The 115,343-nt window shown below is 39.7% G+C and carries 104 protein-coding genes and 1 other annotated feature (1 of these 105 running past the window's edge); of the genes, 24 read left to right on the top strand and 80 right to left on the bottom strand.

The window, feature by feature from the left end; all coding sequences use genetic code 11:
* Positions 1-54: 54 nt before the first annotated feature.
* Positions 55-477, bottom strand: a complete 423-nt coding sequence (locus PaeCFBP13512_RS00005) for a hypothetical protein (RefSeq protein WP_137220578.1) — start codon at positions 475-477, stop codon at positions 55-57.
* Between the two features lie 306 nt (positions 478-783).
* Complete coding sequence (gene nudC / locus PaeCFBP13512_RS00010; protein ID WP_137220579.1) at positions 784-1,650, bottom strand: NAD(+) diphosphatase; 867 nt, start codon at positions 1,648-1,650, stop codon at positions 784-786.
* A 121-nt stretch (positions 1,651-1,771) separates the two neighbouring features.
* Between nudC and PaeCFBP13512_RS00015 the strand changes: the two genes are divergently transcribed.
* A complete protein-coding gene (locus PaeCFBP13512_RS00015) occupies positions 1,772-2,296 on the top strand; it encodes a hypothetical protein (RefSeq protein ID WP_137220580.1) in 525 nt (174 codons plus the stop codon).
* 111 nt (positions 2,297-2,407) lie between these two features.
* Here the strand turns inward: PaeCFBP13512_RS00015 and PaeCFBP13512_RS00020 are convergent, their stop codons facing one another.
* Together PaeCFBP13512_RS00020 and PaeCFBP13512_RS00025 are read right to left on the bottom strand one after the other, a co-directional pair.
* On the bottom strand, positions 2,408-2,995 hold the full coding sequence (locus tag PaeCFBP13512_RS00020) for a nucleotidyltransferase domain-containing protein (protein WP_137220581.1): 588 nt from the start codon (positions 2,993-2,995) through the stop codon (positions 2,408-2,410).
* 178 nt (positions 2,996-3,173) lie between these two features.
* Complete coding sequence (locus PaeCFBP13512_RS00025; RefSeq protein WP_137220582.1) at positions 3,174-4,133, bottom strand: NADP-dependent oxidoreductase; 960 nt, start codon at positions 4,131-4,133, stop codon at positions 3,174-3,176.
* Positions 4,134-4,311: 178 nt separating this feature from the next.
* Here PaeCFBP13512_RS00025 and PaeCFBP13512_RS00030 point away from each other — a divergent pair, with 178 nt between their 5' ends.
* Positions 4,312-5,253: a HEAT repeat domain-containing protein gene (locus tag PaeCFBP13512_RS00030; RefSeq protein ID WP_137220583.1), complete on the top strand. Its 942-nt coding sequence runs from the start codon at positions 4,312-4,314 to the stop codon at positions 5,251-5,253.
* A gap of 90 nt (positions 5,254-5,343) precedes the next feature.
* On the opposite strand, the gene cydC is transcribed toward PaeCFBP13512_RS00030, so the two are convergent.
* The 5 genes from cydC to PaeCFBP13512_RS00055 all read right to left on the bottom strand — a co-directional run bounded on the left by cydC (position 5,344) and on the right by PaeCFBP13512_RS00055 (position 11,940).
* Positions 5,344-7,071, bottom strand: a complete 1,728-nt coding sequence (gene cydC, locus PaeCFBP13512_RS00035) for a thiol reductant ABC exporter subunit CydC (RefSeq protein WP_137220584.1) — start codon at positions 7,069-7,071, stop codon at positions 5,344-5,346.
* Complete coding sequence (cydD, locus tag PaeCFBP13512_RS00040) at positions 7,068-8,867, bottom strand: thiol reductant ABC exporter subunit CydD (RefSeq protein WP_137220585.1); 1,800 nt, start codon at positions 8,865-8,867, stop codon at positions 7,068-7,070. The genes cydC and cydD overlap by 4 nt, the downstream gene beginning before the upstream one ends.
* A 70-nt stretch (positions 8,868-8,937) precedes the next feature.
* On the bottom strand, positions 8,938-9,951 hold the full coding sequence (locus PaeCFBP13512_RS00045; protein ID WP_193555924.1) for a cytochrome d ubiquinol oxidase subunit II: 1,014 nt from the start codon (positions 9,949-9,951) through the stop codon (positions 8,938-8,940).
* Positions 9,948-11,315 (bottom strand): cytochrome ubiquinol oxidase subunit I, encoded by a 1,368-nt coding sequence (locus tag PaeCFBP13512_RS00050; RefSeq protein WP_137220587.1) that lies wholly within the window; start codon positions 11,313-11,315, stop codon positions 9,948-9,950. The genes PaeCFBP13512_RS00045 and PaeCFBP13512_RS00050 overlap by 4 nt, the downstream gene beginning before the upstream one ends.
* 286 nt (positions 11,316-11,601) lie before the next feature.
* Positions 11,602-11,940, bottom strand: coding sequence for a winged helix-turn-helix transcriptional regulator (locus PaeCFBP13512_RS00055; RefSeq protein WP_241669234.1), 339 nt, complete (start codon positions 11,938-11,940; stop codon positions 11,602-11,604).
* 143 nt (positions 11,941-12,083) lie between these two features.
* Here PaeCFBP13512_RS00055 and PaeCFBP13512_RS00060 point away from each other — a divergent pair, with 143 nt between their 5' ends.
* A complete protein-coding gene (locus tag PaeCFBP13512_RS00060; RefSeq protein WP_137220588.1) occupies positions 12,084-12,968 on the top strand; it encodes an SDR family oxidoreductase in 885 nt (294 codons plus the stop codon).
* Positions 12,969-13,116: 148 nt separating this feature from the next.
* Here PaeCFBP13512_RS00060 and PaeCFBP13512_RS00065 read toward each other — a convergent pair whose 3' ends face one another.
* The gene (locus PaeCFBP13512_RS00065; protein ID WP_137220589.1) at positions 13,117-13,452 is read right to left on the bottom strand and encodes an antibiotic biosynthesis monooxygenase; all 336 of its coding nucleotides are present in this window, start codon (positions 13,450-13,452) and stop codon (positions 13,117-13,119) included.
* 156 nt (positions 13,453-13,608) lie between these two features.
* Here PaeCFBP13512_RS00065 and PaeCFBP13512_RS00070 point away from each other — a divergent pair, with 156 nt between their 5' ends.
* Complete coding sequence (locus tag PaeCFBP13512_RS00070) at positions 13,609-14,457, top strand: AraC family transcriptional regulator (RefSeq protein WP_137220590.1); 849 nt, start codon at positions 13,609-13,611, stop codon at positions 14,455-14,457.
* Between the two features lie 194 nt (positions 14,458-14,651).
* On the opposite strand, the gene PaeCFBP13512_RS00075 is transcribed toward PaeCFBP13512_RS00070, so the two are convergent.
* Together PaeCFBP13512_RS00075 and PaeCFBP13512_RS00080 are read right to left on the bottom strand one after the other, a co-directional pair.
* A complete protein-coding gene (locus tag PaeCFBP13512_RS00075) occupies positions 14,652-15,266 on the bottom strand; it encodes a hypothetical protein (RefSeq protein ID WP_137220591.1) in 615 nt (204 codons plus the stop codon).
* A 29-nt stretch (positions 15,267-15,295) separates the two neighbouring features.
* The gene (locus PaeCFBP13512_RS00080) at positions 15,296-16,462 is read right to left on the bottom strand and encodes a substrate-binding domain-containing protein (protein WP_069328779.1); all 1,167 of its coding nucleotides are present in this window, start codon (positions 16,460-16,462) and stop codon (positions 15,296-15,298) included.
* Positions 16,463-16,711: 249 nt separating this feature from the next.
* Between PaeCFBP13512_RS00080 and modA the strand changes: the two genes are divergently transcribed.
* The 3 genes from modA to PaeCFBP13512_RS00095 all read left to right on the top strand — a co-directional run bounded on the left by modA (position 16,712) and on the right by PaeCFBP13512_RS00095 (position 19,240).
* A complete protein-coding gene (modA, locus tag PaeCFBP13512_RS00085) occupies positions 16,712-17,554 on the top strand; it encodes a molybdate ABC transporter substrate-binding protein (protein ID WP_137220850.1) in 843 nt (280 codons plus the stop codon).
* The gene (gene modB, locus PaeCFBP13512_RS00090; protein ID WP_069328780.1) at positions 17,551-18,231 is read left to right on the top strand and encodes a molybdate ABC transporter permease subunit; all 681 of its coding nucleotides are present in this window, start codon (positions 17,551-17,553) and stop codon (positions 18,229-18,231) included. The genes modA and modB overlap by 4 nt, the downstream gene beginning before the upstream one ends.
* A gap of 157 nt (positions 18,232-18,388) precedes the next feature.
* Positions 18,389-19,240, top strand: coding sequence for a GNAT family N-acetyltransferase (locus PaeCFBP13512_RS00095; protein ID WP_069328781.1), 852 nt, complete (start codon positions 18,389-18,391; stop codon positions 19,238-19,240).
* 238 nt (positions 19,241-19,478) lie between these two features.
* Here PaeCFBP13512_RS00095 and PaeCFBP13512_RS00100 read toward each other — a convergent pair whose 3' ends face one another.
* The 3 genes from PaeCFBP13512_RS00100 to PaeCFBP13512_RS00110 all read right to left on the bottom strand — a co-directional run bounded on the left by PaeCFBP13512_RS00100 (position 19,479) and on the right by PaeCFBP13512_RS00110 (position 21,730).
* Positions 19,479-20,261: a hypothetical protein gene (locus tag PaeCFBP13512_RS00100; RefSeq protein WP_137220592.1), complete on the bottom strand. Its 783-nt coding sequence runs from the start codon at positions 20,259-20,261 to the stop codon at positions 19,479-19,481.
* Between the two features lie 84 nt (positions 20,262-20,345).
* Positions 20,346-20,798: a flavodoxin gene (locus tag PaeCFBP13512_RS00105; protein ID WP_069328783.1), complete on the bottom strand. Its 453-nt coding sequence runs from the start codon at positions 20,796-20,798 to the stop codon at positions 20,346-20,348.
* 242 nt (positions 20,799-21,040) lie between these two features.
* Positions 21,041-21,730 carry an SDR family NAD(P)-dependent oxidoreductase gene (locus PaeCFBP13512_RS00110; protein ID WP_137220593.1) on the bottom strand — a complete coding sequence of 230 codons (690 nt, stop codon included), beginning with the start codon at positions 21,728-21,730 and terminating at the stop codon, positions 21,041-21,043.
* Positions 21,731-21,886: 156 nt separating this feature from the next.
* Between PaeCFBP13512_RS00110 and PaeCFBP13512_RS00115 the strand changes: the two genes are divergently transcribed.
* The 3 genes from PaeCFBP13512_RS00115 to PaeCFBP13512_RS00125 all read left to right on the top strand — a co-directional run bounded on the left by PaeCFBP13512_RS00115 (position 21,887) and on the right by PaeCFBP13512_RS00125 (position 24,331).
* A complete protein-coding gene (locus tag PaeCFBP13512_RS00115; RefSeq protein WP_137220594.1) occupies positions 21,887-22,489 on the top strand; it encodes a TetR/AcrR family transcriptional regulator in 603 nt (200 codons plus the stop codon).
* 192 nt (positions 22,490-22,681) lie between these two features.
* Positions 22,682-23,551, top strand: a complete 870-nt coding sequence (locus PaeCFBP13512_RS00120; protein WP_069328786.1) for a class I SAM-dependent methyltransferase — start codon at positions 22,682-22,684, stop codon at positions 23,549-23,551.
* 9 nt (positions 23,552-23,560) lie between these two features.
* Positions 23,561-24,331: an RluA family pseudouridine synthase gene (locus PaeCFBP13512_RS00125; RefSeq protein ID WP_137220595.1), complete on the top strand. Its 771-nt coding sequence runs from the start codon at positions 23,561-23,563 to the stop codon at positions 24,329-24,331.
* Positions 24,332-24,698: 367 nt separating this feature from the next.
* Here the strand turns inward: PaeCFBP13512_RS00125 and PaeCFBP13512_RS00130 are convergent, their stop codons facing one another.
* From PaeCFBP13512_RS00130 to leuC, 19 genes are all read right to left on the bottom strand, one after another.
* On the bottom strand, positions 24,699-25,259 hold the full coding sequence (locus tag PaeCFBP13512_RS00130; protein WP_137220596.1) for a hypothetical protein: 561 nt from the start codon (positions 25,257-25,259) through the stop codon (positions 24,699-24,701).
* A 350-nt stretch (positions 25,260-25,609) separates the two neighbouring features.
* Positions 25,610-28,072, bottom strand: a complete 2,463-nt coding sequence (gene gyrA / locus PaeCFBP13512_RS00135) for a DNA gyrase subunit A (protein ID WP_441343311.1) — start codon at positions 28,070-28,072, stop codon at positions 25,610-25,612.
* Positions 28,073-28,081: 9 nt separating this feature from the next.
* Positions 28,082-28,204 carry a hypothetical protein gene (locus tag PaeCFBP13512_RS23550; RefSeq protein ID WP_273594302.1) on the bottom strand — a complete coding sequence of 41 codons (123 nt, stop codon included), beginning with the start codon at positions 28,202-28,204 and terminating at the stop codon, positions 28,082-28,084.
* Positions 28,205-28,255: 51 nt separating this feature from the next.
* A complete protein-coding gene (gene parE / locus PaeCFBP13512_RS00140; protein WP_137220597.1) occupies positions 28,256-30,241 on the bottom strand; it encodes a DNA topoisomerase IV subunit B in 1,986 nt (661 codons plus the stop codon).
* Between the two features lie 366 nt (positions 30,242-30,607).
* Entirely contained in the window at positions 30,608-31,597 is a 990-nt protein-coding gene (locus tag PaeCFBP13512_RS00145) for an ABC transporter permease (RefSeq protein ID WP_069328538.1), read from the bottom strand.
* Complete coding sequence (locus PaeCFBP13512_RS00150; RefSeq protein WP_137220598.1) at positions 31,590-32,609, bottom strand: ABC transporter ATP-binding protein; 1,020 nt, start codon at positions 32,607-32,609, stop codon at positions 31,590-31,592. Before PaeCFBP13512_RS00150 ends, PaeCFBP13512_RS00145 begins: the two co-directional genes overlap by 8 nt.
* Positions 32,610-32,652: 43 nt before the next feature.
* Positions 32,653-33,471, bottom strand: a complete 819-nt coding sequence (locus PaeCFBP13512_RS00155; protein WP_137220599.1) for a GDSL-type esterase/lipase family protein — start codon at positions 33,469-33,471, stop codon at positions 32,653-32,655.
* Between the two features lie 225 nt (positions 33,472-33,696).
* On the bottom strand, positions 33,697-33,969 hold the full coding sequence (locus PaeCFBP13512_RS00160; RefSeq protein ID WP_137220600.1) for a DUF1450 domain-containing protein: 273 nt from the start codon (positions 33,967-33,969) through the stop codon (positions 33,697-33,699).
* A 208-nt stretch (positions 33,970-34,177) separates the two neighbouring features.
* A complete protein-coding gene (locus PaeCFBP13512_RS00165; protein WP_241669237.1) occupies positions 34,178-34,705 on the bottom strand; it encodes a CAP domain-containing protein in 528 nt (175 codons plus the stop codon).
* Positions 34,706-34,849: 144 nt separating this feature from the next.
* A complete protein-coding gene (locus PaeCFBP13512_RS00170) occupies positions 34,850-35,305 on the bottom strand; it encodes a GNAT family N-acetyltransferase (protein WP_161594173.1) in 456 nt (151 codons plus the stop codon).
* On the bottom strand, positions 35,295-36,482 hold the full coding sequence (purT, locus tag PaeCFBP13512_RS00175; RefSeq protein ID WP_069327978.1) for a formate-dependent phosphoribosylglycinamide formyltransferase: 1,188 nt from the start codon (positions 36,480-36,482) through the stop codon (positions 35,295-35,297). Before purT ends, PaeCFBP13512_RS00170 begins: the two co-directional genes overlap by 11 nt.
* 262 nt (positions 36,483-36,744) lie before the next feature.
* Positions 36,745-38,610 (bottom strand): ABC transporter ATP-binding protein, encoded by a 1,866-nt coding sequence (locus PaeCFBP13512_RS00180; protein WP_137220602.1) that lies wholly within the window; start codon positions 38,608-38,610, stop codon positions 36,745-36,747.
* Positions 38,603-40,420, bottom strand: a complete 1,818-nt coding sequence (locus PaeCFBP13512_RS00185) for an ABC transporter ATP-binding protein (protein WP_137220603.1) — start codon at positions 40,418-40,420, stop codon at positions 38,603-38,605. Before PaeCFBP13512_RS00185 ends, PaeCFBP13512_RS00180 begins: the two co-directional genes overlap by 8 nt.
* 384 nt (positions 40,421-40,804) lie before the next feature.
* Positions 40,805-44,527 (bottom strand): dynamin family protein, encoded by a 3,723-nt coding sequence (locus PaeCFBP13512_RS00190; RefSeq protein WP_161594174.1) that lies wholly within the window; start codon positions 44,525-44,527, stop codon positions 40,805-40,807.
* 209 nt (positions 44,528-44,736) lie between these two features.
* Positions 44,737-45,015: an NAD/NADP transhydrogenase alpha subunit gene (locus PaeCFBP13512_RS00195; protein ID WP_069327976.1), complete on the bottom strand. Its 279-nt coding sequence runs from the start codon at positions 45,013-45,015 to the stop codon at positions 44,737-44,739.
* Positions 45,016-45,031: 16 nt separating this feature from the next.
* On the bottom strand, positions 45,032-45,745 hold the full coding sequence (gene nth, locus PaeCFBP13512_RS00200; protein ID WP_137220605.1) for an endonuclease III: 714 nt from the start codon (positions 45,743-45,745) through the stop codon (positions 45,032-45,034).
* Between the two features lie 320 nt (positions 45,746-46,065).
* On the bottom strand, positions 46,066-47,454 hold the full coding sequence (locus PaeCFBP13512_RS00205) for an N-acetylmuramoyl-L-alanine amidase family protein (RefSeq protein WP_308641806.1): 1,389 nt from the start codon (positions 47,452-47,454) through the stop codon (positions 46,066-46,068).
* A gap of 308 nt (positions 47,455-47,762) precedes the next feature.
* Positions 47,763-48,365: a 3-isopropylmalate dehydratase small subunit gene (gene leuD / locus PaeCFBP13512_RS00210; protein ID WP_069327973.1), complete on the bottom strand. Its 603-nt coding sequence runs from the start codon at positions 48,363-48,365 to the stop codon at positions 47,763-47,765.
* Positions 48,366-48,382: 17 nt separating this feature from the next.
* The gene (gene leuC / locus PaeCFBP13512_RS00215) at positions 48,383-49,804 is read right to left on the bottom strand and encodes a 3-isopropylmalate dehydratase large subunit (protein WP_137220606.1); all 1,422 of its coding nucleotides are present in this window, start codon (positions 49,802-49,804) and stop codon (positions 48,383-48,385) included.
* 244 nt (positions 49,805-50,048) lie between these two features.
* Between leuC and PaeCFBP13512_RS00220 the strand changes: the two genes are divergently transcribed.
* The gene (locus PaeCFBP13512_RS00220) at positions 50,049-50,972 is read left to right on the top strand and encodes a LysR family transcriptional regulator (RefSeq protein ID WP_069327971.1); all 924 of its coding nucleotides are present in this window, start codon (positions 50,049-50,051) and stop codon (positions 50,970-50,972) included.
* A 130-nt stretch (positions 50,973-51,102) separates the two neighbouring features.
* On the opposite strand, the gene PaeCFBP13512_RS00225 is transcribed toward PaeCFBP13512_RS00220, so the two are convergent.
* Positions 51,103-51,630, bottom strand: coding sequence for an NAD(P)H-dependent oxidoreductase (locus PaeCFBP13512_RS00225; RefSeq protein ID WP_069327970.1), 528 nt, complete (start codon positions 51,628-51,630; stop codon positions 51,103-51,105).
* A gap of 116 nt (positions 51,631-51,746) precedes the next feature.
* On the opposite strand from PaeCFBP13512_RS00225, the gene PaeCFBP13512_RS00230 reads away from it, so the two are divergent.
* Positions 51,747-52,118, top strand: coding sequence for a winged helix-turn-helix transcriptional regulator (locus tag PaeCFBP13512_RS00230; RefSeq protein ID WP_069327969.1), 372 nt, complete (start codon positions 51,747-51,749; stop codon positions 52,116-52,118).
* A gap of 179 nt (positions 52,119-52,297) precedes the next feature.
* On the top strand, positions 52,298-53,011 hold the full coding sequence (locus PaeCFBP13512_RS00235; RefSeq protein ID WP_069327968.1) for a DsbA family oxidoreductase: 714 nt from the start codon (positions 52,298-52,300) through the stop codon (positions 53,009-53,011).
* Positions 53,012-53,177: 166 nt separating this feature from the next.
* Here the strand turns inward: PaeCFBP13512_RS00235 and PaeCFBP13512_RS00240 are convergent, their stop codons facing one another.
* The 3 genes from PaeCFBP13512_RS00240 to PaeCFBP13512_RS00250 all read right to left on the bottom strand — a co-directional run bounded on the left by PaeCFBP13512_RS00240 (position 53,178) and on the right by PaeCFBP13512_RS00250 (position 55,973).
* Positions 53,178-53,801 carry an alpha/beta hydrolase gene (locus PaeCFBP13512_RS00240; RefSeq protein ID WP_069327967.1) on the bottom strand — a complete coding sequence of 208 codons (624 nt, stop codon included), beginning with the start codon at positions 53,799-53,801 and terminating at the stop codon, positions 53,178-53,180.
* Positions 53,802-53,823: 22 nt separating this feature from the next.
* Complete coding sequence (locus PaeCFBP13512_RS00245; protein ID WP_137220607.1) at positions 53,824-54,771, bottom strand: ring-cleaving dioxygenase; 948 nt, start codon at positions 54,769-54,771, stop codon at positions 53,824-53,826.
* A gap of 386 nt (positions 54,772-55,157) precedes the next feature.
* Positions 55,158-55,973, bottom strand: a complete 816-nt coding sequence (locus PaeCFBP13512_RS00250; RefSeq protein ID WP_137220608.1) for a carbon-nitrogen family hydrolase — start codon at positions 55,971-55,973, stop codon at positions 55,158-55,160.
* A 255-nt stretch (positions 55,974-56,228) separates the two neighbouring features.
* On the opposite strand from PaeCFBP13512_RS00250, the gene PaeCFBP13512_RS00255 reads away from it, so the two are divergent.
* The 7 genes from PaeCFBP13512_RS00255 to mtnB all read left to right on the top strand — a co-directional run bounded on the left by PaeCFBP13512_RS00255 (position 56,229) and on the right by mtnB (position 63,771).
* A complete protein-coding gene (locus PaeCFBP13512_RS00255) occupies positions 56,229-57,449 on the top strand; it encodes a pyridoxal phosphate-dependent aminotransferase (protein WP_137220609.1) in 1,221 nt (406 codons plus the stop codon).
* A 92-nt stretch (positions 57,450-57,541) separates the two neighbouring features.
* Positions 57,542-57,767 (top strand) — a binding site (T-box leader).
* Between the two features lie 64 nt (positions 57,768-57,831).
* Complete coding sequence (gene proB, locus PaeCFBP13512_RS00260; RefSeq protein WP_342671965.1) at positions 57,832-58,968, top strand: glutamate 5-kinase; 1,137 nt, start codon at positions 57,832-57,834, stop codon at positions 58,966-58,968.
* Positions 58,969-59,015: 47 nt separating this feature from the next.
* On the top strand, positions 59,016-60,263 hold the full coding sequence (locus PaeCFBP13512_RS00265; RefSeq protein ID WP_137220611.1) for a glutamate-5-semialdehyde dehydrogenase: 1,248 nt from the start codon (positions 59,016-59,018) through the stop codon (positions 60,261-60,263).
* Between the two features lie 109 nt (positions 60,264-60,372).
* The gene (proC, locus tag PaeCFBP13512_RS00270; protein ID WP_069327989.1) at positions 60,373-61,245 is read left to right on the top strand and encodes a pyrroline-5-carboxylate reductase; all 873 of its coding nucleotides are present in this window, start codon (positions 60,373-60,375) and stop codon (positions 61,243-61,245) included.
* Complete coding sequence (locus PaeCFBP13512_RS00275; RefSeq protein WP_137220612.1) at positions 61,242-62,456, top strand: 2,3-diketo-5-methylthiopentyl-1-phosphate enolase; 1,215 nt, start codon at positions 61,242-61,244, stop codon at positions 62,454-62,456. The genes proC and PaeCFBP13512_RS00275 overlap by 4 nt, the downstream gene beginning before the upstream one ends.
* A complete protein-coding gene (locus PaeCFBP13512_RS00280) occupies positions 62,453-63,130 on the top strand; it encodes a 2-hydroxy-3-keto-5-methylthiopentenyl-1-phosphate phosphatase (RefSeq protein WP_137220613.1) in 678 nt (225 codons plus the stop codon). Before PaeCFBP13512_RS00275 ends, PaeCFBP13512_RS00280 begins: the two co-directional genes overlap by 4 nt.
* Positions 63,127-63,771: a methylthioribulose 1-phosphate dehydratase gene (gene mtnB / locus PaeCFBP13512_RS00285; RefSeq protein ID WP_137220614.1), complete on the top strand. Its 645-nt coding sequence runs from the start codon at positions 63,127-63,129 to the stop codon at positions 63,769-63,771. Before PaeCFBP13512_RS00280 ends, mtnB begins: the two co-directional genes overlap by 4 nt.
* Positions 63,772-64,236: 465 nt before the next feature.
* Here mtnB and PaeCFBP13512_RS00290 read toward each other — a convergent pair whose 3' ends face one another.
* The 7 genes from PaeCFBP13512_RS00290 to PaeCFBP13512_RS00320 all read right to left on the bottom strand — a co-directional run bounded on the left by PaeCFBP13512_RS00290 (position 64,237) and on the right by PaeCFBP13512_RS00320 (position 72,398).
* Positions 64,237-64,668 (bottom strand): LysM peptidoglycan-binding domain-containing protein, encoded by a 432-nt coding sequence (locus PaeCFBP13512_RS00290; RefSeq protein WP_241669238.1) that lies wholly within the window; start codon positions 64,666-64,668, stop codon positions 64,237-64,239.
* A 1,101-nt stretch (positions 64,669-65,769) separates the two neighbouring features.
* Entirely contained in the window at positions 65,770-66,471 is a 702-nt protein-coding gene (locus PaeCFBP13512_RS00295) for a DnaD domain-containing protein (RefSeq protein ID WP_137220615.1), read from the bottom strand.
* Between the two features lie 51 nt (positions 66,472-66,522).
* The gene (gene asnS / locus PaeCFBP13512_RS00300; RefSeq protein ID WP_137220616.1) at positions 66,523-67,818 is read right to left on the bottom strand and encodes an asparagine--tRNA ligase; all 1,296 of its coding nucleotides are present in this window, start codon (positions 67,816-67,818) and stop codon (positions 66,523-66,525) included.
* A gap of 218 nt (positions 67,819-68,036) precedes the next feature.
* Positions 68,037-69,236, bottom strand: coding sequence for an acetate kinase (locus PaeCFBP13512_RS00305; protein ID WP_069327956.1), 1,200 nt, complete (start codon positions 69,234-69,236; stop codon positions 68,037-68,039).
* The gene (locus PaeCFBP13512_RS00310) at positions 69,233-70,105 is read right to left on the bottom strand and encodes a 3-hydroxyacyl-CoA dehydrogenase family protein (protein ID WP_069327955.1); all 873 of its coding nucleotides are present in this window, start codon (positions 70,103-70,105) and stop codon (positions 69,233-69,235) included. Before PaeCFBP13512_RS00310 ends, PaeCFBP13512_RS00305 begins: the two co-directional genes overlap by 4 nt.
* 263 nt (positions 70,106-70,368) lie before the next feature.
* Positions 70,369-71,871 carry an AAA family ATPase gene (locus PaeCFBP13512_RS00315; RefSeq protein ID WP_069327954.1) on the bottom strand — a complete coding sequence of 501 codons (1,503 nt, stop codon included), beginning with the start codon at positions 71,869-71,871 and terminating at the stop codon, positions 70,369-70,371.
* A complete protein-coding gene (locus PaeCFBP13512_RS00320; RefSeq protein WP_069327953.1) occupies positions 71,871-72,398 on the bottom strand; it encodes a hypothetical protein in 528 nt (175 codons plus the stop codon). Before PaeCFBP13512_RS00320 ends, PaeCFBP13512_RS00315 begins: the two co-directional genes overlap by 1 nt.
* Before the next feature lie 348 nt (positions 72,399-72,746).
* On the opposite strand from PaeCFBP13512_RS00320, the gene PaeCFBP13512_RS00325 reads away from it, so the two are divergent.
* A complete protein-coding gene (locus PaeCFBP13512_RS00325) occupies positions 72,747-73,772 on the top strand; it encodes a sugar ABC transporter substrate-binding protein (protein ID WP_069327952.1) in 1,026 nt (341 codons plus the stop codon).
* Positions 73,773-73,796: 24 nt separating this feature from the next.
* Positions 73,797-75,485 carry a methyl-accepting chemotaxis protein gene (locus PaeCFBP13512_RS00330; RefSeq protein ID WP_137220617.1) on the top strand — a complete coding sequence of 563 codons (1,689 nt, stop codon included), beginning with the start codon at positions 73,797-73,799 and terminating at the stop codon, positions 75,483-75,485.
* Between the two features lie 78 nt (positions 75,486-75,563).
* Here PaeCFBP13512_RS00330 and PaeCFBP13512_RS00335 read toward each other — a convergent pair whose 3' ends face one another.
* From PaeCFBP13512_RS00335 to dinG, 4 genes are read right to left on the bottom strand one after another with little or no spacing between them, the layout of a single operon-like run.
* Positions 75,564-76,112: a cell wall elongation regulator TseB-like domain-containing protein gene (locus PaeCFBP13512_RS00335; RefSeq protein WP_137220618.1), complete on the bottom strand. Its 549-nt coding sequence runs from the start codon at positions 76,110-76,112 to the stop codon at positions 75,564-75,566.
* A 30-nt stretch (positions 76,113-76,142) separates the two neighbouring features.
* Positions 76,143-77,450: an amidohydrolase gene (locus PaeCFBP13512_RS00340; RefSeq protein WP_069327949.1), complete on the bottom strand. Its 1,308-nt coding sequence runs from the start codon at positions 77,448-77,450 to the stop codon at positions 76,143-76,145.
* Positions 77,443-78,090 carry a redox-sensing transcriptional repressor Rex gene (locus tag PaeCFBP13512_RS00345; RefSeq protein ID WP_069327948.1) on the bottom strand — a complete coding sequence of 216 codons (648 nt, stop codon included), beginning with the start codon at positions 78,088-78,090 and terminating at the stop codon, positions 77,443-77,445. The genes PaeCFBP13512_RS00340 and PaeCFBP13512_RS00345 overlap by 8 nt, the downstream gene beginning before the upstream one ends.
* Positions 78,087-80,981: an ATP-dependent DNA helicase DinG gene (gene dinG, locus PaeCFBP13512_RS00350; RefSeq protein ID WP_137220619.1), complete on the bottom strand. Its 2,895-nt coding sequence runs from the start codon at positions 80,979-80,981 to the stop codon at positions 78,087-78,089. The genes PaeCFBP13512_RS00345 and dinG overlap by 4 nt, the downstream gene beginning before the upstream one ends.
* 454 nt (positions 80,982-81,435) lie before the next feature.
* Here dinG and PaeCFBP13512_RS00355 point away from each other — a divergent pair, with 454 nt between their 5' ends.
* Entirely contained in the window at positions 81,436-85,146 is a 3,711-nt protein-coding gene (locus PaeCFBP13512_RS00355) for an S-layer homology domain-containing protein (protein ID WP_137220620.1), read from the top strand.
* 462 nt (positions 85,147-85,608) lie between these two features.
* On the opposite strand, the gene panD is transcribed toward PaeCFBP13512_RS00355, so the two are convergent.
* From panD to PaeCFBP13512_RS00405, 10 genes are all read right to left on the bottom strand, one after another.
* Positions 85,609-85,992 carry an aspartate 1-decarboxylase gene (gene panD / locus PaeCFBP13512_RS00360; protein WP_069327945.1) on the bottom strand — a complete coding sequence of 128 codons (384 nt, stop codon included), beginning with the start codon at positions 85,990-85,992 and terminating at the stop codon, positions 85,609-85,611.
* Positions 85,985-86,890 (bottom strand): pantoate--beta-alanine ligase, encoded by a 906-nt coding sequence (gene panC, locus PaeCFBP13512_RS00365; RefSeq protein ID WP_137220621.1) that lies wholly within the window; start codon positions 86,888-86,890, stop codon positions 85,985-85,987. Before panC ends, panD begins: the two co-directional genes overlap by 8 nt.
* On the bottom strand, positions 86,887-87,759 hold the full coding sequence (gene panB, locus PaeCFBP13512_RS00370) for a 3-methyl-2-oxobutanoate hydroxymethyltransferase (protein WP_069327943.1): 873 nt from the start codon (positions 87,757-87,759) through the stop codon (positions 86,887-86,889). The genes panC and panB overlap by 4 nt, the downstream gene beginning before the upstream one ends.
* Before the next feature lie 484 nt (positions 87,760-88,243).
* Positions 88,244-89,215, bottom strand: coding sequence for a biotin--[acetyl-CoA-carboxylase] ligase (locus PaeCFBP13512_RS00375; protein ID WP_137220622.1), 972 nt, complete (start codon positions 89,213-89,215; stop codon positions 88,244-88,246).
* On the bottom strand, positions 89,212-90,534 hold the full coding sequence (locus PaeCFBP13512_RS00380) for a CCA tRNA nucleotidyltransferase (RefSeq protein ID WP_137220623.1): 1,323 nt from the start codon (positions 90,532-90,534) through the stop codon (positions 89,212-89,214). Before PaeCFBP13512_RS00380 ends, PaeCFBP13512_RS00375 begins: the two co-directional genes overlap by 4 nt.
* A gap of 12 nt (positions 90,535-90,546) precedes the next feature.
* Positions 90,547-91,707, bottom strand: a complete 1,161-nt coding sequence (gene bshA, locus PaeCFBP13512_RS00385) for an N-acetyl-alpha-D-glucosaminyl L-malate synthase BshA (protein WP_069327940.1) — start codon at positions 91,705-91,707, stop codon at positions 90,547-90,549.
* A 125-nt stretch (positions 91,708-91,832) separates the two neighbouring features.
* Positions 91,833-92,534: a bacillithiol biosynthesis deacetylase BshB1 gene (bshB1, locus tag PaeCFBP13512_RS00390; protein ID WP_137220624.1), complete on the bottom strand. Its 702-nt coding sequence runs from the start codon at positions 92,532-92,534 to the stop codon at positions 91,833-91,835.
* The gene (locus PaeCFBP13512_RS00395; RefSeq protein WP_069327938.1) at positions 92,534-92,953 is read right to left on the bottom strand and encodes a methylglyoxal synthase; all 420 of its coding nucleotides are present in this window, start codon (positions 92,951-92,953) and stop codon (positions 92,534-92,536) included. The genes bshB1 and PaeCFBP13512_RS00395 overlap by 1 nt, the downstream gene beginning before the upstream one ends.
* Positions 92,954-92,976: 23 nt before the next feature.
* On the bottom strand, positions 92,977-93,780 hold the full coding sequence (gene dapB / locus PaeCFBP13512_RS00400; protein ID WP_137220625.1) for a 4-hydroxy-tetrahydrodipicolinate reductase: 804 nt from the start codon (positions 93,778-93,780) through the stop codon (positions 92,977-92,979).
* A gap of 36 nt (positions 93,781-93,816) precedes the next feature.
* Positions 93,817-94,164 (bottom strand): nucleotide pyrophosphohydrolase, encoded by a 348-nt coding sequence (locus PaeCFBP13512_RS00405; protein ID WP_069327936.1) that lies wholly within the window; start codon positions 94,162-94,164, stop codon positions 93,817-93,819.
* 210 nt (positions 94,165-94,374) lie between these two features.
* On the opposite strand from PaeCFBP13512_RS00405, the gene PaeCFBP13512_RS00410 reads away from it, so the two are divergent.
* The gene (locus PaeCFBP13512_RS00410; RefSeq protein WP_069327935.1) at positions 94,375-95,247 is read left to right on the top strand and encodes a YitT family protein; all 873 of its coding nucleotides are present in this window, start codon (positions 94,375-94,377) and stop codon (positions 95,245-95,247) included.
* A gap of 208 nt (positions 95,248-95,455) precedes the next feature.
* Here the strand turns inward: PaeCFBP13512_RS00410 and PaeCFBP13512_RS00415 are convergent, their stop codons facing one another.
* The 21 genes from PaeCFBP13512_RS00415 to PaeCFBP13512_RS00515 form a co-directional block, all read right to left on the bottom strand.
* Complete coding sequence (locus tag PaeCFBP13512_RS00415) at positions 95,456-96,094, bottom strand: DUF1405 domain-containing protein (protein ID WP_137220626.1); 639 nt, start codon at positions 96,092-96,094, stop codon at positions 95,456-95,458.
* Positions 96,095-96,392: 298 nt separating this feature from the next.
* Positions 96,393-96,632, bottom strand: a complete 240-nt coding sequence (locus PaeCFBP13512_RS00420) for an IDEAL domain-containing protein (RefSeq protein WP_069327933.1) — start codon at positions 96,630-96,632, stop codon at positions 96,393-96,395.
* Between the two features lie 24 nt (positions 96,633-96,656).
* Positions 96,657-97,163: a gamma carbonic anhydrase family protein gene (locus tag PaeCFBP13512_RS00425; protein WP_137220627.1), complete on the bottom strand. Its 507-nt coding sequence runs from the start codon at positions 97,161-97,163 to the stop codon at positions 96,657-96,659.
* 97 nt (positions 97,164-97,260) lie between these two features.
* Positions 97,261-97,842: a histidine phosphatase family protein gene (locus tag PaeCFBP13512_RS00430; protein ID WP_069327931.1), complete on the bottom strand. Its 582-nt coding sequence runs from the start codon at positions 97,840-97,842 to the stop codon at positions 97,261-97,263.
* A 162-nt stretch (positions 97,843-98,004) separates the two neighbouring features.
* On the bottom strand, positions 98,005-98,631 hold the full coding sequence (locus tag PaeCFBP13512_RS00435) for an anti-sigma factor family protein (protein WP_069327930.1): 627 nt from the start codon (positions 98,629-98,631) through the stop codon (positions 98,005-98,007).
* Complete coding sequence (locus tag PaeCFBP13512_RS00440) at positions 98,628-99,227, bottom strand: RNA polymerase sigma factor (RefSeq protein WP_069327929.1); 600 nt, start codon at positions 99,225-99,227, stop codon at positions 98,628-98,630. The genes PaeCFBP13512_RS00435 and PaeCFBP13512_RS00440 overlap by 4 nt, the downstream gene beginning before the upstream one ends.
* Positions 99,228-99,764: 537 nt before the next feature.
* Entirely contained in the window at positions 99,765-100,214 is a 450-nt protein-coding gene (locus PaeCFBP13512_RS00445) for an ASCH domain-containing protein (protein WP_137220628.1), read from the bottom strand.
* A 404-nt stretch (positions 100,215-100,618) separates the two neighbouring features.
* Positions 100,619-101,716 (bottom strand): prephenate dehydrogenase, encoded by a 1,098-nt coding sequence (locus tag PaeCFBP13512_RS00450; RefSeq protein ID WP_069327927.1) that lies wholly within the window; start codon positions 101,714-101,716, stop codon positions 100,619-100,621.
* A 114-nt stretch (positions 101,717-101,830) separates the two neighbouring features.
* A complete protein-coding gene (gene hisC / locus PaeCFBP13512_RS00455; RefSeq protein ID WP_137220629.1) occupies positions 101,831-102,928 on the bottom strand; it encodes a histidinol-phosphate transaminase in 1,098 nt (365 codons plus the stop codon).
* A gap of 78 nt (positions 102,929-103,006) precedes the next feature.
* The gene (gene trpA / locus PaeCFBP13512_RS00460; RefSeq protein ID WP_083243511.1) at positions 103,007-103,834 is read right to left on the bottom strand and encodes a tryptophan synthase subunit alpha; all 828 of its coding nucleotides are present in this window, start codon (positions 103,832-103,834) and stop codon (positions 103,007-103,009) included.
* Entirely contained in the window at positions 103,831-105,024 is a 1,194-nt protein-coding gene (trpB, locus tag PaeCFBP13512_RS00465) for a tryptophan synthase subunit beta (protein ID WP_069327925.1), read from the bottom strand. Before trpB ends, trpA begins: the two co-directional genes overlap by 4 nt.
* Positions 105,024-105,695 (bottom strand): phosphoribosylanthranilate isomerase, encoded by a 672-nt coding sequence (locus PaeCFBP13512_RS00470; RefSeq protein WP_137220630.1) that lies wholly within the window; start codon positions 105,693-105,695, stop codon positions 105,024-105,026. The genes trpB and PaeCFBP13512_RS00470 overlap by 1 nt, the downstream gene beginning before the upstream one ends.
* Positions 105,688-106,503, bottom strand: a complete 816-nt coding sequence (gene trpC / locus PaeCFBP13512_RS00475) for an indole-3-glycerol phosphate synthase TrpC (protein WP_137220631.1) — start codon at positions 106,501-106,503, stop codon at positions 105,688-105,690. The genes PaeCFBP13512_RS00470 and trpC overlap by 8 nt, the downstream gene beginning before the upstream one ends.
* Complete coding sequence (gene trpD / locus PaeCFBP13512_RS00480; RefSeq protein WP_069327922.1) at positions 106,493-107,533, bottom strand: anthranilate phosphoribosyltransferase; 1,041 nt, start codon at positions 107,531-107,533, stop codon at positions 106,493-106,495. Before trpD ends, trpC begins: the two co-directional genes overlap by 11 nt.
* Positions 107,534-107,587: 54 nt before the next feature.
* Positions 107,588-109,144 carry an anthranilate synthase component I gene (gene trpE, locus PaeCFBP13512_RS00485; protein WP_069327921.1) on the bottom strand — a complete coding sequence of 519 codons (1,557 nt, stop codon included), beginning with the start codon at positions 109,142-109,144 and terminating at the stop codon, positions 107,588-107,590.
* Positions 109,145-109,767: 623 nt separating this feature from the next.
* Positions 109,768-110,139 carry a chorismate mutase gene (aroH, locus tag PaeCFBP13512_RS00490; protein WP_137220632.1) on the bottom strand — a complete coding sequence of 124 codons (372 nt, stop codon included), beginning with the start codon at positions 110,137-110,139 and terminating at the stop codon, positions 109,768-109,770.
* A gap of 3 nt (positions 110,140-110,142) precedes the next feature.
* The gene (gene aroB, locus PaeCFBP13512_RS00495) at positions 110,143-111,237 is read right to left on the bottom strand and encodes a 3-dehydroquinate synthase (protein WP_137220855.1); all 1,095 of its coding nucleotides are present in this window, start codon (positions 111,235-111,237) and stop codon (positions 110,143-110,145) included.
* 8 nt (positions 111,238-111,245) lie between these two features.
* A complete protein-coding gene (gene aroC / locus PaeCFBP13512_RS00500) occupies positions 111,246-112,415 on the bottom strand; it encodes a chorismate synthase (RefSeq protein ID WP_069327919.1) in 1,170 nt (389 codons plus the stop codon).
* A gap of 313 nt (positions 112,416-112,728) precedes the next feature.
* Positions 112,729-113,532 carry a CheR family methyltransferase gene (locus PaeCFBP13512_RS00505; protein ID WP_069327918.1) on the bottom strand — a complete coding sequence of 268 codons (804 nt, stop codon included), beginning with the start codon at positions 113,530-113,532 and terminating at the stop codon, positions 112,729-112,731.
* A gap of 51 nt (positions 113,533-113,583) precedes the next feature.
* Positions 113,584-114,027 carry a nucleoside-diphosphate kinase gene (ndk, locus tag PaeCFBP13512_RS00510; RefSeq protein ID WP_069327917.1) on the bottom strand — a complete coding sequence of 148 codons (444 nt, stop codon included), beginning with the start codon at positions 114,025-114,027 and terminating at the stop codon, positions 113,584-113,586.
* A 354-nt stretch (positions 114,028-114,381) separates the two neighbouring features.
* Positions 114,382-115,343, bottom strand: the 3' portion of a protein-coding gene (locus PaeCFBP13512_RS00515; protein ID WP_137220633.1) for a polyprenyl synthetase family protein. It continues 13 nt past the right edge of the window; only the last 962 of its 975 coding nucleotides appear in the window; the start codon falls outside the window, past its right edge — the gene reads right to left on this strand; its stop codon occupies positions 114,382-114,384.

Below are 115,343 nucleotides of genomic sequence, written 5' to 3' on the forward strand. Positions count from 1 at the left end.
ATCATATACTTATTTCTAATATTGAAATAAGTATATGAAAATTTTCAATAATGATTAACAATCATAGGAAGGAATATTAAATCTTCTACATTCTCCAGGAGAACCACTTGTATCCATTCTTTGAATCACTTCAGTAAATCTATTTTCAGCATTAAACATAGTAATAATTTGGATAGCTGTCATACGGTCTACTCCACCAGCTTCAAGCTCATCTTCAATTTCATAAAAGCCTGTAAAATTATTTAACTTATTTTGATCTAAATGATAACGGTTTAGTATATTCGAAACATGCTCAATTTGTCTATTACTAATAACTTCTAAATTACCCAATTGTGTATCAATTACATTTTCCATTCCATTTAAAAGCCCAAAAATAGTTGAATCATTTACGTTGCATGTATCTTCAGGTAATCTTTTTTGAATACGATAAATTTCACCTAAAATTTTTGCTAAAGCAAGTTTAATTGTTTGATCCATTTGCTTCACTCCTTAATTGAATATATAATTTCATAGTAATTATTATATACAAAAAAGTAAATATTTAACTTTTAATATTTTATACTTTTCACTATGGATACTCTTTTGGAAATTGTCCTTTCAACCCCGATACTATCTATTCTTTTTCCTCTACAGTTCAATAGAGAAATCATGATACATATTAGATAAGATGTCTCCCTAGTTTTATTCAGCACAAATATAGACTATAGTAAGCAAAAGTGAAAATAGAAAAGCAGCAGACTACCGGATTCGCATCGATGCCGGAGAGCTGCTACTTTTTACATGTTATCTAGCTTTATATTCTTCTACATACCAGTCAATCATCTTACGTGCAATACTGACTCGCGGTGGAATATTAGGGAGTTCATCCGCACGGAACCACTTAGCTTCGACAATCTCTTCACCATCGACTTGAATCTCACCACTATCATATTCAGCGATAAAGCCGATCATGAGTGAATGTGGGAATGGCCACGGTTGACTGTCGTAATAGCGAATATTTTTGATCTTGATGCCGATCTCTTCCATCGTTTCCCGTTGTACACAGTCTTCTAGTGTCTCTCCAGGTTCTACAAAGCCTGCGATCAGACCGTACATATTATTTGGAAAATGACCTGCACGAGCAAGCAGAATCTGATCACCTTTTAAAATAACTGTAATCACAGCGGGTGATAGACGAGGATAATGGGACAATCCGCAATTTGGACAAACTTTGCTACGTTCATGATCTGCATGATTCAGCGGATTGCCACAGCGTCCGCAGAACTGGTTCGTTGCATCCCAAAACAGCATTTGCAGACCACGTCCAGCCACATGGAACAAATCTTCATCAATTCGGTCATATAGGGCAAAAAGAGGTAGAAAAGCCATACCTTCTGGTACGGTACTGTCTTCTGCGACTTCAGCGGTATAACAGGAAGCACCTTCGATCGAACCGAGATAGAGTGTGCGGCTAGATATTAATCCATACTTGTCCAGACGATCTCCAACCGGAACGGCTAGTAGGTCGCCTGTTTCATGAACAAGTAGTTGGTTCCCACGAAAGATAAACCAGTACCCTATCGAGTTTTCCTGCTCTGTAGGTCGAAGTGCAGGACTATATCGTTTATAAATGCTTTCAATGGTCGGTTGCATGGAATCAGAACCTTTCATGTGCGTACTTTTTACGTTATTTGTGATATGTTGTACATCATTAAGTTTACCCTAAGAACAGAATGGATCAAACGTCAATCTACAAATCTCTACATTATCTGGGAAAAGGATGTATCTATACATGAGCAAAATAAAATATACAGTTGCAATCTTTACCAGTGTAGCTTTACTATTATCAGCCTGTAATCAGGGCTCATCTTCTATACCAGAACAGAACAATCCATCATTGACCAGTAAAGAAAAGCAGATTCCAGCAGAAGAAGCACATTCGAGCGATCCAGTGCAAAAGAATACTGGTTTGCGTGCAAGTTCAGATGAGATTGACTGGGAGCAGGTGCATGATAAGTTACTATCCAATGAGATGATTGCCGAACTACATACCGCAGTAGATGCGATAGTGAACCATGATCAGGAAGCATTAGATCAGGTATTTGGCTCCGATGTAGGCGCAGCACTCGCTTATGTAATGGAGCATACTACCCAGTTTAGGGATATCGCTCCCGCATATATTGAAGATGAACGAATGATTGTACCCGTTAATGGTATCCGTCAATTACAAGGCGACGACAAAGTCCAGCAAGCGACACTATTCTTTTATTTTATGAAAAATAGCAAAAGTGAATGGCATCTAGTGACGATCGATTAAGTCTTTGTTGATCGTATGCAAACCGATCTTATCTATTCTTTAGTTATCCTTTGAAAAACAAAGTATCCCTACAGTATAAGTATGAAGAAGACATGCAATCATTTTTCGGGATTATTCCGTCCAACGATGTCCTTCTGGAAATTGTCCTTTCAACCCCGATACTAACCATTCCTTTTCCTCTATAGTTAAATAGGGCAATATGGTCTGCCAATCCAGATCATCCTTTTCTCGAATCACCGAACTGCCTCCTTTGTAGAGAAGCTGAATCTCTGGTCGAAGATAGCAAATAGGCTCTTGAGTCGTTAGGAAAATGTCACTGGCTTTTCGGCGAATCGAAGGATGTCTGCGGTATATCCAATATTCCTCTACTTGGTCTACGAACATGAACTGAAATGCCCATGCAGATGTTTCTCCTTTTTTCATCCAGATATCATTCACTTGCTCTAACGGTTCTCCTTCCCAAATCTCTAAAGTCCCTTTGTAAGCTTTGTATAATATCCAGTCCTGCGATAAATAGGAATACACTTCTTGCTGATCATGGCGAAATACAATTATATCTATATCTTTATGTTGTCTAGTCTGTCTCCCTATATGTAAGTCAAGTGCCCATCCGCCTGCAATGCCCCAAGGAATCGAAATGTCTTTCAATAACAAGCTTACTTCTTCTACAGTGAGTGGTTGCCAGTTGTCGATATCCATAGTTGATATTGCTCCTTTATTTTGGGTATGTAGTATGTATGTAATACGAACGTGTCTGATTTTGATAACTTTATTAAGTAAGCTCAAACTCTATTTTTATATATTACTACAACCTAATAAAATCCCCTTTAGATTCAAAGGGGATACTTTTAAGTATTTGAGCTACCATCAGTATGTCTTACTCTCCTACAGTAATTAACACTTTACCGCGAACGGTTCCTACTTCTGCACGATGATGCAGTTCTGCGAGGTCTTTAAGTTTTACTTTTTCAGCAATGACAGGTTTGAGTACACCTTCATCGACAAGCTTCGCAATATGAGCCAATTGTTCTCCGCTTTGTTGTACATTCATATGGACTACATTTACGTTTAACTCTTTAGCTACTTTTCCATCTGCCGGGCTTGTTATCGAGACGAGTGTTCCGCCTTCACGCAATAAGTGAAGCCAGTTGCTGACTTCATTAGAACCCTCTGGAGAAAGGTTGAAAATAAGATCCAGCTTGTCTTCGATCCGTTCTTCGACCATTTCTTGATTGTAGTCGATCAGTTCATCGATTCCGATTTCTTTGAGCATCGGGAAACTGGCTTCAGATGCGGTACCGATCACATGCGCACCTTTCCATTTGGCTAATTGCACCGCTAATGTACCCACGCCACCTGCGGCTCCAGCGATCAAGACACGTTGCCCACTTTCAAGCTGACCGTGATCGAATAACGCTTGCCATGCGGTTAACGCCCCTACTGGCATTGCAGCAACTTCTGGAAGCTTGATCTTTTTCGGTGCTACAGCCACATATTCTGCTTTGGTCGCCACATATTCGGCAGCTGCACCATTAGATAGAATATTCAGTAAAGCAAAAACAGGTTCGCCTACTTTCAGATTCTTCACTCCTTTACCGATCTCAGTAATCGTACCGGATACTTCTACATTCGGAATATAAGGTAATTTATGAGGAAATGTTTCTTGCACGACACCCATTCGAATCAGATGATCCAATGGATTAAAAGCTGTCGCTGAAACTTTAATCAATACTTCATCCGCTTCAATCTTTGGCATTAGCACATTCTCATAGTGCATTTTTTCACTATTGCCGTAAGCATGAACTCTTATCGCGTGCATCATTTCTGGAGCTGGCATATTGAACACCTCTTTGGTTTTTTGAGTAGCACATTCCAATAAATAAGCGCTTACAAATATTTGCTCATTAGGTTTATCTTACGCTTAACTTTGATGTAATACAATGAACAATAAGATATACACGATGGATCTCCATTTGACGTATACTTGAAGTATGTATTTTAAAGGAGGTTATTTCATGGAACATATCGATTACATACAGGATCTAGTCTATCGAATGAGTGTAAAAACCGATGAACATGGCCAAGCTGTAAGAAGTTCGGGCGATAGTGTAGGGTGGAAAGCTCGCAAAGAAGCCCAGCAATTGAAAGAAGAACATTGGATTGATATCGTAGACACGGTATGGACACAGACGACCCATGTAGATGATCGTAAACATCTCTTTTTTATATGGAGCCATCTTGCACGTCATACTCAAGGCACACGAGCGGTAGACAAAATGTTATTGTATTTCCAATCTATCCCTCCTCGTGAACAAATGATGCTTTTGCACACCTTTACCTATGTGCCCTTTGTTCCAGACGCTACGCCATTCTTATCTTTGTCTTATGCCAAAAAAGCTTCAGTACGTCATAATGCTATCGAAATATTAGGTCATTGTGATCGTGAAGTTGTTGGTGAACGCCTTATTGAACTATTATCGATATCCAAAAACCATCTTGATTTATTTTATATCCTTCTGGCTATTCAGGATGCAAACCTATATATTGCCGCTCCTTATCTGGTTCCTCATTTGCGTTCCAACAAAGTGGATATTCGTGCATTATGTATTCATATCTTATCTGCATTTGACGGTAAGCATTATCTATCTATTTTTGAACATCATTTAGCCAAAGACTTATCCTCTTCTGTCAAATGGAATGCTATGCAGGCTATTGCCAAACATGGTACTCCTTCTCAAGTCAAGCTAGTTCTTAAACGAGTTAAATCTATCGTTTCTAGACCTCGTGCAAGTAGACAACATCCTACAAGTGAGTTGATGTATGGTATATCTTTTCTCCATCGTGTGGCTAGCGACGATCCTGATGTTGTGAAATGGTTACAAGAAATCAGAACCACCAAGTATGATAATCTGTTTGAATATGAGCAAAAGTGGCTCGACGAATTATTGCCCGAGTAATATTGTAGTTACTTATTGGCTACTTATTGATATCCTTTTCTCAAGAAATTATGACTTCTTTACACATTACTTGAGAAAAGGATAATTTTTTTATATAGCCACTTCCCCGATCATTTGCCACTCCACTTTCTTCATTTCATAAAAGTATCCCTTTTTATCCATAAGTTCTGCATATGAACCGATTTCTACAATCTTTCCTTGATCCATCACCACAATCTGATCCATCTTTTCCAATCCAGTAAGACGATGCCCGATCAGAAGCAACGTGTCTTCAGCGCTGTGTGCCAAAATCTGTTGTAAAACAGATTGTTCTGTCACGTAATCAAGTGATGATGTCGGTTCATCGAGAAGCCATAGCCTCCCTTTGCGCAACATTGCACGTGCTAGAGCCAGTCGCTGTTTCTCTCCATCTGATAAGTTTTCGCCTTTTTCATAGACGATATCATCTAATAAAATATGAGGGAGTTGCATCTGATGCAGTACATGTAATAAGTGCTCATCCGAATATTCTTTATTGTCTAATAATAGATTGTCACGAATGGTTCCTCTAAAAAAGTGCCCTTGTTGTAATACCACATTCGCGTTCTGCCAAATACTGTTCTCATCCAGTTCCTTCAGAGCTACACCATTTAATCGTATATCGCCAGCTGTAGGGGTACGAAGCTTGAGCAACAAGTCGATCAATGTGGATTTGCCTGATCCGCTTGGACCGACAATCGCTGTTTTGGAACCTGTATCTAAATGTAACGATACCTTTTGTAGTGCAGGTCTCCATTCGTCTTCATATTGAAAAGTCACCTGATTCAGATCAATCGAGATGGCTTGATCATCTGACTCTATTCTTAGCGATGGTGCAAGTAGAGATGCCGAACTGCCTACTGTTTCTTGTAGACGTTTTGCGGCATGTTCACTATCTTGCTTGTACGCTGGTAATGTAGCCATCGCCGCTGCTTCTTCGAAAACGGTAAGTGAAGCCATAATAAGCATTGCTAGAAATACGCCTGCAAGTGCTCCATCGATAATTAAAAAAGCCCCTAGTCCTAGCACTCCCCACGAAATAAGATACGTTACAAATGTATGCATCGCTTGTCCACGTAGAAGATTCTCGGCTGCTTTTTGTTGTTCTTCTGTTAACGTAGCAGAAGTTTGTTGAAGCTGTTGTTCACGCTGTATCAATTGTCCATAAATTTTCAAATCTCGAAAACCGTACAATACTTCGGTTACTTCTGTAGAAAATAAAGCTCGCTCTTCGCGAACACGTCCATTGATTTTGCGTTGTCCGAATAATACGATGGATGGTACCACCAAAGCTGTTAATAGCATTCCTACTACAAATAAACCAGCAATCCAAAATGAAAAAGTAGACGTAAATATCATCGTTGCCAAAAATACGAGCACGACAATAATAGGCGGATATGCTACACGCAAAAAGTAGTTTTGTAAGCTTTCTACATCGCCTACGATGCGTGCCAGTAGATCACCGCTCCGATTTTTGTTTAATATGCCAGGCGTTATTGGAATAAGCTTTGCAAAGAAAGCAGTACGTAATCGGCTAAGCATAGAAAATGTAGCTCGATGTGAATACAATCGTTCTGCATAACGACTTCCTGCGCGAAGCAGACCTAACAGCTTAACCATAGATGTAATAATAATCAACGTATATAACGGGGGCGCAAATACAGTCTGCGAGATCATATATCCACTTGCCGAGAATAGAGCGACTCCGGCGATACCTGCAATAAATCCACCCAGTATAGAAAGGATAATATCTTTGCGTTCTTGCAACATCGCTTTGGACATGATAGCTAACTCATTCATGCTATACCTCCTTTTTGTTGAACATTTACCATTTCAGCGTATAAAGGTAGACGATCTATAAGTTCATCATGACGTCCCGTATCTACGACTGCACCATGGTCCATAAATACAATTTGATCCGCATCTTGAATCGTATACAATCGGTGAGCGACTGTAATCATAGTTGCGGTTTGAGACAATAGTGCAATCGAACGCTGAAGTACCTGCTCGGTATGCAGATCCAACCCTACCGTAGGTTCATCGAATAAAATAATAGTAGGTCGTTTGAGAAAAGCGCGGGCTAGCGCAAGTCGTTGCTTTTCTCCCCCTGAGAGTCCTCTACCGCCATCTCCAATCACAGTCTCCAACCCTTGTTGCAACTGATCAATAAGTACCGTCAGCCCTGCTTCTTCAGCCGCCTGTTCAATCTCAGCTGTTGAAACCTGTCTACCTGCACCGATCGAGATATTTTCAGCAATTGTCCCTGCAAAAATATAAGGATGCTGTGTTATATAGCTAACCTGTCTGAACCACGCCGATTGTTGAGATTCCAATAATACTTTTCGATTCACCAATACTTCTCCTGAAGTAGGCTTTAGCAAGCCAGCAATCAAATGTAGCAATGTTGTTTTACCTGATCCACTTTTGCCCACAATAGCAATATGTTCTCCAGCTTGAAAAGAAATGTTGCCAGTCTGAATTTCAAAAGAATCAGTACCATAGTGAAAATGAACATCTTCCAGTTCAATGGATAAAGGTGTAGATTGATCTAAAGTGGTTGATATATCTTGGGATTTCGTAATCTGCTGATTAGAAGCACTTATTGATTGCCCGATGTCTTCTAGTTCATTTGTTATCTGTGATTCAGCAAGCATCTGATCGACTTTGCGGATAGCTCCCATACTTGTACGCCCACTATGAAAAGCAGTACCTGTATTTTTTAACAGACTATAGAACTCAGGAATCAATAGTAGAATAAGAAAAGCCGTGTGAAATGCCATGGATTTGAACACCAGCAATTGCAGAGCCAGTTCCAGCGCTACAATGCCTATACTTAACATCACAATCGATTCCAGCATAAAGGTATTGGTAAAAGCAATCTTCAAAATACTCATCGTCGCATCACGATACCCTAGACTGCTACGTTCGATTTCTTGTTGCTGATGATTAGCTCGTCCGAATATTTTTAAAGAAACAAGCCCTTGAAGCGAGTCTAGAAAAGTACCTGAAAATTCAGCGAGTTGTGTATATTTTTCTTCAGACTTATTTTTCGTTTTGAGACCTACCAAAATCATAAATAAAGGAATAAATGGTGCAGTACACAACAGAATCCAACCTGTATTGGAATGGAGGTAAAATGTAACGATTAGAATCAGAATGGGAATCATAGCCGCTTCCATCATTCGAGGCATATATTGGCTAAAATACTGATCGGCTTCATCTACAGCATCCAGAGCGATACTGACTTTTCCACCGGTCTGTCCACGAAGAGTGCTTGGCATCGAAGTATAGATCAGACTTTGTAAGACAGCAGATCGCATATTGGTTTTGGCACGGGCAGCCATATGTAAGCCTACTTTGCCATTGCTATAAAACAGTAATGTACGTATAACCATCACTGCAAGCAACAGACCGAGCAGTGTGATTACGGATGAGAAAGAAGCTTTTTCTACAAAAATTCGCTGTACTACTTCAGCAAGCAATACCGCTTGAGCGATCATCGTGATACCTAGTACCAACGAAATCATAGCAAGGAGAGTCCTATTTTTCCGTTGCAACGACATTTGTTCACTGATGAGACCGGATGTTCTACTCATTGCATTATCCTCCTTTATCCATCAAGGCATACAAGGAATCTCCTCATATGCCATTATCCATTCACAAGTGTTATTTCTTTCCTTTTACATAATCTGCATCAAATAAGAACAGCTTAAATACCAGAATCAGTGAAGGAATCAACAGACATAGTCCTCCAATAAATACCACTACAAGTGCAAAGCCCATAGATGGCGAAGTGGCACTGCTCTGAATCGTAATGTATGGATCAAGAATATATGGATACTGCCCAATACCATAAGCGAAAAAGGCGCAGAAAAATTGTAACATGATACAAATAAACGCTAAGCCGTAACGACGTCCATTGTATAAAAGCCACATAGCGATCATAAAGAAAGCAACAGATAGCGCAAGTAACCACCATAGATCCATCATATTCTGAAAATGTCGTTCATTGTGTTGACCAAGATAAATAAATGCTGTTAAAGCTAGCACAATCGTAGGTGTACTCCAAAACAAAGCGTACCCTCGCATTAGCTTCAATGCGGACTCATCTTCTGCACGTGAAGCATAAAAGGTTAGAAATGTACCACTGATAAACAACACTGACACAATCGCAAGCCCTACAATACTCCAAGATAATGGATTCGTGAATAATGCCCAATAATCCAGAGAAACAACGTCTCCTTGCTTGAGGATAAATCCACCTTCAGCCAAAGTTAGTGCTACCGATAATGAAGCGGGAATCAGCAATCCTGTCGCACCATACAAAAAGAGATAAACGATGTTGTTTTTGGAACCATAATTTTCAAAAGCATAGAACGAGCCTCGAATAGCCAGAAGAACGATCGCAATACTTCCTGGAACCAGTAATGCTGACCCGTAATAATAAGCCGTATCTGGAAAAAATCCGACAATACCAATATAGAAAAAGACAAAAAATACATTGGTAATCTCCCAGACAGGTGATAAATAACGGGAGATCAAGCGGTTAATTAAATGATCTTGCTTGGTTAAGCGTGCATAAAAAGCGAAGAAACCTGCTCCAAAATCAATCGAAGCGACTATTAAATATCCGTACAAAAATAGCCATAGCACCGAGATCCCAATCAATTCATAACTCATGATAAAGGCCCACCTTTCTCGCTTGGTGGCTCAGGCTGTTCTTTCAGCCATTTCTCCATCTCAAGTTCAGCAGGATTATTATTGAACAATCGTCTTAATACAAGAACACATATTGTGCCAAGTACGATATAGAGAAGTAAAAATACAAAAAACAAAATGCGGATACTCGGTGAAGATGTCGCTGCTTCTTCGACTCTCATATATCCTCGAATAATCCAAGGCTGTCTACCAAGCTCTGCGTAGAACCATCCCATTTCGACAGCTAGAAATGCTAGCGGTGCGCATAGTGCAATAATACGAAGCATCCACTTATTCAATTCATTGCGCTTTTTCCAGAATAACAATACGAAATAAAGACTGGAGATCATCAGCAACGTAAATCCGATCCCTGCCATCGAATCAAATAAATAATGTACCAAAAGAGGTGGACGTTCATCGATAGGGAATTCATTCAGCCCTGTAACTTCTGCATTGAAGTCGCCAAATGCTAAAAAGCTAAGAATTTTGGGTAAATGAAGTGCTCCTATAATCTCATGCTCTGCATTCAACCACCCCAACAGAACCAAGTCTGCTCCGCGTTCTGTTTCAAAATGCCATTCTGCTGCTGCTAATTTCTCAGGTTGATGCTCTGCCAAGAACTTAGCGGATACATCGCCTGCTAATGTATTCAACAGACTAAATAGTAAAACAACAGCCATCATCAGATTTAAGCCTTTTTTATGATAAGCAGATACGCCTTTTCTTAACATCGCAAAAGCAGCAATGCCGGCTAATAACGCAGCACCTGTTAGATAAGCTGAACTTAATACATGGAATACTTTAGAAAATGTCGCTGTATTGAGCATCGCTTGTACAGGATTGACAGCTATAAATTGCCCGGCTTCCATCACAAATCCACCCGGTGCATTCATAAATCCATTCACTGTTGTAATAAATACAGCAGACATGCCTGCTCCAGCTACAATCGGAATAGTCAGTAACCAATGAATATACGGATTTTTGAAGCGATCCCATGTGTACAAATAGATGCCTAAGAAAATAGCTTCAAAAAAGAATGCAAATACTTCCATAAATAAAGGTAATGCAATCACATTGCCGGCTAATTTCATAAAGTTAGGCCATACGAGCGCCAACTGTAGCGATATCGCTGTACCTGTGACCACACCCACTGCTACTGAAATCACAAATCCTCGTGACCATCTTTTTGCCATAAGTATGTAATGCTGATCTTTCTTACGGATACCCATCCATTCTGCTATTGCAATCATGAGCGGTATCCCTACACCCAGTGTTGCAAAAATAACGTGGAATCCGAGCGTTAACCCTGTTACAAGTCTGCTCCATAACACCGTATCGATTTCCATACCTGTATTGCCCCCTTTCAAAATAGATCAAGTGACTGCACGTCTTGATAGTTAAAATTATTGTATTCTAATTTTCGACCAATTCAATCACAGTCACATTTTTGTCCCTAATCGTTCCAAGAAGGAACATATCTTTCTGACAAGTTAGTGAAAAATAGCGAAAATACTCGAATGGGCTATTGTGTTATTTGGCTTATCCCTTTAATGACAAAAGATCGTATCCTGAACACGCAAAAAAAGCCGCTAAGTTAGCGACTTTGCCTGATCAATATAATTTTCAACAGTCTTACATATGTTGTAGACCCCATTCTTGTAGTTGTAATAAAATCGGAGTCAACGTTTTTCCTTTGTCTGTTAGAAAGTATTCCACACGAGGAGGCATTTCAGCATAAGCGACTCGGTGTATCAATCCATCTGCTTCCAATTCACGCAATTGGCGTGTAAGTGTACGATGTGTCACGGTAGAAAGTGCTCTTTGAAGTTCATTGAATCGAATTTTATCGTTTTGCAGTAACTGATATACAATCAAAATCTTCCATTTCCCACCAATCGTATTGATTGCAAATTCTACAGGACATGATTTACAATTTTCCATTAATTTAATTTCCGTTACCTTCATTTCCATTGATTTACCTCCAACAGTATCCTTAAAGATACCTGATATCTTACATGTGCGTACTTACATAAAGTGTGTAACTTGATTATGATAAATATAACATTTCGTTCGATGTTGAACAAATGAACTGATGATAAGGAGCTGTTTTATATATGGAAACAATTTTGGTCTATGGAGCATCAGGTGTACAAGGTGGAGCTGTCGCTAGATTATTAACATCTAAAGGAATTACTGTTCGCACACTTACTCGCCAAGAAAAAAATGTAGCGACTTTGAAGGAACAAGGAATAGAAGCATTTGTTGGAGATTTGTCTGTATTAGAGACTTTACATGAAGCAAATAGCAATGTAGATAAAATATTTTTAAATATGCCGATTGAGTATGATACAGAACTAATGAAGCAACAGATTACCAATGCAGTACAAGCGGCTCAGCAAGCTAATGTACAACTAATCGTTGTGAATTCGAATGGATTTTTGCCAGAACAGCCTACAGCCACTGCAACGTTAGAAGTTAAGCGCGAAATGATTCAATACGTACAGCAAAGCGGTATTCCGACTATTTTGGTAAAACCTACTTTGTATATGGAAAACTTTTTAATTCCAGGACTCATCAATCAAGGCATGCTTTTCTATCCTGTCCCTGCGGACAAGCCTATTCCGTGGATCAGTTCTGAAGACGCCGCTCAATATCATTATTATGCATTAAATCATCCTGAATTAGCAGGTCATACTCTTTTAGCTCCTGGGCCAGAAGCATTGACAGGTGAAGAACTGGGGCATAAGTTTGCACAAGCTTTGGGAAAAGATATCACTTTCCAGTCTCTAAATTATGATGACTTTCAAGCTTCGCTCACCCCTGTAATGGGTGCTCAACAAGCTACAGGTATTGCTAATTTTTATCGTTGGATTGGAGAAAATGTAGATTCTTTGAACTACTATAATGTGGAGGATCGTGTCATCGTACCTGATCTTCAACTGACTTCACTCAAAGATTGGTTGCAACAACCGCATATACAATCTATTCTTCAGGCTTAAACAAGCTACCCTTAGAATAACGGATTATAATCACAATGTCTTTTAATATTATTCAAAAGGCACAACAAAAAGGGATGAACGACGTGTTATCGTCGTTCATCCCTTTTCTATTGCATATTTTTATACTATAAAGGTAGTCTAGCAGACATTAAGATTTGGTGATATTGGATGTTCCTGTTTTGATCGCTTTGATATCATATTTGGCATTTGTCGAATCAACAACATACTCGGGCTTAGTTTGACCTGCTTTTTGGCGATGTCCTTGTACATGAGCATCGCTTTTCTCCCAGTTCTTCCATGCTTCTTCAGACTCCCAACGGAATAAAAGAACCACTTCTTCTTCCCCTTTACGAGTCTGCTTCACCATAATATTCAAATCAACAAATCCAGGCTGTTCTTCCAAAATACCGGCTTGGTTAAAACGTTCTACGACTTGATGAGAGTTACCTTCTGTGACTGTAATACTACGCATAATTGCAAACATTGTTAAACCTCCTTCAAACCATTTATTCTTTTATTATAAATGATAATCATTATCATTGTCAAAACAACTATATTCACCTGACAATTTGACGCATAAAATGACAGGATTAGCTTGAACTTTTGACTTATAATAAACACCAAGGAGTGAATAACTACTATGAACTGGATCGAATCTTTACAACATGCGATTAATTATATGGAAGAACATTTGTTAGAACCGATTACGATTCAACACATTGCAGATCAAGCTCATCTATCGCCTTTTTATTTTCAGCGTAACTTTGCGTTGTTAACCGATGTGACCGTTGCCGAATACTTGAGACGAAGAAGATTAACTCTAGCCGCTCATGAACTGGTACATAGCGATCACAAAATTATTGATCTGGCACATAAATATGGCTACGATACACCTGAATCTTTTTCCAAAGCGTTCCGTAGACAACATGGGATTGCCCCTAGTGAAACCCGCAAGCATAGTACCTCGCTTAAGTCTTACAATCGCTTGGTGATTCAAGTAAATCTAAAAGGAGTCGAACCGATGAATTACAAAATTATAGAGCACCCGGGATTTTCATTAGTAGGTATCAAGCAAACATTCTCTTATGAAGATGGAGAAAATCTACGTAAAATTCCAAAAATGTGGCAAAAAGCGTATCATGATGGTATTGAAGATCAGTTATTTGAACTCAACAATGGAGCGATCTCAGGAATACTTGGTGTCTGTGTTGATCAAAGTGAACTTCAAGATAAACAAATGGAATACTGGATTGCTACTGCTTACAATGGAGATACTCCAGAAGGATTATCCCACTTACAGATTCCTGCTTCCAAATGGAGCGTATTTGAAGTGGAAGGTCCGATGCCAGCAAGTATGCAAAATCTCTGGAAACAGATTATTTCAGAATGGTTTCCTTCTAATTCTTATGAACATGCATACTTGCCTGAACTGGAAGTATACGGTGGTCCTAACGTTGCTCCGCAGATCTGGATTCCAATTAAAAACTAGCAGGTAATGGCTGAGTATATTCCAATATATTTATCTTTTATTCAACTGGTCGTTGCAAGCCCCTTTTACTGATTCATAGTATGAATGATTTATACAAAAAGAATTGCAAATCATTATAAAAAAGCTGTAGATCGCTCGTATTCCAACGATCTACAGCTTTTTGCTTTGGTATTTTTATGATAGTACAGATCTATTTAGAACATTGAGGTAATTTCACCTGTATTTTTATTTACATAATACCAGCCATATGTAGATGTATGACCTTCTCCTGTAGCTTCATCATCGACCACATCTTCATACACATGGACAACATACATATCATCTTCCTCATGATCTACATCTGTCAACAGATATGAAGAACCATTTAACTTATATTTATCTTTGACCAGTTGAATCGCTTGTGCTCTGCTGACTGCTGATGTACCAGTCGCCGTATTGGAATTTGAATTAGGTGTGGTTGGCACTGTAGGTACACTTGGAGTCGGTATCGTCGGAGTAGGTGTAGTCGTCGAATTAGAAGATGACGATGAACCTGTACTATTTGTCTGATTGCTTCCAATATACAAATTATTATTGGACAAACGAATATCTTTGCTCATTGCATTACTCATCGTTCTTGCCGGTACATACGTAGTGCCTTTATAAATAATGACATTAGCATCTGACTTTTTAACTTGATCGATGTATAACCCTACTTGCTTAAAAGCCACTTGAATACTGGTTGTATTAGCTGCCATCGCTACACCTGTACCTGTCAATAATGAACCGATCGTTATACCTAATACTAATCCTTTAACTTTGTCTTTCATGCCTGCTCACTCCTTTATAGGTAAATGTATTAATATTCGCTAGCGTACAAAATCTCTCCGGTGCGGGATAGATCATATCCACCGATCGCTTGTAATTCACGTTTGAAATCATCGGATGACAATATTCTTTTTAATGTAGCGATCCACTCTGCATTTTCTACTTTATTTAAAATAACCAGATCATATCGTTCTACTGTCAATGGAATAAATTCCACTCCGACCAATGCAGCGGCTTTCTCACTTCCTACCCCTACATCTGCTTGACCGCTTGCTACTTTACCTGCCACAGCAATATGAGAAGATTCTTCTTGCGTGTATCCTTGTAATTGAGAAGTACGAATCCCATTCAATCGTAATTGTTCATCCAATAATACACGTGCTCCTGCTCCACGTTCTCGATTCACAATCGTTATTCCATTTTGAGCCAAATCTTGCCATGAACGAATATCTTTTGGATTTCCTCTAGCCACATACAATCCTGCACGCCTTGAAGCTAGATTAATCACTGTACATGGATGCGAGACAAGCATTTTACGAATATACGGTAAATTATAATCTCCTGTATCCCCATCAAATAAATGAGTACTGACAATATCTGAATTTCCCATATACATCGATACTAGACTATCCATACTTCCGGCAAAAGAACGAAGCGGACGATAACGATTGTCTTCTTTTTCCATATAACGAGCTAGAATATCCAGACTGGTATCTTGCCCTGTAATCACAATCGTTTTGCCAGTCGTCGGTGGAGTGATCGGTTCTTGAGTAATCGGGTTCATCGTGCCTGTATTTCGCAAAATTTCTTCTGGACGTGCATAAGCTGCATGCACAAATTCAGGTGTCACTGTAGCGTCTGGATCAGGCGTATGATCTTGATAATCAATATGTGGAATATTCCCGATGCCAGGCTGAAGCGGAGACACTTCTGACGGCTCCGAGGACGAAGTAGGCAATATGCTATTTAGTGGGGTTGCTGTCATATGAAGCTGTCCCGCATTTTCTCGATTTTCACGAATCATTCCATTTTTCGCTTTTTGTTTATACGTTTCTAGATCATAATGATCCACTCGCATTTGTTTGCCTACACGATAAGCGGGTAGATCGCCTTTTTTGATCAGATCGTAAACGGTTAATTTAGAGACTTTAAGTAATTTGGCAATTTCTTCGGTTGTGTATGACACCTGCTCATTCATAGGTGGTTCCTCCCTAACAAGATACATTTATCTTAACGTGGATGATATGAGTTTTCAATTTAAACAATCGCACTATATCCAATTCAATATGATGTTTAATTATAACTAGATATAATTAGAATGATTTAGTATGATCTAATATATACTATTCAGTATAATACATAGTGGTATTATAACTTTAAGGAGGAATATGTGTTGAAATCTATACTTTCTTTATTTTCACATCGAAATCATACTTCTACTTCCCGGATGGATCTACCTGCGCTTCTGTTAGGTCTGATCTTAATACTTAGTGCTTGTTCGTCCACGACAACTACATCCAGTACAGATAGCGCCAATGGTTCTACACCTTCTTCTGAGACTAATGCTACAGCTACCAGTGAATCTCCTGTACAACTCACTATTTCAGCTGCTGCAAGCTTAACGGATAGTCTACAGGAAATTCAAACGTTATACCAACAGCAACATCCTAATGTTAACCTTACATTCAACTTTGCGGCTTCAGGTACATTACAGAAACAGATTGAACAAGGCGCTCCTGCGGATCTATTCTTCTCAGCAGGTAGTAAACAAATGGATGCTCTACTCAGTGCTAATCTTATTGATAAAACGCATGAGAAAGACCTGCTCGCTAATGATCTTGTACTTATTGTACCCAAAGATAGCGCTTTAACATTATCTTCATTGCAAGATTTGACTCGTGACAATATCAAAAAATTAGCTGTCGGTACACCTGAATCGGTTCCTGCGGGTATGTATGCCAAACAAACGTTAGAGTCGTCAGGGCTATGGGACAAGTTACAATCCAAAATCGTGCTGACTAAAGATGTCAAACAAGTCTTGTCTTATGTAGAAACAGGTAATGCTGAAGCAGGATTTGTCTACAAAACGGATGCCATGGATTCAGATAAAGTACAGGTGGCTTTGACAACTACTGCTGATAGTCATGATCCAATTCTATATCCAGCAGGAATCGTATCAGATACTACTCATCCTGAAGAAGCTGCTGCTTTCTATGACTATCTACAGACCGATGAAGCACAAGCTATTTTTGTCAAACACGGCTTTATGAAGGCTTCTGCGGGTTCATGAATTCGTTAAACTGGTCATGGGACGTTATCGGTTCGCCTATTCTGTTGTCTTTGCAAATTGCTTGTGTAGCAGGTTCGCTTGCTTTTTTACTGAGTATTGTGATGGCCATGTGGATGAATCGGCATACCTTTCTAGGGAAATCAATCGTTGAAACGATATTTATGTTACCCCTGGTTCTGCCTCCTTCGGTTGTCGGTCTTTTGCTACTGACTATACTGGGTCGGCGTAGTTGGATTGGTCAGGCGGCTGAATGGCTTACTCATCAGCCGCTTGTGTTCAGCGCAACTGGAGCGATTATTGCTGCAACTGTCGTTTCTTTTCCACTGGCTTATCAGACACTCAAAACAGGGTTCGCTCTGGTAGATAAAGATGTACTGGAATCTGCACGCTCTCAAGGTGCCAGTGAATTGCAATTACTCTGGTATATGATCTTACCGCTTGCATGGCGTTCACTGGTAACTGGATTTGTGCTTGCTTTTGCTAGAGCCTTAGGAGAATTTGGGGCTACTTTAATGGTAGCTGGTAATATTCCAGGCAAAACACAGACATTACCAACTGCGATTTACTTTGCTGTCGATGCTAACAATATGCCACTGGCTTGGAGTTTAACCATCATTACGATTCTGATTTCATTTATTCTATTATTAGTCACTGGACGCATTCGTGGTTCTGCCTGATCGGTAGCTGCGGATGCTTTTTTTATTTGTAAAACTTAGATAGCTTTATCTAGTATATTCCTTATATAATTAGAAATAGATTGACCAAAAAGAAGATCGATTGGGGACGACTTCATTCCATCTCTTTCTATTAAATACAGAAAAAAGAGGTACCGCTATGCTCAAACTTCAGCAGTTATCAGATATATTAGAATTACAGGCGCTTTGTGAAAAAGAAGATCATATTATGCTTAAATTAAACTGGGACATGCTCAAAAATCGTGCGCCTGGCAGTGTAGAAGATTTTTTCCATTACGAAGGTAAATTACTGATCGGTTTTCTAGGTATCTACCGAATGGGACAAAATATTGAGGTATGCGGCATGACACATCCTCTTTATCGTCGACGGGGTGTATTCACAAAATTGTGGGAACAAGCAGTCAGTCGTGGTCAATTGGTCGATGCCAATCAAGTGTTATTAAACGTGCCTCGTGATTCGGTTGCAGGTCAAGCATGGGTACATACAAGACCTGTTGTGCTACAAAGTATTGAATATACGCTCAAGCTCGATAAAGAACATAACTCGTTACGTATAGACGAACCTGAATCTGCGGTATTACGTCCATTTAACGATAGCGATATTCCGTTGTGGATACGACTGGATGCAGATGCATTTGCGATTAGTGAAGCTTCTACAACAGCTACACTAGCCAATGCCAATCGTTCCAAAACACGCAAAATGCTAGTGATTGAACATGCCGGTATCGCGGTCGGTAAAATAGAAGTGGATTATGAGGGAGAACACAGTTGGATTTATGGATTCGTCATCGATCCTGCATTACGTGGACACGGGATTGGACGTAGTGCTTTGCGTCAGGTGGCTCTTGCTGAAAGTCAGGCAGGTCATAGTGTCTGGCTCAATGTGGTATCTGATAATGATCGTGCGCTCTATCTGTATGAATCGTGTGGCTTCCAGCATCAAGATATTCAAGACTATTACTTGTATTCTCCACCTATGCCTGAAATTTAAATCATTTATACAAACACAGAAAAAGCGTTTATACCAAGCACGGAGGTCCGGTCCATGCATGGATAAACGCTTTTTCTTAGAGAATCATCTATGTTATCGAATCATGTGACTGGGACGAAAAGATAGATGATCTCTATTCCCTGTAACAGGAAAGCCGTATGTTCGTTGGTCTTACTTATATTGTGAAAAGAATCCGGGTCAAAAAGATGGGGGGATTTTGACCCGTTTCTTGGTCCACCTACATGAGGCTCCACGAAGGAGCTAGAGATGTCACACCAGCGTTCTGTCTGCAATGTTCACAGACTTGAGTTCCGCCTGGTACGACATGTTGAAGCAAATGAAGATAATCGATTGATGCAGCTACTTTTTCCGGTGAAGGATAATGACGCTGTACCTTGCCTTCCATAATCGAAAAGATATCGATTCGTTCAGGAAGTCTACCAAAAGCAGACTGGCAAAACACGGAAGATAGATGAATAAAAGCTTCTGCTGTATAAGGATCATCATCGACTATAAACTTCTGAACAATCAGGCTCTTGTGTCCGGCTACATCATCCGGTTGCGCTGTTTGTTCAGATACTTGCCATGCCACTTGAAAAATAACAGACAAGTCAGTTTGCAGTTCTGGAACCAAAGTCTGATGCTGTTCATACAACATCATAGGATAAGGTGCATATTCGTTGGCTGCAAGAAGCTTACGAATATTTGCCGTAACCAGATCTTTGACCTGCCAGTACTGCTGTTCATGATCGAAGTAAGAGATACGCTTGGGCCAACGGAAATCAACCAGCTGGCCAATATCTGTAATCCCTCTAAGCTCTGGTGACATACTGTAATAACGATTAATCGCATGTCCTATCGCAAATTGTACACGTTGCTTCCAATGAATCTGTGAAGCTTGCTTACGTGACGTTCGGCGTGTAGGTAGTGACTGATCATTTGTACGATAGGTCATCCGTAGCCATTCTTCCAGCTTGTAATCCTGCAAAACAGGTGAAGCCTGATCCGTAGAATAATTCATATATGCTTAACACCTGCTTTCCAGTCATACGAAGTCTTTAATTACATCTACTCTAATGTGATCGTGTGATCAAGTAAGCTTAAATTACACTACGCTTACTGCTACGCCCGCAAATTTTTTGCCGAATTCACGACAAGTTTCCTTCTCGTCGGATGAAGGATTCAATTCGATCTTCAGCCCTTCTAACACGATATCTGCGCCACGCTCTTGTAACTTGTTCGTAAGAATATCGACTGCTGCTGCAAATTGTTCGTAACAAGTGTCTCCACTTCCAAATACAGCTGCTTTTTTACCAGTAAGGTCTAGCTGATCCATATCTTCGTAAAAGTCGAGGAATTCATCTGGCAATTCGCCATCTCCCCAAGTATAGGCGCCAAGGAGTACTGCGTCATATTCCAAAAGAGTATCCGCATCACAGTCCATTGCTTGCTTGAGTTCAACCTCTCCACCTATGGATTGTATTCCTTCGGCAATCAAATCTGCAATTTCTTCTGTATTCCCAGTCATGCTGGCGAACACTACTAATATTTTAGACATTGTAATCCTCCCGCATATATGTTTTCCATGGATTGATCATACTTGATAATGATTCTCATTGTCAACAACGAATTTTAAATTTTTAGTTTATTTCTTTTAACGTGTGTTTGATATCGATTATATTTTCACCTTAGTTTCTTTTACACAAATAAAAAAGCCGCTTATTAAGCGACTTCTTTAGTGTATACATTTGAATTCAGCATTTTTGTAGATTCGAAAATATTACTTAATTCTGTCGTGCTTTAATACTGTATGGTTGCTGGCGTAACTCCTTTTGGATACTCTTCTTCCCATACTGCTTGGTCTGTATAAGCCTGATACCACATATCTGCAATTATATCTGGATCATTCACTGTGCCATTACCTGATTCTTTGATAAATAAACCTAACGATCGATGACCTACAAAAATGCCTTTAGGTGACAATTCAGTATGCAGATTAGTGATATAATTTCGCAAACCTGCCATAATAATACCGACATTTCCCATCATAGGCACAGGGTATAATGCTGATAATCCTGTAGTAAAAAGTAAAGCTCCTTCTTTGCGTGCAAGCATATCTTGTACTACTGTATTCACCACATGAATAGCACTGAAAATATATCCTTCATATAGGTCTTTGATATTCTCTGCTGTTAATTCCAATACAGAAGTAGGTGGATACTTTCCAGCAGTAGGACTAAATTCCAACACATCAATCGAACCGTATTTGTTTTTAATGTTAGCAAGTGCCTCTGTCATTTGGTCTGCTTGATATACATCTGCTATAAAATAAGAAGCTTCTATATGATTTTCTTTTAATACGTTTATCATTTCTTGCAGCTTGATAGCATTGCGCGAGACCAAAGCTATTTGAAATCCTGCCTTACCAAATCGTTTGGCTAATGACAATCCCAAACCTTTTCCTGCTCCAATAATAACTAATGTTTTCATTGCTATTCTCCTCTATCCATCCATATATTGTATTCATGTAATGGTTTTTATTGTAGAATTTAAGCTTAATGCATTCAATGGTGGATATTCATCAATTTAACATTTAATAAGCAAATGTATTGAATCTGCTTATTATCTTGAAGAAAGGAATTTAGAATGAACAAACCTAAAATTGATTTACGTATTGTCAAAACAAGAAAAGCGATCAAAGATTCTTTTCTGACTTTAATTCAAACTAAAGGATATGATCGTATCACAATACAAGATATTGCAGATCAAGCGATTATTAATCGAAACACTTTTTATTTGCACTATATAGATAAACCTGATTTGATGGAGAAATTATGTATAGAACATATCGATCTATTGAATGTTTGCTTACCTGAGTATACTGAGGATGTTCAAAATGAAGATCCTTCATTTATGGTGATTGCGTTAAAAAGTCTATTTCTTATCCTAGAAGAACATGTCGTTTTCTTTAGAACGATGTTAACTCATGAGATTGAGTCTAGCTTTTCTAGTTATCTTAAAGACCATTTCAAACAAATTATTCTCTCTGGTCTTGATACTCCTCCCGATAATCTCAAGATACAGATTAGCCTTGAATATATGGTTTCAGGCTTAGTCGGTGCGATCTCTTTATGGATCAAAGAACCAGAACATTATTCTATAGATGAATGGATTGAGCAACTGAGTAACATTCATTTTAATAATATTTTGGATCTTATACGTAGCATCAACGGTCATAGTGTTCAATAAAAAGGAAAAAAAATCGTTTATATAACGATTTTTCTTTTTTTGCTTATTAAATCAAATATAGCTTCCTTTCATCTATTGTTATACAATGAAATGCGGTAAACTGATAAAGATGGCTTTTTAGGCTACTCTGTATATAGATGATTGTACTCTACAATATCTATCGAGAAATAAAATATAAGGATGGATTATTACATGTATATTGCTGATCAATGGAAAGATTATGAATTAATTGATACGGGCGCAGGTGAGCGTCTGGAGCGTTGGGGAGAAATCTTATTACGTCGTCCAGATCCACAGATTATCTGGCCTCTTCAATCCGCAGATAGAGACCCACGCTGGAATCAAGTACACGGTCATTATCACCGTAGCGCTTCAGGTGGTGGTGAATGGGAATGGAAACGCAAAATTCCAGAACGCTGGAATATTCGTTATGGCGATTTGAATTTCCATATCAAACCTACTAATTTCAAACATACCGGTCTATTCCCTGAACAAGCAGCGAACTGGAGCTGGATGATGGACAAAATCAAAAATGCTGGTCGTCCGATCACCGTCTTGAACTTATTTGCGTACACAGGTGGAGCAACAACAGCCGCTTCTTACGCTGGCGCTGATGTGGTACACGTTGATGCGGCAAAAGGAATGGTACAGTGGGCTAAAGACAATCATCAATTATCAGGGATTGGCGATCGTCCGGTACGCTTTATTACAGATGATGTGTTCAAATTTGTGCAACGTGAGCAACGTCGTGGTAACAAATACGATGCGATCATTATGGACCCTCCTTCGTATGGACGTGGACCCGGTGGCGAAATGTGGAAACTTGAATCCAGTCTGTACCCTTTCTTAGAGTCTTGCTTGTCGATTATGTCGGATAACCCATTATTTATGCTGATCAACTCGTATACAACAGGGATTGCACCGACAGTATTGTCTAATATTTTGAATATGACGATGCAACAGCGTTACGGTGGTACCCTTTCTTCTGGCGAAATTGGTCTACCTATCACGAACTCAGGTCTGAATCTGCCATGCGGTATTCTTGGACGCTGGGAAAGCTGAGGCATAACAATGGAACCACATTCAAATACTAAAGGTAGAGCGCCGATTCCTGTGTTATATGAAGACAACCATATTATTGGAGTTGTTAAGCCTGTTAACATCCCTTCGCAAGAAGATCCAACAGGTGATCCAGATATGTTGACTTTGATCAAAGAAGACCTGAAAGAACGTTACAACAAAACAGGCAATGTATATCTAGGATTGATCCACCGTTTGGATCGTCCGGTTGGCGGAGCGATGGTATTTGCCAAAACATCCAAAGCGGCTTCTCGCTTGTCTGAATCTGTACGTAGCCGCACCATGGTGAAACGCTATGTCGCTGTTGTACGCGGTATTCCTACTGTTGCTAAAGCAACACTTAAAGACGTACTTCTTAAAAATGCACGCACCAATACAGGTGCCGTAGTTCCCCCAGGTACTACGGGTGGTAAAGAAGCAGTACTCGATTACGAAGTACTCGCTCAAAATGAAGATTTGAATCTTGCGTTGGTGTTGATCCATTTGCACACTGGACGTTCTCATCAAATTCGGATTCAAATGTCTCATGCGGGCTATCCTTTATTTGGAGATCAAAAGTATGGCGCTGAAGTGAACCGTCGTGGTGAGCAATTAGCCTTATGGTCTGTATTGACGGCTATTCCTCATCCTGTCGGCGGTCGCATGATCTCTATGATTTCTCTTCCTCCACAGACTAAGCCGTGGATCGAATGGTCGAGTGATATCTATGAGCAATTGAAGGAACGGTTAGAGCTTGAATTGGAGCAAACGAAGTTAAAGTAAGTGGTATAAGAGCAAGATCATGTATGAAATATTTACTTGTATTTTATAAATAAGATACAAAAAAGCTTTTCCGTTCCTTGATTACAAGGTAATGGAAAAGCTTTTTTCATTGATATTAGAAAACGAACTTAGAAGAGAATTAGCTTAAGGATTTGTGCTGGTGGTTTAGTGTAAAATCCGCTTCGAAAATAGATATTCTTCTCGTCGCTGTTAAGAACGGATATTTTGAATCACTGCTTATAGCAGTAAATATCCGTTCTTAAAGGCGAGCGCTTCGCTCTTTCAGAATCATCTATTCTCTCCGCTTCGTGTGTGAAGGTAGTTTAAGCTTTTCAACATCAAAGAAACAAAAACTGAAAAAAGATAGTTAGTCTATAATCCAAGATTCAGTTTTATCAATCCAAATTGGATTACCTTCATTAGATATTCTCCATATATGCCGAATAAATTGTCGAATATTTTCTAATGCATTCTCAACATCTTTCACGATTGTTTCAGAATAAACTTTTTCATTGTGAGCTGTAATATAATGAGCAACTTTATTTCTAAGATAAACAGCGGATTTATAATCATTAGGAAGTTCATCTACCTTTTCCAAACCATTTAATTCCAATAATTTATTGTATTTTTGCAGTACAGACCAAAATTCCTTTGGTGGTTTACTATCGGAATTTGCAGAATCATTTAAATAACTATATACTTCTTCTTCTGTCGCACTTCGATTTTCTTTTCCTCTTAGGTTAATGAGTATCAACTTAGACAAATCTGATTCCGCTGATAAACACATACTTAAAATAGAAGATCTAGTATTACGCCACATCAAAAATTTTTCTTCCTTTTTTTCTGCTTCTTTTGCTTGTTCCAAGTAATATAAAGCATCATTATAACTTTCTGCCCCCATATTAACTACAACTACTGATCCTTCCATTCTATCCCTCCTAAATAATTATCACTCAGTAATATAACATATAATTACATTTTTTCCATATGATAATTTTCACACTATTTTTTATTTAATCCAACGAAGAAAATCAATAATTCTGAAAGATTTTTAAGTTTGGATATCGACTGATTAGAATTCAAATCAAGATATTTAACCATAAATGTCGTAGGCAGAATAATTGATTTTTGCAGTATTCTAGCTGAATCATTTCTATATTTTCACTATTTAATTTATAATCTATACGATTGTTAACTGATTATTATGTAAAAACTTCTCTGACTATCTGTAGATAGAAAGAGAAGTTTTTTATACCATTATTTTATTTTTACTCAAAGTCAGACTGATCCATTAGAAGATAAATCTTCTATGATACCAATAATCGTATCTGCCTTATCCATTTCAACAATCTGTTTACCGATATGTCTGCGTTCATCGGTTTGAAGTGCGGCTTTACTATTAAATCCGATCATACGATTTGGAGGTAAAATAGCCATAAATGAGCGATGTTCTTCGCAGATAAAAGCACCAATAATACGATTACCATTTGGTTTGGATCGTTTACCTTCTTTGAACTCAAAGGTAGATAATCCTTTACCACCACGGCTTTGAGTCTGGTATTGCAATAATGAAGTACGTTTGGCATATCCAAGATCGGTAATGACCATCAATTGTCCGTCTTCTCCATCTACCCATAGGACTGCGGCGACTTCATCTTCTCCAACCAGTTGAATTCCACGTACACCTGTAGCAACCCGACCCATTGGATTGACTTCTTCTGCCCGGAAGCGAATACTCATACCTTCTTTAGTAATTAACATCAAATCTCTAGCTTGACCTGAACGGGTTACAGAGATAACTTCATCTCCTTCTCCAAGCTTACAAGCGGCTACTGCTCCTGAACGTTTGGTCGCATACTCTTTGATCTCTGTTCTCTTCACTTGTCCTCGCTTGGTCACAAAGATCAGATCGGCTTGTTCTTCTTCAAAATTACGAACAGGAACCATCGTCACAATTCGATCTTCACGAGTCATCGGGATAATATTAACAATCGCTTTTCCTGTTTCTTTCCATTTGAAGTCAGGAATCTGGTGAACAGGAAGTAAGAAGTATTGTCCCCGCTGTGTAAAGACAAGTAGATTATCTAGTGTATTTACATTCATCACTTCGCGAATATAATCATCTTCTTTGGCACCTGATCCACTACGTTCTCCGCCCGAGCGATTGAAAGACATCATATTCGTACGTTTAATGTAACCATCATTAGAAAGACTCACTAGCACATCTTCCGAGTTAATCATGACTTCCAGATTAACTTTCAACTCTTCAACTTCATCTTGAATAATAGAACGGCGATTAATACCATGTTTATCATGAATCTCCATCAATTCTTTTTTGATCAATCCGACTAGCTTTTTATCGCTACCAAGAATAGCACGGAAATTGGTGATTTTCTTCTGAATATCGTTTAGTTCTTTTTCAACTTGATTAATTTCTAAATTAGTAATGCGGTACAATTGCAAGGTTAGAATCGCATCGGCTTGGCGTTCAGTGAGGCCAAACATCCATTGCAAATTATTTTGTGCATCTTGGCGGTTTTTAGACGCTTTGATCGCTGCAATGACTTCATCTAGTACATTGAGTGCTTTAGCTAGACCTTCAAGTACATGAGCACGATCTTCTACTTTATCCAGATCATGTTGTGTACGACGGGTAACCACTTCACGTTGATGCGCAATATACGCTTCCAGAATACTTTTTATTCCCATTTGTTGAGGCGCTTTGTTAACGATAGCTACCATATTGAAGTTATAGGTCACTTGTAGATCCGTTTTTTTGAGTAAATACGCTAGAATGCCTTGTGCATCTGCATCTTTTTTAAGCTCGATCACGATCCGTAGTCCATCACGTCCGCTCTCATCACGTACTTCAGCAATACCTTCTACTTTTTTCTCCAAACGGATATTTTCCATCGCTGTGACAAGACGTACTTTTACCACTTGATAAGGAATTTCGGTAATCACAATTTGCTGTTTACCGCCACGTAATGTTTCAATTTCTGTTTTAGAACGTATGTAGATACGCCCTTTGCCTGTAGAATAGGCATCACGAATCCCGTCTCCACCCATGATCGTACCACCTGTTGGGAAATCCGGGCCTTTGATATAGTTCATCAGTTCAGGCAATTCCATTTCAGGTTTTTCCATCAATGCAATACAACCTTCGATCACTTCACGCAGGCTGTGCGAAGGAATTTCTGTTGCAAAACCTGATGAAATTCCGCTTACGCCATTGACTAATAAATTAGGATAACGAGCTGGTAAAACGACAGGTTCTTGCGTCGTATTATCAAAGTTGTCTTTAAATTGAACCGTATTCCGATCAATATCACGTAAAATCTCCATCGCAATCGAAGATAAACGAGCTTCGGTATAACGCATTGCTGCTGCTGGATCATCATCAGGCGATCCCCAGTTACCATGGCCATCGACAAGCGTATGACTCATTTTCCAAGGTTGTGCCATCCGTACCATACCATCATAGATCGATGAATCACCATGAGGATGATAGTTACCCATCACGTCACCGACTGTTTTAGCTGATTTGCGATATCCTTTTTCCGGTGTATTGCCTGAATCGTACATAGCATACAAAATACGACGTTGTACCGGTTTCAATCCATCACGAACATCAGGAATCGCGCGGTCTTGAATAATATATTTAGAGTAGCGACCAAAACGGTCTCCAACGATTTCTTCTAGAAATGCTGGTAAAAATTTATCGTTATTTTCAATAGCCATCCGTTCACCTTACCTTCCGAGCTTATCGCCGGATAATTTTGAAGCCGCCGCAGAGTACAGAGGGAAGTGAATACCATTCCAACCAAGCACGGTATGATGCTCACTTCCATCTGCACTAAAGCAGCGGCTCATTTAGTTTGATCATCCATCAAGATTACTTTTCTATATCACAGATACAATTATTTACTCCGCATATTCTGTAAAGTCTACGTTTTCGACGATCCAACGTTTACGAGGATCAACTTTATCGCCCATTAATGTAGATACACGACGTTCTGCTTTGGCAGCATCTTCGATCTGTACTTTAAGTAATGTACGACTTTCAGGATTCATCGTTGTTTCCCATAATTGATCTGGATTCATTTCACCTAATCCTTTGTAACGTTGTAAATCTACATTTTTGCCGAACTCTTTCATCGACTGATTCAACTCTTCGTCTGTCCATACATAACGTTCTTGCGATTTTTTGCCGGCACGTTGAGAAATCTTGTACAGCGGAGGTTGAGCAATATAGATACGACCGTTATCGATCAATTGCTTCATATAACGATAGAAGAATGTTAATAGCAACACTTGAATATGTGCACCATCGGTATCCGCATCGGTCATAATAATGATTTTGGAATAATTGCTATCTTCTATGGCAAATTCAGTTCCTACTCCTGCACCAATAGCAGAAATAATCGCCCGATATTCTTCATTTTTCATTACATCTGCAAGTTTGGATTTCTCTGGATTCATCGGTTTACCTTTGAGTGGTAAAATCGCTTGAATCTTGGAATCTCGTCCTTGTTTCGCAGAACCACCTGCCGAATCTCCTTCGACAATAAACAGTTCGTTTTTAGAAAAATCTTTCGATTGCGCTGGACTTAGCTTACCGTTCAGATTCGAACTTTCGCTACGTTTGCGTCCTGTACGCATATCATCACGCGCTTTACGAGCTGCTTCGCGTGCACGAGAAGCTTGAACTGCTTTTTTGATCAGCTTTTGAGCGACTTGTGGGTTTTCTTCGAGAAAACGTTGCATATTTTCAGCGACTACCGCATCTACTGCTCCACGTGCGGAAGAACTACCCAATTGGTCTTTGGTCTGACCGACAAACTCTACATCTGACATTTTGACGCTTATAACCGCCATCATGCCTTCTCGTAAATCTCCACCTTCGAGGTTTTTATCTTTTTCTTTGATCAGTGCTGTTTTACGAGCATAATCATTCAATACACGAGTATATGCTGCTCTAAATCCTGTCTCATGCGTACCGCCGCCCCGTGTAGGGATGGAGTTTACAAATGAAGCAAGCGTTTCAGTATATCCTGCATTGTACTGCATCGCTACTTCGACTTCGATATCTTCACGCTCGACATTGAAATGAATCACATCATGAAGAACATCTTTGCCTTCATTCAAAAACTCTACGAATTGACTGGCTCCGCCTTCATAATAAAAACGATCTTCTTTATCATTACGATCGTCTTTAAGTAAAATTTCTAAGCCTGAATTCAGAAAAGCAATTTCTTGCAGACGCTCAGCAAGTGTATCGTAATTCAATGCAATTCCTTGTTGGAATACACGAATATCTGGTTTGAATGTAACTTTTGTTCCTGTAATTTTGGTTTTGCCAATGACTTCAAGACCACTTACAGGCTCACCTACATGCTCTTTTTCTTTTTTATCAACCCAATATTCAAAACGTTGACGGTGAATACCACCATCACGATAAATTTCTACTTCTAGCCACTCGGATAATGCATTCGTTACTGAAGCACCAACTCCGTGTAGACCTCCGGACTTTTTGTATCCTCCACCGCCGAATTTACCACCTGCATGCAAAATAGTAAATACAACTTGTGGTGTAGGTACTCCACTTTTATGCATTCCTGTCGGAATACCACGTCCGTTATCAAAAACCGTAACCGAACCATCTTTGTTCAGTGAAATCTCGATTTTTGAACAATGTTTTGCCAAATGCTCGTCAACTGCGTTGTCCACAATCTCCCATACGAGATGATGAAGCCCAGATGAACTTGTACTACCGATATACATCCCCGGACGTTTCCGTACGGCAACCAGCCCTTCAAGCACCTGAATGTCGTCAGCATCATACCCGGAAACTGGCGGATTAACATTACCACGGGATGAATTTGTGAGTGAATCGATCTTTTCGACCATTCATGGTCCCCCTCTTTAATCTAAATATTGCTTTGTTCTGTTTGACCTACGATTAGCATTATAAATCTTAGTCGAAAATTATACCATAGGTAAATCAATAATCGCGCTTGACCCCGAACCATCATATCATACGCTTTTATTTTGTCGACACTTTTGATTTACATAAAATGTAATTTATTCGATAGATAAATGTATAATGCAAACACATGTTCCTTTTATTCTTTAAGTGTAATCTAATCTTTTCATTTCGTAAACCCACTTGTCACATTATTCTACGATTTCCCATTATATTAGCTATAATGATCTTTTGTAAATAAACTTGCCTGCTGATCTTCATAAGATAAGCAGGCAATCATACTATACTTTTTAATTGAGCACATCTCTTTTGGTAAATACAGCAAATGAAACAATAACTGACGCTAATGCCCATACTGCCAATACGCCAAGCGAGAATGGTAATGTCATGCCTTCAATCGGTGCCGGGCTTCCTGATAAATAATTAGTCAGTCCCAAATTAACCATAAATAAATATTTAGCTGTGCTCCACGAAGCCGCCATATTGGTCAAAATGGTACCTGCAATCAATGCCGCCATCATAATAACGATACTGGCTGCGGTACTTCGTACTAACACAGATACCATAAAGGCAAGTAATCCGACGGTCAACCCGACAAACCAGATCAATCCCATTTGCATCAAAATAAATTGCCACTGGGCTATAGCGTGTACACTACTCATATCGGTTCCTGTATCACCCGGCTGGAATCCGGTAAATACAGGAATGTTAAATCCACTGTATCCGAATGCTGCCCCTGAGATGACGTAGGAAATAATAAAGGTTGAAACGACAATCAGCGAGACAAACATCGTCAGTGTAATGAGTTTACTTAACAATACTTTCCACCTACGAATCGGCCTTGTAAGCAACATTTTGATCGTTCCGCCTGTTCGTTCTGCCGATACCAGATCAGAAGCAATCGTCATAATAAGCAGTGGGATAAATAAGCTACTGGAGTTATCCAGAAATTCGCGAGTAAATGTAACGCCACCCGGTTCATTCGGATTCACATCATTTTCTAAATAATATTGCATCTGTTGGACAAACACACGACGGTATTTTTTCCATTCTTCAGGTACACGATCACTACCTAATGAGTTCTGGTTATCTGTGATTGCTTGCTGTAATTCAACACGCCAATCTTCACCGAACTTGGTGCGATTTTCTTGGGCTTGACGCATCTGCGCATAAGTAAACATCGGTACCAGTACTAATAAAACCAATAGCACGACATAAAATCTTTTTTTCTTAATAATTTTTATCGTTTCATTCTGTACCAATGGCCATATACTATTCAATAAATTCACCTTCTGTCACGCCCAGAAATAGTTGTTCCAATGTCGGGCTAAGTTTGCGTACATTATGAATCTGAATCCCTGCTTGCACAAGTGTAGCAATCGTTGTCGAAATGTATTCTTCAGGGGTTGCGGTGATAATAGAATGCGGTCGAAGTGATGCTGCTGTATCGTTATCCAAGTTAGAACTCTCCAGATCAAGCACTTGAATAGAAGGTATTGATTGAAGAATCTGTTCTCCTTGTGCTTGAGGTTCTAATTCCCATATCACAAGATGCTGTGTATCTTCTACCAGCTCTGTTACTCCGCCTACAGCAATAACACTTCCTCGTCCCACAATCGCCACTCGATCACAAAGCAATTGAATTTCACTGAGTAAATGACTGGATACAAACACAGCCATACCTTGCGATGCCAGTTCGCGGATAAAAATACGCATATCTCGAATCCCTTTAGGATCAAGTCCATTGGTCGGTTCATCTAAAATAAGCAATTTAGGGCGACCTAACAACGCTTGAGCGATCCCAAGCCGTTGACGCATACCTAGTGAGTACTTGCTTACTTTATCGTGGATACGCTCATCCAGACGGACAATCTCGGTGACTTCTTGAATCCGTTTCTCATCTACACCGGGCTGCATCCGTGCAAAATGCTCTAAGTTTTCCCATCCTGTCAGGTAAGGATACATTTCAGGATTTTCAACAATTGAACCGACATAAGCCAAAGCCTTCTCCGGTTGCTTGGTCACATCGTAACCGCAAATATTGATCGTTCCTTCTGTGGGGCGAATCAGATTCACAAGCATTCGAATCGTTGTTGTTTTACCTGCACCGTTCGGTCCTAGAAAACCAAAGATTTCACCTGCTTTGACTTCAAAAGTGACATCTTTGATAATCCACTTTTTGCCGATTTTCTTTTTGACATGCTGGACAGATAATACAATCTCTTCTTGAGATGATACAGACTGCGAATCAGCCGTTGCTATGGGATGGGTTGTTGTTAATTTAGAATCCATTATGATCTAGCTCCTCTCTCATTTCCATACAGGGTATACCTCATTATTCGATACTCTGGACGACACGTTCTGCAATTTGTTCATAACCTGTACCATTAGGATGGAAATGATCAGAAGATAAATATTTATTTAGATTTTGCTGAAATAAATCAAACGTAGGAATAAGCGACATATTGGATTGACTGTTAATAATATTCAGTGCGGTAGTATTCCATGCGGTTACAGCTTCATTACCAGGTACACGTATTTCAGGTAAATCAGAGAATGGGTTATACAGTCCGAGGTATAAAATATGAGCGTCTGGATTAATTTGAGCGATTCGCTCTAAGATTTGTTGTAATGTTTTGCTGGCTTTCGGTAAATTGGCAAGCAATTGTTGTTTGCTTGGCGCTTGTTGTGTATTACCAAGGGCTTCTCCAGCATTAAATAAATCATTAGCACCGATCGATACAAAAATCATATTCGATTGTTTCAATATATGTTGGACACCGGGTTCTTCTAATGAAGAAAGTACTGATGCTGTTTTTTGACCGTTAATGCCTAAATTAGCGATTAATTTAGCTTCTTTACCGTTTTTTTGCAATAAGTCTACGGTTCGACGAGCAAATCCACTACCATCGTCATCTCCTGTACCTTTAGCAAGTGAATCTCCTAAAACAGCGATTTGAAAAGATCCGTCTGTTGCAACAGTCGTTGCTGGTTTTGCTCCACTTGTTGTTGCGTCGGATGTATACGTGCTCCCTACAGGGTTTAATACATCAGAAATGGCATAAATAAAGCCGCCAATCAATACAATCGTGGCTACAATGGATGTGATGCCTGTGATTCGCCAGATACGCACTGACGATTTGGATGATTTCATTATTTGGCCTCCTGTGTTAGAAATATGAACAACATCTGCCACTTGGTATGATGACTCGCGGTTCATTTTAATATAGGTTATCTATCTATTATATACAGTACGTGTACAACTTCCAAACAGTTAGAAACTATCGCTTCTATTTTTAAATCGATAGACAGCAAAAAGAAGATGGTTATATTATCAATCCACCATCTTCTATACATAGAATGATCTATTTAAAAGTAATTATTGTTTTACTTTCTTCTTTTCTTTTTTACCTTTTTTATCATTAGATGCATGAATCATTTCGACCAATTTGGCATATAATAGTTCTGGGGTTTCTTCGCATATCAGTGTCTTTTTCCCCACTAAAGCGATCGGTTGTTTGCGACAAGCTTTACACTCGCTTAAGCAACTTTTTTGCTTTTGCTTTACATCAGGGAACTCTTTTTTAAGTGTTTTATAGACTTGTTTTGTACCGAACTTTTCATTTTTTGTGCAATATTTGATCGTTTTCATCGCTTGTTGGCTCCTCTATCTGTTGCATTATTGCTATGGATATCATCTTATTTACCCTAATGAAGACCAATATGTAACGATTATACTGCTTATGAGCTTATAAAAATACCTGCTTCCTTCTAAAAACAAAGGAAACAGGCATTTTTTATTCTATAAATCTGATTTTCAGATGCCTCTGTCACATTTCATTATTGCATTTTGTAGCGTATTATTTTCCGATAAAATCTTGTACCCATACTCCATTTTGATACCCTACACCGATTGATGTAAAGCTAGAACTTAAAATATTGGCTTTGTGACCGGAGCTATTCATCCATGATTGCATCACTTGAGCAGGAGATGTTTGCCCTTTGGCGATATTTTCTCCAGCTGCACGATAACTAATTCCATACGTTTTCATCATTTCAAAAGGAGTTCCATAAGTTGGTGACGTATGATCAAAATAATTATTTTTCACCATATCGATAGCTTTATCTTGTGCCATCGTTTGAAGCTTGGTGTCTACCGTTAATGCTTTTAGCCCTGCTTTGCTACGTTCTTGATTGACCAATTGCACCACTTCCGCTACAAAGGTAGAGGTGTCTGCGGATGCACTTTGACTGGCATATACAGGTTTGGTTGTTTTCACATGATGTGTAGTAGCCGCTTGAGCAGGAGCTGCTATCGTTACTGCTACAAGTACTGCTGCGGCAGCAGTTGAGGTGATTCGTTTTAGTAATGTACGATTGTTTTTCAATGGCGTTCCTCCTTTAAATTCAGAATCACCGTATATTTTACCATCTATTGGTATTTAATTGCTATTTTCGCTCTATGATTAAAGCAAAAAGGCACCAGGATTAACCTGATGCCTTTTCGAAAGGTGTGGCTGTGTATAGCGGAATTACATTTTTTTAATGTACCGGCATCCAATCTTCTCATAGCCCATATGTTGATAAAAAGAGCATGAGGATAGACGTTCGTCACGGTTCATTCCTGTTACATAGACAGAGTGATCTCCAGCTTCGTTTGCTTGCTTTTCAGCTTGAGCAATCAATTCACGTCCGATACCTTGACCACGATAATTCGCAGAAATGATTAGACCTGTGATTTGTGAAGTCTGTTGACCTGTCTCATATGAAGTCTCACGGTACATAGCGATCATACCGACGACCTGTCCTTCACGTTCTGCAACAAGAGTCAAAAATTGCGGTTTGCCTTCCAACGCTTCCATACGATCGCGCAGTACACTTTCCGTCATCGGATAACGAAGTTCACGCATTAGAGCAGTTAGAGCTTGAACATCTTTACTTTCGAATTTACGGACTTCTGCAACAGGCATTAATACACTAGTCGACATGTACATACTCCTCTTTTAGCAGAGCTGCCGCTTGCACGGCTCGCTTCCGCGCAATTTCCACACTTTCATCCGCACTGAGAGCTACCGCCATTCGGCGACCCGGCTTAGTCTCCGGCTTACCGAATACACGTACTTGCGTACGGGGTAACTTCAGTGCCTCATCTATTCCGCCAACGACAAAATCTTTGGAAGCTTGTGTTGCTTTCAGTGTCGCTGATGCGCCAGGAGTTAACAAATGAATACTCGGAATCTCAAAACCAAGAATAGCCCGAACATGCAGAGCAAATTCTGATAAATCTTGAGTAATCATTGTCACCATACCTGTATCATGCGGTCTTGGCGACACTTCGCTAAATACAACACCATCTGGGGTTAAAAAGAGTTCGACACCGAACAACCCATATCCACCTAGACGTTCTGTAATGGTTGCAGCAATACGTTGTGCTTCTTCTAACTGTCCAGCAGTCATTGGGTGCGGTTGCCATGACTCAACATAATCTCCATCCCGCTGAATATGTCCGATCGGCGGACAAAACAACGTTCCAGAGGCACAACGCACCGTAAGCAGTGTAATTTCACTTTCAAAATGTACAAACGCTTCGACAATAACACGAACTGATTTGCCTCTTGCGCCTTCAAGTGCCGCATCCCAACATGCCGAAGCATCTTCAGGTGTGCGACATACGCTCTGTCCTTTGCCAGACGAGCTCATAAGAGGCTTTACTACGCAGGGTGTTCCAAGTACAGCAACAGCTTCTTTCAATTGCTCCAAGTTGTCAGCGAACCGGTACGCAGCAGTAGGCAATCCAAGGGTCTCAGATGCCAGACGGCGTATCCCCTCACGGTCCATTGTCAATTGGGCTGCAACTGCGGTAGGCACTACATTGTAGCCTTCTTGCTCTAGTTCTACCAGTACGTCTGTTGCTATCGCTTCAATCTCAGGTACAATAAAATCCGGTTGTTCACTGATAATGACTGCTCGTAGCTTAGCACCATCAAGCATATCAATAACATGAGAACGATGAGCAACCTGCATAGCAGGTGCATCCGGATAGCGGTCTACAGCAATACATTCAATGCCGAGTCGCTGAGCTTCGATCACTACTTCCTTGCCAAGTTCTCCACTCCCAAGCATCAACATCCGTTTCGCTTGACGAGAATTTGGGGCCCCCCACATGATAGACAGCACTCCCTTATATACATGTTTTGCACTGCAACCTACAAGGTACTGCTTACGTCATTTTGCTTATCGAATCATTACCTATTCGACAATGAATAGCACATTGTAAAATTTCCGACGAATTTCCTTTTAAACTTTACAATGTGATGACACTTTCTATTCTCTTATCTAATGAGCAAGATTGCAAGTCACTTTGTCTAAATTTTTTGACAATTCTCGTATAATTCTTACTTTCAAGGCTTAATTAAGTCGAATAATGTCACAAAAAGCGGAATTGCGCTTCAATCAAACCATTGTAAATGCCTTGTTTTTGAATCAACTCTGCGTGTGTTCCTTCTTCTTTAATCTGTCCATGATCCAATACGACAATATGATCAGCATGTCGAATCGTAGAAAGTCGATGCGCCACGATAAAAGAAGTTCGTCCTTGAAGCAACACTTTTAGCGCTTCTTGTATACGTAGTTCTGTCTCCGTATCGATACTGGCTGTCGCTTCATCCAAAATCAAAATCCGTGGATCTGCAAGTAGTGCGCGGGCAAAAGATAATAATTGACGTTGCCCCATCGACAACACATTTCCCCGTTCTTCGACTTCTGTATCATAGCCTTTAGGCAACTTCTCAATATACACATGAGCATGAACAGCTTTGGCGGCATTTTCTACTTCTTCATCAGTAGCGTCCAGTCGTCCGAAGCGAATATTATCTCGTATTGTTCCGGAAAAGATAAACGTATCTTGAAGCACAATACTGATCTGTCCACGCAGACTTTCCAAAGTCACATCACGGATATCATATCCATCAATTTTAATCGTACCGCTCTTAATATCATAAAATCGACTAATCAGATTAATAATCGTCGATTTACCAGAACCGGTATGTCCGACCAATGCAATAGATTGCCCTGCGGTGACATGTAGATCAATCTCGCGCAGTGCAGGTCGATTAGCTACATATTCAAAAGTCACTTTGTCAAACACAATATCTCCGTTGATACGTGGTATTGGTTGTGCACCTGGCTTGTCGGCTACAGAAGGCTTTTCATCCATAAATTCAAAAATACGTTCAGACGATGCCATCGCTACAAGCAGTTGGTTATACATATTTCCCAGACGGTTAATCGGGTCCCAGAAATTCCCTACATAACTTGCAAAAGCGACCAGTGTACCAATCATAATCTCACCGCTAGCGATCAATGTGGCTCCATACCAGAATAGAATCATAGAACCCAATCCACCCGTAATCTCGATCAACGGTCCGAACGATTGATTGAGTGCAGAAGCTTTATCCCACGATTTTTTGCTAGAAGCATTCATATTATCAAAGTACTTCATGTTCTCTTTTTCTTGTGTATACGCTTGCGTTACACGGATACCTTGAATTGATTCGTTCAAGTGAGAATTGATACGTGAATTTTTCATCCGTACTTCTTGCCATGATAGACGGATAATTTTGCGTAACTTGGTGGAGACGAAGAACATTAACGGTACGGTCAGCATCACAGCAAGCCCTAATTTCCAATTAATTAGCATCAGAATCACCACGATACCTAATAGCTGAACACAGTCGATCATGACGTTCACTGCACCATTTGTAAATAAATCTTGCAAAGAGTTCACATCATTGGTTACCCGTACCAATACAGAACCTGCGGGACGTTTATCAAAAAAGGAAAAAGATAAGCGCTGAATATGACTAAATAAATCCGAACGAAGATCATAGATCACACGTTGTCCAATAATATTTGTATATTTGATCCGATACGCATTCGCTGCCCACTGGATAAGATATAATCCCAGTCCCAATGCAGTAAGTCCGTATAATAATTTGAGGCTAGGAGCACCCGATACAGGTTGAATCGCTTTATCAATCGCTGCTCCAGTAATATAAGGAACCGCCAATTTGGTAATCGTGCCAAGTACCATCATCAAAATGATAAAGGGTAGCAATTGCTTAGCATACGGCTTGATATAACCGAACAATCGTGCAAATTGAGACCAGTTAAATGCTTTATCAATCAACTCATCATCTTGATAAACAAATCGGTCTTCGACACGTGTAATAGTAGATGAACTGGATGGCCTTTGCTTTTCTTCTAGTGGTTCTTTGACGGATAGATTACTCATAGCTTCTCACCTGCTCACTGTTGATCTCACTTGCTGTTTCGTGGGAAATAGAGGGCTCATCAATATTTTGAAGTCGCTGAATATGGTCTGCATATTGCACATGATAAATATCCTGATAAGCGCCCGGTACATGTATCAATTGCTCATGCTTCCCACGCTGTACTACCCGTCCTTCTTGCAGTACTAGAATCTCATCGGCATGGCGCAAAGAAGAAATACGGTGAGCGATAATAAATGTAGTTCTACCTTTCATCACTTCCTGAAAACCCGACTGAATCTCATGCTCGGTCTCCATATCAACAGCGCTGGTAGCATCATCGAGAATCAGGATTTTCGGGTTTTTGAGTAGTGCACGAGCAATCGCAATCCGCTGCTTTTGCCCACCGGATAATCCCATACCTCGTTCACCGACAAGTGTATCGTACCCTTGTGGTAGTTCCATAATAAAATCATGAGCTTTGGCAAGCTTGGAAGCCCGAATAATATCATCCATCGTGACCTCACTCATGCCGTAAGCGATGTTATTTTTGAGTGTAGAAGAGAATAAAAACGTTTCTTGAAAAACCGAAGCGATCTGAGAACGCAAGTCTTCAATTCGGATATCTCGAATATCCACTCCATCTAACTTGATACTGCCTTCGGTCACATTATACGCACGCATCAATAACTGAATGACTGTCGATTTACCAGATCCTGTACCCCCTAGTAAGCCGATAACTGACCCTGGAGGGGCATCCAAATTAATATCAACTACAGCAGGTAATTGATTCCCATAAGCAAATGTCATATGTTCAAATGTCACATGACCTTTCACTTCATGAATATTCACGTGACTTGTTGTATCTTTATCTTTAACATCTACATGCTGATATAGAATTTCCAATATACGCTCGGTAGAGGCTTTGGACTGCGTATAGTTATTGATATGAAATCCAAGTCCCCACATCGGTCCAATAATGTACCAAATCAAGGTGAAAAAGGCGACCAATTCACCAAGGGTAAGCGAACCTTGGATCACTAATGTTCCACCAAAACCAAGCAATATCACGACACAGACCGAAGCCAGTAATTCCATAACTGGAAAGTAGCGACTCCAGAGTGTAGCGGCATGAATCTGATTGGTACGATAACGCTCATTACGTATAGCAAATTTATCAACTTCATGAGGTTCACGAGCAAAAGATTTGACGGTTCGTACACCTGTAATATTTTCTTGTACAGCGGTTGTTAAAGACCCTAAAGCAAGCCTCATTTCTTGAAAAGCAGGGTGAATACGGGATTCGAATTTGAGAGCGACAAAGACTAAAAAAGGAATAGAGATTAATGTGACCAGTGTGAGTTGCCAGTTCATCGAAAACATGACGATCGAACCAAAGACCACCATCATAAATACATTCAATAACTGAGCAAAACCAAAACCGATAAAGTTACGAATCGCTTCGAGATCACCGGTTAAGCGTGACATTAAATCTCCTGTTTTAGCTGTGTCATAATAACGGAAGGATAGAAATTGTAACTTTTCATAGCACGCATTGCGAAGTCGGTATGCAATATAATTACCTAGACGTCCTCCAAAAAATCCATGAAGAAATTGCATGATACCTTTCAGAATAGCGACACCAAAAATAGCTAGTGCCAACATTGGAACCTGATCAAATCGCCTCAGCTTGATAACATCATCAATCAAAATTCTAAGTAAATTTGGATATACTAGCCCGAGTGCGGTAGCGGTTGCAAGACATAAAATAGAGAGGTATAAATAGCTTCTTTTACTCCGATAATAGTCATGCAATTGTTTGAGAACGTCCATGTGTCTCCCCCTTTGATTCTCTTGTCGATGATTAGCATAATGAAGCTTACCACCGTCCTCAAAAGCCCGCAAAGTGGATACACGTTCGTTTATCGGCAATCGCTTTAAATTTATGCCATAATTTAGACATAAACCGTCAATTTTAATGAAATAATGCAAAATACTACATTTCACGAGCATTTCTTAACATTCATTTTATTTTGTAAACTTGTTTATGCAATAATTTGGTAAAAGCGCTATCATTTTTGAATATAAGCATTGTATATATTTTCACATATATAATAATAAGGAAGTTATGTATAGATAAAAAAAGAACGCCTATCTTCTGATAGCACGCTCTTTTTGATGATTATTTATTATTCATATGACTTTTAAGTCTATATTTTATAAATCATAAGCTTGTTTGATTCTAGCTTCATCTTCTGCTGAAACAGAATGAATTAATGTTTCTAGATCATGGGCTAATACTGACCAGCGATCTGCACTCACATCTGTTTGCAATGAAGCTTCAGTTCCTTCGACCCACTCTGCAATTTGACGTTGCATATCATCAGCCGCTTCTTGTAGTCTTTGGTTGAGACCAACAATATAATATTGTGACAATCGCTCACGTTGTTCATCCAACATGCTAGCGATTAATTGGTCTAATCGACCCGATACTTCTTCACGGAATTTCTCACGTCCGTCTTGTTCAAAGAAATAACGAGGATTGCGGAATAACGACCAGAGTGACTTCCAATCCAGTACATCTGCTATTTTCATCTGTACCAGTTCTGGAGTTTGCCATTTGGTTAATTCAGGCTTAGATAATGTCAAACCTGCTGCTGCCGCTTCTGCTTCACGTCCATACACTTCTTGACGCTCACCGACTACTCGCTCAGAAGCTTTCTCCATGCGTAACGTTGTAGCCAGTACTTCCTGCTCTAATTCTGTAGATAATCGGCGTAATAATTCCCGTCCACAAGCAGCAAAATCTGCTTTGAGATCAGGAGATTCACTATTAAGCAAAGAAGGATTAAAAATTTCAGGCATCCAATCTAGCGCTTTCAAGCGTACACGTTGACGAACATGGAATAACAATTCGCCACTCTCTTCTTGAATCCGTCGATCCGGTTCGGTCTGAAACATTCGCATAGCTGCGGCATGAGCAGCTGATCGTTCTTGCACCAGCTGTTGCATACGTTCTACTCGATAAGCTTCTCCACGCTTCGCCGCATCTTCCCATGTGAGTACTGTTTTGCGTACACGTTCTACTTCATCATAAGCCGCTTGAATCGCAAGCCCTGCTAATGTCTCATCTGCAAAGTTCATAAAATGTTGCTGGAACTGTCTGAATCCATCATCATTACCTTGAATGGCTCGACGACTGGATAACGCATAAATATTAGGCTTGCGAATGCCTGTCGTATTAAGCTCATGTACTATACGTTCAACCACTTGATTCTTTTCTTCTTCCGAAGAAGCTAGATCCGATGCATTGACTACAAAAAACATATTATCTAATGCTAGACTTCCTTTAACCCGACCTAATTGCTCTAGTAACTGGCGATCTCCATGTGTAAATGCGTGATTATAATAAGTCACAAATACCAATGCATCTGCTGACTTCATATACTCAAAAGTTACTCCTGTATGACGGGCATTGACGGAATCGGCTCCCGGTGTATCAACCAGTACCATCCCTTGAGCGGTCAATTCACAATGATAATACAGATCTATCCGCCGTACAAAGCAAGACTTGGTCTCTTCCGATACAAATCCTCTAAATTGATCCAGTCCGATCTTCAGCTCTTGTCCAAGCAAAGGTTCTGCTTCTTGCCAACCTGCTGCTGCTGCAATCACAAAGTTATAATGAGCACGTGCAGAAGGATGAATACGTCCAGGCGATAAGGAAGCAATCTGTTTTCCCCAGTCCTGTTCTAATGTCATCTCTGGCAATCCTAATAAGCGAAAAGCTCCAGTGATATCTTCTTGCATTTCTGTTCTACTTTTCATAAAGACTTGAGCGGTTCCGTGACCATACTCTCCTTCAGGTGCCATGATCTGTGTAATAGCAGCTGTCATCGGATGAGGAGAAACAGGAAGTACAGCTTCCCCTAGTAAAGCATTTGCAAATGACGACTTCCCTGCGCTAAATGCACCGAATAAAGCCAACGTAAATTTACCATTTTCCATTACATGAGCACGGCGACGCAATTCAGTAGCAGGTAAGCTTAATCCTTTGATATGTTCGATCATATCTGAAGCTTGACGCAACTGCACAGCTGTTTGGACAAGGCGCTCTTTTCGATGAGAAGATATTACTTTTTCTTTTATAGGCGGTGCAACAATGCTTGAATCAGTATTTGTGTGTGTTGAAGATCCTGAACTTCCTCCTAATGATTCAGATGGCTGTAAAGTATCAGTAGAGGATGACGTTAGCTGATCATCTATAGCAACTGTAGAATCCACTTCACCTGTTTCTTCTAGGATAGCAGGTAACCACTGCGCTTGAAGCTGTGCACGGGCAGGCAGTAATTGACGTACCGCTTGATCATTTTGTTCTTTTTGCTGTTCCAATTGCTGTTGACGCATCAATGATTGATACCGTCCAGCTAATTGATCACGCTCTTGCTGTAATCCTTGTTGCTCTGCTTCTACCTTGGGCTCTAACTGTTCCAGTAAACGCTCCATCGCATCAAGTGCAGCTCTCCGATAGATAGCGACTGTTTTTTCACGTAACGCACGCGTGTAGTTCAATACATACTCACCTGAAATCGCAATATCTGAAGTTGCACCGGCTTCGATATCACGTTCTGTGATTTGTGGCAAAGACGATGTTAACAACGTTTCTTGTTCTTCAGTCCATAATTGTTGTTCTTGACTCCAGCCACGTAACAATCCACGTACATGAACATCTAGATTAGCAGCCACTTGTTCCCGGTATGATGTCAGAAAATTAGACTTACGCTGCTCACGTTCTTGAGCCGTTTTGTCTTTGGAAGCAAAAAATCCTACTTTGAATCCAGGACGTTGACTTTCCAGATACAACTGAGCTAGATCACGTACAGGTGCAGGTGTGATATTGGCTTGATCTACCAATCGTCCAATTTCCCAACTCCATGTTTTGCGATAATTTTCTATTGTAGTCTGCGCAGTAACAATCTGTTGTTCAAATTGTTGAAGTTGCGCATTCAATTGTTCTATCGTCATTTCATCGTTCAGATCATGGTCTACAGTCGAAGATGGTTCTTCTTCGCTGTTCATTTGCTCTTGCAACCATTTGGTATGTTCTTCAGCTAATTCCCAGATCGCTTGAGACAAGCTATACATCCGCAAGGGTTCACGCTCAAGTAACAACTCACCAATAACGGTACGTAGACGCTCTAGCTTACCATAACGATGCTGAGGCTCCTGTCTGGATACATAAAGGATACCTGCTGGCTCAATACCACGTCCGGCAAAAGACTGAGCGACTCCACGTTGATAGTCAGCAAAAGCTAATTCTGAATCATCATGTTTATCAATCTGATTAACGATTAAGTATAAAGGCTTCCCTCGCTCAGATAACGTTTTGGCAAATGAAAGATTGGTTTCCGATTGAACATGGTTATAATCCATCACATAAAAAACAACATCTGCACGATGCAATGCAGAGTACGTAGCCGCTTCATGAGCCGCGTCTGTAGAATCGACACCCGGTGTATCCAATAATACTCCATGAGCGCCTAGAAGCTTAATATCGTCCCATAGATCGACTGATTCGTACTCGCCACCATTTTTACAATATTCATCTAATGCATCCAGACCGATTTCAAAAGAAGGTTCCTGACTATTAAGATGAACGATTGCGCGTGGTTCACCATCACGAATAGCTGCAATATTAGCTGTAGTAGGAATCGGGCTTGTCGGTAAGACCTGCTTGCCACAGAGCCAGTTCATCAGACTGGATTTACCTGCGGAAAAGTGTCCACAAAAAGCGAGCACCAATTCTTCAGAACGATGCTTCTGGATTAAATCTTGCGCCTTATTAGCAGCAGACGTATTGCCTTGTTGTTGAAGTGTCACTTTCAATTGTTCAAGTATATGATCTAAAGAATCTTTGGTTTGTGGTGTAATCGCTTGCATCAGTATGCCCTCCATCATGCATGATCTCTGTCCAAATCACTTTTCTGATATTGTACCACTGTGACGCACTGGATGTAACTATTGGATTATTCACTTGATCTATACCTACAAAAAAGGCTTTTTATGAATAGCTTCTATATACCTGACTCACAGATATATACATGTATTCATAAAAAGCCTTATGTTTTACTATAATGTTATCCGTACAATTAGATAACGCTAGCTTCTGTTTCAGCAACAGGCACTAGAATTTCGAATAATTTACCATGTTGTAAAATAGTAATACCTTTACCTTTGTCTTTCATAACAACAACATCACGCTTTTGTGCCATACGCTCGATATAATAATCAGGTACATCACCAGAATAGTTAACTGTAATACCGTCAACTTCTTTTTCTTCGTTTTCAGCCAATTCCTCTGCTACCACTTGCTCAAAGATATCAGAAAATTGTTCAAAATTATCAGTATACACAGAAATGCATTTCATAACGTTCGACCTCTTTTTATGTTGTAGTGTTGTTTTTCTTTACTGATTTTGAGAGTTTCGGTTTGACCTTTTTCTCTTTGATCACTAAAGACGTTTTCATTCTTTTTTTGCCTTCACGACAAATGTCCAGTAGTGGACATACCTGACAAGCAGGATTTTGAGCTTTGCAATGATACCGTCCGAAAAAGATAAAACGATGATGACTAATCGTCCATTCCTCTCGAGGTACACGCTTGTTCAGCTTGTTTTCCACTTCAGTCACATTGTCTTTCCAGTTTGCGAGTCCTAGCCTTTTGGATACACGTTCAACATGAGTATCTACTGCAAAAGCCGGCACATCAAATGCATTGGATACGACCACATTCGCTGTCTTACGTCCAACTCCTGGGAGCTGTACAAGCAGGTCATGTTCACCAGGCACTTCTCCACCATATTGTTCAATCAGAATCTGGCATAGGTTCTGGATATGCTTCGCTTTGTTGCGATACAATCCAATACGCCGTATATCTTGTTCCAATTCTTCAAGAGGTACAGAGATATAATCCTGTGGTGTGTGATATTTCTGAAATAAATCTGCCGTCACCTTGTTGACTGTTGCATCTGTGCATTGTGCCGATAGCAGTACAGCAATCGTCAGTTCAAACGCATTGTTATGATTAAGTTCGCAGTGCGCATCTGGGAACATGCCAGCGATGGTATCTAAAATATGTCTCACTGTAGTGGCATTCATTAGTATTCCTCCTGCAAAAAACCGCCTGTCCACGGCATTTTCCGCGACTCAGACGGTATCGTCTCACTGTACCTGCATGATAGGGATTGCTGCGTCTAGCATTAGATCTCGTACCCAATCTTCAATGACAATACAATTCGTATCTTAACATGTTCTGTGACGAATTGCACGCATCGTTTACATGAATTTTCAGTAATTTTTTACTTACGTCAATAAATCGTTAAAAGTTATCAAGGATTTACTTTTTTTCCAAAACAAAAGATCAGTCATCTATTTAAAATATAGATAAGACTGATCTTTTGGTACACATGTATTTTCTTTTAGGATACCCCTAAATATTCTTTGATTCCTTTAACGACACCTTCAGCAACAGCTTGTTGTCTGGATGCATCGTTCATTTTGGATTCTTCTGATTTGTTACTAATAAATCCAACTTCTAGTAGTACCGCAGGCATTGTCGTTTCACGAATAACATGGAAATTACCATATTGAACGCCACGATTTTTAAAACCTGTAGCTGCAACCAGATACTTGTGAATCGTCTGTGCTAGCTTTTTACTATTACTGCGTTGGTAATACGTTTCTGTACCGGAAGCCGCAGAAGAACTACTGCTGTTCGCGTGAATAGAGACAAATAGATCAGCATTTAGCTTCTCTGCTACTTTCACACGTTGTTTCAGTTCAAGGAACGTATCGTCAGAACGTGTAAGTACTACATCAATATTTGGATCTTGTTTAAGAATAGCTTCTACTTTAAGGGCTACAGCAAGATTCAAAGCTTTCTCTGTACTTACAGAACCAACAGCTCCTGGATCTTGATATCCATGTCCTGCATCAATTACGACTACTTTTTTACCGGAGTTCCCTACAGCAGATCCAGGTTGTGTTGTTCCTTCTGTGCTTGTTGGAGGTGTAGGTTTGGTTCCGTTATCCGGTGTTAGATCGACAATCAACAATCCGTCACCTTCGTTAAAGACTTCGTAATTCTGCTTATTGTTCAAATCAATTACAATTCGAATAGAAGATGGATCTGTACTGTATTGTGAGTAACGGATTTGAGAAACTTTATCATTGTTCTCTACAGCCAGTGTTTGAATTTGTCCTGCACTTGCAGATTGACCTTGAGCAAAGCCGCCACCAAAGTCAGAATTAGGCAGATCAATAACGATTCGATTCGGTGAATCCATTTTGGATACTTTTGGTGTTACGTTTTTGTCCAGTGTAACCAATAAGCGGCTCTCACTAAAACTAATACCGTTCACCAGTGCAAGACCGTTCTCGGCGTTTGATCCTGATTCCGAAGTCGTTCCTCCGCCGGTGCTCGTGCCTGTTGTTGCCAACGTGACAATTTTGTCGCTGTTATTCCAGTTTACTTTGATCCCCATCTGTTCACTAACCAGACGAATGGGTACTAATGTAGTACCATTTTGAACAACCGGTGCTGTATTCAGCGTATACGTTTGGTTATCGACAGAAGCCGATTTTTTGCCAATATTCAATGTGATTGATTTACCTTCGCCATCAATCGCAACCTTACCATCATCTTGATTCCAGGTTACTTGATAACCCAGTTCCTGAGAAATCACACGAATCGGCACCATCACCGAACCATCCATATTCTGTACTTCTTCTGGAATACTAAGTTGCTGTCCATTTAATACAACACGTGTGTTCGTGGCAGCATCACCGATGTGGGGAAAGGACCACATAAACGCAAACAAAAATAACAAAAAAGCAAATTTCTTCATTCTTCACCCCTACCATTCCCGTTTTTTATTACCGAACTTCTTGTACGGCTCCTACCGGTTTTCACATACAACCCGACGATTGTTTAGACGCTCAACTTGGTCAAAAGTTGCGAGTCTTTTACAATCTTAACAGAATGAACGCGACCTTTCCTTAAATTTAAAAATGTTACGTCAATGTAACCTTAAAATTCAAGGCGATTTCAACAAAATAAAAATGCACAACCCGCTGTCATAAGTACTATCGACAGGGTTATGCATTTTTTTAAGAATTATACGAATAAATGCTGAGCTTTATTATTTTCGTAGGTTGTAATATCTGCTTCATGTTGTAAAGTTAGACCAATATCATCCAGCCCTTGAAGTAAAAATTGACGACGATGCTCATCCAGATCAAAATCAATCGTTAGACCGTAATCATCGGACAATTGTTTGTTCTCCAAATCTACTTTTAGACGGTAACCTTCATGATCGGCTGTACGTTGGAAAATGTCTTGTACTTGCTCTTCAGACAATTTGACAGGTAAAATTCCGTTTTTGAAGCAGTTATTATAGAAAATATCTGCAAATGATGGTGCGATAACACAACGGAATCCATAATCCATAATCGCCCACGGTGCATGCTCACGAGAAGAACCGCAACCAAAGTTCGCACGGGAAACCAGTACAGAAGCTCCTTCGTAACGAGGTTTATTCATTTCAAAATCTTGATTCACATTGCCCGCTTCATCCCAGCGCCATTCGTAAAATAGAAATTGTCCAAAACCTGTACGTTCGATTCTTTTCAAAAACTGCTTAGGAATAATAGCATCTGTATCGACATTTACACGGTCTACAGGAGCCACGATCCCGTTTAATTGTTTGAATTCTTCCATGGATAATTACCCCTCTCCTAGTTCAATACTTCTGATTTGAAATTCCAGTCACGTACATCGGTAAAGTGTCCTGTGATCGCCGCTGCTGCTGCCATTGCTGGAGAAACTAGATGCGTACGTCCACCACGTCCTTGACGCCCTTCAAAGTTACGATTCGATGTTGAAGCACAGCGTTGTCCAGGTTGTAATACATCCGGGTTCATCGCTAGACACATACTGCATCCTGCTTCACGCCATTCAAAACCAGCTTCTTTAAATACCACATCCAAGCCTTCTTTTTCCGCTTGAATCTTCACGCGTCCAGAACCAGGAACGACGATAGCTGTCAAACGATCCGAAACAGTATATCCTTTCGCTACAGCTGCTGCTGCACGCAAATCTTCAATACGTCCATTGGTACAAGAACCGATAAATACATAATCAACCGGAATTTCAGCCATCGGTGTACCCGGAGCCAAATCCATATATTCAAGTGCTTTTTCAGCAGCTCTACGTTCATTTTCAGTCGTGAAATCAGCAGGGTTCGGTACGGAAGAAGTAATATCTGTACCCATACCCGGACTTGTTCCCCAGGTTACTTGTGGAATTAATGCATCGACATCAAATTCAAGCACAGTATCATACTCTGCATCTGCATCTGTTGTTAACTGTTCCCAACGTGCTACAGCTTCTTCAAATGCTGCGCCTTGTGGAACATATTGGCGACCACGAAGATATTCGATCGTTGTTGCGTCTGGTGCGATTAGACCTGCTCTTGCACCACCTTCAATGGACATATTACATACAGTCATACGTTCTTCCATCGTTAACTCACGAATCGCTTCGCCTGTATACTCCAATACATAACCTGTTGCAAAATCAGTACCATATTTCGCGATAACGCCCAAGATCATATCTTTTGCTGTAACGCCCGGTTTGCGTGACCCATTAAAACGAATTTCCATCGTTTTGGACTTGGATTGTTGCAAACACTGTGTTGCCATAACATGTTCTACTTCACTGGTTCCGATACCAAAAGCAAGAGCACCAAAAGCTCCATGAGTTGATGTATGACTATCTCCGCACACGATTGTTTTGCCCGGATGAGTTAGACCCAATTCTGGACCCATAACATGGACAACCCCTTGATCAATCGTATCAAGATCAAATAGTTTGACTCCAAAATCTGCACAGTTCTGACTTAATGTATCAATTTGTTGCTTAGAAATTGGATCTTTAATATTAAAACGATCTGTTGTCGGTACGTTATGATCCATCGTTGCAAACGTTAATTCTGGACGACGTACTTTACGATTGCTTAGACGTAAGCCTTCAAATGCTTGCGGCGATGTTACTTCATGTACTAAATGTAGATCAATATACAAAATACTCGGTTGATTTTCTTGTTGAAAAATAACGTGATTATCCCAAATTTTCTCGTACAATGTTTTTTTACTCATTATTTTCACCCCATCATAAGATTCGGACTAAGTCAGCGAACATTCTCTTGTAGCAGATTACGATGGCTGCAATGAAATCTTGGACCTGAGAATGAAGCACCGCTTTATATTGAATCTAATATAACATCCAGTGCTATATTGTTCCAAGATATAATAACTATAGAAGTTATAGGCTATACTTATAAGTGAACTTTTATTAAAATAGATGTATAAAAACAATAGATGTACGAAGGAGCAACTGAACATGGAACTTAGACAATTGCAATATGCGTTACAAATAGCCGCTGAACGTAACTTTTCACGTGCAGCCGAGAAATTACATATTGCTCAACCTTCACTTAGTCAGCAATTATCCAAATTAGAAAAAGAATTAGGGGTGCTTTTGTTCCAGCGGAATACCAGTACTGTAGAATTAACTCATGCAGGTGCTAATTTTGTAGAACAAGCGCAGAAGATTATTGATGCGGTGGAACAGTTACGTCAAGAAATGGCAGATATTTCGCAATTACAAAGTGGACGTGTTGTGGTTGGTAGTATGCAGATTACCGGTTCACATTTACTCCCTCATGTATTACCTGCTTTCCGTGCTGCTTATCCGCAGATTGAAGTTATCTTAATAGAAGATACTTCGCTGAATCTGGAAAAGTTAACTGCAAGTGGTAAAACTGATTTGAGTCTACTGGCTCTTCCACTGACAGAACCTTCACTGACTTATGAACCCGTTGGCGATGAATTGATCGACCTAGCTGTACCCCCTAACCATCCTTTAGCTCAACGCTTTGCGAATGGTGATCATCGGCCTGTACAATTAAAAGAATTAGAACATGAACCATTTATCGTACTTAAAAAAGGACAAGGATTCCGCAAAATTGTATTCGATGTCTGTAAAGAAGCAGGATTTGAACCACAAGTGGTATTTGAAAGTAATAATATTGAGACGATCCAATCTTTAGTCGCTACTGGAATGGGTGTTACTTTTGTTCCTCATTATATTGCACGAGCACGACGTGGCGAGTTTTTACCGATTTATTTACCTTTAGCCGAGCCGATTCCAAGCCGTACTCTGGTCATTGCACGTCGCAAAGGACGCTACCTTTCCAAAGCCGCTGAAGCTTTTGTGCAGACTTTTAAAGAAACAATGATCAATGTAGTGAATCCTGAACAATAAAAATAAGGAGAAGACATGAACTGTCTCTCCATATTTCTGCATTTGAATTTTTATACAAAGACTAGCACTTGATGAATCGTAAAATACTTTATCATCGAAAATCATCTTCTTAACGAAAAAGATTCTTCTTTTAAAGATTTTGCAGAAAATCAATATATCCTGAAATACTTTCTTCAATACGTACAGGAGTAGATTCGTGCTCTGCACTATAGAAAGCGGTAAAGCCTTGATACGAAGCATGAATATAATCGAATGTCATTTCAAAAGGAAGTAATATTTGTTCTAACGTATAACGATATTTTCCTTCGGGTTGATAATCAGCTTCACTTACGCCTACAGTTACTGCAATAGCGACTTTACGATCAGTAAATACTTTACCTGTTGAACCGTATGCCCAACCATATAATAATACTTCATCCAACCATTTTTTCAAAAGTGGCGGCGAATTAAACCAGTATAATGGAAATTGAAAAACAATGTGATCATGGGCTTCAACTAGTGCTTGTTCTTGCTCCACATTTATTTTTTCGTCAGGATAGACTTTATACAATTCATGGATAGTAAATTGATCTGGATACTGTTCCAATTCTTTGACCCAACGTTTATTAATCACAGAATCCTCCATATGAGGATGCGTTACAATAACTAATGTTTTCATATAAACCTCCATCATGATGACGCGTATTTGTGTTGCTTCAATCATTGTATGGTGAATTACATTTTAAAAAAAGTACGCACTTTAATGTTAGATACTAACCTAAAGGAGAGTATGTTATGCATATCGGTAACTATAGTCTGACAGGCGTTGATCTTAAAGATACAGGATTTGGCTACACCCTCTCACTGGTAGGTGGGAAATATAAAATGATCGTGATGTACTGGTTAGCCGGCGAAAATAAAGTGATGCGCTATAATGAACTCAAGCGCTCGATTGGGACGATTTCTTTCAAAACGTTAAGTGTTACACTAAAAGAATTAGAACAAGATCAGCTAATCATCCGTACGGAATATCCACAAGTACCACCTAAAGTAGAATACCGTTTATCTGCACGTGGACAATCTTTGATACCTATTTTGGATATGATGTGTGATTGGGGCGAACAAAATCAGTTAGAGCAGGATGTATTAGAATCCAATCCACTATAAAAAAACAGCAAAAACAATAGTAATCATATCTTAATTACAAAAAGTAATAAAAATACTATTAATAACAATGGATTGCGTTTATACTGGAGATAGTGCAACTAACATGATTACACCTTATAGATCGTTTTATTTATATTTATCAATGTGCATTCTATTTATTTTACTGGAGGATTATACCTATGAAAATTGAAGTTTGGTCAGATTATCAGTGTCCATTTTGTTATATCGGCAAAGCACGTCTTAATAAAGCATTAGAACAATTTCCGAATCGGGACGAAGTAGAAGTTAGTTTCCGTAGCTTTGAGTTGGACCCGAATGCTGCTAAAGATATTCCAATGAATATGTACGAAATGTTAATGAACAAATATGGCTTAACGTTAGAGCAAGTGAAGCAAAATAGCGCTAACTTATGGCAACAAGCCAAAAATGAAGGTTTGGATTTCCAATTTGATACGATGGTATTAACCAACAGCTTTGATGCGCATCGTCTACTCAAATTTGCCGCTAAACAGGGTAAAGAAGCAGAAATGAACGAAGCTTTATTCCGTGCTTATTTTACAGATTCATTGCATATTGGAGATCATGATACATTACTTGATATCGCTGAACGTGTAGGCTTGGATCGCACCGAGACACAGACCTTTTTGAACAGCGAACAATTGGGCAAAGAAGTTCGTCAAGATGAACAACAAGCGAATCAATTAGGTGTAACTGGAGTTCCTTTCTTTGTTGTTAATAACAAATATGGTATCTCTGGAGCACAACCGACAGAAGTCTTCCTAAATACATTGCAAGATGTATGGGCAGAAGATCATCCATTACAAATGATCAATAGCACTGAAGGCGATGTATGTGTAGATGGTTCATGTATCGTACCGGACCAAAAATCGTAAGCTATATTCGTAGTAACATCTTTATTTCATAATAATCGGTCATCAAAAAACGCTTCTGTTATGTATTAACGTACAATCCTTGAGATAAGCCTAACCTATCTAGGAGTTTACGTTTACTACAGCAGAAGCGTTTTTTTAACCTTTTTTTGAAATTCATGGTGAACTTTTAGGATACGAACTGTTGATTATACCATTGTACCGCTGCTTCCACTTCGGTTGCAGTTAATTGGTGTCCGTAATTTTCCCAATGCAAATGTAAATTTGCCTGTGCATCTACAAAATACTTCGCTAATTCTTCTGTTTCTGCGCGAGGAATAATCGGATCATTGGTACCTGAACCCATAAAGATCGGAATACCTGAAAGATCAGGCACGGTTACACTGCGAAGTGGAACCATCGCATGATGCAGAACAGCTCCTTTTAACGATTGATTATCATGGAAAAGTAAGCTTGCTGCAATATTAGCACCATTGGAATATCCTACAGCTACAATATTGCGACGATCAAATCCATACTCGACTGCGGCTTCATCCAAAAACGTATTCAATTCATGCGTACGAGCAATCAAATCAGGCTCATCGAATACTCCTTCTGCCAAGCGACGGAAAAAGCGTGGCATTCCATTTTCCAAAACAGCTCCACGCACACCCAATATCGAAGCTGTTGGTGCAAGACGTTGCGCTAAAGGAATTAAATCATTTTCTGTTCCACCTGTACCATGTAACAATAAGAGTAACGGTTGTGAAGGATCGCTTCCTTGTTTAAAAATATGCTTTAAAGTCAGTGTCATTTTCTATTCCTCCATTCTTTATTTATGATTGAGCTGATACTTTACGAACTTCGATCGGTAATAGATTGTTTTCGATCAATTCACGTTGTGGTTCATACCATTCAGGTAACATTAATTTTTGTCCTAATTGATCAGCTGGTTCGTCATTAGCGAATCCTGGAGGATCTGTAGCAATTTCAAATAAGATTCCACCTTCTTCACGGAAGTAGACTGCATTGAAATATTGACGATCAATCACTGGTGTAGGTTGGAATCCTCCTGCTTGTACTTGTTCACGCCATAGTTCATGCTCTGCAAAGTCAGCCGCACGCCATGCGATATGATGAACGGTTCCTGCTCCAGCAATCCCTCTTGGTAATTCGCGAGAATTGACATCAATAATATTACCAATCTCTCCATCGGCTTGAAAACGAACATATCCATCTTCTTCCGCAATTTTGGTTAATCCCAATATATGCTCTACCGTATGCAACGTTTTAGCTGGTGCTGCGCTAAATAATACACCACCACCGAATCCTTTGATTGCTTGGGCAGCCGTAATCCCGTCCCATTCCCATGTACTCTGTGCGCCGCCCTCACGTTCTACCAATTCGATCCGTAGACCATCATGATCTTCAAATCGTAATAATTGTTCGCCAAAACGTTGAACCGGTTCAAAGCGAATGCCTAATCGAGTTAAGCGCTCTTTCCAGAAATCAAGTGATCCTGTTGGAACAGCAAATACTGTAATTCCCAATTGACCTGCTCCAACGGCTCCTTTACGTGCACCTGGTTGTGGGAAAAAGGTAACGATCGTTCCTGGACTACCACCAGCATCTCCAAAGTACAAATGATATACATCGGGTGCATCAAAGTTAATTGTTTTTTTAACCATATGCAATCCAAGTACGCCTGCATAGAAATCAACATTACGTTGTGGATCAGATACGAAAGAAGTGATGTGGTGAATACCTGCTGTGCGAAGTGTCATAATAATCTCCTTTTTGTTAATTCATTTTTTTAATTTTGATTTTAAATGATTTTTGAATGACCTTATTTGAAATATCTTTAAATTAAACTAATTACGTATACAAATGTCTACGTTGTAAGCTCGTGTTGTATATCTTTATTATAAACAGTTTGCACAATAACAAAAGACCTTTAGGGAAGAATGTTGCTGAACACCGAACTAACTAACTTTTAGTAAGTTAAAAGATTTAAATTAGGATTGTTTTCTTCTTCTGTGCGAGATCGTTCATTTGTATGCTCATTTACTCTTTCTAAATGACAGCATAAAAAAAGCGGAAATAATAGCATACGATATATGCTGTATTATTTCCGCTTGTGTAGAATCTATGTGTTACCTCGTATGCTGTGTTACTTTTGTTCATGAATATATAATTCAGGACGGCGATCTGCAAATACAGGAATACGTCCACGTACTTCATCTGCTAGATCAAGATCTATCGTCGCACTAATGATTCCTTCTACTTCATCGCCTTCAGCTAATACTTCACCCCAAGGATCAATAATCATCGAATGTCCGAAAAATTCACTTTTCTCGTCCCGTCCGACTCGATTGCAAGCCACGACATACATTTGATTCTCAATCGCACGTGCAGTCAGTAGTGTACGCCAATGATGCATACGTGGATGAGGCCATTCCGCAGGCACGAACCAGATTTGTGCACCGGCTAGAGCTAGACTGCGTGCTAACTCGGGAAAGCGAAGATCATAACAAATCGAAGCGGAAGCCGTCACATCATGTAGAGGAAATAATGCTTTCTCCTCACCCGGTTGCATAAATTTCTCTTCGTTCATCAATTTGAACAAATGAATTTTATCGTATTTGGCAGTACGCTCGCCATCTGCTCCATACACATATAATGTATTATAAAAACCGCTCTCCCGTTGTTCTGATATCGAACCTCCTACCAGTACAATCTGATGTTGCTTAGCGATTTGACTCATCCATGCGGTCAGCTTGCCATTTTCACGTTCAGCTAATCCTTCTAAGCGATCGAGAGCGTAACCGGTATTCCACATTTCAGGAAGTACGATTACATCGGGTCTTGGCGCCGCACTCATTGCTTGTGTAATCCATTGTTCAGCACGTTGTTGATTAACTGTAGGATTCGCAAGCTCAATATCCATTTGAATCAAAGCAATATGTAATTGACGTGTCTTATTCATTGGTTATAATCCCCTTTATCACAGCTTGAGTAGCTAGCTGAATCTAAGCTAGTTTTAATGTAGCATGAGTTTATTATTTTGGATATCCTCTATATAGAATCAGTAATATAGAATGGGCAACGAACCCTTCTGACTTTCGATTCCCTTAAATCTCCTGTATACTGATCGGAAAAATCATGATAGATTAGGAACACTTGAGGTTTTTTTAAATTTTAACAATCATACCATGAATTTAGCGGATACGGAGTGATAACGATGACTACTTCTTCAAACTCAAACTCAAATACAAATGAATTACCAAGTATATCAATACAACCTGCCAGTGTCATGAATCAACTGCCTGAACAATTTTTTGCCAAGCTTGTTCAAAATGTTAATCGTCAGGTTGCCGCAGGGCATGATGTTATTAACTTGGGGCAAGGAAATCCTGATCAACCAACCCCTCCGCATATTGTAGAAGAATTGCGTGAAGCCGCTGGAAATCCACAATATCATAAGTACTCGCCTTTTTCCGGTTATTCTTTTCTCAAAGAAGCGGCGGCACAACGTTATAAAGAAGATTATAATGTCGATCTTGATCCTGAGACGGAAGTTGCTATTTTATTCGGTGGCAAAACAGGTCTGATCGAAATTAGCCAAATTATGCTTGAACAAGGGGATATATGTCTTGTTCCTGATCCGGGGTATCCTGATTACTGGTCTGGTGTTGCACTATCTGGTGCAGAGATGTCCTTTATGCCTTTGACAGAAGAAAATAAATACTTACCGGATTATAATGCAATTGCACCCGAAATATTAGATAAAGCCAAGTTGATGTTTCTAAATTATCCGAACAATCCTACATCGGCGACAGCTCCTTACTCTTTCTATGAAGAAACAGTACAATTTGCAGCTAAGCATAATATTGTTGTTGCTAGCGATTTTGCTTATGGAGCGATAGGATTTGACGGAGAACAACCGGTGAGCTTTTTACAGATTCCGGGTGCCAAAGAAGTCGGCGTTGAGTTCTATACGTTATCCAAAACGTATAATATGGCTGGCTGGCGTGTTGCTTTTGCTCTAGGAAATAAAGAAATCATTCGTCTGATCAACTTAATGCAAGATCATGTGTATGTGAGTTTGTTTGGAGGTATTCAAGCAGCGGCAGCCAAAGCTTTAACAGAGTCACAACAATGTGTGACTGATCTGGTAGCTACCTATGAATCTCGCCGAAATGCTTTTTTTGCTGAATTGGAAAAAATCGGTTGGGAAGCTCAAGCGCCTAAAGGTTCTTTCTTTGCCTGGTTGCCTACACCTAACGGCATGGGTTCAGAAGAATTTGCCACTTTATTGCTGGAAAAAGCACATGTCGCTGTAGCACCAGGAGTTGGCTTCGGAACCAAAGGTGAAGGATATGTACGTATCGGTCTACTCACTTCTGAAGAACGGTTGCAAGAAGCGGTACGCCGTATTGGTAAGCTAGGATTATTCAAGTAAGTGATGCGGTGCTTGGCAAAAGCGCTTGATCATGCTATTCTAGTTTGCAACAAACAGTTAGCGTAAGCTTCATGGATACGCTATGGATACGAATGATTGTGATGACGGGAACAGTACGTAAACCTGCGGTGTGTATAGAGAGTGAATCCCAGCGGCTGAAAGGATTCGCCACCAGCTCTTACCGAACCTACCCCCGAACTTTTAGCGCCTATAACGCTAAACGGATACCTACCGTTATCTTGGATATTTAAGTCGGACAGAACGATAGATTCTGTCAATAAAGGTGGTACCGCGGGAGCTCAGACTTTCGTCCTTTGCATTGTATGTTGATGTAGAGGATGAAAGTCTTTTTTGTTTATATTCTAACTAAATATAGAAATGGATAGGCAGTTATAAAGGAGTGAACATATTGTCAAATCAGCGTATTGTTGTCAAGATTGGGAGCAGCTCGCTAACCGGACCACAAGGAGGACTTGATCATCAAGCTGTTGATTTTTTTGCAGATGAGATCGCCTCGTTACAGCGTGCAGGGTACTCTGTGCTTTTGGTCACCTCGGGAGCTGTTGCCGCAGGATTTAGAGAAATAGGCTATCCTTCACGTCCCAAGTTATTACATGAAAAGCAAGCCGCCGCTTCGGTCGGTCAAGCCCTGCTGATGCGTGATTATCAACAAGCTTTTGCACGTCATGGCATAGTTAGTGGACAGGTATTATTAACCCGCAGTGATTTTAACAATCGGAAACGAACAGGCAATGCAACCATGACTATTGAAGAATTGCTGAAGCAAGGGGTTATTCCTATTTTCAATGAAAATGATACGGTATCTGTCGATGAATTGAAATTCGGTGATAATGATACATTATCTGCGCTGGTTGCTAATCTAGCACGTGCTTCGCAATTGATTATTCTAACGGACATGGAAGGATTGTATAATGCTGATCCCCGTCATGATCCAACGGCTAAGCGATATGATCGCATTGATGAGATTACCGATGAAATCTATGCGGTTGCTGGAGGTTCGGGTTCTGCGGTAGGTACAGGTGGTATGCGTTCGAAGATTGATGCCGCCAAAATAGCCACTCGTGGCGGTGTACCTGTATTTGTTGGTCGTGTACGTGAAGTCGGTGATCTCAAAGCAGCGATTGATCATCATGGTAAAGGAACGTATTTTGCGACGCATGTCTCTGCACTTTCGATTAAAAAGCAATGGCTTGGCTTCTTATCGACTCCACTGGGCACCCTTATTGTTGATGATGGTGCAGCTCAAGCATTGACTCGTGAATATCGTAGTCTATTACCTGTTGGGATTAAGCAAGTGGAAGGTCAATTTCATGCCGGAGATGTGATTGAAGTGGTGAATCTTCAGCGTGAAGTACTGGGGCGGGGTATCGTCAATTATGATCATGATCAATTACAATTAATCTGTGGTCTACCTAGCTCTGAGGTATCGAAGCGATTAGGTATTGAAGATATCCACCGCTTAGAAGCTGTCCATCGGGATGAATGGGTTTCATTATAATCTTTGATTTATACTTTAACTTATTAGGATAGAGGAGGTTTTTTATTATGAGTGAAGTATTACACAAGTCCACTCTTGCCAAACAAGCTTCGACTAGACTAGGTGCATTATCTACTGATGACAAAAATGAAGCGTTATTGATCATGGCCAAAGCGCTCATCTCTCATACAGATGAGATTATTACAGCCAATATCGAAGATTTAGAACGTGGACGGGCACAAGGAACATCGGAATCGATGTTAGACCGCCTACGTCTGGATAGCGTACGGATTGAAGGAATAGCTTCTGCTCTACGTCAAATCGCTGATCTGGATGATCCTGTAGGTGATCTTTTGGAAACGTTAGAACGTCCTAATGGATTGATTATCGAGAAGCTTCGTGTCCCTATTGGAGTGATCGGAATTATCTATGAAGCTCGTCCAAATGTCACTGTCGATGCGGCAGGATTATCTCTCAAAACAGGTAATGCTGTTGTTCTACGTGGTGGTTCTGCTGCCCTTTCTTCTAATCGTAAAATGGTTGAAGTGCTTCATCAAGCGCTTGAACAATCTGCTATTCCACGTGATGCCTTACAACTGATCGAAGATGCAGATCGTGCTTCTGTCAATGAAATGATGAAGCTGAATGGTATTATCGATGTTATTATTCCACGTGGTGGTCATTCTTTAATCCAAAATGTGGTTCAAAATTCGACTGTTCCTGTAATTGAAACCGGAGCAGGCATCTGCCATACCTTTTTTGATGCTACAGCAGATCATCAGATGGCATTAGACATAGCGATCAATGCTAAAGTACAGCGTCCTTCCGTCTGTAACTCGATGGAAACACTATTAGTGCATACAGACTATGACCAGACTGCTTTTATCGCGCTTGCTGAAGCTTTACGTGAGGATCAGGTAGAAATTCGAGGTTGCGCAGGAACACGTCAATTGATTCCATGGGCAAAAGAAGTGACTGAACAAGATTATGCTACCGAATATAATGACTATATTTTGAATATCAAAATTGTAGCTAATATGGATGAAGCATTGCAACATATTGCGACTTATGGCACGATGCACTCGGAATGTATCGTTACCGCTGATGAGAATAATGCCAAACGCTTTATGCAAGAAGTCGATGCCGCTGCTGTGTACCACAATGCTTCTACTCGTTTTACTGATGGATTCGAATTCGGATTCGGGGCTGAAATTGGCATCAGTACACAGAAACTACATGCACGCGGCCCTATGGGATTACCTGCACTCACTTCGACCAAATATCGTATTTACGGAAATGGTCAAATTCGTCAATAATATAAATATGAATCATAGGTTCATAAAAGATATTTTGCTCTGCAAAAATCATATTTGATTTAACTAGAAGATGTAGCGCTTGTAATACCAAGTGCTTGAAAGGATGAAAATGATGAGTCACCCTCAATCTTTACAAACGTTAATAACAGAACCTCTTTGTTTTTATGGATCAGGATCTATGGCAGAAGCAATTTTACGAGGGTTAGTGAATCGAGCTGTTGTGGTTCCTGCTCACGTAACAATGCTAAACCGTGGAAATAAGGAACGTTTAGATTATTTAGTACAACGTTACGGTGTTGCTGTCGCTGGAGAAGAATCGACACGTACAGCCGCTTTGCAACAAGCCAAAGTGATTGTACTAGCGATGAAACCTGTCGATGCAGCTCATGCACTTCGTCAGTTAGGACCTACTTTGACAGAAGATCAGTTGATTGTTTCTGTGATTGCAGGTTTGGAAGTAGGTACGATTCAGCACTTACTCGGTCGCAAGCAACCTGTAGCACGTACCATGCCCAATACTTCAAGTAGTATCGGACTTGGAGCCACAGGTCTAGTCTTTTCGGAAGAAGTGAGTCTGGAACAACGTCAATTAGTTCATCATCTATTTGAAGCTGTCGGTACGGTAACCGAGATCGAAGAATCTCAAATGGAAACGTTGACGGGTATTTCAGGAAGTGGCCCTGCTTATATTTATTATGTAATGGAATCGATGATTCGTGCAGGGATCGAAGGAGGATTATCTGCTGAGCAAGCACGTGAACTTACGATTCAGACCGTGATCGGTGCTTCTCATATGGTACAACAAACCGGTGAAGAACCTGCTGCTCTGCGTGCCAAAGTTACTTCTCCTAATGGATCAACCGCAGCGGCGATTAAAGTATTTGAAGATGCACATATGCAAGACACGATTGTACGTGGTGTAGAACGCTGTGCAGAACGTTCTCGTGAGATGGGTGCTGCACTCAAGGAGGACAATTCATGAGTTATTGTATAGCTTCTTATCGTTGTTATGATAGCCAAGCTGATTTTCATAAAAAAGCTTCTTCAATTGCAATTGGGATGACGGTCGGTAGCTGGACCGAATTACCTGCCGCCAAGCAAGAATCTATGAAAAAACATCTAGGTGAAGTCATTTCTGTTGAGGTGAATGAATCCGAACAAGGTGAGCGTTATGCGGATATTCAGATCGCTTACCCTGATGCTAACTTCAGTTCCGATATTCCTGCATTATTGATTACGGTATTTGGTAAAATTTCGATGGATGGTCAGATCAAATTAACCAACTTACAATTCTCAGATACGTTTTTAAGTGCTTTTACGGGCCCTAAATTTGGCATCCAAGGTGTACGTGATATTCTAGGTATTCCTGAACGTCCGTTATTAATGAGTATTTTCAAATCAGTGATCGGTCATGATCTGGATGAATTAACACGTCAATTTACAGCACAAGCTCTAGGTGGCGTGGATCTAATTAAAGACGATGAAATTTTATTTGAAAATGAATTAACACCGATCGAAAAACGTGTGGCTGCTTGCCGTAAAGCTGCCGATGATGTACAAGCACAAACAGGCAAAAAAGTACTGTATGCTGCTAATCTAACCGGTCATACTTTTAAATTAAAAGAACAAGCCAAAAAAGCAATCGATTCAGGAGCCAATGCTCTACTTCTTAATGTATTAGCTTATGGATACGATGTGCTTCATGAACTGGCACGCGATCCTGAGATCAATATTCCAATTATGGCACATCCATCGCTTGCAGGTGCTTATTACCCATCGCCTTATTATGGGATTTCGGCTTCGGTGTTACTGGGTCAATTGATGCGTATTGCGGGTGCTGATCTTGTACTATTCCCTTCTCCTTATGGCTCAGTAGTTATGCCCAAAGCAGAAAATATGGCAATTCGGGAGCAACTGGTATCCCCAGCCTTGCCTTTCCAGCATAGCTTCCCTGTACCTTCGGCTGGTATTCATCCAGGGCTTGTACCGTTGATTCTGAAAGACTTTGGTCATCAGGTAATTATTAATGCTGGTGGCGGTATTCACGGTCATCCCGAAGGTGCTAGCGCGGGTGGTAGAGCTTTCCAACAAGCTATAGATGCTGCCTTGGCAGGTACTTCACTTGCTGATCATGCCGCTCAAGGACATCAAGAACTTAGACAAGCATTAGAACTTTGGGGTGGAGAACGATGAGTGTAAGTAAACAACCGATTATTTTTTGTGATTTTGATGGTACGATTACCAATTCCGACAATATTGTTGCGATTATGAAACATTTCTCTCCTCCTGGATATGAAAAGATTATGAATGAAGTCGTCGGAGGTCAACGTTCGATTCGTGATGGTGTAGGTAAAATGTTTGCACTACTGCCTTCTTCACAAAAGCAAGAAATTGTGGATTATGTGATGAATACAGCCGGTATTCGTGAAGGATTTAGCGATTTTCTAGCTTTAGTTCATCGCCACCAAATTCCTTTTTATGTGACCAGCGGTGGAATCGACTTTTTCTTAAAACCATTATTAGCTCCTTTTGATATTGCAGAAGATCATATTTTCTGTAACGGTGCTGATTTTAGTGGTGAACATATTGAGATTGTATGGACTCATCCTTGTGATGAACATTGTCAAAATGATTGCGGAATGTGTAAAACGACGGTTATGCGTCAATTTTCACCGGATCAATATGAGCGTATCCTTATTGGAGATAGCTTAACTGATTTTGAAGGAGCTAAGATTGCTGATCTGGTCTACTCACGCTCTGTCTTAACAGACAAATGTGTAGAACTAGGGGTTGATCATGTACCTTTCCATACTTTCCATGATATTATTTCAGATTTTGGACAACGAATAGGAGCGATACATTCATGAGTTTTGTTAATATTCCTTTAGAGCATAAGCAAGCGGCATTACAAGAGCTAAGTGGCATCAAAGAGCAATTCGCTGCAAGACATTGGTTTCCAGGTACAAGCGGTAACTTATCGCTTCGTGTAGGCGACTACATGCCTGAGAACTTCCATTTTGCCATTACAGCAAGTGGTAAAGACAAATCAGTAAGCACACCGTCTGATTTCTTATTTGTAGATCAAGATGGTCGTCCTTGTGAGACTACCGGGCTGAAGCCTAGTGCAGAGACATTAATTCATTGCGAAATCTATCGTGAAACCGGTTGTGGTGCCGTATTCCATGTACACACCGTATTCAATAATCTAGTAAGCGAATATTTTGGTGAACAAGGTGAAGTGCCGATTCAAGGATTAGAATTAATAAAAGCATTCAATATCTGGGAAGAAAATGCTGCGATTACGATCCCTGTTCTTCCTAACTATGCTGAAATTCCTAAAATTGCTGAATTGGTATCGGGTGTTTTGAATCAATCGATTCCAGGTATTCTGTTACGTGGACATGGTATCTATGCTTGGGGTCAAAACGCATTTGAAGCCAAACGCCATCTAGAAGCATTTGAGTTTATTTTTGAGTACATCTATCGTGATTTGCTACTAAGAAAATAAAAAGAGTCTCTGTGCCTTTTAAAAGATCGATGAAGTGATGATTTCGTCTATAGGATTAGATGATTTACTCTTATAGACGAAATTAATCTCTCTCTTACATGTAATCCGTTCGTGTTTGAAGATATAAAAATCAATATTAGGGTCATTTTTCTTAAATGAAGCGTTATCATTTTGGAAATATTTGAAAAAAACGTACAAAAAAGCTGACATTATGGTTAATGTCAGCTTTTTTTGTATGTAAAACACAATTTGTTGTTGCCCTTCATCACAAATACCCGTATACTGATTATAAATTAACAACAAGCGTACAGATGAACGAATTGATCTGCATTGCTTCACTTGAATATGTTGCATTTCGTATAAGAAATACCATAATAGAAACCATCTATGGCAGTAGATGGCTTCATGTATATCTTTATTGGTATTTTTCTATCCTATGCTCTTGGCCGATCAGATGGATAAATCTTATTTTTGCGGAATAGTCAATTGGTATCCAGCTGGAAGAAGATTGTTAGCAGCAATCAACTCATCTACAGTTACACCATATTGAGCAGCGATTTCAGTAAGGCTAGCACCTTGTGGAACAACTACAGTTACATTTGTTTTAGCTTGTGCTTCAGTAGCAGGTGTCTTAGCGGCATCTGTTTTTTCTTGTTCTGGAGCAGTTGTTGTTTCGTTAGAAGAACCGAACATTGCATTTACTTGTGCAGATACAGCAGCTTGGTAAGCAGCGTTGTCAGCACGTTTTTCTGCTTTGTCTTTGTTTTTCTCATGGTTAGAATCGTTAGTTGCAGCAGATACTTGGTGTGCTCCCAAAGGTGCTACTACGGATACTGCTCCCAAACTTGCTGCTACTACTGTAGACAATAATACTTTTTGAATTTTGCTGTTCATCATTTTGTATCTCTCCTAATTGAATGTTTTATTTTGTATTACTATGTGTTACGTGTTTGTGTTGATTTTAGATCACTCTATACGCTAACCACTTTAGCTTCTTATGAATAATTATGAGATAGTAGTCATGTATTTGTAAGTATTCAGTACTTGTTTATCAGGGCAAAAGTAACTTTACTCCTATTTCAAATAAATTGCAACCCTACTGAAATGATTTTTATTATATTTTGCAAAATTAAATGTAACTACATAATAGAAACATACCTAATTAGTTTAGCGCTTACATTTTTCATAAACTTTTTACCATTTTAATATTTACTGTATATTTTTTCACATTCCGTTTACATTTCTGATTTGCTTCTTTTTTGTACATATTCTGTACACATTTCAGTAATGATGTTATATTAATTGACATATCAAGCGTTTTTATATAAAAATATTATCATATAAATACTTTTGAAGTTATAAATTCCTCTCTATATTCTTGCATTTCACTTGAAAAATATCCTTTTTAGGTTTGCTATCCTATGTAAATCCCTTGGTTACTCTGTAATCAGTTGTTTTTATTTTTACATTTCTCTTTTACCATTTATACTAGCGATCAATCTACTACATCACTCTTCATGTTATATATACCTCACACCTAACTAGCTAGCTATAATTTTTGATCTTCTTTTATTACAGACAAACTCCTTTTTCCAAATATAGGATAATGTATATTCATGCTTTTTATTGAATAAATAATCTTAAATATTTTCTGTTAGATCCTCCTTAGATTTATATCAAAATGACTCCAAAAAAGAAGATTTTGAGCATAAAAAAATATTTAAAAAGTTTTTAGAAAATCTTTTTTTTTACCTTTTTGAGTCTATTTTGTTCATATAGATTCTCCAAATATTTTCTAAAATATGTAGTCTTTTTATCTATCCAAATGAGCACAAATCTGCTCTTCTTCTATTTCATAAATTTCTATATTTGATCTCTCTATACATTAGATAAATAGATCTAACACAAAAAAGACTGTTTCCCCAAATATTATCGAGGAAACAGCCTTTTGTTTTTTACACTTTATTTATTAATAGCCATGAAACAGATCCTACTAACTTATCGTTGACGGAATTTCTGTGTGTGTGCTCTAGCGTCTTCTACTGTACGTACACGGTTACGATTCCATTCCAGTAAAATACGATCAATGTATCTAAAATGAAGCTTACCTGCAAATACAGCTTCTTTGAGCGCCATTAAAATCAATTCTTCAGCATACCGATCCTGATCGATCCAACTGGAGATCGTTTCGCATTCCATTGGAGATAACGGACGAGCAAATTCTTTTTCAAAAATAATAAAAAGGTTGCGCTCATTCTCTGCTTGCTTATCTGCTTTGGACATCGGTTTGACAGGTTCAGGTAAGACGTCTGAAGAATCAATCATATCCTGCTGCTCTGTAGCCAGTACAGTACCCAGTTTCTCATACAATCCGCTTAGATCATAGCGCTCATAGCGAATGCCTGTTAACGGGTCTTCTTCATCTTCAATTAATACAAACCCTGACTTCATTAACTTCTGGATACGAGTAGCGATCAGAGAAGCATCTGCTCCTGTTCTCCATTGTAGTTCTTCAAGTGTCGGGAATTCATTATTTTCAACTTGTCGAAAAGATAGAATTTGAATGAGCAACATTGCTTCCGCATCATCCAGATCTAATGCCTGATAATATTTGAGCAATGCATAAGGCACATTCGCCGTCTGCAAGCCCAAAGCAAAGGCAGCACCTTTAGACCAGGACTTCCATTGTTCTCCGCCCATGTGATTCACCCTTTCTATTGCTCTACGATTAGACATCATCCTACGCAGAGACTAAGGGTACAGACGGTACAACATACGTGGGAATGCAATGGTTTCACGGACATGATCCAATCCACAAATCCATGCTACCGTACGCTCTAGACCTAGACCGAAGCCAGAATGCGGTACGCTTCCGTAGGTACGTAGATCAAGATACCATTTATAAGCTTCTTCAGTCAGGTTATGTTCTTCAAAACGCTGCTTCATTAGCTCTGGATCGTCAATACGTTGTGATCCACCAATAATCTCTCCATATCCTTCAGGTGCAATCATATCCGCACACAATACCACTTCAGGACGTTCAGGATCAGGTTTCATATAGAAAGCTTTGATATCTTTAGGATAGTTGGTAATAAATACAGGCTTGTCATACGCTTCAGCAATCGCTGTCTCATGTGGCGCACCAAAGTCATTACCCCAAGGAATATCAAAATCTTTACCTTTTAAGAATTCAATCGCTTCATCATATGAAATACGTGGGAATGGCACTTGAATATTTTCTAATTTAGAAATATCACGCTCCAACGTTTCCAATTCAGTACGACAATTTTTAAGTACAGATTGTACCACATAAGCTACAAACTGTTCTTGTACACGCAAGCTTTCTTCATGATCTGTAAATGCCATTTCAGGCTCAATCATCCAGAACTCGATCAAGTGACGACGTGTTTTGGATTTCTCTGCACGGAATGTAGGACCAAATGAATACACTTTACCCAATGCCATTGCTGCTGCTTCCATGTACAACTGTCCACTTTGAGTAAGATAAGCATCTTCATCAAAGTATTTGATATGGAACAATTCTGTAGAATCTTCTGCCGCAGATGGAGTTAAGATTGGCGGATCGACTTTGGTAAATCCATTGTCGTTGAAAAATTCTTGTACTGCACGAATAATTTCTGCACGAATCACCATAACAGCACGCTGTCTATTCGAACGCAACCATAGATGACGATGATCCATCAAGAAATCTGTACCATGCTCTTTAGGTGTAATCGGATAGTTTTCAGTCAAATGGATAATTTCAATCCCTGTAACAGTCATTTCATATCCAGACTTACTACGTGGTTCTTCGCGAATGATTCCTGTTACATACAAAGAACTTTCTTGCGTTAAGCTTTTAGCATCATTCCACAATTCTTCAGATACTTCGCTTTTTACAACAACGCCTTGAATATAACCTGTACCATCACGTAATTGTAAAAACTGGATTTTACCGCTAGAGCGCTTATTGTTGATCCATGCGCCAATCGTGACAGTCTGTTCAACATGCTCATTTACTTTTTTTATAACGGTTTTGGTCGACATTTATATACTCTCCCTTTTGTTTATTGAGCCATATCAATGAAATAGGTATATGAAAAAGGTCATTCTCAGCAAGAAATCAAAGCAAAAAACGACTTTGCTTTGATTTCTACTGGGAATCTCTTATGTTAACATGATTTAAATCATTTGAATAACATCCATTTACCTATTTTAAATCATTATACAATAAACATCTGCTTGTTTATAATCTGTAGTTTTTCTTACTTTTGAATCAACTTGTACGTATCGCGTGCAATCACAAGTTCTTCATTGGTAGGAACAACCAATACTTCTACTTTAGAATCCGGTGTAGAAATGCGACGTGGGTCACCAGAACGAATTTTGTTCAATTCTGGATCTAATTTCACACCAAGATACGTTAAGTTTTCGCATACTTTTTCACGAACGATTGCAGAGTTTTCACCGATACCTGCTGTAAAGACGATTACATCTACACCGTCCATAGCAGCTACATAAGAACCGATGTATTTACGCAAACGATATTCAAACATTTCAAAAGCAAGTGTTGAATTTGCATCGCCTTCTGCCATCGCATCTGTAATCTCACGCATATCACTGCTTGAACCTGAAATAGCCATCAGCCCACTATGTTTGTTCAACATAAAGTTAACTTCGCCAATACTCAGTTCTTCTTTGTTCATGACATAAGGTACGATCGCTGGATCCAAATCACCACTACGTGTACCCATGATTAAACCTTCAAGCGGTGTCATGCCCATAGATGTATCTACAGAAATACCATCTTTAACTGCTGTCAAGCTACCACCGTTACCAATATGGCAAGTGATGACTTTAAGTTCTTTTAACGGGCGTTTGAGGTATTCAGCTGCTGCAAGACTTACATAATAGTGAGAAGTGCCGTGGAATCCGTAACGACGCACTTTGTGTTTTTTGTAAAGTACTTTAGGAATAGCATACAAATATGCTTTTTCAGGCATCGTTTGGTGGAATGCTGTATCAAATACAACCACCTGTGGTACGTCAGGCATATTCAATTCAACAGCTTCAATCCCCATAATATGTGCAGGGTTATGAAGAGGTGCTAGATCGAATAAGCGACGAATTTCTTTTTTTACATCTTTGTCTACAAGAACAGACTCTTTAAATGATTCTGCTCCTTGTACTACACGGTGTCCTACAGCGTCAATTTCATCTACAGATTTCATAACACCATGTTTTTCATCTGTTAAGCTTTCTAGTACACGACGGATTGCAATCGTATGATCTAGAATTTCGCTTACTGTATTGTATTCTTCGCCGCCTGTAGGCTCATGCACAAGGATAGAAGAATCCATTCCAATTCGCTCTACACGTCCTTTAGCTAGAACACTTTCGTCTGTCATGTTATACAGTTGGTATTTTAGAGAAGAACTACCTGCATTAATTACGAGTACTTTCATATCCGGTCACCATCCTTGTCATACTTGAAGAATCCTTCGCCTGTTTTCACGCCAAGACTACCTGCACGCACCATTTTTTTCAAAATGATTGCCGGGCGGTACTTCAGCTCTCCATATTCACGGAACATACGCTCAAGTGCTGCATTGACTGAATCTAATCCGAAACGGTCAGCCATTTCAAGCGGACCATATTGGAATTGATAACCAATGCGCATCGAATCATCGATATCTTCAGCAGAAGCTACACCTTCTTCAAGTACATGCAATGCTTCATTGATCAATAAACAGATAATACGGCTTGTTACAAATCCAGGAGATTCATAAACCATTATTCCGCGTTTGTTTACTGTTTGCTCAATAAAGTTCTTCGTCACTTCAAACGTTTGATCCGATGTACGAAGACCACGAATAATCTCCACTAGATCAATTTTGGATACTGGATAAATAAAGTGCATCCCAATCACGCGTTCTGGGTACATTGTAGAACTAGCCAATTCTGTTAAGCTCAGTGTAGATGTATTACTTGCCAGAATAACGTTGCTTGGACATACTTGATCCAATTGAGCAAAGACTTCTTTTTTCGCTTCTGGATCTTCGCTGATGGTCTCAATAACCAATTCACATGAACTTAGATCTGCAAAATGAGTCACTTTAGCGATTTTGGACAAAATCAATTTTTTCTCTGCATGAGTTAATGCCCATTTCTCCATTTGTTTGTCTAGACTCGTCTCAATCATATCCCAAGCATGGTTCAGCTTGTCCTGTGTTTTCTCAACAAGTAAGACCTCGATGCCCTTCTTAGCAAGCATTTCAGAAATACCTTGTCCCATTGTACCGCCGCCGATAACGCCGACTTTTTTAAAATTCATGGTTTCTTTCCACCCTTCCAATATTCATAAAGTGTATAGACTCATTTTACTCCGTCTATATCCTTTGAAGCCTTTAATTAGTTATCTTCTTTTCTATAGCTTACGTTCATACCTAATACATCGATCGATTGCAATTGATCGGATGTACACGTATATTAAAGCTTAAAAAATCAAAACGTAACGTCAGGCTTTGATATGCTCTCCAACATCTAATAATAGCGTAGCGCAGGCAAAAAGTAAAAAAAAAGTACCAGCATTTTAAATTATGCTGGTACATTTGAACTTTTCTTGAACTGTTGTCGAAATTGTTCGCCAGATAACACTTCTTCTTTTAACAAAATGTCTAAAGATGTGTCAAAAATAAGACGGCGACTATCTAGAATTTCCTTGGTACGTCTGGTTAAATCTTCAAGAATTGTATTATTTTCTTTCATTAGTTGTTCTTTAGGAACCATATTCATACTTACAATTCCAAGTCTGGTCAATCCCGATTCCATCATCGTTTGTACAATACTGAGTGCCTGATCAAAATCACCTCTAGAACCTGTACTCCGTCCTTCATAATACATTTCCTCAGCCGCCGCTCCAGCTAGAGCAATCATGATTTGCTCTTCCAAAAATGGCTTCGTATACAAGTATTGTTCTTGCGCAGGATTATGACGTACATAACCCAGTGCTTGTCCACGCGGACTAAGCGCTACTTGTCCTACACTGCCCGGACGAACCACTTCAGCCATAATCGCATGTCCTAGTTCATGAATAGCGACACGGCGCTTTTCTTCGACACTGGATTCACGATCTGTTTTTTCACCCATCATGACTTTATCAATCGCCATAGATAAATGACTTTGCAAAATATGATCTGCATTCTGACGCATCGCATAGATTGCACCTTCATTCATCACGCTTTCTAATTGAGCACCAGAGAATCCATATGCTTCTTCTGCTAATTTATCCAGATCCGTTTCTTCTCCAAGCGGTTTGTTTGCTGCATGAAGCTCTAGAATATGCTTACGACCTTTTTTGTCAGGTAGATCCACTTGAATATGACGATCAAAACGACCCGGGCGTAACAATGCACTATCCAGCATTTCTTTACGGTTGGTTGCTGCAATAATTAGGATACGTGGCGCTTCATTACTGTAGATCCCATCCATCTCGGTTAACAGCTGGTTCAACGTCTGATCATACTCACGTTGTTGTCCACCTTCACGTTTTCCACCAATAACATCTATTTCATCGATAAAAATAATCGCGCTTTGCTTATTTTCTTTGGCGGCACGAGTACGAGCGTCTTTGAATAGATCACGGATACGCCCTGCACCAACACCGACATACATTTCTACAAATTCACTACCTGAAGCACTTACAAATACAGAATCGGTATAATGAGCAGCCGCTTTGGCCATCAATGTTTTACCTGTCCCCGGAGGACCTGTCAGCAAGATACCTTTTAACGGACGAATTCCGAATTTGTTCATTTCATCATGACGAACAAGAAAATCAAGGGCTTCACGCAATTCGCGCTTAGCATTGTCCTGACCACCAATTTGTTCAAACGTTAATTTGAGCGGACCATTTTTTTTACGTTTGCGTTCTTGAGCAGCACCTACAGCTAATCCACCACGCATTTGCAGAACCAAAAATGTTCCACCAGCCAGAGCAGCAATCAATAGTAATGGTAAAATATTATACCCTATAAAAATAAGAAAAATGAGTAATACAGGTACAAATCCAATAACAATCTCTTTTGTTGATTTAGGCATTAGGCGCTTCCTCCTGTGACTTGGGAATGACGTGGCAAGATCAGGAATTTGCTTCCTTTACCATTGCTCAAAGATACGTATACATTACGTTCATCCATTTCTGCTTTCACTTGAATATCTTTATTAGCTTGCATAATATTTTCAACCGTTTGCGGAATTTCAGTGTATTTTTGAGTAGCCATTGCTTGAGAGACAGAGAACATTGCATTTTCCCATACTTTATCTAGTTCTGTATTGGAGTGATCAGTGACTTCAAGTTGAAGTGTACGTTTTCCCCAAATATCTGTTCCTTGCTTATTCAATAGTTGTACCAAACCACCTAAATCTGCGGAAGGTGCAAGATCGAGTTTCAACATGACTTCTTTTGGGTTAATACTAATATGAGAGTTATTGACCCCAGGATAGTTCTGTACAATTTTTGTTAGCGGACTGTAGAGAGTCAGCTGACGATACGTAAACCATCCACCAAAAAGTACAGTGGCAGATACGATTACAGTAATAAAAATAGGCATGATACGGAGTTTCATATACGTCCTCCTTTAATGTAGTCAACACGATGTACATAGCAACATATATTTTATTTCGGCATCTTCTAGCCTATCGGTAACAGTTAATGGATAGGTTTTTTTGTTATGTTCACATTTATTTATCTATATCTAGTATATCATATGTGTTTTTTGATTTCTAATAGCACTACTTTTAGTAATATTCAGCCCTTTCTTTTTTCCCCTTTAAAATAAATAAAACTCCCTATTATTAAAAATACACCCTGTGTCGATATACTTTATATCTTGTCACATTTTGTCCTCATTTAAATTGTTTTCAAAATGTAAACGTTATATATTTCTAAAAATGAATAGTATGGAGGTTAGGCAATGCGCGTATTTTTTCGGTTTCCCCCCGCTCTTTTGTTGATCGCTCTGATTGTGCTTATTTCGGGTTGTACTTCTAGCCCTTCTGTAGCTCCTGTTACAACCGATTCTACTGCCTCTTCTACAACTACAGCAGCAACAACTCCTACAACTACGACTAACACAGCAGGAAAGATCACTATTGGTGTATCTATTCCAGATATGAATGATCGCTTTATCAGTTATGTAGAGGCTGGTATGGAAGACTATGCCAAAACACAACCTGATATCACTGTCACTTATGCAGATGCCAAAAATGATCCCTCTATTCAACTTCAACAAATCAAAGAATTTATTGCTCAGGATGTCAAAGCAATTGCTTTTTTACCGATGGACGCTACTATTTCCAAAACGATTGTAGATTTAGCTAATCAAGCGAATATTCCTATTATTGCGGTAAATCGTACGTTTAAAGAATTAACAACTACCACATCTTACATCGGCTCTGATTCTTTGACTGCCGGTACACTTCAAATGAACGAAGTGGCTAAATTGTTAGGTGGCAAAGGTAATATTGCCATTATGGATGGCGATATGGGTAGTGATGCCCAGATAAACCGTACTCAAGGTAACAAGGACGTTATTGCCAAATATCCGAATATGAAGATCGTTTTTGAAGAAACCGCTAATTATGATCGTGCTAAAGGTATGGCATTGATGGCTAAATGGTTAGCATCCGGTCAAAAAATTGATGCGGTGGTAGCCAATAACGATGAAATGATTATTGGCGCTATTTTGGCGGCACAAGTGGAAGGTCAAGATCAAAATATTATATTTGCCGGTGTCGATGGTACGATGGACGCTCTTAATTTTATGAAAGCCAATAAGTTAAAAGTCTCTGTTTATCAAAATGCGGCTGCTCAAGGATCTCAAGGGCTCAAAACTACGATCGAAGCTGCAAATGGTAAACAAGTCGAAAAAGAAATCATTATTCCTTATGAATTAATTACCGAAGCCAATACAGAAAAGTATATTGCCAAATGGAAATGATTATATATAAAGGAGTGGTCTCTGATGCGTCTATCTATCCTGCATAAGCTTTTAGCTGGATTTCTTGCCATTGCCCTGATTGCTGGCTGTGCAGGAGTCATTTATATTATGTCTCTACAACAAATACAAAAATCAATGAGTACAATTCTAGATCGTTATGTCACACTTAAATCGCAAGCCGATAATTTAAAGTTTTATGCGACCAGTCAAAATGGATATATGCAGACCTATATGTTAAGTCGTGATTCTTATTATGGTTCTCAATTATTAAGTACCAACGATCAGACGACCCAACTTTTAACAGATATGAAAAGTCTAGTCGTCTCTACTGAAGATACTGAAAAAATAGATTACATGCTCAAAATGAATGACTATTACAAAACACATGCTCAAGAATTATTTAACCTTCCTCCTACACAACTGGATCAGTCTTATCTCGATATCATTACAATCGTTATTCCTGTAGGTAGTGTTATTGTTAAATTTGCTCAACAATTTTCAGATCAGCAAGATGCTCTTATGGAAACTGCTAAAAATGAAAATCTGCAAAAAGTATTACATGCTCGTCAACTAGCAATTACGATCAGCGTTATTAACTTTGCTCTAGCTATTATCATCGGTATCATTATTTCTCGTCTGATCTCCAAGCCATTACAGAAATTAAATAAAGCGGCTAAAGCGATATCTACAGGTGATCTTAATATTGAAGATGTAACCGTCAAGCAAAAAGATGAACTAGGCGAGCTAGCGTTTTCTTTTAACAGTATGAAAAATAATCTGCGGCATCTCGTTCATGAAATTAATGATAATGCAGCACAGGTCATTTCTATTTCTAGAGATGTAGCAAGTGGAACGTCTGAAACAGGCAAAGCAGCAGAACATGTAGCTGATATTATGTCAGACCTCTCAAATAGTACCCAAGATCAGGTCAAAATTGTTGAAGGCGGTCTACAAGCTGTATATGATGTGAATAAAGATATTCAGCAGATCGATCAAAGCAGTCAACAAGCAATGAATGTCGCTCAACAAGCACAGACACAAGCTTTACTAGGTGATAAAGAAATATCTCATGTTATGAATCAAATGGATCAAATTCAGCAACGGATGAGTAAGCTGGAAATCATTATTTCGTCGCTTAACAAACGCTCTAGTGAAATCGAAGAAATCAATAATGCTATTTCTTCTATCGCTTCACAAACAGGTCTATTATCACTGAATGCTGCGATTGAAGCGGCTCGGGCTGGAGAACATGGACGTGGATTTGCTGTAGTAACTTCCGAAATTCGCAAACTATCCAATGAAACGAATGATTCTGTTAAACGTGTTAAAGAACTCGTGAATACGATTCAGAATGAGACTAGAGGTGCAACTGAATCGGTTGAAAGTATGGTTAAAGAAGTGAGTCAAGGTATCACGGCTGCCCATTCTGTAGGAAATCTGTTCAATACGATCAAAACTTTGACCGATCATACAACCGCTGAGATTAAAGAAGTCACCGATTCGCTTCATCATTTATCCGGTCATTCGGAGAAAATTGTAAAATCGATGGAAAATATTTCAGGATTAACCGATCATGTCGCTTCAAATACCGAAAGTGTAAGTGCGGCTACAGAAGAGCAGTTAGCTTTCCTTGAAGAAAGCACAGCGCATACGGCTACACTTCATGCGATGGCAGAGAAATTACAAAGCACTGTTTTACAATTCCGCTTATAATCCTATATCTCCATTACAACAAAAAAGCATGATCTGGATGAATTCATACACTGAATTCAAAAGATCATGCTTTTTGAGTTACTCTTCTTGACCTGTTCCTTTTAATATCGCTGGTAGTTCCATCGGTTCGCTTAATTTAGCTCCATCACGGAAATTATAAAAAATATAATAGTAACGTTCATTGAGTTTGGCAAAGACTTGCCATGCATATTTTCCTTTGAATGAACCGGGAACAATACGTACAGCTTCTGCTCCAGGCAGATCATTTTGTAGTAAAGCATTTACTTTTTCGTATGTCACTGTACCTGCTGTTTTCTCAACATGTACGGCATTAGCACCTTCAGCGACTGAGCCATCAATATTGAACTTCACCCAGACCATAAGGTCTTCTTGTGCTATGTTCTTACCTTCAACTACCCAATACGTTGAAGTATCTGTCCAGACAGAATTAAATGTACGTGTCACAGATACGATATCAGCCTTTTCCTGTGCACTGTTGATCGCCAGCTGCTCTTTACTCCATGGCTGCGCCATAACATGAACATAAAATTGATTAACACCTAATACAAGCAATCCTACTACTACAATAATGATTGCGATCCATTTTCCACTTCCCAAATTTCGCAAAACACGCCATCCTTTCCTGTCGACTTCCGGTTAGCGTTTGAGCAAACCTTCAAAAGCACTTTGGGCTTCATGACGAATTTTTTCTTCATCCAGTGTTAATGATATACCATCTTTGATCAATTGCTTACCATCTACCCAGACATGCAATACATCTTTAGCTGATGCAGAATAAATGGTATGTGAGATAAAGTCAGTACGTGGCAAGAAATGCGGTTGATCTACATTTAATGCCGTAATATCGGCTTTCATACCGACAGCAAATGTACCTACGTCATTCAAAAATACAGATTTCGCACCGTATTCTGTACCCATTTTCAATGCTTCTAATGCAGGTACCGCTGTTGGATCTCCGGATACTCCTTTATGAATAAGAGCTGCCAAACGCATCTCTTCAAACATATCCAAGTTGTTATTACTTGCCGGGCCATCTGTTCCTAAAGAAACGACTACACCTGCACGTAATAAATCAGGAACACGAGCAACACCACTTGCTAATTTCAGATTACTACCTGGATTATGCGAAACAGCTACTTTATGTTGCGCAAGCATTTCGATCTCTTCATCATTCAAATGAACAGCATGTGCCAAAAGGGCTGGACGCGTGAAAAATCCTAATTTCTCCAAATGAGCTACAGGACGTAATCCATAATCAGTTACATTTAATTGTACTTCAGCTAACGTCTCAGACATATGTGTATGCAGCGGCAAATCCAAGTCATGTGCTGCTTGTACAAATTGTTCGATGTATGCAGGAGGACATGTATACGGCGCATGTGGAGACATCATTGTTGTAATACGTCCATCAGCTTGACCGTGCCAATCCCGTGCAAAGTCGATAGATTGTTGTAACTTTTGCTTTTGCTCTTCTTCTGAACATAAGCCGATAACACCACGCATCAATACAGCACGCATTCCTGATTGCTCTACGACTTCAGCAACACGCTCTGAACGATCATACATATCCAGGAATGTCGTAGTACCGCCTTTTAACATTTCAAGTACAGATAATGATGTTCCCCAGTATACATCGTCACTGGTAAACTTCGCTTCCATCGGCCACATTTTTTCCTGTAACCATACTTGTAGTGCAAGGTCGTCGCCATATCCACGTAGCAAAGACATTGCCGCATGACCATGACTGTTCACTAGACCCGGGATAAAGAACAAATGATTACCATCGACTACTGTTGTTCCTTCTTCAATCACAGGCTCTTCTTCTCCAAGATAAGTGATCCATCCATCTTCAATCACCATATGTCCGAAAAGCATCGATTTTTCTTCACTCATTACAGCAAACATACCGTTTTTGATAACCCATTTGTTCGAGGTGTTATTCATTAGTTTCATGTTCCTTTCCATCTTCCAGATAATAGGCAAGGCTTAGTAAGTCCGTTGTAAAATCAGCAGTGTGTACACGAATATGCGGTGGAGCTTTCAAAATAATCGGTGCAAAGTTCAAAATGGCTTCGATCCCTGCTTCAATCAATTGATCTGCTACACGCTGTGCTTCAATATTAGGCACAGTAATAATACCAATACGAATACTTTTCGCTTTGACTGTTGCTCCAAGTTCTTCGATCGGTTGTACAACTAATGTATTGATCATCGAACCGACTTTGGGTTCAAGAGAATCAAACACAGCTACGATTTTCATCGTTTCTTTCAAATACATATTATAGTTCGAAAGGGCATGCCCTAGATTACCTGCACCTACAAGTGCGACATTGATCTGTTGATCTAATTTTAAAATATGACGTATTTTCTCAATCAGATAGGATACATCATACCCGATTCCTTTACGTCCAAAATCTCCAAAATAAGCTAAGTCTTTGCGAATTTGTGCTGGATTCAAATCTAATTTTTGTCCCAATTCTTGCGAAGACACTGTGGGAACTTCACGGGTGTGAAGTTCGTTCAGATATCTAAGGTATACAGGTAGTCTTCGCACGACTGCTTCTGATATTTTGTCGGATTTCATGCTTGCTCCCCCTCTTGATTTACAGTTTCCTTTTCAGGTTCGGCCTGGCTAAGCCATTCTGTAATACGGGGTACCATCTGCTCTGTCGGCATATGTTCCATTTTGGGACCGGGTAATGAATATAGAAAATGCTTGCCATAATAGGACTCGATCACACGAGTGTCATAGACAATAACGATTCCCCGATCACTAGATGTCCGTACTAATCTACCAAAACCTTGTTTGAAACGGATAACTGCTTGCGGTACAGATAATTTCATAAATGGATTTTTCTTTTCTTTTTTAAGCCGTTCGCTTTTGGCTTCTAGCAATGGATGATTGGGCGGTTGAAAAGGTAATCGTACAATCGCCAGACATGTTAATGCTTCGCCAGGAATATCGACACCTTCCCAGAAGCTACTTGTTCCAAGCAATACAGAAGCAGAACGCTCCTGGAATCTACGAGTAAGCTTCGTCCGACTCCCTCCATCAACGCCTTGACCAAATACAGCAATATCACTATGTGATAACTTCTCTTTTAATGGTTCATACACCTGCTTGAGCATTCGATATGAGGTAAATAAAACCATCATTCGTCCTTGCGTTGCTTTCGCAGTCTCTGCTAACGAGTTCGCTAATGTATCTACAAAGAATGCATCACCGACACTGCCTTTGACACTTGGGAAGTCACGTGGAATCAACAATAGCGATTGCTCACGATAATTAAAAGGTGAAGATAACTGTTCAGTCATCAATCTGCCTTCTTTTTCCGCTTCGACAAGTCCCAGTTGTTCAATCATATATTGGAATTTCTTTTCTATTGATAATGTTGCGGATGTTAGAATAATACTTTTCTTTTTATCGAAAAAGTACTCTTTCAATTGCTTGCTCACATCCACAGGCACAGCATACATCTGTAAAGACTTGCTACGGTAATTTCCATTGGCTTCATACCAGTAGACTGTATCTGTACTTTCCAGCTTCACAAATTGACGTAGATCGTCTCGAACGACAGTCAAATCTTTGAATAGACCCGATACATCAGTCACCAGACTATCTGTGCCTAACTGTTCATCGCTTTCTTTGATCTGATTCATTACTTGTTCGCCTTTACGAATCAATTGACTCAGTCCGATATGGATCTGATTCTCCAAATCCGTAATTACCGTCCATTCTGTTGGTTGCTTCTCAGGTAACAAACGTAATGTAAATTGTCCAGCTTCTCCCGGAGCAGCATCACTACGCTGAGGTAATAAAGCAAATAATAATTCACTCAATTTGTCCCAGTTTTCTTTGACATCTACAATTTCAGGATATAGATTATCTATCGCTATCGCCCAATCCATACCACGCTCATTACCAGATGAACCTAACTGTTGACGCAAAATAGCCAGCTGACCATTTTTACTGTCTTTGAACAAACGAAGTAACGGATGAACCAATGTGAAATATTTCATATGCATACCCAAGTGCTTACCTGCTACATCTTCTAAATGATGCGCTTCATCAATCACCAATCGATCATAAGCAGGCAATAATTGGTGCCCTGCTTTGACATCGGTAAATAATTTGGAATGGTTCGTAATAACGACATCAGCTGTACCTGCTTCATGCTTCGCACGATGGTAGAAGCATTTGCGGAACCACGGACATGCACGACCAAGACAAGAATCGGTATCACTCGCTACCGTCTCCCAGAAATCGGCTCCACGGTTACCCATGTTCAGCTCTTCATCGTCACCGGTTTCCGTCGAATTTAACCAGACAATCATTTGAGCTGCAATCAATACATCTTCTTTAGGACTTTGAAATTCTTTTGTATTTATTTTATGCTCAAATTTGCGCAGACACAAATAATGCTGGCGTCCTTTAAATACGGCAGCACGAAATGTAAATGGAATCACTTGAGTCAGTAATGGAATATCCCGTTCTCGTAACTGTTCTTGCAAATTAATCGTATGTGTACTTACCATCACACGATCGTTTTCTTTTACACTATGATAGATCGAAGGTAATAAATAACCTAACGATTTGCCCGTTCCTGTTCCTGCTTCGATCAATAGATGTTTATCATCCGTCATCGCTTTGATCACTTCTTCAAACATCCGATTCTGCGGTTCACGTTCTTCATAATGAGGAAGTAAATTACGCAAATTCTGTTTCACTTGCTCCAAAAATTCATCAAAGGACACATCGGCAAGTGGCATATTTCCACGCTCTTCATGAGCAGGTAAAATCTCATTCCAATCGCCTACTTTTAACGCCAATTGACGGAAAAAGCGATGTTCGTCTAAATCTTGAATCGGCTGTGCTTCTTTCTCCATCCGTACTCCATCAAAATACCAACCTAGATCGCTATCCTGATTATCAAATAGTTCAGATAATCGTTGTACCGTAATCAATGGGAGGTCATTCAATTCTTCCAAACATTTCAGAAATACATGAGCTGTCGCTAACGCATCGCTATCTGCTTGGTGAGGACGATCATGGACAAATCCTAAATCTTTACTGACCATACTTAACTGGTAACTTGAAAGATTCGGAAAAAAAATACGCAATAAATCCATAGTATCTAATACTCGACCTGTAAAAGCCAAATATCCGGTCTGATCCAAAGCTCGTTGTAAAAATCCTAAATCAAATCCAACGTTATGCCCAACAAGCACAGCGTCTTCTAGTAGAGGAATCATCTCCAAAATGACATCATCTAACTCTGGAGCGTCGACTACATCTTCATTTTTAATTCCGGTTAAACCTTCTATAAAAGGAGGAATAGGCACTCCTGGCTTCACCATAGAAGAATATACGGTGGAAATACTTAAATCATGATCTATAATGGCAAGCCCAACTTGAATAATATCATCGGTGGACTGAGTACCTGTGGTCTCAAAATCCAGTACGGCAAATTTCATGGATGTCTAAATCCTCTCCTTGCTGTCGTCTCAACCTGATGTCGAAATGTTCACCTATCAGCATACCAGAAGAAGACGGTTTTGAAAATCAAAGGGTGGGTGGTTATTTAAATTTTAGCTTTTCGTGGGGTGGCGCTGCGAGGAGAAAATCGTTCTTGTCGTCGCTTGTTGTAAATGAATCCTTTAAATGACTGCTTCACAGTCAGGATTCATTTACAAAGGCGAGCGCTTCGCTCTTTCAGAATGATTTTCTCCTCTCCGCTGGTGTAGGTGCATAAGCATAATTTTGAATAACTCGTTTAGGAAGAAGCAGGAAATGAGGAACATATATAGAGTTACATAAAATATCATATAGCTTTAAATTGTGTGAATTTTAATTTACCCATATTGAGTAGCATCTGTTATATTAGTAAAGGATTTCAATATAATTATAAATGGAGGGAATTAAAGTAAAATGAGAAAGTTTATGATGATGTTTTTAGTGTTGGTGGTGACATTAATGGGGTCAGCGCCTGCTACGCTTTTTGCAAGTGAGGAAGAAACAAGTAATTTGGTAGCAAGTAATGAGGTTATAAGTACGCCTAACTTCAGTCTTTCTGGAGACTATGATATAACATTAAAGCAAGGAGAACCTTTTATTGAAGAAGGCTGGAATGTATCGGATAGTGTATATAGTAAAGATGAATTAAAAATTGATATTACATATACTTTAAATTCTGTACCAGTAAGTCAGATTGATACTAATATACCTGGAGTATACGTCATTACATATGTTGCAGAGAATCCAGCCGGAAAAAGATCTTATCCTTCAAAACGTACAGTTGATGTTGTTGCTACTGCAAATCAAAATGATATTGATCAATTGAATATCCTTAGTAACTTGGGTATGACTTATCACAACGGTTCTGTTTATCTTGCAAAAGGTAGTTCAGGCATATCAAAAGTTGAATTAAGCTCTGGGACAGTTACTTCTATCGTATATGGTGGTTACTATGCTGATACTATTGTCACTGTTGCTTTCAACCAAGCTGGCGACCTATTTTATACTTTAGAAAATCAAGCAAAGATTAACAAAGTAGATGCCAAATACTTGCAAAGTTCTCCTCTAAATTCAGAAGAGCTTCGTAATTATAGCTCTATTTATTTAGATCTTAGCGACAAAGCGCCTGCTGGTCAGGAACCTATAGAAAATATTTCTAATATCGCATTTGATTCTCAAGATCAACTTTATATTGCTAATCCTGTTTTTTATTTTGATGCTGTTTTGTATAGATGGAATCAAAATAGTCAACAGTTAGAAGCAATCATACAATCAGATGTTGAAAATTTTCAAGTTATGGCTTTAGATAAAAATGATAATTTTTACTTTAACGGAAATGTATCTCGACCTGACTTTGCAAAACATGGCTTCTTCAAAATACCTGCTGATAAATTAAAACAATTACCCGTATCTGATGATGCTTCAGAATTATATCGCGATATCGGTTCATTGTATCCTAATGCCAAAGGAATGGTTTTCCTTCCTGATGGTCGAGGCTATTATAACGATAACGGAAAAATTAAAGCTATTTATCCTCGCTCTAAACCTATAATCACATTAAAAGGAGATTATAATCCTAGTCTTTTTGTTGGTGATACTTATGTAGAAGAAGGTATAACTGTACAGGATGCGACATATTCTGAATTCACAACAAAAATCACTTATACACTTGATAGCAAACCTGTGGATTCTTTAAATACTTCTATTCCAGGTCATTATATTATTCACTATAATGCAACTAACCCTGCAAATGTTGCAGCATTAGAAGTAACCAGACAAGTAATTGTTAAACCTCTTCCTTTAAGTATAGAAGGATTAGATATTCCTCATATAGTTGCTATGACGGCTTGGAAAGATCATTTATATATTACTAATCATGAAAAAGGATTTTATGAGGTTATTAAAACAAGTAATGGTTACAAAAGATCGTTACTTGCTGCAACACCTTTGGCAAATGCTGTGGCTGTAGATCAACACGGAAATTTATTTTTCACGCTGTATGCTACCCATTATATATTTAAATTAGATGCTCAATATTTAAATCGTTCAACACCATTAACCCAAGAAGAGCTTTCAACATTAAGCCAACCTTATTATCATTTTACAGATGAAGATAGATTGTATATAAATGGTTTAGCTTTTGATCATCAAAATCAGCTTTATATGTCTGTAACTAAAAATAAAATCAGTCAAATTTTTAAAATGGATGGGACTACTGCTGACACTCCAAAATTAGTGATTGATTTTCCTAATCAAACAAATGATATTGATGTGAGTCCTGCTGGAAATTTATACATTAACGCAAATAATGGGTATCTATTTCAAGCCAAATCTTCATCATTAACTACCTTGCCGTTAAACATTAATGATTTAAAGGAAATTAAAAAAAATAATGATAATAGTATTGTTTTCTTACCTGATGGTACTGCTTATGGAAGTAGTTTTGATCGTAGTTTCAATGGGAGACCAGCTATTCAAAAACTAGACTTTACAGATCCTAAACAAACTGTAGATGTTACTGGTATTACACTAAGTACTTCTACACTTACAATCAATAAGAAAGATCAACCTGTAACTCTTCAAGCAACCGTTGCTCCTGTTAACGCAACTCAAGCAGATATCACTTGGATGAGTAGCAATGAGAAAGTAGCACTGGTGAAAAATGGAATGGTTACACCTATCGCTAAAGGAACTGCAATCATTACAGCAACTACTGTAGATGGCAATTTTAAAGCAACTGCAACAGTGAACGTCAAAGAATCCGATGATAAAAATACCAATTCATCGAATACAAATGGTAATTCTAATGTAGCAACCAATACTAGTAAATCAACTGTACTATCTGCTAATAATATAAGTAGCACAACACAAATATCTTCAGCAAATGGACAGCCGCAATCCAGTATTTTATTTTCTACAGACAAATTACAAACAGAAATTAATAAATTACAGGCAAATAATCAAAAAACAGCAACTATTACTATTCCAAACACTGCTAATTCATTGAAAATGACGATGCCGCAAACAGCTTTAAACAGTCTAAATCAAGCTAATATGAACTTGGATTTTAATACAGAACATGTTCAATTGGCTATTCCAACTGCATCATTACAATCGTTAAAAAACGATTTGCAATTTCAAGTCACTCCTTTAACCTCTTCTACCGATCAAAATGCTGTGAAGTTACGTGCACAACAACAATCACTTGTTAAAAATGTATCCAAAGATGGAAATATCACAGTCGTTGGTACACCGATGAATATTGAAACGAATTTGCAGAATCAGTCAGTAGATCTGGTTATGCCTGTAGATGCTAAGGCTATTCCTCAAAATGCGATTGCTAAAACAGAATGGTTACAACAACTTCGCATTTTTGTAGAACATAGCAATGGAGAGCATGAGTTAATTCAACCGACTGTAGTTAATGAAGCTAACGGTCAGACAGGTTTGAAATTTACAGTGACTGCGTTTAGCACATTTACGATTTTGGATATACCATCTCCAAAATTGGAAGCAACGACTCCAGTTCCAGCTAATCTATCAACAGTTAGCCAGAATGTGTATCAAGCGTATATTCAAGGATATAGTGATCAAACATTCCGTCCGAACCAACAAGTGACTCGCGCTGAAATGGCTTCTATGCTATCTCGATTAAGTACACATTCCACATCTGAGCAATCTACAACTTCTTACTTAGATGTTCCGAGTTCGCTATGGGCTCACCAAGCAATTCAAGATGTACAAACCAATGGCTTGATGAGTGGACTACCTGATGGTACATTTAAGCCCAATCAAGCCATTACACGTGCTGAGATGGCAACGATCATCAGCCGCTGGCAAAAACTAAGTGGCACAGGAACATCAAATGCTACAGATATTCAAAACAACTGGGCTATTGCTGATATTAAACGAGTGAATCAAGCTGGATTTATGCAAGGTCTAACGCCAACAGCGTTTAAACCTAATCAACCACTAACTCGTGCTGAAGCCGTAACCACTCTTAACCGTGTACTCAAATTAGATAAAACTCAAACCTCAACAACCACATGGACTGACGTCCCATCCACCCACTGGGCAAAAGCAGATATTATAGCCGCTTCATCTAACTACACCATCACTGATTAACATATATCCTCTATCCATACAAAAAGAAGAAGCATCCTAAAAAGGATACTTCTTCTTTTTGCATTATCTACCAACCTCATTTCTATCATTTCAAAACAAAAAAGAACCTAGTCCCTTACCCACCAGATCCTCCCACTAACACAATCCTTCAATCCTTCAATCCTTCAATCCTTCAATCCTTCAATCCTTCAATCCTTCAATCTATAAAATGTTCTTCTACCAAGAATGCCCCTGGCAAGCCAACCTGAATAAACTATTTGTGAACAGCGTATTAGCTACCCGCTCTAGCGAAGGGAATGGAAATTGTTCTGAAAGAGCGAAGCGATCGCCTTTTGACTATAATCCCTACCGCTATGCGGTATATAACAGGGATTATAGTCAATCAGCGACGACAAGAACAATTCCATTCCCGAAGCGAGGTAACTAAAAACGCCCCCACCAAGCCTTATTCAACCCTCATTCTTACATAATCGTTGCGTGAACTTCTTTGTGAGCTTCCATAACTGCTTTGTTCGTTTCATCAACGAATACTACCGTCGGACGGTGAGTGGCTAGTTCTTCAGCACTCATCATCGCATACGAAATAATAATCACAGTGTCTCCCGGCTGTACTAGACGTGCTGCTGCACCATTTAGACAGACAACTCCGCTCCCACGTTCACCTACGATCACATAAGTTTCCAAGCGAGCACCATTGTTATTGTTAACAATTTGTACTTTTTCATTTTCAAGCAAATCTGCCGCATCCATTAGATCTTCATCTATCGTAATACTACCTACATAATTCAAGTTTGCTTCCGTTACTGTAGCACGGTGAATTTTGGATTTCATCATTGTTCTATACATGTAGCGCAACACCTTTCGCTTCCAGAATAACATTATCGATCAGACGAGTACGTCCGAATTTGACAGCCAATGCAATAATCACTTCATGATCCAACTCAGCTAAAACAGTATGCTCTGCCAACGATTCTAACCGTGGAAAACTTAAAATATCTGCATAATCAACCTCAGCAATGGTTGATTGAGCAATCGATGTACGCAGGAATTCACGTACTTGCCCTGCTGTCATATCCTCTTGATCACGAATCTGTTGCTGTACATTATTTAAGGAACGTGAAAGCACCAATGCTTGTTCGCGTTCTTCACGAGATAGGTACACATTACGAGAACTTAGTGCCAGTCCATCTTGTTCACGGACAATCGGACAAGGGACAATGTTCACATCCATATTCAAATCAGTCACCATTTGACGAAGCACAGCAACTTGTTGTGCATCTTTTGTACCGAAGAACGCATAATCAGGCTTTACAATATTGAAAAGCTTGGTGACTACAGTCGATACCCCATCAAAATGACCTGGACGCGAAGCACCACATAGTGTATCTGTGAGATCAGCAACAGTGACATGGGTTTTGATTGGTGTAGGATACATATCTTCAACATCTGGCATAAAGACCAGATCGACTCCATTTTTTTCAGCTAAGGCAAGATCACGCTTCTCATCACGAGGATAACGTTCGAAATCTTCATTCGGTCCAAATTGAATCGGATTAACGAAAATACTGATCGCTATAATATCGCTCATTTCTGTTGCTTTTTGCATTAGACTAGCATGTCCATCATGCAAAAATCCCATTGTTGGAACAAGTCCAACTGTTGCTTCATGATCTATCGTCGAACGTTGTTTGCGCAATTGTTTGACTTCGGTTCTCATTTCGGTGATGCTACGTACTACTTTCACGATTGAGTCTCCACCTTCCGTTTGGCTCCATACAATGATCCTAATGCTTCTTGATCTCCACTAAACACATGCTGTTCTGCTGGGAATGCGCCGCTTCTCACTTCATTGACATACTCTTGCAAAGCCGTACGAATGGTATCGCCTATATCCGCATACGTTTTAACAAATCGTTTTTCACGGTAAGACGATGTGTATTTCACTGCATCGTGGAACACTAGCACTTGACCATCACAACCACGACCTGCTCCAATACCAATTGTTGGAATCGATAACTTTTGGCTAATGGTTGTCGCTGCTTCTTCGGTAACAAGCTCTAACACAATTCCAAATGCGCCTGCCGCTTCTAATGCCAGAGCATCGTCCAATAAACGTTGTGCATCCTTCTCGTCTTTCCCTTGAATCCGATATCCACCAATCTGATGTACCGATTGTGGAGTTAGACCGATATGCGCAATAACCGGCACACCTGCTTGTACAATCGCTTTGACGGTATCTGCAATCTCTGCACCACCTTCAAGTTTGATTGCATGAGCATGACCTTCTTGCATTAATCGACGAACACTTTTTAATGTCTCGTCAATACTTCCGTGATACGTCATAAAAGGCAAATCAGCTACGATAAACGTAGATCCTGCGCCGCGAGCAACTGCACGCGAATGGTATACAATATCATCTATAGTTACAGGAATCGTCGAATCATATCCAAGCACGACATTACCTAACGAATCTCCAATCAATAACATATCTACTCCCGCTTCTTCGGCAAGCTGAGCTGTTGGATAATCGTAGGCGGTAATCATCGTAATCGGATGACCTTCCTGTTTCATTTTTTTCATTTTCAAAATATTAAGCGGCATTTTGGCTGCCATGGTGACATCAAGCTCCTTTTAAGTTGGGTATAGTCTTTCGGACAAAATAAAAAACCTTTTAGTCTAGTCGTTCACTAAAAAGGTCCTGAGTCCAAAAAAGAGTCACTTTGCGATCATCTCTCCTGTCTCGGTCCTATAAAACGGCTCAGAGCAGAATTGAATGTAAGCCAACACCTCGCTTCACATGTGTATCCTGGATGGGATACCTATTCAGTTAGTACTCTAATCTGCGACTCAAAAATTGTAGGTTTATTTCTGCTGAATAACAGTGATCTTTTCAACAGACAGATAACCTCGGTAATTGAGTGAACATTAGAGCGGCTTGCATAATGTACTTTTACTGCCAAGCGCTTATATTGCCAAGCGCTGGTAACACCAAGTTAACATCAAAAAGTACGGTTCGGTCTTGCCGATACCGTCTTCCGATATAGTATAACAGAACAAATACTTAAATTCACTAGTTTGAGTCACAATTATTTTTAAATTAAAATTCGATATCTCCTGAATAAATAGGAACCACCTGATCATCAGCAAGGCGTAGTAACAGTTCACCGTTCATCCCTAGACCTTGAGCAATCCCTTGTAAAGAACCTTGTGCATTGTGGACTTGAATCGATTTGCCGATTGAAATCGCCATACTTTCCCATAAAGCTGCAATGGGGGTGAATCCTTCTTCTGCATACAATTGATACAACGTTTCTAGTTCAGAGATCACTTCAGCGACAACAACTGTACGATCTACGATCTGACCGGATTCAATTCGTAGAGAAGTTGCAATCGGCTGTAAATGTTCTGGCAGATCTTCTGCTGTTAAGTTAGCATCTATACCGATACCTGCAATCGCATAACGTACACATCCATCTTCCGCCGCCGATTCGATCAGAATACCGCATACTTTGCGTCCATCTATTAATAGATCATTCGGCCATTTAATGCCGATATCTAATTGTGTGATGTTACGTAACGCTCTACATACCGCTACAGCAGCCAGTAATGTTAATTGAGACATATACTGTAATGGTTGTGTCGGACGCATCACCAGACTCATCCAGATGCCTCTACCAGATGGTGAATAGAAAGGTCTTCCTTGTCTGCCACGACCTGCGGTCTGTTCTTCAGAGATTACTAATGTCCCTTCAGCGGTCTGTTGTTCTGCAAGAGTTCGTGCTTCATCCTGTGTAGAAAGTACAGACTCGAATAAATGTAGAGGTTGACCCCACGAACCTTTTTCACTTAATGCTAATTGTAGTGCTGTGACATCGAATCGATCTGGACGACGTGTGATCCGATATCCTTTGCGAGAAGTCGAGTCAAATTCATACCCTTTTTCTTTCAAACGATTAATTCCTTTCCAGATGGCTGTTCGACTCACCGACATGCGGCGACTGATTTCTTCACCTGAAATATATTGTCCTGGATGTTCATTCAGCAATTGAAGCAGATGTTCATCATTCATCGTAATCCCTTCCTTACTAAGGCTTGATCTGCATAATGTAATATAGCCTCTTTGTTATTTTCCAATTGCCCTGTAGCAACAACAAGTAGAATCTCATTGAATAATTCGCCCAACCATTTTCCAGCGGGAATCTTTACATATTCCAGCACTTCTTGTCCTTTAATCGGTAGATCAGCTAGACTGTAAATCGTTAACTGCTCTAACCAACTATCTGCTTGCTGTCCGATGGTAGATAATCGTTGTTGCTGTGTGGATGGTAAAACAGGATACATTGTATGCCAGTGTTGAGCAATCTCTTTCCCATAATCCAATACACAACTAACAAATCTCACATAAGACTGATCGATGCTGGATGTTGACTCTATAACCACTTCATTCTCTACCAGTGATACAGATTCTTGTTCTACTATTCCATCATATAAGCGCTGATTCATCCGTACGATTTTAGATACTTGATCTGTGATTGTATTTGGAAATGTCCATGATTTGAAATATTGCTTGATCTGTTGTTCATCCATACCTAACGCTAATGCAATCAATGTCCAACGCAAAACCAATGGCGATGAGGGTAATGATTCTAATGAGCGTAGTAAATCAAGATTCAACTTTTCGCAAGGTACATCGACTTTCATATAAGGAATCAATCCACTGCTTAACAGCAATTCAATCCCATGATACGGATATGGACCTGCTATCATTTTTTCCATTTCGACACGAATACGTTCAGTAGCAATATGTTTGATTAAAGCTTGATGATTGAGAAGCGCTTGCCATGTCTGCTGTTCAATCTCAAAATCAAACACCGAAGCAAATCGAATCCCTCGTACCATCCGTAATGCATCTTCTTCAAACCGTTCATCCGCTATACCTACACAGCGAATAATTCCATTGCGTAAATCTTCGATGCCATGAAAAGGATCGACGTACTCTCCATCTATCCCCCGTGCAATAGCATTCATTGTAAAATCACGTCGGCGCAAATCTTCACTCAGTTCACGCACAAATTGTACCTGTTCTGGACGACGATGATCGACGTATTCCGTTTCCGTACGGTATGTAGTCACTTCAAAAGGCTCATTTTCAATCAAAACGGTAATTGTACCGTGTTCTAATCCTGTCGGAATGGTACGTTCAAATAAAGCAATTACCTGCTCTGGTGTGGCATTGGTTGCAATATCCATATCATTGACCGGTCGCCCCATTAATTCATCACGTACACATCCACCTACAAAATATCCTTCAAATCCTTGATCAGTCAAACGGCGGAGCAGAGATTGTCCCTGCTCCGCCGTTTGCGGATCTACCCATTTCCATTGCATGGTCTAATCCCCTCAACCACATACCGGAGAAGGCTGAGACAATTCACGTCCAAGTACCCGGTAGTAAATTTGTTCATATTCAGCCATCATGCGTTCGTTGCTAAATTCACGTTGCGAACGATCCAGACAATTTTTGATCATCGTCTGCATCAACTGATGGTTGGTTAATAATTCTATGGCATGTTCTGCCATTTTGTCTGTATCCCCAATCGGCGCAAGATAACCCGTTTCTCCGTGAATAATCAATTCAGGAATACCGCCTGCTTGTGAACCTACAGTGGGTACACCGCATGCCATAGCTTCTAACGCTACCAAGCCAAAGCTTTCTTTTTCCGAAGGCAGTAACAAAATATCAGCTAACGAGATCACTTGCGGGATATCATCTTGCTTACCGAGAAACATCACACGATCGGTTAAGCCCAATTCTTGAATCTGAAATTGAATTTTAGGCAGATCAGGCCCTTCACCTACAAGTAACAATCGGGAAGGTATCTTCTCATTGACTTTGGCAAAAATCTCTACCACATCGCTAACACGTTTGACCGGGCGAAAATTCGATACATGCATCAGTACACGATCATCACCAAAAGCATAATCTTTATGCAATTCAGTCGTATCTCGTGGATAATACATTCGTTTGTCTACAAAATTGTACGTCAAATCAATATTGCGTGTAATATCTAACAATTCGTGCGTCTCACGAATCAAGTCTTTCGATACAGCTGTTACAGCATCACTTTCGTTGATCGCTAATCGAATCAAATCTTTCAAAGATTCATCTTGTGCGAGCACTGTGATATCTGTTCCATGCAAAGTCGTAACGACTTTCAGATGATCGCCAACCATTTGCTTCGCTAGAAAAGCACATACTGCATGAGGCACAGCATAATGCACATGCAGAACATCCAGCTGTTGCATTTTAGCGACTTGAGCCATTTTGTTAGCCAATGTTAGATCATACGGCGGATATTTAAACACGTAATAATCATTCACTTCAACTTCATGATAAAAAATATTTTTGTGAAATGTTCCTAATCGAAAAGGAACACTGTGCGAAATAAAATGCACTTGATGCCCTTTTTCAGCAAGTAATTTGCCTAATTCTGTTGCCACGACGCCGGAGCCGCCCAGCGACGGATAACATGTGATGCCGATTTTGAGCATCGTGTCCATAAGGGCTGTCTCCTTTCACTTACCTCATTTATCATGATGTAAGCTCTACGTTTTATATCAGGTAAGTTCATTACTTTATATTATATACATACTCTTTATAATTGTGTTAGCAAAAAAAAGAGATTTTAGCGAAAAAGATCAACGACAAAAGGAGTCTTCGTTACAAATCCTTCAGCAAATTTAATCTGACTGCGTTGACCTGCTAAGCTATCCCGATAACGTACTCGTTCGACATACCCTTGTGTTAGCGGTGTCTCAACCATATCGATATCTGCACCTAATCCGCCAAATTGAGAACGATAACAAAGTAAAGCTTGTTCTTTCTGCTCATATACATCAGTAACATCTACAAGCAGATCGGTAGGCGCAGGATCATTGATAAAATAATAATAGGTCTGCTGCACAGTTACTGGAGGAAGTTCTGGCATATAACGACGCAACTTCGCATTAAATACAGCTTCTTCTACCAGTTGACTACAGATCATATGATCGGGATGACGATCGATCCAATACGGAGCAAATACAATTTTGGGAGATAGCTTACGAATCTCAGCAGTAATCGCATCTAATTGCTCTGTAGAACGTGCCAAACGGCGATCAGGTAATCCCAAATTACTACGATAAGCTAATCCCAATACTTTACTTGCGGCTTCTGCTTCTTGCTTACGCAACTCCACATTCCCATTCGAAGACATCTCTGCTTCAGTCAAATCGCAAATGCCTACTTTTAGACCTGCCGCGGCATGCTTAGCGATCGTACCCGCCATGCCAATCTCTGCATCATCTGCATGCGCACCAAATACAAGAATATCAACAGACTGACTCATTACAGTGCCTCCGGCTTGTATTTATGAACAAGCTCACGCCATGCAAAATCGCCACGATCTAACGCTTTAACCAGAATCTCAGCGGTTGCAATATTGGTAGCTACAGGAATCCCTTGTACATCACAGATACGAAGCAAAGCACTGATATCCGGTTCATGCGGCTGTGCCATCAATGGATCACGTAAAAAGATAATCAAATCCATATCATTTTGCGCAACCATAGCACCGATCTGTTGATCTCCACCTAGTGGACCTGATAAATAACGATGAATTTTCAACTGGGTATGTTCCATAATACGCATTCCTGTGGTACCTGTAGAATATAATTGATGTCCATCAAAAACATTTTCATAAGCAATCACAAAGTTGACCATCTCATCTTTTTTACGGTCATGGGCAATAAAAGCGATATTAAACATCGAAATCTCCCCTACTCTTCAAATTAATCGATAAAACGCTCAAATCCATAGATCATACCGCTGTATTCCATTACTTTTTGAACCCCTAGCTTTACACCTGGCATGTAGCTAGAACGCTCATACGAATCATTGCGGATTTTGAGTAATTCTCCAGCACCGCCAAAAATCACTTCTTGTTGTGCAAATACACCTGGCAAACGAACACTATGGATACGGAATCCGTCATATTCTCCACCACGAGCACCTTTTATATTTTCTTTCTCATTCGGGTTACCTTGTTTCATCGATTCACGAACTTCTGAGATCATTTCTGCTGTTTTGACAGCTGTGCCTGAAGGCGCATCTAATTTCTGATCGCCGTGATATTCAATAATCTCTAGATTCGGAAAATGTTTGGCGGCTTGTGTTGCAAAACGCATCATTAAAATAGCTCCGATCGAAAAGTTCGGTGCAATCAATCCACCTAGACCAGCTGCCTGACATTTCTGATCTAATTCCTGAATTTGCTCGGTTGTATATCCTGTTGTACCCATCACTGGACGCACACCTGCTTCGATGGCTAATGAAGCATGCTCATATGCATATTCAGGTGTCGTAAAGTCTACTAATACATCTGCTGGATAGTCTGCTAATGCTTGCTTGAGATCAGCAACGACTTGGATATGTGCTGTAGGCAGACCTACTAATTCGCCTGCGTCTTTGCCCGCATCAGAGCGACCGATTGCTGCCGCTAATTCTAATTGTTTGTCACCTAGTACTAATTTCAAGACTTCTTTACCCATACGCCCGCCAGCTCCGGCGACGATTACTTTGATCAATGTTGTCATAACAGACTCCTTTTACTTTAAAATGCTTGATTGATATTATTGTTCTTCAGTGCTACTTTCGTCTATACGTGTCCAGCGATCTTTATCGCGTGTGTTAAATTTATGCATTACTTGATTATGTGCTTGTGTAAGATCAATTCCTAATGAATTGGCAAAGCACATCGTAATAAATAAAATATCACCCAGTTCCAATTCGATAGAATTATCATCTTCATCATTTTTTTTCGGTTTTTCGCCAAAAGAATGATTGACTTCACGTGCCAACTCGCCCACTTCTTCAGACATGCGTGCTAACATAGCGAGTGGAGAAAAATAACCTTCTTTGAATTGTGAAATATACGCATCAACTTCGCGCTGCATTTCTGCTAAAGATTTCTCTGTCATTAATTATAGCCTCCATTACACATTTTCAATCTTATGTACCCGGTATTTCCAACAAATTAACGATGTTCATTGTTACTACAATGTTATCCTAAAGCGATTTTGAACACAAATCAATATTTGTGACTATACTCATTGCAATAACTTTTATGCAATTATGCACGAAAAAATGTATACTGTTAAAGGTTAGTTTATTTTACGGAGGTATTGGCGATGTCAAAGCACAAATATTGGAATCAACTTCGATTGATTATTCCGATTATATTCGGAGCCGGCTTGTATGCATTTGGTTTGCTCTATTTTATTATTCCCAACACCTTGATGGAAGGTGGAGTCACAGGAATCACCGTACTGCTGAATTATGCATTTGGTATATCGCCCTCCTTGTCTACACTTATTTTGAATATTCCTTTATTTCTAATTGGTCTTAAATTATTAGGTAAACGTCAGATGATCTATACTGGCGTAGGGATTGCTTCGCTTACCTTTTTCTTATGGTTATTTGAACGAATGATCAAAATGGGTTGGATCGGTACATTTCAGACCAAAAATGATTATATTTTAGCTGCACTTTATGCAGGTGTAACATTAGGTACAGGACTTGGGATTGTATTCCGCTTTGGAGGCACTACCGGTGGTTCAGATATTATTGCTCGTATTCTTCATTTAAAGTTCGGTTGGAGTATGGGTCAGATTATGTTAGTTATTGATATTGCGATTATTGGATCTTCATTATTTTTTATCAGTAAAGAATTAGTGTTGTACACCTTAGTGACTGTCTATATTGCCTCCAAGTTAATCGACTTTATTCAAGATGGTGCGTATTCAGGTAAAGCGTTTACTATTATTAGTGATCATGCCGGTGAGATTGCTGAAATTATTATGAAAGAATTGGATCGTGGAGTTACTTTAATTCCAGCAATTGGCGCTTATTCTAAACACGCCAAAGAAATTGCGTATTGTGTCGTATCTAGGCAAGAGATTCGACGGGTGCAAATGATTGTTCGTTCTGTGGATCCGCGTGCTTTTATGATTATTAATGAAGTGAATGATGTGCATGGTGAAGGATTTCGTGAGGATAGCTGAGTTGGTACCATTCAAGTCATAGAAGTAGTCGCTTTTGCATCATCCACTCCATCAAAATCATTGTTCTTATGGTCGCTATAAAACAAAAGAACCACAATCTTTAAAAAGGTTTGTGGTTCTTTTGTTGAATATACTGTTTTAGTGAATCTTTTTAACGTGTTCTTTCATGTACAGATTTTTTCGACGTATACAGATATCACAAAGTCTATTAATCAAACAACCGTATTTTACGGGCTTGTCTTAATGCTAGAGCTCCTGCCAAAGCAGACGCGAAAGTAAGCATGACTGTAAAATTCCGAACTTGATCTAATCGGTCGACAAGAAGCGGACTGAGCCATGGATAAATATGTTGCGAGTAATCCATATAATCGTTTAGCAGTGTCCATGCCAAAGCGATCAGAAGGTATTTCCAGCCAAAAACGAAAAAGCGTACAAACAATAACGATTCGACTGCCATCGTTAAATGAGAAGCGGTTAACATCCAATCTTGCCAGTATAATGGATCACCTAACGCTACGCCCCAGAAGATCATTACCACTGCCCATACTCCATATTTTACAGAAGTGACTACTGCGAGTGCTTCGAACAATTTCCGAATCACAATCCATGCTTTTTGCTTGGGTGGATATAAAATAAAAGCTAAAGCTACCGTAAAAAATAAGCTTGCGGTTGGACTATCAGGTACAAAAATGATCATCCATGTCGGCTTGATCTCTAATGTATATTCTAATTGCAATCCATACCATATGTATCCATACACTGTCCCCAATGCATTACAGATAAGTAGTAACCAGAGCACTCTACGATCTGTTAACAGTGCTTTACTCCACAATAATGAAATCGACATCAACATTCCCCTTTATCTGTACCACTCTGCTGTATTCTTGGTTAGCCATGAATCTATATCATTTTAATAGGATGTGAGATCAGGCGCAAGTACTTATACCTGGAGCTAACCGTTTTATTTGCGATTCATATACACAAAAAAGCCTGCCTGATATAGGCAGACTCCGACAGTTAGCATACACTAACTTTTTATAATCAAATTCCGTTTCTTCCTTATGTCCGACAACGGCATCCATACGAATTATTATTGTTCTGCTTGCTACGCTTACAAACAGATCAGGATCTTACACACTTTTTGATTAAAAAGATAATGATTTTCGTTCAACGATTTCTAACACCGGTTCTTCCACAACAACTGTAGAAGCAAGAGTACGTAACTCATCGGTTAGACGTTGAAAAGAATCTTCATCTCTTTCCGCAAGTGCTTGATCAATTAAAAGATGTAATTCATTCATCCGATGCTCACGTAGTACTTGATCCCATACCATTTCAGCCGCTAGTCCCAGCATAACTTCATAGGTTACTTTCATCTTGTACATAGGGCGCACCTCCATAATGCTATTTCATGGATTCCTGAACTCTGCTCCTTTGTCCACATAACTCTGTGTAGTACGTGCCATCCGTTCCAAATCGTGCTCGGTAAGCTCGCGTATTACACGTGCTGGTGAACCTAAAGAAAGAGTATAAGGTGGTATTATTGTGTTCTCAGTGACGAGTGAACCTGCACCAATCAAAGCATACTCTCCAATATCAGCACCGTTCAGAATAATAGCTCCCATTCCAATGAGAGAACCTTTACCTATTCGGCAACCGTGTACGATAGCGGAGTGTCCGACAGAGACATCATCTTCAATCCATAACGGATGTTTCTCATGTACATGTCCCACAACTAAATCTTGAATATTACAACGCTCTCCAATGATTACTGGAGCAAGATCGCCACGAAGTACAGCATTAAACCATATACTGCTGTCTTTGCCGGCAGTTACATGACCAATTAATTTGGCACCTTCTGCAACAAAAACAGTGGGATCGATATTCGGTAGTTGATTATGATAAGGCAATAACATGTGATTAACTCCTTAATGGCATTTAACCAATTTATTTGTAAGCGCATCACTAATTATACAAAAAAATAAAATAAAAAATAACCCGTCTAAAGAAGGGTTATTGTAAATGCTGTATATTGTTATATAAAATGGTCGTCCACTCCTGCTCTGTACGCTCCAAAACCGTCAAAGAAAGATTGCCAATTCGCTCGGTGTGAGCTTCTTTTAGTAGTAATGTAAATAACTGTGATAAAAATCCACCATGACTGACAACGAGAATATTTTGCTCTGGATATTGTTCCATCGTATGATTCAAAAATTCCAATCCACGCGCTTGAATATCTTCTACTTTTTCTTGACCCAATTCTAATGTTTCCCAATCAGCGCCCCACTTTTCTTCTCGCTCTTGCCATGTTAATCCTTCCACCTGTCCAAAAGAACGCTCTTTCAATCGTTGATCCGGTTCCAACAAAGGAATATGTAAACGATCTGCTATAATTTGAGCGGTTTCTTGAGCACGAGACAATTCACTTGCTACGATAAAATCCCATTGTACGGATTCACGTTCAGTCACAAGACGTTCTGCTAATAATCCCGCTTGTCGTCTGCCTTCATCATTTAAAGGAATATCACTATGTCCTTGAATCCGTCCCAAAGCATTCCAATCAGTGAGTCCATGTCTTATTAAGCCTATACGCATTAGTGATTACCCTACTTTCTATTTTTATTCCATGTCACTCTAAATACAAAACAATAATCTATACTAACACAATTTACATGTATTCCAAACAAAAAACAGTTCACAATCCCCATGTTCCGTTCATGGTTACGATTGTGAACTGTTTGGAATATCAGCAAATGATTAATGACGTGCTTTGGCAAGCCAGCGTAATGACAGTAAAGCAAGCATCATACCTACTACCGACAAAATCATCCAGTATTGAGGATGGCTTGGGTTCATAGGAATGACCAAAGGATCGATTAGACCACGTTCAGAGCCTACAAAATGTAGAGAAGAATTAGCTACTGTTGCGCTATCGCTTGTGGCAATAGCCGTAGGTACAATCCCTGATACACGCTCTTGCGCCGCATCTCGATCAAATGTGCCTGAAAAATCAAGTGTTAAATATAACGAACTACATATAAATATAGCAAACAAGCAGAGAATCCAGGCCGATAAACGACGGCGGAACAAACGCAAAATAGGTCCATGCTTACGATCGGTCTGTAATACCCATGGAGATTCAGCGTAAATACGATCCATGACGCTAAGGTTTACTTTCTCTGCCTCAGCATTCATCATCAGCTCAGCAGCTTCATCTTCTGCAACCTGAGCTTGAATTAAATCATAACTTTCCTGCCATATTTGAAATTCCGCCGCACAAGCCGGACACTCTTCTATATGACGGTCAAGTGCCTGGCGGCGCGAATCATTTTTCGGAAGATCGTGATAAATCCCGAATAACTCTTCGGCCTCTCTGCAATTCATTTTCTTTTCATCCCTTCAATAGGCTCATCATAGACCGAATCATAAAAATACGGTTCTAACCGAATTTTCACACTCGCTCTTGCCCGGAACAAAAGAGACTTGACGGAGCTTACGCTCTGAGAAAGGATTTCAGCGATTTCCTGATAATCCATCTGATCATATTCGCGGAGGATCAATGCAGATCTTTGCTTTTCAGGTAACAGATCAATTGCTTCACGTACCATTTGTACACGTTCATTACGCAATGCAGCTTGCTCAGGCACCATACTATTCGGTGCTAATGGAACAAAACCACTTTCTTCAAGCGGTACACTGCCATTTTTTTGTTTGCGCAGTTCACTAAGTACAGTATTGCGTGCAATTGTATACAACCATGTCGAGAACGAAGCATCTACTTCCCGGAAGGAATGAAGGCTTTTATAAGCCTTGTAGAACGTCTCTGAACATAAATCCTCTGCCATCATTTCGAGACTGGAGTTTTTGAGCATGTGATACACAAATGCCAAAATTTTGCGCTGATAACGACGCATCAGCTCTGAATATAACTCCACATCACCGTTTTTAATTTCCTGAATCAACAGGGAATCATCTGTCATTCTAATGCGACCCTCCTCGTTGCTGCCGCCGCATCTTTCCGTTCCATGTATACTATGTAATACCGAAACGAACGGCAAAAGTTGCGGTAGAAAACCAAGTTTCCACAACTTTACAACAACTTCTCTAGTTTGAAATGTATTTGAATGATAAAAATTACGAATGTCACTAAACTGCAATATAATAAGCGATGAATGATCGTCAGTTGTTACGATTGAGAGAGCTTTATTGATTTAAAATAAGCCTCAGAAAAATGCCCTTTTATAACCTATCTAATTATCAGACGGAGCATGTACCAAAAAGGTTGCTGATTTTAGCAAAAAAATTTAAAAAATTCGAATTTATTTTTGAAAATCGATTTGAAGCTTGGAGTAGGTTCGTCTAACAGGTACTAAATACCTTCAATTTGGCTACTTTTATGCTTCTTTATGTAGTGTCTCCTTTTGACTATAGATAGTTATCGGTTAGACCTGTATATCTGATGAAGTTATTTAGCAAGGGGTATATGTTCAATTCACACTTATTATACTTATATTGCTTTAGTTCCCTTCTATACTTTCTTCCCAATTCCAAAGACTTAAGTATCCTCTAGCTGGAATAGGCTTTCGTAGTATGTTCATTTGATCTAATTCCCAAGCATATCGTCCTTCGGTATAATCTCCTACGGATTCTTCAAAAGCAGTAATGTTTTTAATTTTACCTGCTGATTCAAGTATCACTTGATCTTCCTGTGTAAAAGATTGCCAACAATCCATTAACACTCCTGTAGCAATGACTGCACCTATTGGAAGATCGTTAGGTGTAGAATATCCGTGCTTTGACAGTATCGTTTTTATCGCTGGATGTGCACACGCTTTTTTGTCTACTGCTTTACCTGCATGAATCGCTATGGCTCCACGATGCTTGGTTGCCCAACTACGGGTTTCGAACCTTTTTTCTCCTAGTGCAATCAAAGTTGCCCATGGTTGTCTAATTGTGATGGCTCTCATGAATTGACCTCCTGTTACATTGATACATTGGAATCCACAATGATTATAATTGATATATTTTCGATGTGTCTATTCTTAGTCATTGTATATTACCATAGCTAATTTTCCCTCAAAACACAAAAAGAAACCGCTAACATAAGTTAGCGGTTCGTTCCCACCTAATAAGGGGGAGCTAGTATTGGATAGGAGTGGAGAGAAACCATACTGTACTTTCAGTATACTGTATACGCTTTCATTCTGTCAACACTCTTAGTTAATTTTTTCATATTTTTCTATAAATAATTTAAAAATCCATTTTTGGAAGCCAGTTTACGGTACAGTAAATTGTAGATGTAGACTGGTTTCCTTAATGTTTACTTCAATTATTCTAACTTTATATCTTATCTAATACTTATGATTCTATTTTATACAAATACACTATATTGCTGATCTTGTAGCATAATCTTCGCTTTTTCCATATCATGTTCTTGTCTAAAGGATAACCGCATTACACCCGGTACATCTTCTCGACTCTCCACAATCTGAACATTGCTAATGTTAATGCCTTGATTACCAATTTCAGTTGTGATTTTACCAATAATCCCTGGATGATCGGGTACTTCTAGATAAAGATCATAAAGCGAAGCAATCATACCTTTACGACGTTCAGGCAATTGATCACGGAAAGCGCCTGCTTTTTCAAATTGTTCTTCAATCCCACGAGAGTCTTGTTGATTCAATAATTCAATAAAGTCAGCTACACCGCTATTCCAATCTTCCAACAAAGACAATATAATCTGTCGATTATTCAGTAAAATATCTCGCCATACGATCGGATCACTGGAAGCGATACGTGTAATATCACGGAATCCACCTGCGGCTAACATACGATACAATGGATTATCTTGATTGTATTGACGAATTTGATTGACCAGTGCGACTGCAATGACATGTGGTAAATGACTAATCGCCCCCACAATTTCATCATGCATAACCGGTTCTACTTTTACAATCTGTGCTCTTGTCGTCTGTTCCAAAAGATGACCTAAACGGTCTACAACGTCCTGTGGTACATTTTCTGGAGGTGTAAGTACGTAATATGCATTTTCAAATAAAAGCGCTGAAGCAGCTCCTACCCCTGCACGTTCTGAACCTGCCATAGGATGCCCACCTATAAAATACACGGAATCCAAATTCAATTGTTCTGCATGAGCAATCACAGATGCTTTGGTACTGCCTACATCTGTTATAATACAACCCTTTTTAAGTGGCAAATGACTTAACTTGTCCAAATAAGTACCAATCAAGCTAACAGGCACACATAAAAAAATAAAGTCGGCATCTAACGCCGCCTCTTCTATCGAAAGTGTAGCATGGTCAACAACTTCCCGTTCTTGATACGTATGTATTAATTCAGGGAGGTGCGTGTAGCCCGTTACATATAGATCAGGCTTGCCTTTAAAACATAGTGCAAGCGAGCCACCAATCAGCCCTACACCGAAAATTGCAATTTTAGTTGTCATCACATATCCCACTCATTCTTTATCTGATATCAAGTATGGTTCATATCAGGACCATGCTTAGCTAGATCTTTTCTGCTTGCATCGATCCTGATACGAACGCACTTGCTTACGAAATTAAACAGTTGTTGATTGTTCTTGCATCGACTCTTCTAATGCACGAATAAAGATTTCATTTTCACGTGCTGTTCCAACCGTAACACGAATATACGTTGGATATTTCTGATGCCCTGCACGTACAATGACTCCACGACGAAGCATCGATTGGAACAATTCTAATGCTTGATGCTTCACATCGACCATAATAAAGTTCGTCTGTGATGGGAAGTAATGAAGTCCTAGACGGTCAAATTCAGCCGTTAGATACTCGATACCTTCTTTATTTTTATTATGACATTCTTGTACGAAATCTTGATCTGCCAAAGCTTGACGTGCAGCTGCTTGACCAATACGTGAAGTATTGAACGGCTCACGCACTTGATTGATCAATTTAATAACATCGGCATGTCCTACACCATAACCAATTCGGAGTGCAGCTAGACCATAGATTTTGGAGAATGTACGTAAGATCACTAGATTTGTATATTTTTCAAGCAATTTAAGACTTTGTGGGTAAGCCGCATCGGTCACATACTCATAGTATGCTTCGTCCAATACCACCATTACGCTACTAGGCACTTGTTCCAAAAAGCCAATTAATTCTTCGTGAGATACAATCGTACCTGTTGGATTGTTAGGATTACATACCCAGATGATTTTGGTACGACCATTCACCTGTGCCATCATACCTTCAAGATCATGTACGCCGTCTTTTAAAGGCACTTCATGCACAAGTGCTCCTTCGATATCGGCATTACTTTTATAGACTGAAAATGTCTGATCTGCCATAATCGTCTCGTCGCCAGGCTCTAAAAAAGCACGTGTGATCAATGCAATAATCTCATCTGATCCACAACCGAAAATAATCTGATCCGACTGAACACCTAGATGTGCGCCTAATTGTGCAGTTAGCTCTACAGCTCCACCATCAGGATAGATATGTAGTTGCGTTAATTCTTGAGCAATCGCAGCCTGAACAGATGGAGCAGAACCGTATGGATTTTCATTCGAAGCTAACTTAATGACTTCACTTAGACCTAATTCACGCTTTACTTCTTCTAAAGGCTTACCTGGTTGGTATACAGGGATATTGACAATACGAGATTTTGGCTTCATGGTTTTTGACTCCTTCATGTAAAAGGTGGAGCCACTAATATAGGGCTCCATCTTTATTGGATATAGTAATGACTATTGTTATTCTTTTAATTCTGCCACAAATTTGCGAATTTGCAATAATCCTTCGATTTTGCGTTCTGGATTAGTTAGAAGAGGTATTTGTGATTCGATCTGGCGTACAATCGCACTACCTACAACAACACCATCACAGAATTTTGAAAATTCTCTCACTTGCTCACTACTAGAAATACCGAACCCAACAGCAACGGGAAGATCGGTATTGCTTTTCACATCACGGATAAATTGCTCTACGTTATTATGAAAAGAAGCTCGTTCTCCTGTCACTCCAAGTGAAGATACACAATAGACGAATCCTTGTGCACCGTCTAAAATGGCTGCAATTCGATCATGTGATGTAGGAGCCACTAGCGGAATTAAGCTAACACCTGCGGCTTTGGAACGCTCTCTCATTTCACCGGATTCTTCAACTGGTAGATCTGGAATAATCATGCCACTAATGCCATGAGCTTGCATCGTCTCAAAAAAGCGTTCCAGTCCAAATTGCAAAATCGGATTATAATACGTAAACAAAATAAACGGCATTTCTACCCCGCGTTGACGTGCTCCGTCAGCAACTTCGAGGCAAGTGTTGATCGTTACATGATGGGTAAGCGCACGCTGAGAAGCACGCTGGATGACAGGGCCATCTGCCAGTGGATCAGAATAAGGAACGCCTAATTCCAAAATATCGGCACCTGCTGCTTCCAATTCTACAATAATATCGATCGTTGTCTGCGGATCAGGATCGCCTACAGTGAGAAAGGGAATCAATGCTGTTTTGCCTTCTTCTTTGAGTCTAGCAAATGTAGCATCCATACGGTTCTGACTTTGATCAGTCATACTCATTGTACGCCCTCCTCATACTGCATAATTGACTCTACATCTTTATCGCCACGACCGGAAAGGCAGATCACTAGCAACTGATCACTATTCATATCTTTCGCCATTTTAACCACATGGGCAATTGCATGTGAAGACTCGAGTGCAGGAATAATACCTTCGGTACGACACAATAATTTTAGAGCGTCTAGCGCTTCTGCATCTGTTACAGGCACGTACTGAACACGCTTGATATCTTTAAGATACGAATGTTCAGGACCTACACCCGGATAATCCAGACCAGCTGAAATCGAATGTGCAGGCTGTACTTGTCCATATTCATCTTGTAGTAAATAACTCATAGAACCTTGAAAGACACCTTTGGTTCCCAGACTCATCGTTGCCGCATGCAAAGGCGTATCAATCCCACGTCCTGCTGCTTCTACACCGATCAAATTAACCTCAGTATCTTCAATAAATGGATAGAACATACCGATTGCATTACTACCGCCACCGATACAAGCTACAACTGTATCTGGTAAGCGATTTTCAAGTTCAAGTATCTGACGGCGTGTCTCATCTCCAATAATACGTTGGAAATTACGTACCATCATTGGATATGGATGAGGGCCTACCGCTGAGCCTAGAATATAAAACGTATCTTCGACATTACTTACCCAGTAGCGTAATGCTTCATTTCCTGCATCTTTAAGTGTCATCGTACCTGAAGTCACAGGAACCACTTCTGCTCCCAATAACTTCATCCGAAATACATTCAATTGCTGACGGCGAATATCTTCTTCACCCATAAATACTTTACACTCAAGTCCAAATAATGCGGCTACCGTCGCTGTCGCTACACCATGTTGCCCTGCACCCGTTTCAGCAATAACTTTCTTTTTACCGGTACGCTTCGCAAGCAACCCTTGAGCAAGCGCATTATTGATTTTATGTGCACCTGTATGATTTAAATCTTCACGTTTGAGATAGATTTTAGGCCCGCCCAATTCTTCACTTAAGCGTTGTGCATAATAAAGAGGCGTTTCCCGACCTGAATATTCTTTGAGCAAATATTTCAGCTCAGTCTGAAATTCTTCATCTTCTGCATATTGATAATAAGACTGCTCCAATTCGATAAGTGCATTCATAAGAGTCTCAGGCACATATCTTCCTCCGAAATCGCCGAAACGTCCTTTTGCATCTGGTAATGTAGTCATTATGCCTTCACCCTTTCTACAAATGTTGTTATTTTCATGATGTCTTTGATACCATCCGTTTCCACGCCGCTCGATACATCAACGCCTTCAAGCAAATGGTTGTCCAATAGAGAAGATATATTCTCCGGTGTTAATCCTCCAGCTACAAGCAATGGAATCCCTTGTTGCGCTGTCCACTGGTGATACGGTTGTATCTGATCCCAAGCAAATGTCTTACCTGAGCCTCCTCCATATAGAGGGTCATACGTATCTAATAAAAAGGCATCGACTACGCCTTTGTAAGGTAAAAGTTGTTGTTCTACCGGTTGTGGTTGGTCTGTCTGTGTGAGTGAGATCACTTTGAATACCTGCTTATGCAATTGTTCCTTGATCTGTCTGCATAACTCAGGGCTTTCTTGACCATGAAGCTGAATCACATCAAGTGGAGCGATCTCAACAATCTGGTTAAGTTGTTCCAGTGTTGGATTAACGAACACGCCAACACTTTGAGGAGCAGGGTAATCTTCCCATTCCTGAAGCGTTTGAATCAGAATAGAGGCTTGTTCAGAATTCACCTGACGCTTACTTGTAGCAAAAACGAAACCGATGTAATCAATCGGTAATTGTATCATAGATTTTAGCACTTCAACGCTTTGAAGTCCACAAATTTTTACGTATTTTTTTTCAGTCATGATTTTGTTTTTTGGTAGGTTCCATAAGTGTTTTTACAGCGTCACGAATATCGTCTTTACGCATAAAGTATTCGCCTACCAATACTCCTTTAGCTCCTGCACCCGATAAATAGACCATATCGTCCACACCAGAAATACCACTTTCACTGATCAAAGGAACATGTTCAGGAACAAGATTAATCAGTTCAACCGTTGTCGCCAGTGAAGTTTCGAATGTTTTGAGATTGCGATTGTTTACACCAATCAATCCATGTTCAGCAGCCCCTTTTATTTGCAGGACGGTTGCCAATTCTTCATGATCATGCACTTCAATCAACACATCCAACCCGATTGATAATGCTAGATCGAAATAGGATTGCAATTGTTCAGGTGTCAAAATAGCCGCGATAAGTAAAATAGCATCTGCACCGATTAAGCGTGCTTCGTAAATCTGTACTTCATCAATAATAAAATCTTTACGCAATAACGGAAGCTTTACCGCTTGATGAATCGCAGTTAGATACTCTTTACTTCCTTGAAAATAGTCAACATCAGTTAATACAGAAATACAATCAGCTCCTGCATCTTCATACGCTTGAGCAATCTGAACAGGATCAAAATCAGGACGAATCAAACCTTTAGACGGTGAAGCTTTTTTCACTTCTGCAATCAAGCCCATTGAATGATGAGGATGCTGAATTAAAGCTTTGCGAAAACCTTTAGTTGCAGGCAATGCTTTAATCTGTTCTTTGGCTTGTTCTACCGAAAATGTTTTTTTCAATAGTTCTACTTCCTGCTGTTTGGTCACTACAATACGATCAAGATACATAACTTAATCCCTCCGTTGTGTCTATTAATTGTTGTAACTTATGAGCAGCAGCACCTGAATCTATCGCTTGTGCTGCTATAATCGCTCCTTGAGCCAATGTCTCTGCTTGCCCTGAAAGGTAAATACAAGCTGCGCTATTCGCTACGACTACATCTCGATAAGCACTTTCTTCTCCACGAAGCACACTACGAATAATATCTGCATTTTCCATGGCGTCTCCGCCTAATGTATGTTCAATCGGATGAGTCGGTAATCCAAAATCGCTAGGACTGATCTCATATGTGTGTACGTGTCCATCTTTTAACTCAGCAACTCTTGTAGGTGCAGATATACTGATCTCATCCAGACCATCCAGACTTGCCACAACCAGTGCACGTTTTAGCCCTAATAAATGAAGTGTATGTGCTACGGTCTCGATTTTTGTAATATCATACAGTCCAATCAATTGACGATCTGCTCCTGCTGGATTGGTTAAAGGCCCTAACATATTAAATACCGTTCGTACGCCTAATTCACGACGAGTCGCTGCGGCATGCTTCATCGATGGATGAAAAACCTGTGCAAACATAAAGCAGATGCCGATATCTTCTAGACATTTAGCTGCTTGATCTGGATTAAGACTAATATTCACACCCAAAGCTTCTAATACGTCTGCACTTCCAGCTTTACCTGAAGCAGAGCGGTTACCATGCTTCGCTACCCTTACACCGATCGAAGAAGCAATAATCGCTGATACAGTTGAAATATTAAATTTGTGAATCCCGGAACCGCCTGTTCCACATGTATCTAATAATCCATCGGATAGTACCGGCACACTCCCACCATTTGTACGCATTGCTTCAGCCAAACCTGTGATTTCTTCGACCGTTTCTCCTTTAATACGAAGGGCTGTCAGTAACCCTCCAATCTGTGAAGGTGTCGCAATACCGCTCATAATCACATGCATCACTTGATTGGATTGCTCTCGTGTTAAGTGCTTGCCTTCTATAATTGTAGCTATCGCTTGTTGCATCAGTTCATTCCCAACCATCTCTGTCTCTCCTTTAACTCTTTTATCTTTCTATACCTATGGGTTTAATGCTATTTAACGATCATATCCGTACATATAATCTTGATTAATTTCAGAATCATGATCTTGTGGTTTAGGTAAAAACATCGCTTCAGCTACACGAATCGACTTCAGCATCCCTTTTGCTTTATTCACCGTCTCTTCATATTCTTTTTCTGGAACCGAGTCCCATACAATGCCTGCTCCGGCTTGCACATAAGCTTTACCATTTTTGAAAATAATCGTCCGAATCGTGATACAAGCATCCATATTGCCAGAGAATCCAAGATATCCGATAGCACCCGCATACGCACCACGTGCTTCATTTTCGATCTCAGCGATAATCTCCATCGCTCTTAACTTAGGTGCACCTGATACGGTTCCTGCGGGTAGACAAGATAAGAAAGCATCGAAAAAGTCTTTATCTTTATGCAGTGTACCTGATACCCCAGACACAATATGCATTACATGCGAATAACGTTCAATTTCCATAAACGTATCTGTTTTGACGCTTCCGAATTCAGAGACACGTCCTAGATCATTACGTCCTAGATCGACAAGCATAAGATGCTCTGCACGTTCTTTTTCATCTTGAAGCAATTCTTCAGCCAAAGCTTGATCTTCCGCTTCTGTTTTACCGCGAGGACGTGTGCCTGCTATCGGTCGAGTCTCTAAGCGATCACCCGCTACTTTGACAAGCGCTTCTGGTGATGTCCCAACGATAATCTCATCATCCATTTTCAAATAATACATATAAGGCGAGGGGTTCATCGTACGTAACACCCGATACACTTCAAGTGGTGAAACTTCAGTCTCGATATGAAAACGTTGTGACAACACCACTTGAAAAATGTCACCGGCACGAATATATTCTTTGGCACGATGCACACCATCTATATATTCTTCTTTGGTCATATTGGATTGAATTTCGCCCATTTCTACATCTTCCGATACCGGGCTACGTCCCATCGTGCTTATAGAAGGTTGTGTTTTCAACAAATCTTCTGTTGCTTCTAGCTTACGACTAGCTTTGATATACGCTTCACGAATCTGTTGTTCTGTTGCGTTATCCGGTACATGTACATTACCAACTAGCAAAATATGTTGCTTCACATGATCAAAGACGACAATCTGATCACAAAACATAAACTGAATATCATCCATCTGCATGTCATCTATGCGATGAGCAGGTAATTTTTCATAATATTGCTGTAGATCGTAACCGAAGAAACCAATAGCTCCACCTGTAAATGGAGGTAAGCCTTCTACTTTGGGACTGCGATAACGCTGTAATAATGTTTTGAGTTGTTCAATCGGCTTACCTGCTAATTCAGCTTCCTGACCATTGATTTCAAGCTTGATTCTGCCCTTTTTCCCGGAGATCAATAAAAATGGATCACTACCAATAAATGAATATCGCGCCCATTTGCTACCGCCCTCTACGCTTTCCAACAGAAATGCGCGCTTATGATCAGCATAACGTTGAAAAATCCGAATCGGTGTCTCCATATCTCCTAGCAAACGTTTGACAATAGGAATCAAATTATATTCTTTCGATGTTGCAATCACTTGTTCGATATTGGGTTGAATCATAGAAGTCGCTCCTCAGATTTGTATTTTGGGTACTAAAAAAGCCTTCACGCGTGTTGACGCATGAAGGCTACAATAGACGTACAAAATGTACAAATGTCAGAATCGACTACCTCAGATTCTGGCAGACCCGAAGTATTACACTACAAATAGTATAAAGAAAGTAGCAATCGTATAACATATCTATGTATACGGCTGACTTATAATCTGTTAGCGATCAAGTTAGCATCTATGAATCTCTTATTGCTTATTTAGCATAACAGCGATACACTCTTGTACCTCTCGTTATCTATAAATAATGAATACAATAATAATCCAATCGATGATGACTATCTCACCATACAGTTCTTTCTATAATTCTATTTCTAGCTATACTACGTTATACTGCTTGAAACGTCTTCGCTGTTGTCTTCCTGCTGGCACACGATCCGAATTGAATAACATACAGTGTCTTCACACCTATGGATCAATCCGCTCTGCCCGCCGACAAGGCTTACGTTTCATTCTCATCTATACTCTTCTCTACCTCTAACTTGCATCTCAGCTCATTACACGGCTCTTACTATTTATCTTAACGACTACTATACAGCAAAAGAAACGTCTAACGCAACCCTTACATCTTATCCCTATTCTGAAAGTGCCAAATCAGGACGTAACCGCTTGGCTTCGTTTAAATACACATGTCTGATTTCTTGTTGTGATTTCGTCGTATTCACTTGAATCATTAACCGGATACATTGAGGTAAGCTGTTCTGTACCGCTGCTTCTACCGCACACATTAAAGGAACCATATTCCAACCTTCCATCTCACGAATAGCGAGTGCTGGAAAAATAGCATCCAGATCAGGGGTCATCGTAATCCAGATACAGCTGATATCTTCAGGTTCAAATTGATTACGGTCTACAATCTCCTTCAGCAATACTACGGTTTCATCCAATATTTCCTTTTTGTCGTTATTGATCACTGTAGTAGCCCCACGAATTCCTCGATTGTACATCGTTTACACCTCTTCCTTTAATTGCTCAACAACCCGGCGTACCAGATCATAATCTACGTTGTGATCGATTTCCACAACACCGATTGATTTGGGAACCACAAATGTCATTGATCCTTCTTGGAATTTCTTATCATGCATCATTGCTTCCATAATCTGATCGACATCTAAACGCTGAGGCAATACTGTAGGTAATCCAAGAGCTGTCAACATATGACGGGTGGTATCAACAAGACCCGGTTCTCCACCTAATTGTTCACCGATAAGCGCAGAACCAACCATACCGATAGAGATCGCTTCACCGTGAATAATCTCGCCATATCCTGCTACAGCTTCGATGGCATGCCCTATCGTATGTCCCAAATTAAGAATAGCTCGCAAGTCGTTCTCACGCTCATCACGAGAAACCACGATCGCTTTGATAGAACAGCCTTTTTCCAGACCATAACCCATCGCTGTCATATCGACTGATTTCAGTTCGTCAGCGTGTTCCAGACACCAGTAAGCAAATTCTTTATCCCAGATTAAACCATGCTTCACCATCTCTGCAAGTCCAGCATAAACTTCACGTTTGGGTAATGTTTGAAGTGTTGTCAGATCATATAATACGAACTCCGGCTGATGAAAAACACCAATCATATTTTTCGCTAGACGATGATTAATCGCTACTTTACCACCCACACTACTATCATGAGCAAGTACACTAGTAGGCATTTGGATAAAACGAATCCCGCGCATATATGAACCAGCTACAAACCCAGCTAGATCGCCCACTACGCCGCCACCGAGTGCAATTACAGTCGATTTCCGATCCAGACCGCCTTGAATGGCTTTGGTCATCACTTCTTCAAATACAGACATCGATTTGGATTGTTCACCTGCACCTACAATCGCTGTCACAACTGTAAATCCAGAAGCAGTCAAAGACTGCTCCACGATAGCAAGATAAGGATCAGCCACATGTTCATCGGTGACGATCAGTACCGGGCTTTGCTTGGAAATGCGATGATTGTCTAAATACGTTCCTGCCTTTTGTAACAAATCTTCTCCAATATAAATCGGATAAGAGCGTTCGCCAAGTTGGACATCAACGGTTCTCACCGCAGACATTAGTATTGCTCCACTTGAGCTAAATAATTTTTAAGATTATTACGAATCTCATCCATCGAATCGCCACCAAATTTCTCAAGGAAAGCCTTGGCTACTTCCCAAGCAACAACACTTTCAAGTACAACACTAGCGGCAGGTACAGCACAAGCATCTGACCGCTCGACTTGAGCTGTAAATGCTTCTTTGGTATCGATATCTACACTTTGTAGCGGTTTGTACAAAGTAGGAATAGGTTTCATGACACCACGAACCACGATAGGCATACCATTTGTCATTCCGCCTTCAAATCCGCCTAAACGATTGCTTGCACGGTGATATCCACGCTCTTCATTATATAAAATCTCATCATGCACTTGTGAGCCACGAAGTTCACCTGCTTCAAAGCCTATGCCAATCTCTACGCCTTTAAAAGCATTGATCGACATTACAGCTTGAGCGATACGTGCATCGAGCTTGCGATCATATTGAACAAAACTTCCCAAACCTACAGGCACGCCCTCGATAATACATTCAACCACACCACCGATCGAGTCGCCTTCTTTTTTGATTTGCTCAATATAAGCTTCCATTTTTTGCTCGGTTTCTTTATCCACTACACGCACAGAAGATTCTTCTGTCTGAGCAACCAGCTCATCCAGTGGAAGATTGTGAGGTGGAGCTACAATTTCACCAATACGAATGACTTGTCCAGCTACTTTGATTCCGAATGCTTCAAGGAACTGACGTGCTACTGCTCCACAAGCTACACGAATAGCAGTTTCACGCGCACTGGAGCGCTCTAATACGTTACGCAAATCTTTATGATTATATTTAAGGCCGCCATTCAGATCCGCATGACCTGGACGTGGACGGTGTACACGACGTTTTTCTTCATCTGTACCTTCCATCGGCTCAATATTCATAATCTTTGTCCAGTGTTTCCAATCATTGTTCGCTACAACTAGAGCTACAGGCGCTCCTGTTGTGTATCCATGACGTACACCGCCTACGATATCAGCTGTATCTTTTTCAATTTGCATCCGGCGACCTCGTCCATACCCTTTCTGACGACGTGCTAGTTGGAAATTCAATGCTTCAAAATCCAGCTCAAGCTGGCTTGGTAATCCTTCAATAATCGCAGTCAATTGGGGACCATGTGTCTCCCCTGCTGTTAAATAACGTAAACTCATTGTTGCGTTCCCCCTTTAAACTGTTAAACTGTGCATTGCTAAAATCCGTAATTATCTTTGCTTATTATAGTACAGCATCTAGCGGTTTGACAAGAAAGCGCAAAACATTGATTTAAAGTGTTCTTTCTCCCTGTGTATCATAAAAAACACGCTACCTTTTCGTCATCGACGATACAAGCAGCGTGTTTTTATTTAAAGTTATTGTATCGTTTTTCTGCATGTAGAACATAACAGATCACTCTATACATAGATAAGTATCGCGTAGTACTAGCCTCAATCATGTGCACTTTTTCTATTGCAGTCTAGGCAATAATTAGCCTTTTTTGTAATAGAAGAATGTTTCTGATGTCTCAAACCCATATTGTGCCGGAGAGAAAATCTGCTCCGTACTGCCTACAAATAATACTCCACCAGGACGCAGACTGTTAGCGAATTTATGATACAGCATGTTTTTGGCTTCTTCTGTAAAATAAATCATAACATTGCGACATACGATTAGATCGTATCCTGTTTCAAACGTATCGGTCAGTAGATTACCTTTACGGAAATTAACCGCTTTTTTCAGCGAGTCACTAATATGGAACATATGACCATCTGCTGTAAAATGACGTTTGGCTACATCAGCAGGAACATCTTTAAGCGAACGTTCTAGATACATTCCTTTTTTAGCTTTTTCCAATGCGCCATCATCAATATCCGTAGCATGTAAAGTTGTACTGGACAACAGATTTTTGTCAGCAAGGATCATAGACAATGTATATGGCTCTTCACCTGTAGAACATGCTGCGCTCCATACTTTCAAGTTTTTACCGTTGTTTTTTTGCAATTGCGGTAAAATGGAATCACGCAATACTTCCCAACGGTTCGGGTTACGCCAAAATTCAGATACGTTGATCGTCATACGATCCAAAAATTCATAAAATAACGTTTTATCTTTTAACATCGCATCGAAAAAAGCGCTAAATGTAGAAAAACCATTTTTGGTACGTAATGTGGTCAGACGACGCTTCATTTGAGCTTCTTTGTATTGAGACAAATCGATTCCAGTATTATCTTTTACTTTTTTTATAAAACCTACATAATCCGAATCTGAATGAATAGTATCATTAATAAGCATGGGATCACTTCCTTGATCATCATTATAAGTGCAGTCCATGCGAGGGTATGTTTAGATCCATGCTGAAATATTTTTGTCGTAAACGCTTAGTTCGTTCTCGTCAAAAAAATTAGCAATCTCCCGTTCAGCACTTTCAACTGAATCGGAACCGTGAATCAGATTGAGTGGAGTATGATTAGCAAAGTCACCACGAATCGTTCCAGGTTGTGCTTCAGTTACTTTGGTTTTGCCGATAACCATACGAGAGATTGTGATGATATCATCACCTTCCCAGACCATAGCGAATACCGGACCTGAAGTAATAAAGCTAATCAAATTATCATAGAATGCTTTGCCTTCGTGCTCAGCATAATGACGTTTTGCCTGTTCCTCTGTTGCGGTTACGAATTTGCCACCTACCAGCTTAAAGCCTTTGTCCTCCAAACGACTGACAATGCGTCCTATTAACCCCCGCTGCACACCATCAGGTTTAATCATCAAAAATGTGCGTTCCATTGGTTCACTCTCCCATTATCTACAATGTGATCTGCATTGGACACGATTGGTAATTATGCCCACCTGTGTATTCTAACAGAAACCATTGTTTACAGAAAGGAAGCGTTTCATAGCAATTTTCGACATTTTCTGATTGTACTCAAACCTGAGTAGCATACATTACTGGACATATCGAATATTTGAACAAAATATAGATTTGAACCGCTATTCAATATGCTTTGTAATGTATATATCGACCGTATGATCCCACTCTATTAGTGATTAAGAAATATTTTACGTATCTAAAAGACTTTTATTTTACACAATCTTCTATATTGTGCCATAAAACATTAAATTGTCGAACATTGTTGTAGATTAATGTGAACGATTAGCGACAAATTTAGCAATCTCTTGCAAATGCTTTTGAGTTCTACCCGCTGGCAATTGACTCAGTGCATGCATTGCTTTTTGAATATAACGATCAGCTAATAATTCAGCTTCTTGAATACCCTGACTTTCACGTACCATACGTACTGCTGTTGTTACATCTGTCTCGCCATTGGCGTTATGAATTCTTGTAATTTCAGCAAGTAGCGGTTCTCTACGTGATTCATCTTGAAGAGCATACAAAACAGGGATCGTAATATTGCCTTGACGCAAATCACTACCTGGTGGTTTACCTAATTGCTTCTCGGTACCACACAGATCAAGTACATCATCACGAATCTGAAAAGCCATGCCTACGTTGTAGCCATAACGATATAACTCGCGAGTAACTTCTTTGGGTGCATTCGCTGCAATTCCACCTAATTGGCAACTGATCGCAATCAATAGCGCTGTTTTACGACGAATACGCAGTAAGTAGCGACGAATACTTTGCCCTGTATTGAAAAAGTCTCTAATCTGTTCCATCTCACCAATCGACATCTGTACCATCGCTTTAGATAATACCTGATGAATTTGAGGATTTTCCAGACGAGCAACAATCATCAATGCTTTGGCATAAATATAATCGCCTGTATACATCGCTATCCGGTTATCCCATTTGGATTTGACAGTGGGCTGACCACGACGTGTATCTGCATCATCAATCACATCATCATGTACCAGTGAAGCCATATGAATCAATTCCAAAGCTACAGCGACATTACTAAGACGATCTAGATCATACGTACCGTACTTGCCTCCAAGTAACACAAAAGCGGGACGAAGTCGTTTGCCTCCCGCTTTGAGCAGATGCAGTGATGTCTCATTCAATAAAGGATGCTCACTGTCTATACTATGACTAAGCTGTCTTTCTATCACATTCATATCTTTTTTTAGTGTCCCGAAAATAT

It is taken from the genome of Paenibacillus sp. CFBP13512, assembly GCF_005233705.1.
Classification (GTDB): Bacteria; Bacillota; Bacilli; order Paenibacillales; family Paenibacillaceae; genus Saccharibacillus; species Saccharibacillus nuruki.

Excerpts from the sequence above, each read along its gene's own strand:
- PaeCFBP13512_RS00005 (WP_137220578.1), bottom strand. The coding sequence starts at position 477 with ATGGATCAAACAATTAAACTTGCTTTAGCAAAAATTTTAGGTGAAATT.
- nudC (WP_137220579.1), bottom strand. The coding sequence starts at position 1,650 with ATGAAAGGTTCTGATTCCATGCAACCGACCATTGAAAGCATTTATAAA.
- PaeCFBP13512_RS00015 (WP_137220580.1), top strand. The coding sequence starts at position 1,772 with ATGAGCAAAATAAAATATACAGTTGCAATCTTTACCAGTGTAGCTTTA.
- PaeCFBP13512_RS00020 (WP_137220581.1), bottom strand. The coding sequence starts at position 2,995 with ATGGATATCGACAACTGGCAACCACTCACTGTAGAAGAAGTAAGCTTG.
- PaeCFBP13512_RS00025 (WP_137220582.1), bottom strand. The coding sequence starts at position 4,133 with ATGCCAGCTCCAGAAATGATGCACGCGATAAGAGTTCATGCTTACGGC.
- PaeCFBP13512_RS00030 (WP_137220583.1), top strand. The coding sequence starts at position 4,312 with ATGGAACATATCGATTACATACAGGATCTAGTCTATCGAATGAGTGTA.
- cydC (WP_137220584.1), bottom strand. The coding sequence starts at position 7,071 with ATGAATGAGTTAGCTATCATGTCCAAAGCGATGTTGCAAGAACGCAAA.
- cydD (WP_137220585.1), bottom strand. The coding sequence starts at position 8,867 with ATGAGTAGAACATCCGGTCTCATCAGTGAACAAATGTCGTTGCAACGG.
- PaeCFBP13512_RS00045 (WP_193555924.1), bottom strand. The coding sequence starts at position 9,951 with ATGAGTTATGAATTGATTGGGATCTCGGTGCTATGGCTATTTTTGTAC.
- PaeCFBP13512_RS00050 (WP_137220587.1), bottom strand. The coding sequence starts at position 11,315 with ATGGAAATCGATACGGTGTTATGGAGCAGACTTGTAACAGGGTTAACG.
- PaeCFBP13512_RS00055 (WP_241669234.1), bottom strand. The coding sequence starts at position 11,940 with ATGGAAATGAAGGTAACGGAAATTAAATTAATGGAAAATTGTAAATCA.
- PaeCFBP13512_RS00060 (WP_137220588.1), top strand. The coding sequence starts at position 12,084 with ATGGAAACAATTTTGGTCTATGGAGCATCAGGTGTACAAGGTGGAGCT.
- PaeCFBP13512_RS00065 (WP_137220589.1), bottom strand. The coding sequence starts at position 13,452 with ATGTTTGCAATTATGCGTAGTATTACAGTCACAGAAGGTAACTCTCAT.
- PaeCFBP13512_RS00070 (WP_137220590.1), top strand. The coding sequence starts at position 13,609 with ATGAACTGGATCGAATCTTTACAACATGCGATTAATTATATGGAAGAA.
- PaeCFBP13512_RS00075 (WP_137220591.1), bottom strand. The coding sequence starts at position 15,266 with ATGAAAGACAAAGTTAAAGGATTAGTATTAGGTATAACGATCGGTTCA.
- PaeCFBP13512_RS00080 (WP_069328779.1), bottom strand. The coding sequence starts at position 16,462 with ATGAATGAGCAGGTGTCATACACAACCGAAGAAATTGCCAAATTACTT.
- modA (WP_137220850.1), top strand. The coding sequence starts at position 16,712 with ATGGATCTACCTGCGCTTCTGTTAGGTCTGATCTTAATACTTAGTGCT.
- modB (WP_069328780.1), top strand. The coding sequence starts at position 17,551 with ATGAATTCGTTAAACTGGTCATGGGACGTTATCGGTTCGCCTATTCTG.
- PaeCFBP13512_RS00095 (WP_069328781.1), top strand. The coding sequence starts at position 18,389 with ATGCTCAAACTTCAGCAGTTATCAGATATATTAGAATTACAGGCGCTT.
- PaeCFBP13512_RS00100 (WP_137220592.1), bottom strand. The coding sequence starts at position 20,261 with ATGAATTATTCTACGGATCAGGCTTCACCTGTTTTGCAGGATTACAAG.
- PaeCFBP13512_RS00105 (WP_069328783.1), bottom strand. The coding sequence starts at position 20,798 with ATGTCTAAAATATTAGTAGTGTTCGCCAGCATGACTGGGAATACAGAA.
- PaeCFBP13512_RS00110 (WP_137220593.1), bottom strand. The coding sequence starts at position 21,730 with ATGAAAACATTAGTTATTATTGGAGCAGGAAAAGGTTTGGGATTGTCA.
- PaeCFBP13512_RS00115 (WP_137220594.1), top strand. The coding sequence starts at position 21,887 with ATGAACAAACCTAAAATTGATTTACGTATTGTCAAAACAAGAAAAGCG.
- PaeCFBP13512_RS00120 (WP_069328786.1), top strand. The coding sequence starts at position 22,682 with ATGTATATTGCTGATCAATGGAAAGATTATGAATTAATTGATACGGGC.
- PaeCFBP13512_RS00125 (WP_137220595.1), top strand. The coding sequence starts at position 23,561 with ATGGAACCACATTCAAATACTAAAGGTAGAGCGCCGATTCCTGTGTTA.
- PaeCFBP13512_RS00130 (WP_137220596.1), bottom strand. The coding sequence starts at position 25,259 with ATGGAAGGATCAGTAGTTGTAGTTAATATGGGGGCAGAAAGTTATAAT.
- gyrA (WP_441343311.1), bottom strand. The coding sequence starts at position 28,072 with ATGGCTATTGAAAATAACGATAAATTTTTACCAGCATTTCTAGAAGAA.
- PaeCFBP13512_RS23550 (WP_273594302.1), bottom strand. The coding sequence starts at position 28,204 with ATGAGCCGCTGCTTTAGTGCAGATGGAAGTGAGCATCATACCGTGCTT.
- parE (WP_137220597.1), bottom strand. The coding sequence starts at position 30,241 with ATGGTCGAAAAGATCGATTCACTCACAAATTCATCCCGTGGTAATGTT.
- PaeCFBP13512_RS00150 (WP_137220598.1), bottom strand. The coding sequence starts at position 32,609 with ATGGATTCTAAATTAACAACAACCCATCCCATAGCAACGGCTGATTCG.
- PaeCFBP13512_RS00155 (WP_137220599.1), bottom strand. The coding sequence starts at position 33,471 with ATGAAATCATCCAAATCGTCAGTGCGTATCTGGCGAATCACAGGCATC.
- PaeCFBP13512_RS00160 (WP_137220600.1), bottom strand. The coding sequence starts at position 33,969 with ATGAAAACGATCAAATATTGCACAAAAAATGAAAAGTTCGGTACAAAA.
- PaeCFBP13512_RS00170 (WP_161594173.1), bottom strand. The coding sequence starts at position 35,305 with ATGTCGACTAGTGTATTAATGCCTGTTGCAGAAGTCCGTAAATTCGAA.
- purT (WP_069327978.1), bottom strand. The coding sequence starts at position 36,482 with ATGTGGGGGGCCCCAAATTCTCGTCAAGCGAAACGGATGTTGATGCTT.
- PaeCFBP13512_RS00180 (WP_137220602.1), bottom strand. The coding sequence starts at position 38,610 with ATGAGTAATCTATCCGTCAAAGAACCACTAGAAGAAAAGCAAAGGCCA.
- PaeCFBP13512_RS00185 (WP_137220603.1), bottom strand. The coding sequence starts at position 40,420 with ATGGACGTTCTCAAACAATTGCATGACTATTATCGGAGTAAAAGAAGC.
- PaeCFBP13512_RS00190 (WP_161594174.1), bottom strand. The coding sequence starts at position 44,527 with ATGCAAGCGATTACACCACAAACCAAAGATTCTTTAGATCATATACTT.
- PaeCFBP13512_RS00195 (WP_069327976.1), bottom strand. The coding sequence starts at position 45,015 with ATGAAATGCATTTCTGTGTATACTGATAATTTTGAACAATTTTCTGAT.
- nth (WP_137220605.1), bottom strand. The coding sequence starts at position 45,745 with ATGAATGCCACTACAGTGAGACATATTTTAGATACCATCGCTGGCATG.
- PaeCFBP13512_RS00205 (WP_308641806.1), bottom strand. The coding sequence starts at position 47,454 with ATGTGGTCCTTTCCCCACATCGGTGATGCTGCCACGAACACACGTGTT.
- leuD (WP_069327973.1), bottom strand. The coding sequence starts at position 48,365 with ATGGAAGAATTCAAACAATTAAACGGGATCGTGGCTCCTGTAGACCGT.
- leuC (WP_137220606.1), bottom strand. The coding sequence starts at position 49,804 with ATGAGTAAAAAAACATTGTACGAGAAAATTTGGGATAATCACGTTATT.
- PaeCFBP13512_RS00220 (WP_069327971.1), top strand. The coding sequence starts at position 50,049 with ATGGAACTTAGACAATTGCAATATGCGTTACAAATAGCCGCTGAACGT.
- PaeCFBP13512_RS00225 (WP_069327970.1), bottom strand. The coding sequence starts at position 51,630 with ATGAAAACATTAGTTATTGTAACGCATCCTCATATGGAGGATTCTGTG.
- PaeCFBP13512_RS00230 (WP_069327969.1), top strand. The coding sequence starts at position 51,747 with ATGCATATCGGTAACTATAGTCTGACAGGCGTTGATCTTAAAGATACA.
- PaeCFBP13512_RS00235 (WP_069327968.1), top strand. The coding sequence starts at position 52,298 with ATGAAAATTGAAGTTTGGTCAGATTATCAGTGTCCATTTTGTTATATC.
- PaeCFBP13512_RS00240 (WP_069327967.1), bottom strand. The coding sequence starts at position 53,801 with ATGACACTGACTTTAAAGCATATTTTTAAACAAGGAAGCGATCCTTCA.
- PaeCFBP13512_RS00245 (WP_137220607.1), bottom strand. The coding sequence starts at position 54,771 with ATGACACTTCGCACAGCAGGTATTCACCACATCACTTCTTTCGTATCT.
- PaeCFBP13512_RS00250 (WP_137220608.1), bottom strand. The coding sequence starts at position 55,973 with ATGAATAAGACACGTCAATTACATATTGCTTTGATTCAAATGGATATT.
- PaeCFBP13512_RS00255 (WP_137220609.1), top strand. The coding sequence starts at position 56,229 with ATGACTACTTCTTCAAACTCAAACTCAAATACAAATGAATTACCAAGT.
- PaeCFBP13512_RS00265 (WP_137220611.1), top strand. The coding sequence starts at position 59,016 with ATGAGTGAAGTATTACACAAGTCCACTCTTGCCAAACAAGCTTCGACT.
- proC (WP_069327989.1), top strand. The coding sequence starts at position 60,373 with ATGATGAGTCACCCTCAATCTTTACAAACGTTAATAACAGAACCTCTT.
- PaeCFBP13512_RS00275 (WP_137220612.1), top strand. The coding sequence starts at position 61,242 with ATGAGTTATTGTATAGCTTCTTATCGTTGTTATGATAGCCAAGCTGAT.
- PaeCFBP13512_RS00280 (WP_137220613.1), top strand. The coding sequence starts at position 62,453 with ATGAGTGTAAGTAAACAACCGATTATTTTTTGTGATTTTGATGGTACG.
- mtnB (WP_137220614.1), top strand. The coding sequence starts at position 63,127 with ATGAGTTTTGTTAATATTCCTTTAGAGCATAAGCAAGCGGCATTACAA.
- PaeCFBP13512_RS00290 (WP_241669238.1), bottom strand. The coding sequence starts at position 64,668 with ATGATGAACAGCAAAATTCAAAAAGTATTATTGTCTACAGTAGTAGCA.
- PaeCFBP13512_RS00295 (WP_137220615.1), bottom strand. The coding sequence starts at position 66,471 with ATGGGCGGAGAACAATGGAAGTCCTGGTCTAAAGGTGCTGCCTTTGCT.
- asnS (WP_137220616.1), bottom strand. The coding sequence starts at position 67,818 with ATGTCGACCAAAACCGTTATAAAAAAAGTAAATGAGCATGTTGAACAG.
- PaeCFBP13512_RS00305 (WP_069327956.1), bottom strand. The coding sequence starts at position 69,236 with ATGAAAGTACTCGTAATTAATGCAGGTAGTTCTTCTCTAAAATACCAA.
- PaeCFBP13512_RS00310 (WP_069327955.1), bottom strand. The coding sequence starts at position 70,105 with ATGAATTTTAAAAAAGTCGGCGTTATCGGCGGCGGTACAATGGGACAA.
- PaeCFBP13512_RS00315 (WP_069327954.1), bottom strand. The coding sequence starts at position 71,871 with ATGCCTAAATCAACAAAAGAGATTGTTATTGGATTTGTACCTGTATTA.
- PaeCFBP13512_RS00320 (WP_069327953.1), bottom strand. The coding sequence starts at position 72,398 with ATGAAACTCCGTATCATGCCTATTTTTATTACTGTAATCGTATCTGCC.
- PaeCFBP13512_RS00325 (WP_069327952.1), top strand. The coding sequence starts at position 72,747 with ATGCGCGTATTTTTTCGGTTTCCCCCCGCTCTTTTGTTGATCGCTCTG.
- PaeCFBP13512_RS00330 (WP_137220617.1), top strand. The coding sequence starts at position 73,797 with ATGCGTCTATCTATCCTGCATAAGCTTTTAGCTGGATTTCTTGCCATT.
- PaeCFBP13512_RS00340 (WP_069327949.1), bottom strand. The coding sequence starts at position 77,450 with ATGAATAACACCTCGAACAAATGGGTTATCAAAAACGGTATGTTTGCT.
- PaeCFBP13512_RS00345 (WP_069327948.1), bottom strand. The coding sequence starts at position 78,090 with ATGAAATCCGACAAAATATCAGAAGCAGTCGTGCGAAGACTACCTGTA.
- dinG (WP_137220619.1), bottom strand. The coding sequence starts at position 80,981 with ATGAAATTTGCCGTACTGGATTTTGAGACCACAGGTACTCAGTCCACC.
- PaeCFBP13512_RS00355 (WP_137220620.1), top strand. The coding sequence starts at position 81,436 with ATGAGAAAGTTTATGATGATGTTTTTAGTGTTGGTGGTGACATTAATG.
- panD (WP_069327945.1), bottom strand. The coding sequence starts at position 85,992 with ATGTATAGAACAATGATGAAATCCAAAATTCACCGTGCTACAGTAACG.
- panB (WP_069327943.1), bottom strand. The coding sequence starts at position 87,759 with ATGGCAGCCAAAATGCCGCTTAATATTTTGAAAATGAAAAAAATGAAA.
- PaeCFBP13512_RS00375 (WP_137220622.1), bottom strand. The coding sequence starts at position 89,215 with ATGAATGATGAACATCTGCTTCAATTGCTGAATGAACATCCAGGACAA.
- PaeCFBP13512_RS00380 (WP_137220623.1), bottom strand. The coding sequence starts at position 90,534 with ATGCAATGGAAATGGGTAGATCCGCAAACGGCGGAGCAGGGACAATCT.
- bshA (WP_069327940.1), bottom strand. The coding sequence starts at position 91,707 with ATGGACACGATGCTCAAAATCGGCATCACATGTTATCCGTCGCTGGGC.
- bshB1 (WP_137220624.1), bottom strand. The coding sequence starts at position 92,534 with ATGAGTCAGTCTGTTGATATTCTTGTATTTGGTGCGCATGCAGATGAT.
- PaeCFBP13512_RS00395 (WP_069327938.1), bottom strand. The coding sequence starts at position 92,953 with ATGTTTAATATCGCTTTTATTGCCCATGACCGTAAAAAAGATGAGATG.
- dapB (WP_137220625.1), bottom strand. The coding sequence starts at position 93,780 with ATGACAACATTGATCAAAGTAATCGTCGCCGGAGCTGGCGGGCGTATG.
- PaeCFBP13512_RS00405 (WP_069327936.1), bottom strand. The coding sequence starts at position 94,164 with ATGACAGAGAAATCTTTAGCAGAAATGCAGCGCGAAGTTGATGCGTAT.
- PaeCFBP13512_RS00410 (WP_069327935.1), top strand. The coding sequence starts at position 94,375 with ATGTCAAAGCACAAATATTGGAATCAACTTCGATTGATTATTCCGATT.
- PaeCFBP13512_RS00415 (WP_137220626.1), bottom strand. The coding sequence starts at position 96,094 with ATGTCGATTTCATTATTGTGGAGTAAAGCACTGTTAACAGATCGTAGA.
- PaeCFBP13512_RS00420 (WP_069327933.1), bottom strand. The coding sequence starts at position 96,632 with ATGTACAAGATGAAAGTAACCTATGAAGTTATGCTGGGACTAGCGGCT.
- PaeCFBP13512_RS00425 (WP_137220627.1), bottom strand. The coding sequence starts at position 97,163 with ATGTTATTGCCTTATCATAATCAACTACCGAATATCGATCCCACTGTT.
- PaeCFBP13512_RS00430 (WP_069327931.1), bottom strand. The coding sequence starts at position 97,842 with ATGCGTATAGGCTTAATAAGACATGGACTCACTGATTGGAATGCTTTG.
- PaeCFBP13512_RS00435 (WP_069327930.1), bottom strand. The coding sequence starts at position 98,631 with ATGAATTGCAGAGAGGCCGAAGAGTTATTCGGGATTTATCACGATCTT.
- PaeCFBP13512_RS00440 (WP_069327929.1), bottom strand. The coding sequence starts at position 99,227 with ATGACAGATGATTCCCTGTTGATTCAGGAAATTAAAAACGGTGATGTG.
- PaeCFBP13512_RS00445 (WP_137220628.1), bottom strand. The coding sequence starts at position 100,214 with ATGAGAGCCATCACAATTAGACAACCATGGGCAACTTTGATTGCACTA.
- PaeCFBP13512_RS00450 (WP_069327927.1), bottom strand. The coding sequence starts at position 101,716 with ATGACAACTAAAATTGCAATTTTCGGTGTAGGGCTGATTGGTGGCTCG.
- hisC (WP_137220629.1), bottom strand. The coding sequence starts at position 102,928 with ATGAAGCCAAAATCTCGTATTGTCAATATCCCTGTATACCAACCAGGT.
- trpA (WP_083243511.1), bottom strand. The coding sequence starts at position 103,834 with ATGAGTATGACTGATCAAAGTCAGAACCGTATGGATGCTACATTTGCT.
- trpB (WP_069327925.1), bottom strand. The coding sequence starts at position 105,024 with ATGACTACATTACCAGATGCAAAAGGACGTTTCGGCGATTTCGGAGGA.
- PaeCFBP13512_RS00470 (WP_137220630.1), bottom strand. The coding sequence starts at position 105,695 with ATGACTGAAAAAAAATACGTAAAAATTTGTGGACTTCAAAGCGTTGAA.
- trpC (WP_137220631.1), bottom strand. The coding sequence starts at position 106,503 with ATGTATCTTGATCGTATTGTAGTGACCAAACAGCAGGAAGTAGAACTA.
- trpD (WP_069327922.1), bottom strand. The coding sequence starts at position 107,533 with ATGGTTGGGAATGAACTGATGCAACAAGCGATAGCTACAATTATAGAA.
- trpE (WP_069327921.1), bottom strand. The coding sequence starts at position 109,144 with ATGATTCAACCCAATATCGAACAAGTGATTGCAACATCGAAAGAATAT.
- aroH (WP_137220632.1), bottom strand. The coding sequence starts at position 110,139 with ATGTACAATCGAGGAATTCGTGGGGCTACTACAGTGATCAATAACGAC.
- aroC (WP_069327919.1), bottom strand. The coding sequence starts at position 112,415 with ATGAGTTTACGTTATTTAACAGCAGGGGAGACACATGGTCCCCAATTG.
- PaeCFBP13512_RS00505 (WP_069327918.1), bottom strand. The coding sequence starts at position 113,532 with ATGCTTATTAATGATACTATTCATTCAGATTCGGATTATGTAGGTTTT.
- ndk (WP_069327917.1), bottom strand. The coding sequence starts at position 114,027 with ATGGAACGCACATTTTTGATGATTAAACCTGATGGTGTGCAGCGGGGG.